The following is a 109,664-nucleotide window of genomic DNA, read 5'->3' on the forward strand; positions in this document are numbered from 1 at the left end:
AAGTAAGCGTCCTGCCTGTTACCGTAATCTGCTAACGTCTTCTTGCGCAAAATATTACGATAGCAGTTCCTTGAAAATCCTGTTTGTCTGCGAGAGTTCCAGATAACTGCCGGATTCTGCCAATGTTCCTCGGTGGAAGAGGAGGACCCGGTCGAAGATTTCCGCAAGGCTCGGGTCGGAAAGGACCCAAGTGATGGAAGGGCGATGACCTTCCCGATGCAAATCCTGAATGACACAGTGGGTTATCTGATCCTGAAGCCGGCGGTCGAGCGCAGACAATGGGCGATTGAAGATAAAATAGTCCGAACGTTTCAGCAGCGCGCGGGCAAGATTCAGCTTCTGCCGCTGCACCATGGTCAGGCGCTTTCCGCCTGAACCTACGTCGAACTGAAGGCCGACAGACAGCACGTCGTCATAGAGATCGAGAGCGAAAAAAATCTCTCGCATGAGCGTGCGGATCTGATCGGAGGCATCAGCCATCTGGTGGGCAACGCGACCGAAAAGCACGTTGTCCATAAGGCTCGCCGACTTGGAGAAGCGTTGCGGGTCGTGGCGCTCCACCAGTCCGGCCAAGTCGTCGGGAATGTGGGCATGGAACCTTTTGCGCGCGTTGACAATCCTCTCCATGAGGTTCTGGTCCAGCAGACCAAAGCGGTGGCGCGGCTCGATATAGGAGAAGCTCAGCCCGAGTATCAGCGTGCGATCTTCCGACGACACCTCGTTCGAGGGGCTGCCTTGAAGCCGCTGAAGCAGACTTTGATAGTCGGGGATCTCATCGGCCGTCATGAAGGTCAGCTGCTGGAAAAACGCATGGTGCGGCGGAAGGTCGTGGAAAAGCTCGACGGCATTTTCGGCGATCTCAAGGCCCATCGCGTAAAGATCGTCGTTCAGGCCTGTGTCACCAAGGATCTGTTGGAAATAAGGATGTGCCGCAAGCTGAGGGCTATTCTTCATCGGGTGCTTGGTTGTGCCGAAGAACAGATTTTCGCCGACTGTAGCCTGCGCGTTGTAAAGATCGAAATCGAACGGTACGACGATGTCGCCGAGGTCCTCTTCCGCCAACCGTCTGCGCAGAGAGGTTCGCAGTTGGACAAGATGCAGGCCGATCGTCGTGTGGACATCCGGATCGATGGTCGAGCGCAACGCGAGATCGAAGATATCCTCGGAGATCTGCACCGCATCCAGCACCGGTCGAATTATCTTGAGAAGATCTTCCGGCCCCTGGGCTCCGGCGGCTGCGTAATCCACCCAGTCGCTGTTGAGATCGAAGGCTGGATTGCCCGCCTTGCTTGCTTCAATCGCGTATGTTTCGAATTCGCGGGCATTCCCACCTTCGTACCGTGCCTCTCTCAAAGGCGAGTGTTTCAGCCCATAGAGCAGGTTGTCGCGCAGCGTTCCATGCAGGAAGAAAGTATCAGCCGATGCATAGGATATCCTGCGGCCGGTGATCGATTCCGGAAGTTCGAGCAGGTCGCGGCCATCGATGGTGACGCCGCCCGAATCCGGCCAGGCGAGCCTGCCGAGCGCCTCCGCAAAGGCTTCGGCTCCGCTGCCGTTGGCTCCGACAATGGCAACGGTCTCATTAGGCTTGATCTCGGTTGAGACCTGGTTCAGGAGCCGGGCGCCGCTGTCGTCGCTGAGCGAGAGGTTGTTGATGACGAGTGCGCTTTTCAGCGCCGCCACCGGTGCTGTCGCAACCGCCTGGATGCTGCTGTCGATCAGCGGCTCCACGTTGAACTGTTCATAGACTTGGGAATATTTGACCTGCACATCCTGGCGAGCCTGATCCCAATCGATGAGCTCCTTCAGTGGCCCGGGCAAGTCCTTGTAGGCGGCAATGACGGCCACCAGCTGGCCGATGTCCAGCCTGCCCAATAGAACGAAGTAGCCGCCGATAGCGTAGAAGAGGAACGGTGTGACCTGGGCAAGGAAGTTGTTGATGAATTTCACCAGGAACTTCCATTGGTAAAGGTCGTAGCGGATGGAGAAGATGCGCCCGAGACGCCAGGCGATGTCGGCGCGCTCCAGGTTGGAGGTGTCGTTGCCATGGATCGCGCCAATGCCGTCGACGATTTCGCTGACTCGGCCGGATAGTTCGCGGGCTGTAATCTGACGCTGACGTCCGAGCTCCAGCAGCCTTTTCCTCATGCGCGGTATGAGGATTGCCTGAACCACGACGATGCCTGCCGCGATCATTCCGAGCCAGAAGTTCTGGACGATGATAAAGATAAGCGTCGTGAGCGCCTGGCCACCGAGCAGCGCCGGCTGAACGAACGCGTCTCCGGTGAAGCCGCCGAAAGGCTCCACTTCATCCTTGATCATGGTCGCGATCTCGGCGGATTTCACCCGCTTGAAATGCTTGGGTGGAAAGCGCAAGACGCGGTCGATGAGCTCGAAGCGGATGCGGCGCAGCAGACGTTCGCCGAGCCGGCCCTTATAGGTGTTGATGTACAGCTTGAAGAGGCCGTTCACGACCACTAGGGCGAGGAAGATGAGGCTGAGCACCACAAGCATCTGCAGGCGGTTGAGCTCAATGCCCCTGGAGAACTCAACATTGCCGAAGAGCGGAACGTCATAGACAATATGCAGGAATGTCTGGCGTGTGTCCGGATCCTCGAAACCACTGCCCTGGATCGGTCCGTTGACGATCCGTTTCGGCAGGTCGAAGGCCAGGAAGTAGGGCACCATGGAGGCCACGACGACAAGCAGAATCCACAGTTGCTGCAGCCGGGTATTCTTCCAGATGTAGCGGAGCAGGCTCTTTTCCATCGTGCCGTCAACCTGCTCGGAAGCTCACGGCCGGGACGAAAAGGCCATAAGGGGAAGGGTTTGCAGAAACGAAGCCACGGAAACTCCCACCAGCGAAGTAGATCGACCTATCATCATCGACAAACGCGCCAAACACAATGCAGTCGCTGTGAACGAAGGAAAAAGGGTGCGCGACGAGTTTGAAGCCATCGTCTCGTATTTGTCTTCAATGCCGTACAAGGCTTGCGTGACGTGGGTGCCGATGACGTGGTTCATCATCAGCAGAATGAAAAGCCCGAACCAAATCCGGCTGCATATCCATTGTCATTCATTGCGGTTCTTGAAGATGGTTGCGAAGCCATGCCAGGATAAAGGCAGATATTTGCGATTTATGACATGGGACGCTAGCGAGCAAACTTGCCGGCCTGGGAGTTAAATCTCCACGATCTGTCCTTCATATGCCGCGAAAGCGCCGGGGAAAACGAGTTTTGCACTGCGCTCCATCTCAGCGAGCTGCTGATCTGTGCGCGAGGGAGCGTGATGGAACATGGCAAAGCGTCTTGCACGTGCCATCTGGGCCAGCTTGATTCCGTGTTGCCAAGAGGAATGACCGAAGCCCCTGAAATGCTGCATTTCGTCTTCGTTGTAGGTGCAATCATAGACGACCAGATCGGCGCCTTTCATCAATTCCAAGAGAATGGGATCGTAGACCCCCGGATTATGTTCGACATCGTAGACCAGCGCTACGGATTTGCTTTTCCACTCGATCCGGTAGCCGACCGCTCCGCCTGGATGGTTCAACATGAAGGTCCTGATCGTTATGCCTTTGCGGGGCGTGAGCATTTGTCCAGGGCTGAAGTCTCGGAAATTGACTGTCGTGGAGAAGGCGTGAAGCGGAAACCATGGTGGGCTGATGAACTGTTCGACCATCTGCCGTGTGCTCATCTTGCCGCGCAGGTGGCCTGACCAGATATTCGTCTTGACCGACGGACGGTAGATGGGGTCGAAGAAGGGCAAGCCGATGATGTGGTCATAGTGGCAGTGGCTGAAGAACAGATCGACATCGCTCACGCCGTCGGCGGCCAAGGCAAGGCCAGCCTCGCGCAGACCGGAACCAGCGTCGAACAAGATGCGATCATCACCGCAGCGAATTTCGATGCAGGCCGTATTGCCGCCATAGCGGCTAAAATCGGGGCCGGATACGGGAATGCTGCCGCGGACACCCCAGAACCTCACTTGAAGCCGATCGTTGTTCATCTTTTCTTAAAATGACCTTCCGGGCATGAGCCTCTCAGGAAATAGTCAAAGGAAATCAGTCGCCTGACTATCTGAGATGCGATGTCTTTGCTGTCCCCATTCCTTCTCTGTCAGGATAGTCGCTGGAAGACCTTAACCAAAAACGGTCCAAATTGAAGGGCTCGGATTATTTCTCGTCCCCAGTCAGGATAAACAATCACAAGTGCGGCGTCCTTTGTCGAGGAACAGTCGGCTCCCGGCGTCGATCCTTCGGGTTGCGTGGCTATGTTTGATTCTGGGCCAAGAGCAGAAGCAGGACATAAGCGACAACCGTGACCATAAGTCCGCGGAAAGCGTAGGACACAAGTTTATATTTCTGGGTCGCGATCAGCGATAGAACATCCGCATTGTCCAGATATTCCTTGAAGAGGTAGCCGATATCGCCGTGCTCGGCCGCTTGCTCGAAGACTGGCCGATGCTGAGTCCACGTGCCCCAGAACAGTGTTGTCGATTTTTGAGCCTTGCGCGGCAATACAACCATTATCGCCGACAGTATTGACCAAACAGACGCCAACGCCAGAGCGCCAGAAAAAGTTATCTCTATCCAGCTTCCCTCAGAATAGCGTGACCAGTTGAAAACGTTTCTTCCCTCCGTGGAGGAAACAAGGAAGGCAAGCATGAACGTAAAAATGTAAGCTGCCTTCTGGTCCGAGATTTTTATTTGGTCGTAATAGACATCGTTTATCTTGCGTACATGATTAAAATATTCCTCGGTGACCTCCCCGGACGCCATCGGCATTTCCAGCAATTCGGTAGGCGCGCCTTCAAAGTCACTCACTCATTTTCCCTCCGCATATCAACTGTTTCCCTGTTAATACACTCTGGCAGGAAAGCAATCCTCTTGCCGGAGTGCTTCTTGACACTTGCGGAGTTTACACGCAGTGGTGAGGCATGTTGGGGGTTCTCTGTCGATTTTATCTCGTAGCCATGTCGGCGTCCGTGCTTGCCGGCGGATTGGTGTCGCCTGCGGTGGCGGAACCTGTTCCGCGTTCAGGCCCGGCTGCGGGGGCCGTCATTGCGCGCAAGGCGGGGGAAGAAGTCCGCTTCATCGATGTTTCGAACTGGCGGTTCGTGGACCTCAGGCAAGACCTGCTCACCGGCGACGTGTTGCGCACGAATGCCACAGGTCAATTGGCAATTTTATTTTCCGACAGGACCCAAATTCGCCTTGGCCGCAATTCCGCGCTTGTCGTGAAACAGGTTACATCCGGCACCAGTGCCGACACCGTACTTCAACTGCAGTCCGGCACTATCTGGGCTCGCGCGGAGCGCGGCGGGCCAGGCGTGCAGGTCGAGACGCCAGCGGCCGCGGCGGCGATCCGCGGTACAGACTGGACGATGACCGTCAGCGGAAGCCGGACCTCTCTCACGGTTCTGGAAGGTGTCGTTCAGTTCAGCAATCCGCAGGGCAGTATAGAGGTCAGGCGGGGCGAGGGGGCGGTCGCCTCGATCGGCCAGGCCCCACGCAAGGTGGTCATCGTCGAATCAGACGACCGCGAGCAGATGCTCTTTTATCTGCCGCCGCGCGAGGCTTTCGAGCGCATGCCGCCCTCGGCGCAACCCGTTGCGGACATGCGCCGGCATGCTGATCGTATCACCGCGATGCCGCCGGAACAGCGCAGCACCGAGGATTGGGTGTCGCTTGCAGAAGCGCAGCTTTCGCTGGAGGGGCGGGCAAGGGCCAGAGAGACCCTTACCGTGCTCCAAGGTCGGCAGCTCTCCGCAGCGCAGCGGGCGCGTGTTACCCTTATCGAGGCCATACTCGCGGCGAGCGAGACCCGATATGCTGATGCCGCACGGCTGTTCGCAAAGGCTGAAGGAGGACTCGATTCCAAACGGCGTGGTATCGCTCTTTATGGCGGCTACTACGCCCGCTCGCTTGCCGATCCGAACCGGGTCGAGCCGTTGCCGCCACAGGTCGGAGGGGCGGACGGCGCCTTTCTGCGCGCCTATGCGGTCGGCTTTTTGCAGGACCTCCGGGCCGCGATAAAAGTTCTGGCGGACGCCGAAAGACAATACCCGGACGATCCTGAGCTTCCCGCCTATCGCGCATGGCTGGCGTTGCTCTTGAACGATCGGCAGCAGGCGCAAGACGCGATGAAAAAGGCGCTTGCGATCGATCCGCAGGAGCCGACCGCCCTCGAGGTGCGTTCACATTACAAGGCCGGAATAGAGGGCGATATCGATGGTGCGCTTGCCGATGCTGAAGCCGCCGTCAGGGTCACCCCGGGGAGCAGCTCGACCTGGAACGAGATCGGAAACCTGCAGTCGGAGCGCGGCGCCGGTCGCGAAGCGGAGGCTGCCTACAGGAAGGCGATCAAGCTCGACCCGGAAGATCCAGTGGCGCGCGCCAATCTGGCCTTCTTCTATCTGGACCTTAATCGTGTCGAGGACGCGAAGCGGGAAATCGATCTGGCGCTGGAACGCGATCCGACGCTCAGCGTAGCGTTGATTGCCCGTGGCCGCTACTTCATGCAGGCCGGCGATATGGACAGGGCGCTTGAGGATCTGCTGGCCGGTACGGTTTCCGATCCAGCCTATGCCGAAGGTCAGGTATTGCTGGCTGCAGCCCTCTATCAGAAGGGAGATCGGGTCGCCGCCGAACAGGCAACCGACAACGCGGATCGGCTGGATGACAACAACCCAGGAATTTCGGCGCTTCGCACCGCAGTCGCCATCGATAGTTACGATTCCGAAGGCGCCATCCGCAACGCGCAGGAATATGTGAAGCGTGCGAGGGCGCGCGGCGGACAATATAGTTCGCTCGGCGCCAACCAGCAGGCGGGCTCGGCCTCGAACTATGCGTTCCGCTTCCAGGGACTGAATGCCTGGGGCGAATATTACAGCGATGCCGTGTTCGATCCGTTCTCGGGCGTCTCCTATATCGACCAGGGTATCCGGGGCAGCGCCAATCCTTTCGGAAACAGCTATCTCTACGGCGCCGACATCATCAACAATAGCCCCAATGGTCAGGGCTTCTCGTCAATTCTGCAGGGATTGCTGCTCGAGCCCACTCTGATCTCGTCACGCTCCCGCGGTATCGATCTGCTTCCCCAGCCATTCCTGGAAGCTTCGATCGGCGGCGGCATCACGAGTACGGGCGGAGACTTGGGCTATGTCGCCGAAGGGGAAGTCCAAGGCTACAGCAATCTTCCCTTTCCGATCAGTTTCTATGCCAATCTGGAATGGCAAACCTTGCCAGACAGCCGCGATATCAGCGGGCTGACGAATCTCGATATCGACAACAAGGTTTTGGGTGGCAACGTATATCTGACTGCCAGCCCGACGCCTTACGACCGGTTCGTTCTGTATTTCAATCAGGCGTATGCCGATTTCACCCGGGACTCCCGGATTGTGTCCGTCCCTGGTTTGGTTTTGGTGGATGATATCGATTCCAGCACCACCATTACCAATGGTGGAATAGGTTGGAGTCATACATTCGGCTACGAGAACATTCTCAATGCGGCCCTGCTTTTCAGCGAGCAGAAGCGTAAGAGTGAGCTATACGAGGAAGTCTCAAGCGTTGCCGGCGCAATAGGGAGGCTGACGGAAAATGAACTCCGTCAGCAAACTTATATCGCGGCCATCAATCACAGCATTGGAATGGACAATTTCACCCTTCGATATGGCATCGAGGGCGGCTGGATCGATACCTCCCAATCGCAGAACCTTTCTCTTGTGGTACCAGTACCGTTTCCGATCACGTCCGCCGAAGATTTTGACAGAAACGGTGTCGGCCGAATCTATGCCGACCTGCTTCACGACATAACGGCCGACCTCAAGGCCGAGTATGCGTTGTTCGGCTCGCTGATCTCGGATGACACGACCGACACGGCGAGGCTCGATCCGCGCGTCGGTATCGCTTGGTCGCCGTTCGAAGGGCAATGGTTGCGTGCCGGATTTATCCGCAACAGCGTCGATCTGAGCACACCGACCTTGTCGCCAGTCGGTATCGTCGGCCTCCAGCAGAACGAGATTTCATTCGATCCGGGTGGTTCGCTGGATACCTACGCTTTTCGCTGGGATGCGGAATGGACAACAGATTTCTTCACGGCGTTGGAATATCAACATCAGGACGTTCACGACGCCAGCATCATCCTTCCTCTGCAGGCCGATACCTTTGATACGGGCCGCGGAAGCATCGACCGGACCAGCTTGACCGCCAATCTTCTGCTCGGGCACGGCTTTGGATTATCCTCCACGGTGGCCTATTCGGATACGGACGACAAAAGCAGCGCGCCAACTGCCGGAGGGCAGCTGCCTTTCGTTCCCGAATGGGCGGGACAGGTGGCACTCACCTGGGTCAATGAAGCCAATGTCAGGGCTACGATTGCGGCGAACTATATCGGTGAGCGTGTCGATAATGACGGCCTTGATCTCGGCGATTATTGGACGCTGGATGCCAGCCTGACCTGGGAGCCGTTCGACAAGCGTTTTGAACTGGAATTGGCCGCGTATAATCTACTGGACGAGGATTTCACGCTCGACCACGATGATTTCGGCAATCCGATCACGGGCTGGGGCAGGTCTTTCAAGGGTACACTCAAAGTGCGGTTCTGATGGCTACTCGCGGCCTCCCACTGTCAGCAACGCGGTTCTTTTCATCCCGCCGCGTGCAGGTCGCGACACTTGCAGCCTTTATCTTCGCGGCCGTCACCCTGATTACCCGGCTGCCGGGCTGGCCGCTCATCGACGACCGCGCCTTCGACTATCTCTCGACCATCGGAGCAGAACCGCTTCCCGAAAACGGGCCGATCATCGTTGCGATCGACGAGCCGTCCCTGGCCGAAATCAATGTGCAGTGGCCTTGGCCGCGCAGCCTGCATGCGCGGTTGATCTCGGCGCTGCGCGCCGCGGGCGCGAGAGTGATCGGGCTCGACATCATCTTTTCGGAGCCTTCGACTTCATCTGAAGACGAGGCGCTTGCCCAGTCTCTCGGCCCGGATGTGGTGCTTGCGGGCGATGAGACGCTGGTGACATCCGATCAGGCCGATCAGTTTATTCGGGTCATGCCTCTTCAGATGTTCTCGGACAGGCTGGCACTTGTCGGCATCGCCTCGGTCAATCTTCACCGCGACGGCGTGCTGCGTGCGATGCCCGCCTACGACGACAGCTTTGCCGCGATGATTGCGACCGCTGCCGGCATCGAGACCGAGTTGCCGGAACCAGGCGGCCTGATCCAGACTTTCGGGGGAGCGAGGACCTATCCGACCGTTTCCTATTATCAGGCGCTCGATCCGGAAAATTTCCTGCCGTCTGGAATTTTCAAGAACCGTATGGTCATCGTCGGCCTGAGCCTCCAGAACGCGCCATCGATAGATAAAGGAGGAGCCGATGCCTTCCCGACCTCCTATACGGTGCATACCGGCAAATTGGTTGCCGGTGCCGAGGTCCAGGCAACCATACTCGACAACCTGCGACTGAGGACCTGGATAGCGGAGGCCAGCGGAGCGATGAAGCAGCTTCTGCTGCTCGCTGCAGTGATTGTTGCCGCCGTACTTGTTTCAAAGGGCACCAGCTGGCGCACTATTGTCGTTGGCGCGGCCGCGATGGTGCTGCTGTTTGCCGGCAGCTACCTGACCTTGCGTTTCGGCCGTGTCTTTGCTTCGCCGATGGCGCCTTCGCTGGCTTTCATCGGCGTTGCGGCCGCGCAGGCGACGCTCGATTATGCCGAAGAGCGAAAGAACCGTCGCCAGATCATGCGCGCGTTTTCTCAATACCTTGCGCCGGCCCTGGTGGAGCAACTCGCCCGTGATCCCTCCAGGCTGAGGCTTGGTGGCGAGAGGCGCCAGCTTTCCATTCTCTTCTGCGATGTGCGCGGCTTCACGACTATCTCGGAATTGCTGAAGGACAATCCCGAACAGCTCACAATGTTGATCAACCGCCTGCTGACACCGCTTTCGGACATCGTGCTCTCCTATGGCGGAACGATCGACAAATATATTGGTGACTGTCTCATGGCCTTCTGGAATGCGCCGCTGGATGATTCCGACCATGCAGTCCATTCCGTCTCGGCTGCCCTCGACATGCTCGTCTCGATGGAGACGCTCAACAGTGATCTGCGAAGGGAGGCTGAAGCCACCGGTCGGACCTATTATCCACTCAGGATCGGCATCGGCATCAATACCGGCGAATGTGTCGTCGGAAATATGGGATCAAGCAGCCGCTTCGATTATTCGGCGCTCGGTGATGCCGTCAATCTCGCTGCAAGACTGGAGAGTGCCTCAAAGGCCTATGGCGTGCCGCTTCTGATCGGCGAGGCGACGGCCCAAGCCGTGCAGGAGCATTTCGTCGTGTTCGAACTGGACCGGATCGGCGTCAAGGGCAAGTCCGAACAGTCGGTGGTTTTCACCGTCCTTGGAGAAGAATGCCGATCGAGCCTGCCGCTACATTGCGACTTCCTCCAAGCGAAATACGGCGGTGACGCCGCGACACAAAAGATACTCGCTCCGATGCTGATCGAACAGGTGCCAGCGCTTACGACATACTATACCGACTCTATCGCAAACTCCGAAATTGACCCCTGATGCGGTAATCAGGGTTCAATCAATATGAACCGGGGGCGTGGAGTGCTGCGCTTCACCTGCGGACATAGGGTTACGGCAAACGATATCAAATGCTGGCTCAAGTGGATTGAGCCTGTTTTCCTTCGCGAGGAGAGGATGGTGGCATGCGCGCCGGGCTGATCAGCGTTGCGTGTCGGAGGGTTGTCTCTTCTTCGCTTCAGATCCTGGAACCCCGTGCCGCATCAATGCCGAGGTGGCCGCTAGACCTCGCGCAGGGCCTGCACGTCAACGACCTGAATCACTCGGCCGCGCACTGTGACGCCGGTCTTGCGGAGCGCCGAAAACGCACGCGAAAGGGCCTCCGGTGCCAGACCGAGCATCCCCGCCAGCAGGCTCTTCTGGAAAGGCAGGCGAATGGAAGCCGGGCCGCCGTCGACCGGACACCGCGCCAGAATATAATTCGCTACCCGTTGTGGCGCCGTATACAGCCTGTCATTGGCGACGCAATCCATGGTCGAGAGAAGATGCCGGGACAAAGACGTCATCACGGCTTTGGAGATATCCTTCTCCTGTTCGGCCAATTCCCGAACCGCCTGCAGATCAAATCTGGCGAGCGTTACCGCTTCGGCGGCCTGGGCGTTGTAACGGTATTGGTTACCGCCATAGATCAGGCATTCGGCAAATGTATCACCGGGGCCGCAGATGCGCATATCCGCTTCACGACCTTCGCGGTTAAGCCGGTAAAGCCGCACATAACCACTTAGAACACAGTAGAGAGCATCAGCATTTTCCCCCTCGCGGAAAACCGACTTCCGCGCCGAAAGGCTCACCACGGTCATATTGGCAAACATCCGGATGAGGGAATTGCCGCTTAACCCGGCCAGGAAAGGCGTCTTCATCAGCACAGCCCGATCCCGATTGGTGAGCTTCAGGTTGCTATTCATCATCTCCGTCGTCGCTTCCATCGCTTGAGCCGTTGCGCATTCCTGATGTGACGGAAAGTAACAGGTTTATGAAAGCTCCGTTTGACGCCGATCAAATTCCGAGAATTTTCTGCAATTTTTGCGCGCCCAAGAAAAACGCCGGACCCAAGGGCCCGGCGTTACTGAAATGCCGTTGAACGATGCTTATTCCGCAGCCATCGGCGGCAGACGGAGGACCTTTGTACCCGTCTGCGCTCCGGAAGAACGATCGTCGTTGGCGCTGGTCTGCCGTTCGATCTGGTTGAGACGTTCTTCCAGCGAGGCGATCGACTCGGCGCTCTTGCGAGCTTCCCTGCTGAGCTCTTCCTTGGAGAGGTCGAGCTCTTCCTCTTCCTTCCTGCCGACGAGCCGTCCGAAAATCCTGCCGAGCAGGTGAGAAAGATCGTCCATGATCAGGAAGAAGGATGGTACGACCACGAGCGAGAGCACCGTCGAAACGATGATGCCGCCGATCACCGCGATCGCCATCGGAGCGCGGAACGAACCGCCTTCACCGACGCCGAGCGCGGAGGGCAGCATCCCCGCCGACATGGCGATCGAAGTCATGATGATTGGGCGGGCACGCTTGCGGCCTGCCTCCACCATGGCGTGAACCCGTTCCAGGCCGTGGCGCTTCATTTCGATCGCGAAGTCCACGAGCAGGATGGCGTTCTTGGTCACGATGCCCATCAGCATCAGGATGCCGATGAGAACCGGCATGGAGAGCGCATTCTGGGTGACTATCAGCCCCACCGCGACACCGCCGATCGCAAGCGGCAGCGAGAACAGGATGGTGAAGGGCTGGATCACGTCCTTGAAGAGCAGGATCAGCACCACCAGCACCAGCATCAGGCCAAGCAGCATCGCATTGCCGAAGCTCTGGGTCATCTCGGCCTGGATTTTGGCGTCACCGCTTTCGGCAAGGCGTACGCTCGGGGGGAGCTCGGTCTCGTCGACAATCCTTTTGAACTCGGCTGTCGCCGTGTCGAGCGCGGTGCCAAACGGTACGTCGGAACCGATCGACACGACGCGGTTGCGGTCGTTGCGCTTGATCGAGCTCGGACCTTCCGCGTAGTCGATGTCGGCGACGCTGTAGAGCGGCACGCTCGCGCCGGAAGCCGTTTTGATCTTGAGCGCGCGGATCGCGGCAAGGTCGCGGCGGAGGTCAAGCGAGGCTTGCGCACGGATCGGGATCTGCCGGTCGTCGAGAGATATCTTGGCAAGGTTTGCGTCGATATCGCCGATCGTTGCGACGCGCACGGTCTCAGAAATCTGCTGTGGTGTAATGCCGAGCCGTGAGACCTGGTCCATGCGCGGACGGATCTGCAGTTCCGGTCGGGGCAGGGCGCCTTCAGAAGAGATGTTGGCTAGGATGGGCGAAGCGCGCAACTTCGATTCCAGCAGGCTGACGGCCTCGTTCAGATCCTCTTCGCTCTTGGAGAGGAAGTTGAACGAAAGATCGCGTTCGGCGCGGTCGTTGACTTTCGAGATACGGACATCCGCAATCGATTGAACGGCAGCGAATATGTCCTTCTCGACATCCCATTGCGGACGGGTACGGCCATTCTCCTTCATCTTCGGCAGGTAGTCGCCAACCAGGGGAATGGATCCGAGACCCTTGTTGACCAAGGTCTTCACCAGCGAATGGTCGATGTTCTGGAGGATAACGCGCACCGTCGCGCGACGCAGTTCGAGATCGCCCTTGGGAGAAGCGCCGCCGAGAATGAAAATGCTCTCCACGCCGTCAATATGGCGTATGGCATCGTAGACCTTGTCCGTTGCGGCAGCGGTTTCATCGAGGGTTGCATTCGGCGGCAGCTCGACCGAGAGCACCACGCGCGAAGAGTCGTCCGGCGGCATGAAGCTACCAGGAACCTGCGCAAGAAGCGCCATGGAGCCAACCAAGAAGGCGATGGCGGCGAGCAGTGTCGTGTAACGCCAATACCATTTGCGGGTCGTGCCGGTAACGAGCCTGGTATAGGCTTTCATCAGACGGCTGTCGTTGTCGTGATGGTCTTCCATGGCGTCTTCGGCGCGCATCAGATAAGCGGCCATCAACGGCGTGATGAGGCGTGCCACCATCAGCGAGAAGAAAACGGAAAAGGCGACCGTCAGGCCGAACTGGATGAAATACTGACCCGGAATGCCGGGCATGAACGAGACCGGCACGAAGACCGCAATAATCGTGAAGCTCGTCGCGATGACTGCAAGCCCGATTTCGTCGGCGGCTTCCAGGGCGGCGCGATAAGGCGTCTTACCCATCTTGATATGTCGGGCGATATTCTCGATCTCGACGATCGCGTCGTCGACAAGGATGCCGGTCGCCAACGTCAGGGCCAGGAAGCTCACGAGGTTCAGCGAGAACCCCATAATGTCCATGATCCAGAATGTCGGGATCGCGGAAAGCGGCAGGGCGACCGCGGCGATCAGGGTCGCGCGCCAGTTCCGTAGGAACAGGAAGACCACGATGACGGCAAGGATGGAGCCTTCCATCAACGTGTGGAGCGCGGCCTCATAGTTGCCGTAGGTAAAGTAGACCGAGTCGTCGACCATTTCGATCGCAACGCCCGGATTGGCCTTGCGCACCTCGTCAAGGCTTGCCGCAACCGTCTCGGCAACGGAGACCTCGCTGGCGCCCTTGGCGCGGAAGACCGCGAAGGTGACGGACGGCGTACCGTTGAAGCGCGAGAAGGATTTCGGCTCTTCATAGGTGTCGGCAACGGTTCCGAGTTCCGAGAGTTTCACGAAACGGCCGGTCGGGAGCGTGATCGTGGTATCGGCGAGTTGCGCCACATCACGGGCGTCGCCGAGCGTGCGGATCGTTTGCTCGTTATTGGCCACCTGCCCGCGGCCCGAACCCAGGTCGACGTTGGTGCCGCGAAGCTGCTGGTTCACCTCGGCTGCAGTAATACCGTAGGCGTCGAGCTTGGCCGGGTTCAGCGATATGCGGATTTCCCGATCTGCGCCGCCATAACGGTCGATGCGGCCGACGCCGGGCTGGCCCTGGAGGGCGCGCTTGACCGTATCGTCGACGAACCAGGAAAGCTCTTCGAGCGTCATGTTCGGCGAGGAGACGGCGAAGGTCTGGATCGCCTGCCCTTCGACGTCCACCTTCGTGACGACGGGCTCTTCGATGCCTGCGGGCAGGTCGCTGCGGATCTTGTCGATTGCGTCCTTGGTGTCCTGAACGGCCTCGTCGGTCGGCTTCTCGATACGGAAGACCACGACGGTCTGGGACTGACCGTCCGTCACCGTCGACTGAATCTCGTCGATGCCGCTGATCGAGGCGACAGCGTCCTCGATCTCCTTCGTCACCTGCATTTCAAGTTCGGCGGGCGAAGCGCCGCTCTGGGTCACGGTGATCGATACGACTGCAACGTCGATATTCGGGAAGCGGGTGATCGGCAGGGCATAAAAGGACTGGATGCCGACAAAAAGCAAAAGCGCGAAGCCAAGCAGCGGCGCGATCGGATTTCGGATCGACCAGGCGGAGAAGTTCATGTGGCTTACCTCGTTCTGGTCTCAGTTGGAAATGGTGTTGGGCTCGGCTGGCACCGGAGCGATCTTGTCGCCATCGCGGACAAACGCGCCGGCTTTTGCCACAACCATGTCACCGGCTTGGAGGCCGCTGACGACCTCGACGAAACCACCATCCTGGATGCCGGTTTCGATTTTCACCTGCTTGACCACGTTATCCTCAACCTTGCGGGCAGTGGAGCCATTGCGGTCGGTGGTGACGGCGGAAAGAGGGAGTGCCAGCGCGCTTGTTTCAGTGACGATAATATCGGCGCTGGCATACATGCCGGCGCGCGCACCGCTCTCGTCGTCGACGACGATATGTACGGAGCCGAGCCGCGTGGTGGAGTCGACCGTCGGTGAAACGAGGCGCACCTTGCCTTCGATCTTCGCCGTGCCGCCGGCAATCGTCACGACCGCTTTCTGGCCGACCTTGATCTTTTGGATATCGGTCTCGGAAAGATCAGCAACAAGTTCGATCGCACCGTCCTTGATGATCGTAAAGAGCGGATTGCCGGTCCCGCTGGCGATCGCGCCTACCTTGGCATTGCGCAGGGAAACCACGCCGGCGACGGGTGTCTTCACGCCTGTACGGGCAAGTTTCAGGTCGACGTCTTCAATCTGGGCGTCGACCACCTTGATGTCGGACTCCCCAACCGCGACCGCCTGTCTGGCGGCATTAAACTGGGCCTGGCGTACCTCGACGAGGGCTTCAGCCTGTTCTAGTTGGGAAATCGTGCTCGTGCCGCTCTGGCTCAGCCGCTTCGTACGATCGCGCTGGCGCGTGGCGTCATCAAGATTGGCCTGCGCTTCAATCACCTGCGCCTTGTATTGCGCAAGGGCAGCCTCGGTCTTAGCCCTGTTGGCTTCAAGCTGGCTCTTCTCCAGGAGGAGCGCGTCATCATTCAGCGCTGCAAGCACGCTGTCGGCCTTCACTTCGTCGCCGATATCGGCATTGAGCGTCTTGATCGAAAGGCCTTCGACCAGCGGCTGCACATAAACCTCTTCAACGGGCTCGATCGTGCCGGTCGCGATCACTCGATCCACGAGCGGCTTGGTCACAGCCTCGGTAACGACGATAGATGGCAGTTTCGGCTCGGCCGGGGGAGTGACCTCCTGCGACAGAGCGGAACTCGCGACAAGCGAGAGGAGGAGAGCCGTAACACCGGCAGACTTCGGGAACTTGCGAAACATGCGACTACGTCCGACCTAATATCAGGGGCAAGTATTTCGCTGGGAATCTCTCCGGTCTCGTCGCGTCCCCCCGCACGCAATGACCCCGGATCAAGGTGGGAACCACACAAAACGGTTACAAGACCGGCAGCGAAAGATTTCATCCGGGCAGAACTTTTACGTGTTTGCGCCGCACAAATCAATCCGCACTCGTTATGGGAGAGATGACTTTTGGTTATATTTTGTATCAAAATATTTCAGAGAACGCACAGAAACAAGCCGCGCGTTCTCAATTGGTGAACGGCAGACGATTTTTATTTCAATGCCGCGTCAGTGATCTCGGTCGTGTACGCACCTTCAGGTTGCTTGGTGATGATCTTCTGATCGAGGAGTGCCTTGACGGTGCGCTCGTAAAGTTCCGGCTTCAGCACGCCCGATCCGTCGCCGATCAGCTTAGCGACTTCACCCATCATGCGCTTCTGGTGGTTCTCGTCCTGCCCGCCATTGTCCATGACGATCTCCGCGGCTTCGTCCGGGTTATCGATGGCGTATTTCCAGCCCTTCATGGAGGCGCGGACGAATTTGACCATGCTTTCCTTGAAGGCGGGATCCTTCAGCTTGTCTTCCCTGGCATAGAGGCCGTCCTCGAGCAGGTCGTTGCCCATTTCAGTATAGTTGAAGACAACCAGGTCTTCCGGCTTGAAACCGGCGTCGATTGCCTGCCAGTATTCATTATAGGTCATGACCGAAATGCAGTTCGCCTGCTTCTGGACGAGCGGCTGCACGTCGAAACTCTGCTTCAGCACTGTTACGCCGTCCTTGCCGCCATCGGTCTTGAGGCCAAGCTTGTTCATCCAGGCGAAGAACGGATATTCGTTGCCGAAGAACCAGACGCCGAGCGTGTGGCCCTTGAAATCGGCCTCGGTCTTTACCGGACCGTCCTTCGGGCAGATCATTTCGAGGCCCGATTTCTGGAAGGGCTGGGCGATGTTGACGAGGGGCACGCCCTTTTCGCGGGCGACGAGTGCACCCCCCATCCAGTCGACGATGACGTCGGCGCCGCCGCCGGCTATCACCTGCTCAGGCGCGATGTCAGGCCCGCCGGGCTTGATCGTCACGTCGAGGCCTTCTTCCTCGTAGAAGCCTTTGTCCTTGGCAACGTAATAGCCGCCGAATTGACCCTGTGCCACCCATTTGAGCTGCAGCGTGACCTTGTCGGCGGCCATCGCCTGGGCGCTCGCGAGCGAGAACGCGCCCGCCATCAATGTCATTATCATCTTCTTCATTGTCGTTTCCCTCTGTCGTACCGGCCCCATTTGCTGGGGTCCGGATTTCAGCGCCTAACCCCCACGGTTAGACGGATGCCAGAACGTCGTCGCCCTTTCCGCAAGCGCCACGACACCATAAAAAAACGAACCGACCACCGCCGCAACAGCGATTTCGGCCCAGACCATATCGACATTCATGCGGCCGATTTCAGTCGAGATGCGAAAGCCCATGCCGACAATCGGCGTGCCGAAGAATTCCGCGACGATCGCGCCGATCAGCGCCAGCGTCGAGTTGATCTTCAGCGCGTTGAAGATGAACGGCATGGCGGCCGGAAGGCGAAGTTTTATCAGCGTCTGCCAATAATCCGATGCATAGGAGCGCATCAGATCCTGTTCCATGGCTCCGGCGGCGCCAAGGCCCGCCACCGTGTTCACCAACATAGGAAAGAAGGTCATGATGATCACGACCGCCGCCTTGGACTGCCAGTCGAAACCGAACCACATCACCATGATTGGTGCAACGCCGATGATCGGCAGGGCCGAAACCATATTGCCGATCGGCAGAAGTCCGCGCCGCAGGAAGGCTATGCGGTCCGCGAGGATCGCGACGATGAAGCCGGATGCGCAGCCGACGATGTAGCCGAAGAGCACAGCCTTGAAGATCGTTTGCTGCACGTCCGCCCACAACGTCGCGACCGATCCGGCGATGCGCGCGCCGATCGCCGATGGCGGCGGCAGGAGGATGAAAGGAATGCCTGCGCCGCGGGTGATCGCCTCCCAGAGGATCAGGATCCAGGCACCGAAGATCGCCGGTATGAGAAGCCGCAGGAAGGTATCGCCGCCCTTCAATTTCGGATGCATATCGGAGAGCACCGCGACGCAGCGCCAGGCGAGGAGCCAACATGCGGCAATCAAAAGGAAGAAGGCCATAGTCGCCTTGCCCTCGTAGCCTGCAAGTCCGCTGATCAGGAACCAGGTCGCCAGATGGGGCCCGACAAACAAAATTGCGGCCAGAAGGGGTGCGGGGGGGCTGGTGAAAGAAATCAGCGCCGTGCCGATCGTGAGTGCGAAGATCAGGGCTAAGGTGCCAATGCTGAAAGGCGAAGGTGCATCCGCCGTCAGCAGCGGCAGAGAAATGAGGGCTGCAAGACAGAGGAGAAAAGCAAGCGCGCCCTGCCAGGAGCGGAAGATCGCGTTCATGCCGGCCTCCCGCCCATGGCGAGGTCAACGATCTTTGCTACCACTCCAACAATGGTGACCAGAATGGCCGCCAGCACCGAACCGGCGATCAGCGCCGCCCAGATGTCGATCGTCTGGCTGTAATAGGAACCTGCCAAGAGTTTTGAGCCGATGCCGGCGACCGCACCGGTCGGCAATTCGCCGACGATCGCGCCAACCAGGCTTGCGGCGATCGCCACTTTCATCGACGTGAACAGGAAGGGGATCGACGCCGGAACGCGCAGTTTCCAGAAGGTCTGCGCCGCGCTGGCATGATAGGTGCACATCAGGTCGAGCTGGATCAGTTCCGGCGAGCGCAGGCCTTTCACCATGCCGACCGCAACGGGGAAGAATGAAAGATAGGTCGAGATCAGCGCTTTCGGGATCAATCCGGTGACGTTCACCGCCGCCAGCACGACGATGACCATAGGCGCGATCGCCAGGATCGGCACGGTCTGCGAGGCGATGATCCAGGGCATGAGACTGCGGTCGAGCGCCTTCACATGCACGATGCCGACGGCGATCAGGATGCCGAGCAGGGTGCCGAGCGTGAAGCCGACGGCGGTCGACGAAAGCGTGACCCAGCTATGATAGACGAGGCTGCGGTTCGAGGTGACGCGGCGCAGAAAAGTATTCTCGAAGACGTTGCTCGCCACTTGATGCGGCGCCGGCAGGACCGGCTTCGGCTGAGAGAGCGTCCTTTCGATGAAATCCATGGGTGTCGACGTGACATTGCCGCGCCGGTCGAGGTCGCGCTGAAAGGGCGTGTTCATGAAGACCGCTGCGACGTACCAAACCGCAACGATGATAAAAAGGATCGTGACGACCGGCAGGATGCGGTGCTGGAGGAGCCTTTCCTGCTGCATCAGCTTTTGACCTCCAGGGGAAAGAGCATCAGTACCATGGCGACGACGCCGAGCCCAACGCCGGCAAGCTGGGTTGCGCTTAGGCGCTCGCCGAAGATCGCGAAGGAAATGACGTTGATGAGCAGGAGCTGGGCAATGGCCGAAGCGGAAATCGCCAGCCCCAGCCCTGCCTCGCGCATCAGCCGCACCATCATCAGGTTGCCGATGCAATAAAGCCCGAGCGACAGGAGAAGCACGATGATATTGCTGTTGGCGACATAGGCACGTGACGCGGTGGCGGCGGACAGGAATGTCACCATGGCGCCCGTGAGCCAGAGAAGAAAGACGGAGTTCATGCCTCACTCCTCATAGCTGTGTCCCGCTCTCAGGCCTTCCCGCACGCGGTGGGCGATTTCGAGGAATTCCGGCGTCTCCCGGATATCGAGCGGGCGCTCCTTCGGCAGCGTCGACTCGATGATGTCCGTCACTCGGCCCGGGCGGGGCGACATGACGACGATCCTGGTCGAGAGATAGACCGCTTCCGGAATGGAATGCGTCACGAAACAGATGGTTTTTTCCGTCCGGGACCAGAGCTTCAGAAGCTGCTCGTTCAGATGGTCGCGAACGATCTCGTCGAGCGCGCCGAACGGCTCATCCATGAGCAGCAGATCGGCATCGAAGGCGAGGGCGCGGGCGATCGAGGCGCGCTGCTGCATGCCGCCTGACAACTGCCATGGATATTTTTTGCCGAAGCCCGACAGGTTGACGAGATCGAGGGTGCGTTCGATACGCTGAGCGCGCTCCGCTGCCGAGTAGCCCATGATCTCCAGCGGCAGTGCGATGTTCTTGTCGATCGTCCGCCAGGGATAGAGCGCCGGTGCCTGGAAGACGTAGCCGTAGGAGCGAGACTTGCGCGCTTCTTCCGGTGTCATGCCGTTAACGGAGATTTCGCCCGTCGTGTTCTTCTCTAGGTCGGCAATCACCCTCAGGAACGTGGTCTTGCCGCAGCCGGACGGGCCGATGAAGGAGACGAAGTCACCTTTCCGAACCTCCAGATCGACATTCGAGAGGGCATGTACCGGACCGTCACTGGTCTCGAAAGTCAGGCCAAGCTTTCTTGCCGAGACGACGGAGGAGGAGTGTTCGTTCATCGGCATTTTGTAAAAGGCCCCCATTCAAGTCCGTCTGCGAAGCGCACAGTATAGACATCGCCATTGCGAAGGATATCGATCACCGACTCATGCCTCTGCTCTTCCCCTTCTTCGTCACAGATCGCCTCCGTCCTGAAGCCGCCGACAATCGGCTTGGCCATTCCTTTGAATTCACAATGGGAGAGGGCGGTGGTCACGCTTTCGTCGGTGAGGGTCGCGAAAAACTCTTCCCATTCGTTGGTGCGCGCAAAACGGCAGCCGCCTTCGTCACCATATACACCGTCGATAACAGATATCTGTGCATCGGCATTTGAACCTGTCGTCAGAAAAAGCAAAGCGAGCGCAAACGCCGGTTTTCGCTTTCCTTCGCCCTTGATCCGGAACCGGATATGATATGCTGAAGCCTTTTCCCCGCCAAATGAGGATCGACGCAATGGACCGCGCATCAAAACCCACCTGCCGTGTCGTGAAGCCCGATGCCACCTATGACGGAAAGCAGGGCTTGAGTTATTTTCAAGGGATCGCCACGGAGACTGTCGGTTCGAAAGGCATCTGCATGCATCTCCTGACCATCCCGCCGGGTGTGAAGGCGAAAGCCCATCTGCACGAATCCCACGAGACTGCGATCTACATGCTCTCTGGCTCGGCGCACACCTGGTATGGCGACCGGCTGGAGAACCATGTCGTGCTGCATGCCGGCGAGCTTATGTACATTCCGGCAGGCGTGCCGCATCTGCCAGCCAACCTTTCGAGCACGCCGTGCACCGCCGTGATCGCCCGCACCGATCCGAACGAACAGGAAAGCGTCGTCCTGTTGCCCGAATTGGACGAGCTGGTGGAAATTCCGGCCTGACGTTTTACAATCGTGCTCGCTGAGGAGGCGGAGATGTCCGCTGGAGCAAAGTGGGGCAGTCTGGATATGTCCCCGCATCGCCCTCACATCACACTCCGCTTGCCGGAATGCCGGTGCGTTCCACCTTGCGCGGCGCGGTGAGCTCCTTCCAGGTGGACAGCGCCTTGTTGACCGCCTGGAACGGTTCGCGCTTGACGAACTGGCCGTGGCCTTCGCGAGTCTTGATCGCCCCTTCCTCAATGGTCACGACACCGCGGGTCAGCGTATAGCGCGGCAGGCCGGTGACTTCCTTGCCCTCGAAGACGTTGTAGTCGATCGCTGATTGCTGGTTCTTCGCCGAGATCGTCTTTGAACGCTTCGGGTCCCAGACAACGATGTCCGCGTCGGCGCCGACGAGGATCGCCCCTTTTTTCGGGTAGATGTTGAGGATTTTTGCGATATTGGTCGAAGTCACCGCGACGAACTCGTTCATGGTGATGCGGCCGGTCGCCACCCCGTAGGTCCAGAGCATCGGCATGCGATCTTCAAGCCCGCCGGTGCCGTTCGGGATCTTTCTGAAATCGCCGACGCCATACCGCTTCTGGTCGGTCGTGAAGGCGCAGTGGTCGGTTGCGACCACCTGCAGCGAACCGGAAGAGAGCCCCGCCCAGAGACTGTCCTGATGCTGCTTGTTGCGGAAGGGCGGGCTCATGACCCGGCGGGCGGCGTGGTCCCAATCCTTGTTGAAATATTCGCTCTCGTCGAGCGTCAGGTGCTGGATCAGCGGCTCGCCATAGACACGCATGCCGTTCTGGCGAGCACGGCGGATCGCTTCATGCGCCTGTTCGCAGGAAGTATGGACCACATAGAGCGGCACGCCCGCCATGTCGGCGATGATGATCGCGCGGTTCGTCGCTTCACCTTCGACGGAGGCCGGCCGAGAATAGGCGTGCCCCTCCGGGCCGTCGTTCCCTTCGTCCATCAGCTTCTGTTGCATGGCGGCGACGACATCCCCGTTTTCCGCATGCACGAGGGGCAGGGCGCCGAGCTCGGCGCAGCGGCTGAAGGAGGCGAACATCTCGTCGTCGTTCACCATCAGCGCGCCCTTGTAGGCCATGAAGTGCTTGAAGGTGTTGATGCCGTGGTTGAGGACGACCGCCTTCATCTCATTGAAAACCTGTTCGCCCCACCAGGTCACCGACATGTGGAAGGAATAGTCGCAGTTCGCCCGGGTCGCCTTGTTGTCCCAGCGCTTGAGCGCATCGAGCAGCGACTGGCCGGGCTCAGGCAGGCAGAAGTCGACCACCATGGTCGTGCCGCCGGCGAGCGCGGCGCGGGTACCGCTTTCGAAGTCGTCGGAGGAATAGGTGCCCATGAAGGGCATTTCGAGATGGACGTGGGGGTCGATGCCGCCCGGCATCACGTAACAGCCTGCGGCATCCAGCACTTGGTCGCCGGAAAGGTCCGGGCCGATCTCGATGATCCTGCCGCCGTCGATCTTGACGTCCGCCTTGTAGGTCAGGTCGGCGGTGACAATGGTTCCACCCTTGATGACTGTGGTCATTCTCCAAACTCCCTGTTGCTGCGTGGCGCGTCGGCCAGTTGCTGGTCGAGCGATTGGCGGTAGCGAATACAGCCGCGCATGAATTGCGGCCAGTCGGGCACGATCTGTTTGCCGGTCGGAGGTTCGGGCAGCAGCGCCCACATGTCCGGATGGTGCCAACAGAGCTCGTGCATCGAACTGTCGCGGTGTGTGCGGATCGCATGGCGCATCGCTCGTGCGGTTGCAAGCAGCGCGGCGTGATCCATCTTCTCCAGGTCTGCGTCTGGATCGCTCATCGGTGCCGCCCTCCTGCTAGCTGGTCACTATCGAGCCTACTCCATGATCTCCGCGGTCTCCAGCACGGCATGGAAAAGCACGTCCGCTCCGGCGGCCGCCCATTCCTTGGAGATGTCCTCCGCCTCGTTGTGGGAAAGCCCACCGACGCAGGGGCACATGATCATCGTCGCAGGTGCCACCTTCGCCGCCCAGCAGGCGTCGTGCCCTGCGCCGGAAATGATGTCGCGATGGCTGTAACCGAGTTTTTCCGCGGCATTCCGCACGCGGCCGACGAGCGTCGGATCGAAGGTCACCGGGTCGAAATGGCCGACCGCCTCGACCGAGCAGCCGACACCGAGCTTTTCGCAGATCTTCGCCGCCTCGGCCTCGATCTTCGCCCGCATGCGGTCGAGCTTTTCCTGCGAGGGTGTGCGTATGTCGACGGTGAAGACGACTTTGCCGGGCAGGACGTTACGGGAATTCGGCGAGAAGAAGACCTGGCCGACGCCGCCGACGGCGCCCGGTTGCTCGCTCATCGCCACCTCCTGCACCATTTCGAAGATGCGCGACATGGCGAGCCCGGCATTGACACGCATGTTCATCGGCGTCGAGCCGGTATGCGCCTCCTTGCCGGTCAGCGTGAATTCCAGCCACCAGAGGCCCTGACAGTGGGTGACGACGCCGATCTGCTTGTTCTCAGCCTCAAGAATCGGTCCCTGTTCGATATGGTATTCGAAATAGGCGTGCATCTTGCGGGCGCCGACCTCCTCATCGCCGATCCAGCCGATGCGCTTCAACTCGTCGCCGAAAGTCTTGCCGTCCGGATCCTTGCGGCCATAGGCATAGTCGAGCGTATGCACGCCGGCGAACACGCCCGAAGCGAGCATCGCCGGCGCGAACCGTGCGCCTTCCTCGTTCGTCCAGTTGGTGACGACGATCGCATGCCTGGTCCTGATCCCCAGGTCGTTCATCGTGCGCACGACTTCGATTCCGCCGAGTACACCGAGTACACCGTCATACTTGCCGCCAGTTGGCTGGGTATCAAGGTGGGAGCCAATGTAGACGGGAAGGGCGTCGGGGTCGGTGCCGGCGCGGGTCGCGAACATGGTGCCCATCCGGTCGACGGCGAGGGTGAGCCCGGCATCCTCGCACCATGTCTTGAATAGGGCGCGGCCTTCCTTGTCCGCGTCCGTCAGGGTCTGACGATTGTTGCCGCCGGCAATGCCCGGACCGATCTTCGCCATCTCCATGAGCATATCCCAGAGACGATCGCCATTAATGCGCAAGTTCTCGCCGGGTGCTGCCACCATTTTTCTGTCCTCACCTGTTTATGCTCCGCCGGTCGTCGACGGCATGCTTTTCGTTCCCTTCGGTCCTCCATCCGCTTCTGGCAGTTGAAGATCGGCATTGCTTTTTTGCTTGTCGCCGATAATTTGACCGATTGGTAAAACATTACAATTTCCGTGCCGTCACTCAAGCCGAAAATCACGAAAAATCCAGAGGAAATTCTGGGGCGGCGAAGCGGCACCGACAAAAGCAGAGAGGGGCGGGAAAATCGGATGACCATCCCACGGGCGGCGAAGACGCAAAGGCGCACACGTATTCAGGAAGAAAAGGAGGAACGGATTCTTGACGCGGCGCTCGATGTCTTTTCCTCAAGTGGCTTCCGCGGCTCGACCATCGATCAGATCGCCGATGCGGCTGGCATGTCGAAGCCCAATCTCCTTTATTATTTCCGAACCAAGGAAGCGATCCATCGGGCGCTGATCGATCGGGTTCTATTCACCTGGTTGGAGCCACTACGCGCCTTCAATGCCGAGGGCAATCCTGAGGCGGAGATTCGGTCCTATATCCGCCGCAAGCTTGAAATGGCCCGTGATTTCCCGCGCGAAAGCCGGCTTTTCGCCAACGAGATCCTGCAGGGCGCGCCACATATCGAGGACGAGTTGAAGGGGCCGCTCAAAAAGCTTGTCGACGAGAAGGCGGAGGTCATCCGTGCCTGGGCACGGACCGGCAAGATCGCCAGATGCGATCCCTATCATCTGATCTTTTCGATCTGGGCGACGACGCAGCATTATGCGGACTTCGACGTGCAAGTCCGGGCCGTGCTCGGCCAGGAGTCCGCAGGCGAGGGGCGTTTTGAGGATGCGGCCCGCTTTCTGGAGCAACTCTACATGGACGGGCTCAGAATCAACAAAAGCTGAACGGGAGCCCGGTTCGATCACATAGAAGAAAGACGCCGGCGCTGACGCCGGCGTCTTCACAGTCGGTAATTTCACCTTATCAGGCGGCAGCGGCCTTGGAGATCGGAACTTCCGAAATCGTCTTCAGAACCTGGGAAGCGATCTGGTAGGGGTCGCCCTGGGAGTTGGGGCGGCGATCTTCGAGATAGCCCTTGTAGCCGTTGTTGATGAAGGAATGCGGAACGCGGATCGACGCGCCGCGGTCGGCAACGCCGTAAGAGAACTTGTTCCACGGTGCCGTCTCGTGCTTGCCGGTCAGACGCATGTGGTTGTCCGGGCCATAGACGTCGATATGCGCTTGCAGATTCTTGTCGAACTGCGCCATCAGTGCTTCGAAATATTCCTTGCCGCCGACTTCGCGCATATACTTGGTCGAGAAGTTGCAATGCATGCCCGAGCCGTTCCAATCGGTATCGCCGAGCGGCTTGCAGTGGAATTCGACGTCGATTTCGTATTTTTCGCAGAGGCGGAGGAGGAGGTAGCGCGCCATCCAGATCTGGTCGGCGGCCTTTTTGGAGCCCTTGCCGAAAATCTGGAATTCCCACTGACCCTTGGCTACTTCGGCATTGATGCCTTCATGGTTGATGCCGGCTTCGAGGCAAAGCTCGAGATGCTCTTCAACGATCTGACGCGCGACGTTGCCGACGTTCTTGAAGCCGACGCCCGTGTAATAGGGGCCCTGCGGAGCCGGGTAACCGTGTTCCGGGAAGCCCAGCGGACGGCCGTCCTTGTAGAAGAAGTATTCCTGTTCGAAACCGAACCAGGCGCCTTCATCATCGAGGATCGTGGCGCGGCTGTTCGACGGATGCGGCGTGACGCCATCCGGCATCATGACTTCGCACATGACGAGAACGCCGTTCTTGCGGGCCGGATCCGGATAGAGGGCGACGGGCTTCAGCACGCAGTCGGAGCTGCGGCCTTCGGCCTGATTGGTCGACGAACCGTCAAAGCCCCACAGCGGAAGCTGCTCCAGCGACGGAAAAGTGTCGAATTCCTTGATCTGCGTCTTGCCGCGCAGGTTTGGTACCGGTGTGTACCCATCGAGCCAGATGTACTCGAGCTTGTACTTTGTCATTTTTTGTCTCTCAGGCCGTGATGTTCATGGTTGAGCCATCCTGAGGTCGCGACGTCCGAGTGAGCCGCGCCTCCGGGATAACGGGATGAACGCATTTCCCGTGCCAGTTTGAGCTCTGGACCGCGCTTCTGCTTAAAAAAGTGTAAAGACGTCCATCGCGCAGGCGGTAAAAGCTGAAAAATCAAAGTGCATCATGGAAAATCACCGCTTTTGACGTTTCAATGACGGCGGTTCGGAACCTCAGGCGTCGAGGATGCGTTGCCTGCTGCTGATGCTCTGCGATGCAAAATCACGCGCAAGGAATTTCCGCATCTCATTTGGTGCCTAGCGCCAGGGATGCGTTTGATATAAAATGATGCAATAAGCACAAAAAATGTGCAAATTTGTGCTCTGTGTGCGTTGGATGCACGGCGTTGAACGTAGGAGACGATAGGATGAAGACCAACATCCATCGTGAAACGGCGAAGATCTATCAGTTCCCGATCCGACCCCGACAGCGGCCGGGCAACGGCAGGACAGCGCCGGGCGATGAAATCCATGAGGTCGCGGCAAACGTGTTGGATACTTGCTGGTATCATGACGAAGCTGTGCGCGACGACGAAACTCGCTCCAACGACCGTCCGAAGCCTTGTTGATCCGCCCGGAAACGAAGGCTGCGCCATTTCCGGCGCAGCCCTGATTTCGCAAATCCTCGTTCTTAGAACGCGAACAGTTTCAGCATCGCGTAACCGAATGCTGCGATGAAAAGCCATCCGAAGGCGCCGAGCGCGAGTGGTCGCCAACCTTCGGCCTTCAACTTGCGAATATCCGTGTGAAGGCCCATGGCGGCAAGCGCCATGGAGAGCAGGAAATTGGTCAGCGTCACCAGCGTCTGGCTGGCGCCTGTGGGGATGGCGACCGCGCTGTTGACCAGCATCATTCCGATGAACCCCAGCACGAACCACGGCATGGGTGCCGAAGCCTTTGCCGGACCTTCCACGCCCGAGCGCATGGCGAATGCAAGCGTCATGATCAGCGGCGCCAGCATGACGACGCGGGCGAGCTTGGAGATCGTGCCGAACTGGCCGGCGACATCGCCTCCCTGGAACGCGGCGGCGACGACCTGCGCGACTTCATGGATCGTTGCGCCGGTCCAGAGCCCATAACCGCGTGCATCAAGGCCGAGCGGGCCAGCCAATAGCGGATATATGAGCATCGAGAGCGAACCGAACAGCGTGACGCAGGCGACGGCGTAAGCGACATGCTCCTGCTTACCGCGCACAACCGTGTTGGCGGCGATGACCGCCGATGCGCCGCAGACCGAGGTGCCGGCAGCGATAAGATCGGTGAGTTCCTGCTCCACGCCCATCGCCCTTCCGACGATGCGGATCGCGAGGAAGGTCGCAACCAGCGTCAAGGCCACCATCGCCAAGCCTGCTCCGCCCAGAGAAAGGATCTGGGCAAGCGTCACCTGCAAACCCAGCAACACAATGCCGAAGCGCAATATGCGTCTCAAAGAGAAGGCTATGCCTGGTTCAGCGGTCGCCGAAAGGGGCAGGGCGTTACGGATCAGCATGCCGATGAGGATGGACACGATAAGCGGGCTCAGCGCCATCCAACCGGTCAGATTGCGGATAACGATGGCCGTCGTGGCAATCGCGGCGGTGAGAAAGAGGCCAGGAAGAAGCTGTGTTGTGGGGGCGAGGCGGATCGCGGAGAGAAGGGGACGATGTTCTGCGGCCGTCGGTGTCGACTTCATGATTTTTCCAAGTATTTTCTATTTTGTCGAAAATCATTCTCCATCTTGCAAAATCACAAATCCAATTGATAAGTTTTCTGAAATTGTTCGATTTTAGCGATTGATATCGATGACGCTTGAACAGCTCAGGATCTTTCTGGAAGTGGCGGCTCGCGAACATGTTACGCGGGCGGCCGAGGCATTGAACCTCACTCAATCAGCGGTAAGCGCGGCAATATCCGCCCTTGAGGCGCGGCACGCAGTGATCCTGTTCAACCGCGTCGGACGGCGGATCGAACTTACAGAGGCCGGCAGGCTCTTTGTGCCGGAGGCGCGCGATGTGCTTGAACGAGCGCGATCCGCCGAGCTTATGCTTGCCGATCTTGGCGGCTCGGCCTCCGGAACCCTGCGCATCCATGCGAGTCAGACTGTCGCGAGCTACTGGCTTCCGGCGCGGCTCGTGAGTTATCACGAACGGTTTCCGAGGGTCGACGTACGGCTCACTGTCGGCAATACCCAGAGTGCGGCGGATGCGGTGCTGACTGGCACTGCGGAGCTGGCGGTTGTGGAGGGGCAGGTTTTTCTGGCCGGCCTCAAGCGCCGCAAGGTTGCTGAAGATCGGCTTGTTCTGGTGGTCGGCAGTCGCCACCCCTGGGCCGATGGGCGGAGGATCCATTCGGTCGATCTTCTGGAAACCAACTGGATCATGCGCGAGCAGGGGTCCGGCACGCGTGCGGCCTTCGAGGCACAGCTTGCCAATCTCGGCATCGAGCCGCTGTCGCTTTCAGTGGTCATGGAAATGCCGTCGAACGAGGCCGCGATGGCCGCCGTCGAAACCGGGCTTGCCGCTACGGTACTTTCCAGCCGCGCGGCGGCGGTACATTCCCTTTCCGGTCGGCTGCACGTTGCCGATTTTCCGATGCCGCTCCGCCAGTTCTCGGCGCTCTATCATGCGGAACGGCATGTCACCCGGGCAGTGCGTGCCATGCTTGACCTGTTGAGCGAGCCGGAAGCGGTCGTCGAACCCCAGTCTGTTCCATGAGGCGCGGCAATTCCCCCGCCAGCGTGTCGATCGCGAACCGAACCTTCGGCAGCATGACAGCGAATTTCGGCCAGACGGCGTGCGCGTCGAAGGTCGCGGCAGGAACCGATTTCAGCACCTGTCGCAACCTGCCGGCCGCCACGTCGTCGCGAACCTGCCAGCATGACGCGGCGGCCTACTTATGGCGAAGCAGATTGGTCTTCATGTTAGCCAAGAGGCGAGTTATCTTATCCTGCAGTTCAGGTGTTCCCATCACTGTAGGATAGGAAATTGCCACTCCGATAACCTCTCCGGTGCCTGGATCGCGGAAAGCCATACCTTCAGAAGAGACGCCATCGTAGGAATCGTTGGTGGAATGTGAGCGTCCGGTTTCATGAATGATCCGGATCCGGTCCAGCAATTCTGCATGGTTCTGCGGCGCTTGCGTCGTCACGAAGGGCAACTTGTCTGGAACGCGAAGCTTCCATTCCTCCTCGTTCAGCAGTGCCAGCATGGCGCGTCCGTTTGAGGTCGCATGTGGCCAAGCACGGTATCCGGGCGTCGAGGTGATCGCCAGCGGGCTTGAGCCGCGCACCATGCGCAGCACGACGAGCTGATATCCGTCAAATACGGTCACATAGGCCGTATGCCCGCCGATGGCGCAGACCTCCTGCAGCTCGGTATTCACTAGATCCAGGAAATTATGGTTCGAGCGACAGATCTGCCCAAGCTCGAAGAGCCGGACACCGGGCGTGTAGAGGCGCGTCACGGGATCGAAATCAAGAATTCCGTTTTCGCGCAGAACCTTCATCACGCGGGATGCCGTCGCCTTGGGGCAGTCGGTGCGGCGCGCCAGTTCCGCCTGCGACAGAGAAGGCTCGGCTAGCGAGAAGCAACCGAGAATGGAGATCGCATCTTCGAGAGAGCTCATGTTTCGTCCTATGCGCGTAAATCACCTCGCCATAGTTCCATTATTGGAACTTGTTGTCAAATATGAAACTAGCGCTAGACTCCTTTGATCTTGCCGCCTATAAAGATGTCAAAACAATTCATGCTTAAAAAAACGGCGGAACAGGCAGGCATCAGATCCATCCCCCTCTGCAGGGGGAAGGTTTACCCATCCGCATGCCGGGCACCCAGAACCCGAGATGAATGAGCCATGCGCGCCGCGAGAAGATAACGGCGTTGATCGGGCCGCTGCGCGTCTTCGGCCATCCGTTAGGGGGAACATACGAATGCAAGAGACTTCCAGGAACTTCCGTGCCGGCGTCGATATCGGTGGCACTTTCACCGACTTCATCCTGTTCGACGAAAAGGCGGCTTCCATCCGCCTGCATAAGTGCCTGACGACGCCAAAAGATCCCTCCCAGGGCGCATTGGGCGGTCTCGGAGAACTGGTCGACGCAGCCGGAATTTCGGTTGCAGACCTCTCCGAGATCGTTCACGGCACGACGCTGGTGACGAATGCGGTGATCGAGCGCAAGGGCGCCCCGGTCGGCCTGATCACCACGGAAGGTTTTCGCGACGTTCTCGAGATCGGTACCGAGCAGCGCTACGACATCTACGACCTTTTCATCGAATTCCCCGAGCCGCTGGTCAGCCGTTCGCGCCGCATCGAGATCTCCGAGCGCATCGGCGCCGATGGTGGCGTCATCAAGCCGCTGGACGAGGTTTCGGTCCTCCGCGCCGTGAAGAAACTGGTCGCCGACCGCGTCGAAGCGATCGCGGTCTGCCTCATGCATTCCTACCGCAATCCGGCTCACGAAAAGCGGGTCCGCGAAATCATCAAGCACCACTATCCGGACATGTCGGTGTCCATCTCTTCGGAAGTCGTCGCCGAAATCTCCGAATATCCGCGCTTCGTCACCACCTGCGCCAATGCCTATGTGCAGCCGCTGATGGACCGTTACCTGAAGCGTTTCGAGCAAGAACTGAAGGCCCGCGGCTTTACCGGCGCGTTCCGTCTGATGCATTCGGCCGGTGGTCTCGTCTCCGTCGATGAAGCCCGCGAATTCCCGATCCGCCTGCTCGAATCCGGCCCCGCCGGCGGCGCGCTGGCGACCGCATGGTTCGGCAAGGCGGCCGGCCAGGAAAACGTCATCGCCTTCGACATGGGCGGCACGACGGCCAAGGCCTGCATGATTGAAAACGGCATGGCGCATATCGCCTCCTATCTCGAAGCCGGCCGTGTGCGCCGCTTCCGCAACGGCTCCGGCCTGCCGATCAAGGCGCCGGTCATCGACATGATCGAGATCGGCGCCGGTGGCGGTTCGATCGCCGCGATCGACGAAGTCGGTCTGCTGCAGGTTGGTCCGCATTCGGCCGGCGCGTCTCCGGGTCCGGCCTGCTACGGCGCCGGCGGCACCAAGCCGACGGTCACCGATGCCAGCGTCACGCTCGGTTATTACGATCCGGCCTTCTTCCTCGGCGGCCGCATGACGCTCGATCTCGATGCCGCCGAAAAGGCGCTGAAGACGATTGCCGAACCGCTCAACATTTCCACCGTCGAAGCCGCCTGGGGCATCCATCAGGTGGTCGGCGAGAACATGGCAAGCGCCACCCGCATCCATCTGGTCGAAAAGGGCAAGGATCCGCGCGGTTATTCGATGATCGGTTTCGGCGGCGCCGGCCCGGCGTTTGCCGCCCGTGTCGCCCGCATTCTCGGTGTCGGCGAAGTCATCATTCCGCAGGCCAGCGGTGCCGCTTCGGCCTTCGGCTTCCTGACGGCGCCGCTGTCCTTCGATCTCGTCCGTTCACGGCCGATGGGCCTTTCGGCCGACCTCGACACGGCATCCCTGAATGCCGAGTTCGGTGAGCTTGCCGAAGAAGGCAAGGCCAAACTCATTGCTGCCGGCGCCAAGCCCGAGGACGTCGTCTTCGAACGCACCGCCGACATGCGCCTGATTGGCCAGCTGCACGAGATCAACGTGCCGATCCCGGCCGGCGAACTTGATGCGAATGCCTATGGGACCATCCGCAAGTCCTTCGAAGAGGTTTATGCCGCCCGCTATACCCGCGTTCCGGTGGAAGCCGAACTCGAAATCCTCTCCTTCCGCCTTCGCGCCAGCGGCGCGATCCCGCGGCTTTCCATCAAGCAGGCGGATATCGCTGTCTCGGGCGACGTCGCGCTCAAGGGAAGCCGCAAGTGCTATTTCGGTGAAGGTTTCATCGATGCCGCCATCTACGACCGCTATAAGCTGACGCCGGGCATGACGGTCGAAGGCCCGGCGATCATCGAGGAGCGTGAATCGACCACGATCGTGCCGCCCGGCGACGTGCTGACAGTCGATGCCGCCGGCAATCTGCGCATCAGGATCGCCACAGTCGGCAAGGGCATCGAACTGGTTACCCCGCAGATGACCAAGGCGGAAGCGATCGAGAAGATCGAATCCGATCCGATCGCGCTGGAAATCATGTGGAGCCGCCTCGTCACTGTGGCGGAAGAAATGTGGCACACCGTCTGCCGCACCGCGTATTCGCTGATCATCTCCGAATCCCAGGACTTCGGCTGCTCGATCCTCGATGCCAAGGGTGAGACGCTGGCGCACTCGGCCCGCGTCATGCCGGTCTTCAACCTGACGTTGCCGATGGTGGTCAAGGCGACGCTGGAGCGCTACCCGCTCGATACGCTGCAGGAAGGCGACGTTCTGGTCTGCAACGACCCGTGGCTCTGCGCCGGCCACCTGTTCGACGTTGCCGTGATGACCCCGGTCTTCAAGAATGGCAAGGCCGTCGCCGTCATGGGCACGGTCGGTCACGTCGGCGATATCGGCGGCACCCGTAACGGCATGAAGGCGACGGAAGTCTACGAAGAAGGCCTGCAGATCCCGCCGATGAAGCTCATCCGCGCGGGCGTCGAAAACGAGGATCTGTTCCGGATCATGGCGGAGAACATCCGCGACAGCCATCAGGTGCTCGGCGACATCCGCTCGCTGGTCGCCGCCAACGACACCGGCGCCCGCCGCATGGTGGCCTTCATGGACGAATACGGCCTGTCCGATCTTCAGGCGCTGGCCGAAGTCGTGCAGTCCCGCTCGGAAAAGGCGATGCGCGATGCGATCCGCGCCATCCCGAACGGCACTCACACCTCGACCATCTCCTACAATCCGCTCGGCACCCACATGACCGTGCCGGTGCAGGTGACGATCAAGGACGACGCGATCGAGCTGGACTTCGAGGGCGCCCCGCCAGAAGTGCCGCTTGGCGGCATCAACTGCACGCTGAGCTACACGACGGCGCATTCGACCTATCCGCTGAAATGCATGCTGACACCTGCCGTGCGCGGCAATGCCGGCTGCTATCGCCCGCTGACGGTTAAGGCACCGAAGGGTTCGGTGATGAACTGCAACAAGCCGGCCCCGGTCAGCCTGCGCACCCGCACCGGCTGGTACACCTCGCCGAACATCTTCCGGGCCCTTTCCAAGGCTGCTCCGGAAAAGGTCATCGCTCATACCGGCCTGCCGAGCCTCATGACCGTTTACGGCAAGACTACCGACGGCAAGATCTTCTACGATCACCTGCTTTCGGGCGGCGGTCAGGGCGGCAGCTCTGCGAAAGACGGCAAGTCGTCGGTTCTATGGCCGACCTCTGCGGCGACCTCTTCGATCGAAATGCTCGAAAGCCGCTCGCCGGTCGTCATCCTCGAAAAGGCCTTCGTCCGGGATTCCGGTGGTGCCGGTGAGTTCCGCGGCGGCCTCGGCGCCCGCATCCGGCTTGCCAAGCGTTATGACGACGGCACCTCGGTGACGGTCTTCGTGTCGCCGGAAGGTGTCAACGCGCCAATCACCGGCTTGTTCGGCGGCCGTAACGGTCTCCTGTCGCACGGTTATGTCCGCGACGAGAACGGCAACGTGCTGGAAGACGTCGGCACAGGCGGTCTCTTCGTGGTGGACCGTACCGACCGCGTGGTCGAGCTGCAGCTCGGCGGCGGTGCCGGTTTCGGCGATCCGGCCAACCGTTCGGTCGAGCTGATCGAAGACGATGTCCGTGAGGATTATGTCAGCGCCGAAACCGCCGAGAGCACTTACGGCCTCAGCGCGCGCAAGAAGGAATTGGCGGCTTCGGCGCGCCTTTCGCCAGCAGCGAGCCGGTAACCCGGCTCGACTTCCAGTCCAAACGAGCAATGCAGATATAAAAGGGGAATGACATGCTCACTTTGAATAAACGTCAGTTTCTGATCGGCGCTGCAGGGATGACCGCTGCTGCGACCTTGCCGCGGCTGGCCAATGCCGCCGGCAAGAACATCATGGTCCTTGCCTCGACGGTCGATATCCCGAACTTCGACCCGCATGTGTCGACGGGTTATGCGCCGCAATGGCTGTTCCGCAATACCTACGATCCGCTGGTGCGCGTGGTGAACAATCCGCCGGTTCCGGCGCCGGGCCTTGCCAAGAACTGGAAGCAGTCCGATGACGGCCTCGTATATACATTCGAGCTCGACGGAAATGCCAAATTCCATGATGGCACGCCGGTGACGGCCAAGGATGTCGAATATTCCTTTGCTCGCCTGCTGCGCCTTGCCAAGGGGCCGGCCTGGATGGTGTCGGGGATCCTCGACGAAAACAGCGTCCGGGCGACCGGCGAGACAACGGTGACGATGACGCTGAAGAAGCCCTTTGCGCCGCTTCTCTCCGTCCTGCCTTGGATGTTCGTTGTCAACTCCAAGCTCGTCGAAGCCAACAAGGGGACTGATGACGGCCAAGCCTTCCTGCTCGCCAACATGGCCGGTTCGGGCGCCTTCAAGATGGGACGCGTCAAGCCGGGCGACCTTTATGAACTGAGCCGCGTCGAGAACGACTGGCACAAGGGTGGCAATCTCGACGGCGCGATCTGGAAGATCGTCCGCGAGGCCTCGACGGCCCGGCTGATGCTCCAGCGTGGCGAAGTGCATTTCGCGCTCGACATGTTCGCCGAGGACATGGACGCCATCAAAGACATGCCGCATGTCGTCCGTATCATGGAACCTGACTACCGCACGTTCACCATCAAGATGAACACGGCCAAGGGCCCGCTGATGGACAAGAACCTGCGCAAGGCAGTGTCTTACGCGTTCAACTACCAGGGCATGCTGGATGCCGCGGGTCCGGCCCAATTGATGAAGAGCCCGCTGCCCATCGGCATCTTCGGCTTTGATCCGGACCAGAAGGGCTATGACCAGGACATGGCGAAGGCGAAGGAATATCTCGCCAAGTCGCAATACAAAGACGGCGGCATCACGCTCTCCATACACCACGCCGCCGGCTACGAGAACCAGCGCCGCTGGTGCCTGATCATGCTGGAATCGCTGAAGGCACTCAACATCAAACTCGACATCCGTGCCATGACCTGGCCGGACACCGTGGCGATGGCCCGCTCGCCGGAGACGATGGTCGACTTCTACTCGATCTTCCAGTCGCCCAACTATGCCGACCCGGACAATACCGCGTTCGCCGCCTACCATTCCTCGCGCAATGGGCAGTGGCAGAATCCGGTCTACAAGAACCCGGAGGTCGACAAGCTGATCGAGGATGCCCGCGCCGAAGTCGATACCGCCAAGCGTGCCGAACTCTACAAGAAGTTCCAGGCGGTAATCGTTGAGGATGCGCCCGATATCATCGGCATTCTCGAACTGCGCAAGTTTGCGATGCGCGACAACGTAAAGGACTATGTTTTCAGCCCGGTTGCCGCCAACACGATGGAAATCTGGCCGCTGTCGATCGCTTGAACCCTTGCCGCCGGCGGGTTTCCGGTTCGGAAGCCCGCCGCTCCGGAGTTTGCGAATGCTGCTTTATATCTTGCGCAGGCTTGTCCTGCTCTTACCGGTTCTGCTCGGCCTGACCCTGCTTCTGTTCATCGTGGCACGGATTCTGCCCGGCGACCCGGTAGGCCTTGCCGCGGGTCCGAATGCGACGCCCGAGCTGATCGCGCAGATGAAGCGCGAATTGGGCCTGGATCAGCCTTTGCCGGTGCAATACTGGGATTATCTGACCGGTCTCGTTTCCGGCGATTGGGGCATGTCGGTCTTCACGCGTCGTCCAGTCTTCGCGGACATCGTGGAATATCTGCCGGCGACCATAGAGCTCGTCTTCGCCTCCCTATTCATCGCGGTCGTCATCGGCATTCCGCTCGGTCTGTTGACGGCCGTCTACAAGAATGGGGCGCTTGATTATGCGACCCGCACGGTGGCGCTCGGCGGCATCGCCATGCCGCGCTTCTTCCTCGGCCTCCTCCTGCAGATGGCCTTTGCTGCGTGGCTGGACGTCCTGCCGCTGTCCGGTCGCTACCCACTGATCGAAAGCCCGCCGGACCACGTGACGGGCCTCTATACGATCGATGCTGTGATCGCGGGCGACTGGTACGCGTTCCAGATCGCGCTCTCACATCTGGCACTGCCGGCGATCGCCATGGCGCTTTCGCCGCTTGCCACCATCATGCGGATGATGCGCGCCTCGACGATCGAGGTGCTGCAGCAGGACTATGTCATGACCGAGCGGGCGCTCGGTCTTTCCAACCGGCTGATCCTCTTCAAATACGTGCTCAAGAACGCCATGACCTCGACGCTGACGGTGATCGGCCTCTACGTCTCCTGGCTGCTCGGCGGCACGGTTCTGGTCGAGACGGTCTTCGACTGGCCGGGGCTAGGCCTCTACGCCACCCAGGCGATCCTGACCCAGGATTTCATGCCGGTGATCGGCGTGACGCTCATCATCGCGATCATCTATCTTGTTACCATGCTCGTCGTGGACCTGCTTTACGGCGTCTTCAACCCGAAGGTACGCTACGCATGACCAGGACTGAGCAAATGACCCCCATTGCCATACCCGAGCGCCGCCAGTCCGCGCGTCTCGAAAACTGGAGCCGCGCCTTTTATCGGTTCCGCCAGAGTTGGCTGTCGATCATCGGCCTTGCGATCGTCATCGCACTGATCGTCATCGCCATCGTCGCACCGTGGATCGTGCCGCATCCCGAACATGTCGTCGGCGGCACGAATACCGGTGCGAAATTCCAGCCGCCGTCGGCTGCGGCTTGGCTCGGCACCAATGCGCTCGGCCAGGACATGTTCTCGCTGGTGCTGGTCGGCTCACAGGTCTCGCTGTTTTCCGGTCTCGCCGTTGTCTTCATCGCCATCGTCGTCGGCACGATCGTCGGCGCCATTGCCGGGTATTTCGGCGGCTGGATCGACGAAATCCTGATGCGCATCACCGATCTTCTGCTCACCATCCCAAGCCTGATCCTTGCCATGGCGGTGGCGGCAGCGCTCGGCACGGGCGTCTGGAACATGATCATCGCCATCTCGATCACGTGGTGGCCGGCCTATGCCCGTCTCGTGCGCGGCGAAGTGCTCGTCAAGAAGGAAGAGCAGTTCGTCGTCGCGGCCCATGCGCTCGGCGCCGACTGGCCGCGCATCCTCGGCAAGCACATCTTGCCGAACATCGTCTCGCCGATCGTCATCAAGGCCTCGCTCGACATGGGCTTCGCGATACTGACCGTCGCCTCGCTCGGCTTCGTCGGCATCGGCGTGAAGCCGCCGACTCCGGAATGGGGCACGCTGCTTTCCGGTGCGCGCAGCTATATGCCGGATTACTGGTGGACGGCGGTGGCTCCCGGCGTTGCGATTTTCTTGGCAGTGCTTGCCTTCAACCTGCTGGGCGACGGGCTGCGTGACGTGCTCGACCCCAAGGCACGACGATAGGGGAGGAACGGGATGACACTTCTCGACATCAGGAACCTCAACCTCGCCATGAAGAGCTACGAGGGCGAGACGCAGATCCTCCACGGTATCGACCTGAAGATCGAGCGCGGCGAGATCTGGGGCATGGTCGGCGAGACGGGCAGCGGTAAGTCACTGACAGGCTTATCCGTCTCACGGCTCGTCCCGTCGCCGCCGGGGCGCTATGTCGCCGGTTCGATTAAGTTCCGGGGCAAGGATGTGCTGCAGGCGACCGACAGGGAGATGCGGGGCTTGCGTGGCCGGCATATCGGCATGATCTTCCAAGATCCGACGACCAACCTCAACCCGGCCTTCCGGATCGGCACGCAGTTAGTGGACGTGGCGCTGCATGCCGGCCATGCGGACCCGTCCGTGCTCGGGCTTAATCCCGGTGCCTCGCGTGGTGATCTCAAGAAGGCGGCCCGACGTGCGGCAGTCGAGATGCTGGAAAAGGTCGGCATTGCGAAGGCTGCCGAGCGTATTCATGACTATCCGCACCAATTCTCCGGGGGCATGCGCCAGCGCGCACTGATCGCCATGGCGATGATCGGCAAACCCGACCTGCTGATCGCCGATGAACCGACGACCGCGCTCGATGTTTCGGTGCAGGCGCAAATCCTGCGGCTGATCCATGATCTCGTAACTGAACGCAATATCGGAGTGCTGCTGATCACCCACAATCTCGGCGTCGTGGCGCAGATCTGCAGCCACGTGGCCGTCATGTATCGCGGCCGTATTCTCGAAGCAGGAAAGGTGGACGATGTATTGAAGCGGCCGAGCCACAGCTATACCCAGGCGCTTTTGCACTCCGTGCCAACCGCCCATACCAAGCGCGGTGAATTGAAGGGCCTGAACGGGCTTATGCCGGAGACCGCCGCATGACCCTCGATATCCAGAACGTCACAAAAAACTTTCCCGGCCCGCGCCAGGGTTTCTTCGGTCGCGGCGAGGGTTTTACCGCGCTGGACAATGTCAGCCTGTCGATCAGGAAAGGTGTGAGCTTCGGCCTGGTCGGTGAATCCGGCTCCGGCAAGACGACGCTGACGCGTTGCATCCTAAGGCTCGAAACGCTGTCGGCGGGCAATATCTTGTTCGACGGCGTGGACATCCACAAGCTGACTCCGCTCGAGATGCGGCGCCTGCGATCGCGCCTGCAGATCGTCTTCCAGGACCCTTACGCTTCGCTCGACCCGCGCATGACGATCCATGATATTGTCGCCGAACCGTTGGTCATCCATGGCGACGTGGTGAACCTCAACGCCCGCCAACGCACCGAGCGGGTGCTGGAGCTGCTGCTGCAGGTCGGCCTTCGTTCGGAGCATCTTTTCCGTTATCCGCATGAATTTTCTGGCGGCCAGCGGCAGCGCATCGGCATCGCCCGGGCGCTTGCCGTCGGACCTGAATTCCTGATCCTCGACGAACCCACTTCGGCGCTCGACGTCTCGGTCCAGGCGGACGTTCTCAATCTCCTGCACCGGCTGCAGGAAGAACTCAACCTCACCTATTTCTTCATCAGTCACGACCTCGGCGTCATCCGTTACATCTGCGACGACGTCGCCGTGATCTATCGCGGCAAGCTGGTTGAACAGGGACCGGTCGCAGAGATATTCGATCATCCGAAGAGCGACTATACCCGCATGCTTCTGGACGCGATGCCGGACCCCGATCCGGATCGTTCGCCGTTCCGCCAGAAGGATGCCGTTTGAACGCAAAGAAGAAGAAAACATGGCATCCCACGAAGCGATGAGCGAGATTGGCGCCGAGGCGAAACTGGCATGACCGGCCTTTGCCCGACGACATAGGCGTTCGCTCTGGTCCGTCTGCCGCTCTTTATCGCGAATTTCGCAGCTCGGAACGCACCCGGCGAGATTTTGCATTTGTTCAGAGCGGCTGCCACTGTGTGTTCAAAATAATACCATGATGTGAGGAGGAATCGATGGTAGTTTGGACAACGGGGATGAAAAACGGCCTGGCGGCGGCAGCGATCGTACTGGCAAGTGCGCTCGGAGTCTCTGCTGAAGAGCAATATCCCGTTTCGACGGTGCGCATGATTGTCCCCTACGCGCCGGGAGGTGGCGGCGACATCACCGGCCGCATGATCGCAGAGGAGATCAGCAAGCGCCTCAAAACGACGGTCGTCGTCGAGAACATCGGCGGGGCAAGCGGTACGATCGGCACGGAAAAAGCGGCCCGCGCCAAGCCGGACGGGGCAACGCTGCTGCTCGCCGGCAGTGCCATCTTTACCACCGCGCCCCATCTCACCCAGATCGGTTTCGATCCTCTCAAGGATTTTGTAGCGGTCGCCAATGTCAGTGAATCGGTCCGCATGCTCAGCGTGCCGCCAGAGCTCGGCGTCAAGAGCTACGAGGAACTCGTGGCCTATGGGAAAGCCAATCCTGGCATGCTGAACTATGCCTCCGTCGGCGTCGGCTCGACCGGCCATATCATTGGGGTCGATTTCCTGCGCAGCGCCGGGGTCGAGGCGCGGCATATTCCCTATAGCGGGGCATCGCAGGCCGTGCAGGCGCTCTTGTCGGGTGACGTGCAGTTCGTCATCGACGCCATGGTGATTCCGCCCACGCGGGAGGGGAAACTGGTGCCGATCGCCGTGCCCAGCGAGACCCGTCTGGCCGATTTTCCCGGTGTTCCGACGTTCCGGGAGGTGGGGCTGAAGGATGTACGCACCGGCGGTTGGCAAGCGGTCATGGCGCCCGCCGGTACGCCCCAGGAATTGGTCACGATGATTGAAGGGGCTTTGAAGGATGCCGATGAGAGCCAGGAATTCCGCGCGGCCCTTACCCGCGCCGGCTTTTCCCCGCGGTTCCGCACCGGCGTGCAACTCCAGCAGGAACTCGAGGCCGAATATGCCTATTTCGGCTCACTGCTGAAGAGCATGGATATCAGCAAGAAATAGTCGCTGCCGGCAACCGGATTGCGAAGATGCGCGACACGCGCCAGCGGGTTGGTGCGTATCGCTTTTGGTATAAGCTACAAGGATCTGCCCGATGCTCGAAAGTCGTCCCTCCGCTCTGACCTTAAGCGCAGTCGTTGCGGAATGGATGACAGGTTTTTCGCTCGCTAGTGTTCCCCAGGCGGTCTTGGAAAATACCCGGCTTAGGATTCTCGATGTGATTGGTGTGATGATCGCGTCAAGTCGGCTGGACGTCGTTTCCGCCGCGCGGCGGGCCGTTGCCGAATCCGACGGTGCCAGAGGGGAGGCCTTTTCTCTCATGGATGCCGCGCCGACCACGCCTGCCAATGCGGCTTTCCTTAACGGCATCATGTCTGCCGTGCTCGAATTCGACGACACTCACATCCAGTCCAATATTCATCCGACCGGTGTCGTGCTGTCGGCCCTGCTGCCCGAATGTGAACGGCTCGGCCTCTCGGGAAAGGACCTTCTGGAGGCTGTGCTGGTCGGCAGCGAACTTCTCTGCCGTCTCGGTATGATCTCGCCGGTCAGGATGCACGAAGTCGGTTTCCATCCAAGTTCGGTCTACGGCGTTTTTGGTGCGGTGTGGGGGCTCGCGCGTGTGAGGCGCTTTTCAATCGAGCAGACTATGCATGCGATCGGCACGGCTGCCAGCCTGTCGGCCGGATCTATTGCCTCTTTTGAGGACGGGACATCGACCAAGACCCTGCACGTTGGCATGGCGGCATCAGCGGCTATTCGCGCGATCGCCCTGGCGGGGCAGGGCATTTCCGGTCCCCACCCGGTATTCGAGGGAAAATTCGGCTGGTTCAAGAGCCATGTCCAGTCCGGTACCGAGTTTCGTTTCGCGGCCCTGACCGACGAGCTCGGCGAGCGATGGGAGGTGCTGAACATTGCCTCAAAGGCCCATCCCTGCGCCTACACGATGATCCCGTTCATTGCTGCCACCATCGCACTTCGCGAGGCCCATAGTATAAGGCCGCAGGATGTCGACGTCATTTATTGTGATATCATGCCCCGTTCCTTCGCCACCGTCTGCGAGCCTGTCGAGGTGAAACGTCGACCAAAGACGAGTTGGCATGGCCGCATCAGCCTGCAGCACACCGTCGCTGAGGCGCTGGTTCGAGGCCACATGGACAAGCATGCCTATGCGCCTGAGAGCCTCATCGATCCGGTGATCAATACGATTGCCGACAAGGTCGTCCACCGCCCGGATCCGGTCGCCGCCGCCGATATCAGCAGATCACGTGCCAGCGTCTCAATCCGTCTGAAGGATGGACGGGCACTCACCCATACGATCGACGACATGCCGGGAACCCGGCGCAATCCGATCACCCGTGAGGGCTACCTGCAGAAGTTCCTGGCCAATATTGACGGTGTCATCTCGAAGGCCGTGGGGGAGGAATTGGCAACCGCCTTGCTAAGGCTCGAGGAGCTTGACGACGTCGGTGCAACGTTTCGGGGACTGCGGGTGTAGGCGCTGGCCGGCGTCTTGCTAGTCCGCCAGATCGATGTCGTGCCCCCGTGCGCAAAATGGCCCCAGCTCGTGCTCATCCTCGCCTGCCGACGGCAGAGGACGCCAACGACGATCGGATTTGTTCCTGTTTGCTGATCCTCACTTGATACAGACCTGAAAAAAAGGCCGGAGCATGGTTTGATGCGCCGGCCGAATTGTCCTGGGAGGACGATACGTGTGCCTCAGTCCGTTGCCTCCTGCGCACCTTTTCTGACGAGCGACGTGGTGGCGGCGAGCAAGATCGCGATGCCGAGCACGAGGAAGGTGAGGCTGATCGGGCGATGGATGAAGGTCATCGGATCGCCACGCGACAGCGACATGGCGCGGCGGAAGTTTTCCTCGAACATCGGTCCGAGCACGAAGCCGAGGATGAACATGGCGAGGCTGCAGTCGGCCCGCTTCAGGAGATAGCCGACGGCGCCGAAAACGACGAGCGTCAGGATCTGAAGGGATGAAAAACCGATCGAATAAACCCCGACGCACGCAAAGGCGAGCACAAAGAGGTAGAGCCAGTGATAAGGAACCGCGAGAAGCTTTACCCATAGGCCGATCAGCGGCAGGTTTAGGATGACGAGCATCAGGTTGCCGATCCACATGGACCCCACAAGGCCCCAGAAGAGGGCAGGATTGTTACTGATCATACTCGGCCCGGGGTTGATGCCCTGGATCATCAATGCGCCGAGGAATAGGGCCATCACGGGGCTCCCGGGAACGCCGAGCATCAAGGTCGGGATGAAGGCGGTCTGGGACGCGGCATTGTTGGCTGCTTCCGGTGCAGCTACGCCCTCGACGGCGCCGGCCCCGAAACGATCTGGTTGTTCGGAAATGCTCTTCTCGACCATATAGGCGGAGAAAGAGCTCATCGCGAGACCTGCGCCGGGCAGAATCCCGAGGAAGGAGCCGAGCGTCGTGCCGCGCAAGACGGCCGGCCATGCGCGGCGAAACTCGTCACGGCTTGGCCAGAGCCGGCCGACTTTGGAGGTGACGATCTCAGGCTTTCCCGCGCTGCCAATCGTCGTGATGATTTCCGAAACCGCAAAAAGCCCGACCGCCAGCACGGCGAAGTCGATCCCATCGCGCAGTTCCGAAATGCCGAAGGTGAAACGGAAGACGCCGGAGGCGACGTCGGCGCCCACTAGACCCAGCAGCACGCCAAGAACGCCCGATCCGATGCCCTTGATGAAGCCGCCCTTGGCGATGGAGGCCGTGGCGACGAGGGCACAGAAGACGAGAGCTGCATATTCGGCGGAGCCGAACCTTGCCGCGATCGAGGCCATAGCAGGCGCGGCAGCAGCGATCAGCACCGTGCCGACGGTGCCGGCAAAGAAGGAACCGAGAGCGGCAATGGCCAGCGCCGAGCCGGCCCGGCCTCGCCGTGCCATCTGGTGTCCGTCTAGGCAGGTCACGGCCGATGAGGCCTCGCCCGGCAGGTTGAGCAGGATCGATGTGGTGGAGCCGCCATAGGCCGCGCCGTAGTAGATGCCAGCAAGCAGGATCAGCGATCCCGTCGGCGGCAGGCCAAAAGTCAAGGGCAGGAGCAGCGAGATGGTGATGATCGGCCCCACGCCCGGCAGGACGCCGATTGCGGTTCCGAGCGTCACCCCTAAAAGGCAATAGAAGAGATTGTCGATGCTAGCGGCGACCTGCAGCCCCAAGACGATGGATGAAAAGAAGTCCGGCACGCTAGATGCTCCAATCAAGCAGATGGAAGGGGATGCCCAGGCCGAAGTAGAAGATCGCGACGATGATCGCCCCGATGGCGAGGAGGAGGAGTGGGAGTTCCTTCAGCCGCCCCCGCCTGTCGGCAAGCCAGCCGATGCAGACGAGCGCGAAGAGACCTGGAAGAAGACCTGCGCTGTCAACCAGCAGCCCGAATACAAAAAGAGCAGCCAGGATGGCCACGAAAGGCCGCAGTTCCTCGCGTGGCATAAGGGCGATGGACGGTCTCCCCTCGCTGGCCAAGTGCGCCTGCAGCAGAAGTGCAACGCCAAAGATCAACAGCGTGGCGCCGAGCAATATCGGCAATGCGCCCGGTCCCATTTCGGAAAGGCTGCCGAAGCCGTAATCCACACCGAGATAGGCGGCGACGCCGCCTGCAGCGATGAAGAGAACACCGACTGCATGATCTGCATGGAATTTCATATTTCCCCCCTCATATTCGACTGCGCCTGGTGACTTTAAAGGTCGAACGCCAACCATTTCTGCGATCCGCCGACGTTGTGGATCGCCTTTAAAAACTCCATTAGATCGTGCTCCTACCGCAAGCATCGCCTCTGCGGCAAAGGCGAAAGCCCGGCGTTCCGATGATCGGAATGGCTGGCCCTATACGGCCGGCGATTTCGTGCAACCTGAGCCAGGATTGATCTTCCGAGGTCAGTCGCATTTGTCGGACGTTCCTCCCCTGTAGGACCTCTCTCCCGTGGCAGAACTAATTTGCCTGTTGGAGCGCGGCCGGGGACCGGCAAATCGATCGTAATGGGGCGCAGCGTTGGTGCGTCATTCCTCGAGCGAAGCACCAACGCTATCCAGGTCCCAACCGTCTTCCCCAAGAACAAATGCCCTTGGGGAAGGATATGCGTTCAAATTCGACGCCGGCTCGAAATCCGTTGCGGCGTCATGCAGCCTGCTTTTCGTTGAGGGTTCTGGCTTCGACAACCGCCGACACGATGACGCCCGCAAACAGGGCCCAGAATGGGGCGCTGATGCCCAGGAGCGAGATGTTCGACATGGCGACGGCGAGCGCGACGAAGGCCCCGGTCTGGTTACCGAGCGACTTGCCGAAGGCATTCTGGAAGGCGGATAGCAGCACGCCGATCATGGCAAGACCGGCGACGGTGCCGATCAGTGCAGACGGCAGGCTGAGCACGATCGGAACGGCAGCGCCGGCGATGAGACCAAAAGCGGCGAAGAGCAGGCCGTTGACGACGGTCGCGGCATAGCGCCCCTGCTTGTTTTCTCCGGCCTGTTCGGATGAGCATATGGCTGTCATCGGGCCTGCGATATTGGCATTGTGACCGCCGAGGAAGCCGGCCGCGACGCCGCCGATGCCGGAAATGATGGTCATCGCGTTGACCGGCGGCCTGTAGCCTTCGGCCATGAGCACGCCGGTCGCCTGCGCGTTCTCCGCGCCGATCACAAGAAGGGCGAGCGGGACGGCGATCGCGAAGAAGGCATCGACGGAGAAGACCGGCAGCGTGAACTCCGGTGCGGCGAAAGCGATGTTGGCCGCGCCGCCTCCAACCGCACCGGTGGCGAGTGCAGCGAGCAGGCCGGCGACGAGGGCGGCCAGCACCGGCGGAATGGTCCTGGTCAGCCGCATTGAGACGAAGAAGGCAAGGATCGCGCCGCCGGCGATCAGCGGTGCCGTGCCGAGCGCAGTCACGGCGCCTGTCGCAAAACGGATCAGCGCACCGGCGATCATCGCCATGACGATCGGCATCGGCAGCCAGCGCATGACCTTGCCGATGAGCCCGGTGACACCGAGCAGCAGAACCAGCAGGCCCGCCAGAATGAAGGCGCCAACCGCCTCATTGAACGGGATTGTCGCCAGCGAGCCGGCGACGAGGGCCGCGCCGGGAATAGAATAGGCGCCGTTGATCGGCTGCTTGTAATGAAGCGCGAGCAGCAGGCTGATAATCCCGCCGAGCACGTAGATCGCAAACAGCCAGGCGACAGTCTGCCCGTTGGTCAGATGGCCGGCTTCGGCCGCGCCGATGACAATAAGGGCCGGGCCGGAGCAGCCGAAGATGGCGGCGACGAGCCCGGCGCTCATCGTCTTGATGCCGAGATGTTTTGGTAGGTCGCGCAGACCCGACACGATGCCGGGTCCTCTTTCGACAAGGCGTCTTTCCTGTGTAGTCTGGTCGATTGTTTCCATGTTCGTTCCTCCCAAAGCGGATCCGAGGCCGCTCCCTCCTCTTGGAAAATGAAGCCGGGTTCCCGCCCGGCCAGTGGTTCAGAGTCCGGTGATTCAGCGTCCGACGAAGGCCGGCGTGCGCTTTTCGTGGAAGGCGAGCACGCCTTCGCGGAAATCCTCCGATGTCCGAAGCCGGCTGTAGCAATGGCCCTCGAGCTCGATGGCCGTTGAAAGCGGTGCGTCGTCGGTATCGTTCAGGAGCTTTTTCGCCGTCCGCTGGGCGAGTGGCGAGAAGCCGATCAGTTCCTCGACAAGCGCGTCGACGGCCTTTTCCAGTTCGGCATTCGCAACGATCTCGGATGCGATGCCCCAGTCGTAGGCTTCCTGACCCGTGATCCGCTTCGAGCGCATCACGATGTTCTTGGTGCGGGTGACGCCGACCATCTTCTGCAGACGGGCCGAGCCGCCGGAGCCCGGGATCTGGCCGAGCTTCTGTTCGGGCAGCGCGTAGCGCGTGGTTTCGGTCGCGATGCGAAAATCGCAGGCAAGCGACAGTTCGAAGCCGACGCCGAAGCAATAGCCGCGGTTGGCGGCGATGACCGGCTTGGAGCAGCGGGCGGGTGCCGCGATGTTCCAGGCAAGGTGCGAGACATGCTCCGGGCTTGCCTCGAGGAAGCCCTTGATATTGCCGCCGGACGAGAAATGCTCGCCCTTGCCGGCAACGACGATGATGCGCACGCGATCGTCCTCGTCGAGGGCCTCGAAGACGAGGCGCAACTGGTCACGCGCCAGCATCGAGACAACGTTGTAGGGTGGACGGTCGAGCGTGATGTCGGCGCGCTGACGGGCCGCGTCGATCGTGACGGTGAAGCCGTCGAGTTCGGCAAGGCGCGGGTCCTGGAATGTGGCGTGTTCGGCCATTGAATGTCCTTTCATAGATCTGGCGGCGTTCTGGCCGCTCACTGGTGTTCGGGAATGCGTTCCTCGGTGTATTCGCCGGCCACCAGAAGGCGGCGCAGGAGCTTGCCAACTGGGGATTTCGGAATTGCTTCGACGAAGACGAAGCGGCGTGGGCGGCGGAAATTGGCAAGGCCGGAATCGCGGCAATGTCGGTCGAGGTCCTCGGCCGTGACGGCGCCGCGTCGCTTGACGAAGGCGACGACGATCTTGCCCCAGCGCTCGTCGGGCAGGCCGACGACTGCGACTTCGGCGACGCCCTCATGCAGCGACAGGCAGCTTTCGACCTCGACCGGCGAAACGTTCTCGCCGCCGGTGATAATCATGTCGTCGGCCCGGCCGGTGACGAAGAGATCGCCGTCACGGTCGACGAAGCCGGTGTCGCCGGTAAAGTACCAGCCGCCGTGAAGTGCCTTGGCGTTTGCGTCGGGCCGCTTCCAGTAGCCCTCGAAGGCTTCGTCGCTCTTCATCAGCGCAATAATCTCGCCTTCCTCGCCGACGGCCGCCCGTTCGTCCGGGTTGCGGCTGCCAAGCTTCACGACACGGATCGTCTGGTTGATCCCGGCACGGCCGGCGGAGCCGGGTTTTGCTGCCGCCGTCTGCTCGATCGTAAAGGTGTAGATTTCCGACGAACCGTAGTGGTTGACGAAGAGCTCAGGCCGGAAGGTCTGGTCCAGCCGCTTCAGCAATCCGTCGGTCATCGAGGCGCCGGCATAGCCGAGCTTGCTGACGGAGGCGACGCGCTCGGGCGAAAAAGCCTCGTGATGCACGAGGTCGTGGTAAAGCGTCGGCACCAGGTAAAGATTAGTGATCTTCTCCTGCTCGATCAGGTCGAGCGCCTTTGCCACGTCGAAGCGCGGCAGGCAGACGAAGGTGCCGCCGATCAACGAGGATGCGATCAGTGAGCGCACGCCCATCGTATGATAGAGCGGCATGACGCCGAGCGTGCGCTCACCATGCCGATAGAGGTTCTGAGCCACATGGGCGAGGGCTCCGGCGCGTTCGGCGCGGTGCCGGCGCGGCACGCCCTTCGGCTTCGAGGTCGTACCGGACGTATAGAGCATCAGCGACCAGTCTGCGGCGTCCGCCACAGGTACGATATCCGGAGCGCTGCCCTCCATGAGGCCGGACAGCGCATCAGCGGTGAACCGTGGCAGGTTCTGCGCGAGGCGCGACAGGCGCACGGCCTCTTCCGTCGAGGCTTCGTAGAACACGGCTTTCGCGCCGGCATCTGCGATGCCGAAGTCGATTTCGTCGGCCTTGGCCCGCCAGTTGAGCGGCGTGACGATCAGGCCGAGGAACTGGCAGGCCCAGTGCAGCGACGCGTTTTCCCAGCGATTCTGCATGGCAGTGAGCACATGGTCGCCCCGTTTAAGGCCGGTCTCGTCGAGTGCGGCAGCAAGCGCCGAAATCCTGCTGTACCAGCCGCTATAGGTCAGTCGCATATCGCCGTCGACGATCGCGAGCGCATCCGGGTCGCGCTCGACGCTTGCGAGGAAGCTGGTTCCAAGGTCAAGCATTCGGTGTCTCCTCCTTCCGTTGTTCCTCCGCGGCGTCAAGCGCCGCCTCGATGATGGTCGCGTAGCCCGTGCACCGGCAGAGATGACCGGAGAGGTGCTCGCGAATTTCTTTCCGGCCCGCGTCCGGGCGCTCGCGCAAAAGGGCGTCGAGCGACATCAGAATTCCGGGGGTGCAAAAGCCGCATTGGAGGCCGTGGTGGTGGCGAAAGGCCGCCTGGAGCGGGGAGAGCACCGCCGGGTCGGTCACCAGCGCCTCCACGGTGCGGATGTTGCTGCCGCGGATCTGCTGGGCGAGTGTCAGGCAGGCCCGCGCCGGCTTTCCGTCGATCTGCACGGTGCAGGCGCCACATACGCCATGCTCGCAGCCGACATGGGTGCCGGTGAGGCCGATCTCGTGGCGCAGCAGGTCCGAGAGCAGCATACGGTTTTCGACCTCGGCGCGGACCATTCGGCCATTGAGTGTGAAGTGGACCAGGTGCCTCTGGGCAGCGTTTAGGTGCGGCATCGGCTTGCCTCCTTAAGCGCCTCGCGGCCGAGGCTGCGGACCAGTTCGCGTCGATAGCGTGCGCTTGCATGGATGTCGTCGCGAGCGTTCAGGGACCAGGCGATGTCGTTGATCGCATCGTCGAACTGGTCGTTGTCGAGCGCCGGCAGCCGGCAGACGCGCGGCCGGTCGTCGACCCCTGCAATGCCGAGCCGCAATCCATCGTCGTCGGCGATGGCGGCGCAGGCGACGATGGCGAAGTCGCCATGCCGGCGCCCGATCTCGCGGAAGGAACAGCCCCAGCCGGGCCGGGCCTTTGGAAAGTGCACGGACTCGATCATCTCGTCCTCGGCAAGGTCGGTGGCCATCATGCCGATGAAGAAGTCGTCCGCCTTGACCTTGCGCCTCCGGCTGCGGCTACGCAGGCTGACGGTACCGCCGAGTGTCACCAGTGCGAGTGGTAATTCCGCACTGGGATCGGCATGCGCGACCGAGCCGCAGACCGTGCCGCGCGCCCGCGTCTGCACGTGGCCGAGCCAGGGGAATGCCGCGGCAAGGAGCGGCAGGTGCTGCGAAAGGTCGGGCTGGGCTTCCAGTTCCGCTTGGCGCACGCCCGCGCCGACGACGATCTCGTCGCCTGATGTCTCGATCTTGCGCAACGGATCGAGCCGCATGATGTCGACGAGCAGGCCGGGACGGGCGAGCCGCATGTTGAGCATCGGCACCAGCGACTGTCCGCCGGCGATCACGCGCGCCTCGCCGCCGCCTTCGGCCAGCGCGGCAAGGGCCTCCTCCAGCGTTTCCGGACAGAGGAAGTCGAAGGACGCGGGCTTCATCGGCGTCTCCTGAACAGAGTAGAGAGGCGCTTTTTCAGGCCGATGGCGTCGGAGGCGCTGCCGGCGTGGCGGGCGAGCGCCTGGAAAAACTGGCCGATCACCACGCGCGCTGCGCCGTCGAGCAGGCGTCCGCCGACCGAGGCGACCTTGCCGCCGATCGCCGCCTCGTAGCGATAGTCGATGCGGGTGCCGGTGGTGGTTTCGGTCAGCGTGACGCGACCCGTGCCACGGCCGGAGCCGAGCGCGCCTTCCGTGCCGCCGGAGAGCGTAACGGCTTCCGGCTCGACCATGTCGGACAGGCGGATGTCGGCGCGGTAGCGGCCCTTGACCGGCCCGATGCCGAGTGTGACCTCGGCGCGGAAATGCGTGTCGGAGACCTTCCGGACCTCGTGCGCACCGGGGATGATCGCCTTCAGCGTGTTCGGGTCGAGCAGCATCGCCCAGACAGAATCACGGGTGGCGGTAACCTCAGCCGAGCCCGAACCCGTCAGCATCCGCTCACCCGAGGCGCCGGTGGCGGCCGGGGTCGGATCTCGCGGCTTAGACGGCGGTCGCTCCTCGCCATAGAGCCATTCGCTGACCCGGCTCGGCGACAGTGGCAGCTGAATGTCCTCGACGCCGAGCGCATCGGCGACGGCGTTGGCGATGCAGACGGGCGTCGACATGCAATTGCCCTCGCCGACGCCCTTGGCGCCGAGCGGTGTGAACGGCGAGAGCGTCTCGTGATGGAGGATCAGCGGCTCCGGCGTCTCCATGACGGTCGGGATCAGGTAGTCGGCGAGCGTGCCGGTCAGGAAGCTGCCATCGCCGCCATAGGCATACTCCTCGTAGAGCGCGGCGCCGACGGCCTGGGCGAAGCCGCCGCGGACCTGGCCATCGACCATGCCGGGATGCAGGATGCGGCCGCAGTCGTGCATCGTCACATAGCGGTCGATACGCACCTGGCCGGTCGTCCGGTCGATCTCCACGCCGCAGAAATCGAAGATGAAGCCGTGGCAAAGCGACGAGTTGATCCCGTCCGTTGCCGTCGGCGCTTCGAGCTGCTCCGGCGTCCAGAAAACAGTCTCGCGGATCGTCTGGCCTGTTCCATCCGGCAGGGTGCCGGGCGCCCAGTGGCTTGCCGCAGCTACACGCCCGAAGGAAACGGCATTGTCCGGGTTGTTGCGATCAAAGAGTTTTCCGGCCCCGAAGTCCACGCTGTCCGCCGTGACATTGAGCTGCGCGGCGGCGATCGCGGCAAGACGGTCCCTGATCCGGTCCGCGGCAAGGGCCGCGGCGCCGGCGACGGCAGCAGCAAACCGGCTTGCATAATTGCCCGAGGCGATCGACCAGGCGTCGCGTGCCGTGTCGAGTTCGGCGTTGACGCGCACCGCCTCCAGGGAAAGCCCGAGCCGCTCGGCGACCACCTGCGCGAGAACGGTGCGGTGCCCCTGGCCCTGCGGTACGGAGGCGACCTTGACAGTGACGGAGCCGAGCGGATCGATGGCGATCGTCGCGACAGCTTGCGCGCCGTTCTTCGGACCCGCCTTCGCCCGTTCCTCCGGCGTCAGGACCGTCGTGATGTAGCTCATGTTGGAAACGCTTGGTTCGACCACCGCCGCATAGCCGATGCCGTAAAGCCGCCCTTCGGCGCGCGCCTCGTCCCTTCGCAGCCGCATTGCCTCAAGGCCGCCTTCGCCTAAGGCCCGATCGAGTGCGACACGGTAGTCGCCCGAATCGAGCAGCCCGCCGGTCGCTGTGCGATAGGGAAAGGCGTCGGCCGGAACGAGGTTGCGGCGAATGACGTCGAGCCGGTCGAGGCCGAGCTCGACGGCGATCTTGTGCACCAAGCGCTCGAGCGCGAAATAGACCTGCGGTCCGCCGAAGCCGCGGTTCAACCCAGTCGGTGTCTTGTTGGTGAGCACCACGCGGTTGCGGATCGCGACGTTTTCGATCGCGTAGGCGCCGGTCATATTGCCGTGCATGCGGTAAAGCGTCGCCGGCTCCGGTGCGCGCAGATGGGCGCCGCAATCTTCCAGTTGATCCCAGAAAAGCGCGGTGATGCGGCCGTCGGCGGCGACGGCGGCTTCCAGCGCCGTCACGCGATTGGTTGCCGAGACGGACGCCGTCAGATGTTCAAGCCGGTCTTCGATCCATTTCACCGGCCGTCCGGCGACGCGTGCGGCGACGGCGGCAAGGATGACATAAGGAAAGACACCCTGCTTGATGCCGAAGGAACCGCCGGAATCGGGCGGTGTGCGCAGCCGCATGCGGTTGCCGGGCACGTTCAGCGCACGTGAAATCACCGCATGGATCGAAAATGGACCCTGAAAATTCGCCGTGACGTCATAGGCATCCTCGCCCGGATCGTATTCGGCGATGACGCCGTAGGTCTCGATCGGCGTGCAGGAATTGCGCGGATATGCGATGCGGATGGAAATGCGGTGCGCAGCTGTGGCAAGAGCCGCCTCCGGGTCGCCGTAACGAAAGATGCGCTCGTTGATGAGGTTGGTGCCGAGCGACGGATGGAGGACCTGAGCGTCTGCTGCAAGCGCCTTTTCGGGATCGACGACGGCGGCCAGCTTCGCGTAGTCGACCTCGATCAGGTCGAGCGCATCCTCGGCGACATAACGGTTTTCGGCGACGACGAGGGCAACGGGTTCGCCGACATAGCGCACCCGGTCGCGGGCGATCGGCCAACATTCGACATTGGCCTTGACCCCGACCGTCATGCTGCGGGTGAGCCGCGCCACGTCCTCACCGGTCAGCACGGTAAATACACCGGGCAGCGCGCGGGCCGCAGTCGTATCGATCGCCCTGATTTCGGCATGACCGTGCGGCGAGCGCAGGATTGCCAGATGCGCGGTGTCGCGCCGGACGGGCAGGTCGTCAATGTATCGGCCGCGGCCGGTCAGAAGTCCGGCATCTTCGACCCGTTCGACGGTTCGCCCGATCAGGGCTCCCGCCGTCTCCAATCTCGTCATTCGCTCCTCCCGCACCCGTCCGTGATGGGTGCCGTGGCGCGAATGGTGGAGAAGGGCGGGCGATCAGGCGATACCGAGGCGTATCAGACCTTACCGAGGAGTCTCAAAATCCTGGGGCCGAGAGCCGGGTGACGCTACGGAAGATGCTCGGTGAGGATCCGGCATGATCGTGAAAAAAGCGCGAAAAATGCGCCGGGACAGAAAAGCCGAGCCGGTCGCTGATCGTGGCGAAGCTGTCCCTCCCGTCGGCGACGGCCGCGACAGCCTGTTCTAGTCGCTGCACATTGAGGAAGACGCGCGGGGTCACCCCTGTCGACGTTTCGAACAGTCGGAAGAAATGCGCGCGAGAGACCGACGTCGATTGCCAATCGGTCGAGATCGGTGATCTCTCCCGGTGACGCCTTCATTCGCTCGACGGCATTACGGATGCGGAAGTCAGGCACGGAGCGCGATGCCAGGTCGCGGATTGAATTCGGCACCGCACGCCACTCGGCGAAACGCTCGATGAGGGCCGTCATCAGCTCGCCAAGAAGAGTCTCGTGGGCTTTGCTGCTGTTCGGCTCCTGTACCATGGCCTCCGCGAGCGTGCGGGTGCGCGAACGTATGCCCGGCGTGATTAAGCCTACATTGGAGGCGAAAAAATCGGGCGCATGACTCGCGGCCCAGTTCGGTCGGAAATGACCGAGCCATTGCGGTTCAATATAAAGCGCAAGGATCACCGTCTTCGCGCGCGTCTGGTCGTGCGCATAGGCATGCGGCTCCCAGGCATTGATGAGAACGGCGCTTTCGTCGGTGAGCGGCACGAGTCTGTCGCGCACGGAAAACTGCGTATTGGCGCCCTCGACCTTCAACAGGACATGGCAGTGCGGGTGCGCATGCCACACCAGGGGTCGATCCATATCCAGCAGCGCCACTCTCCCGAAGCGGCCACGTGCGATGCGCAGAGCATTCGACATTGCTCAATTATTGGACATTTCCTAGAAACTACAAGCCCGGCAGGATCTCTCAAGGCCGCTGCTCGCCAGGTCTCTTCAGGATACCTCTTTGTACTCTAGACGTTGTCAATCGCGCGCTTAACGTATCTCGTTGACGTATCTGTGGTTTTGCGTCGTTGCGCGGTGCGCTGAAATCAGGACGGGCACGGCCATCTGGTCATACGCCACTTCATCGATCGTCAGCACAGCTGCCGGGAGTTTAAGATCCAGCCATCGCGCATCGATGTCGGTTGCGAGGTCGGCGCCGATCTGCTCGCGGATCGCGGAGATGCGAATTCCGTATTTATCGAGCAGGTGAAGATAGAAGAGCGGCGGGATGTCCTCCTTCCGATCCGGAAAGTCCGGAACCCGCTCAACAGGCAGCGTCAGTGTTTCGTGCATGATGGGCCGGTCGTCGACGCTTCGATAGCGGTGAAAACGAACAATCGACGCATCTTTTGCGATCTGTAGCTTGTCGGCGTCACTGGCGGATGCCGTCGCGAAGTCAAGCGACGTCACCGTTGTCACCGACTTGCTGAGTGATCCGTCGAGACCATGAAGACGGAAATACTGGAAGAACAGTCTCAGGCTGTGCTGGGGCTTGCGGCCGGTGACGATCGTCCCGGTCTTGCGGCGTCGGCTGAGCAGACCGTCGTTCGTGAGGTCCATCAAGGCGCGGCGGATGGTTCCGACGGCGACGCCGTAGGTTTGTGACAGGGCCACTTCACTGGGCAGGACGGAGCCGGGCTCCAGCGTCCCGATCATGATCGCTTCAGTGATTTGTCGCTTTACCACTTCGTAAAGCGGCAACGACAACTCGGTGAGCCGCGGTGCGTCTGATGAAATGTTAGGCGATTGTGGCAATCATTTGCCTCTTCTTTGGAGTTGACACACGGTCTTTGTCTACGCAGTATTACTATATAGTTTATATTAATGTGCAAGCTGAGAGGCTTGTGCTGGGGTCCCCCGGGGGGTGCGCTATGATCGATCAGCAACCTGCTTCGCCGCAAGGCTCCTTGATGTCTGCCATGGCAGCGATTGACCGTGATGTCGAGATCGCCTTGCAGGCTTTGGCGCGAATGGTCGCGATCGACACATCTTTCCCCCCGGGGCTCGGCTACGATGCCTTCGCCGACCTGATGATGGAACTGCTGACGTCGTTGGAGTTCGAGTTCCAGCGCATTATCGTGCCGCGTGAGCTGTGGCATGTTCCGGGGGGGCCGGCTGCGGGGGAGCGCACCAATCTGATGGCGCGCCGTCAAACCGGGCAACCGGTCTGCGGCCTTTACTACCATGTCGACACGGTCCCCGTCGCACCTGGCTGGACACGTGATCCTCTTTCGCTGACGATCGAAGACGACAATCTTTATGGGCTTGGCGTGGCGGACATGAAGGGTACGATCGCCGCGACGCTTCTGGCGCTGCATGCGGCCCAACGCTGCGGGGTGGCGTTGGCCTATGATCCGGTTCTGCTTTTGTGCACCGACGAGGAGGGGGGACTTTATCCCGGCATTCGTTATCTGGCCGAACAGCGGCTTCTTGAAGGCCACATCCTCAACTTCAACGGCACGGCCGCGCCGCGTATATGGGCGGGTTGCTTCGGCATCTTCAATCTTCAGGTGACGATCACCGGTCATGCCGTTCATGCCGGTGAGGGTAACCGAACTGGCACCGGCGTCAACGCCATCGAGGGTGCGTTGCCGATTCTAAACGCGCTCACAGCCTTGAAGTCGGGCGTCGCCGCGCGAGCCTCCAAGCTCGCCCCGCCGCCGCATGCCACGGGACCGTTGCGCCCGCAGTTGACGATTTCCGCCATCCACGGCGGCACTGCGGGCGGACAGGTGCCGGCCGAGATCAAGATCCTCCTCAGCCGCCGTTATGCGCCAGAAGAAGCCTTTGAGGAGGCGCGAGCGGAGATCGAGGCGGTTGTCCGCGGTTGTATCGACGGTAGCGAGCTCGGGCTCGCCATCGATCTGGTCGGACATCTTATTCCCACTGACGATCCCGAAGGCCCGCACTGGCCGCGATGGCAAAAGGCGCTGTCGCTCGGCTTCGGCTATCAGCCGGAGGATTTCCGTAAGTGGGGCGCTGCGAGCTGTTCCGATTTTGGCTACGTCCAGAAGGCAGGTTTTGGTCCGGAGGTGCTTCTCGGTGGATTGGGCCGGCCGGAAAGCTGCATCCACAGCCCGGAAGAACATACGACCCGCCAGGATATTATCGCGCTCGCCAAGAGCATTCTCGCCTATCTCTCGGCAGATTTTGCCGCAGACGCCATTCCTGAAAACCGCACCTAGAACATCAAAGGGAACTCGAAAATGCTGGAAATGAAACGCCGCTTCTTCCTTGCTGGCACTGCCGCCGTCCTCGCCGCACCGTCGCTGAGTATCGCTCAGGCAGCAACCCCGGCCAAGGGCGGCACGCTGCGCATCTCCGTCGACCAAGCGGCAAGCGTCATTCATCCGCTTCTGACCCGCGTCAACCCGGAATATTTGGTGACTGAGCTGCTCTATAGCAACTTGACACGCCTCAAGGTCGATATGTCGATCGAGCCGGATCTCGCCGAAAGCTGGGCCGCGAACGATGGTCTGACCGAGTGGACTTTCAAGCTGCGCAAGGGCGTCAGCTTCCACGACGGCTCCGCGTTCACGGCCAGTGACGTCGTCGCCACCTTCAAGGCGATCCTCGATCCTGCGACCGCTTCCCCGGGGCGCAACAATGTCGGCCCGATCTCCGATGTCGTTGCCGTTGACGATACGACGGTTCTGTTCAAGCTGTCAGGTCCGTATGCCGACCTCCCCGTCGCCATGGCCTACACCAACGCCCGCATCATCCCGGCCGCGATCGCGACCGGCGACCTGAAGAGCCTTTCTACCAAGGCGGTCGGCACCGGCCCGTTCAAGCTCGTTTCCTATGAGCCCGATCGCCTGATCGTCGTTGAGCGCAACACCGACTACTATGATCCGGCGCGTCCTTATCTCGACCGCATCGAGGTGCAGGTCTTCCCCGACATCTCTGCAGAAGGTTCGGCCCTGATTGCCGGCGATGTCGACATCATCTCGACCATTCAGCCAACCGAGTTTCTGCGCATCGACGGGACGGACGGCATTGATACGTTGCGCACGCCATCGGGCCAGTTTTGCAACATCAACTTCGGTTGTGACACCGCACCGTTCAACGACGCCCGCGTCCGCAAGGCGATCGCGCTTACCGTGGACCGCGAGGCGATGGTCGGTTTCGTCACCGAGGGCTTCGGCACGCCCGGTAACGACACGCCCCTGAACGCGTCCTACCAATTCTTCAAGGGCGTCAAGCAGCGCGAGCAGAACATTGCCGAAGCGAAGAAGCTGCTAGCCGAGGCCGGACATGCAAACGGCCTCGAACTGACCTTGATCGCTTCCGACCGGCCTGCTGTTCGCACGCAACTTGCTGTTGCCTTGCGCGAGATGGCCAAGGAAGCTGGCATCACCATCAATGTCCAGACCATGCCGCACGCGACTTACCTCGAACAGGTCTGGAAGAAGGGCAGCTTCTACGTGGGTTTCTACAACATGCAGCCGACCCCGGACGGCATCTTCAAGTTGCTTTATACCTCCGATGCGTCCTGGAACGAGACGCGTTGGAACAACAAGGCTTTCGACGCGCTGGTCGCCGAAGCCCGCGGGACGGTCGATCCAGCCAAGCGTACCGAGCTCTATACCAAGGCGCAGGAAATCATGAACGAGGACGTTCCCTCGATCATCCCGTCCTTTTTCGACGTGCTGGCAGCCAAGCGTAGTTGGGTACAGGGGTTCGAGGCGCACCCGCGTGCGTCGGTATTCCGCCTTGATCATGTTTCGCTTGCCGACAAGGCGCCGAAGCGCGGCTGATTTGTCAATGTCACCGGACGCCCCGCCGGGCGTCCGGCCCCCTTGCCAAGGAACACGCTCCTGTCTGCGAACTACATAGCCAAGCGATTGGTGATGATCGTCTACACGCTATTCGTCGTGTCGCTCATCGTCTTCGCCATCACTCAGATCCTACCAGCCGATGCAGCCGTCATGATGTTGGGCGAGAACGCCACCAAGGAGGCACTCGATGCGCTGCGTCAGACCATGGGGCTCGATGCTCCCGTCTGGCAGCAATATGCAACTTGGCTCTGGCACGTGCTGCAGGGCAACCTTGGTACTTCGCTTCGCACAGGCCAGCCAGTTGGCCCGGCGATGTTCGAAGCGCTCGGGCGCTCGCTGCTTTTGGCAGTGTTCTCCATCGGTCTGATGCTGATCCTTGCCGTTCCGCTTGGGATCATTGCTGCCATTCGCCGGGGCAAGGTTGCCGACATCGTGGTCAGCCTCGTCTCCTACGCCGGTGTCGCGCTGCCGGAATTCGTTACCGCGACGATTGCCGTGCTCATCTTCGCCGACTGGATGAAGTGGCTGCCGCCGACTGGTTATGTGCCGCTGACGGAAAACTTTGTCGACGGCATCGTCCATCTCGTGCTGCCGGTCTGCGTCATCTCGATCATTCTCATCGCCCACGTCTCGCGCATGGTCCGCTCTGAGCTGGTCGACGTGCTGCATACGGATTATATTCGCGCTGCCCGGTTGAAGGGCATTTCATCGGGCCAGGTTCTTCGTCGCCATGCGCTGCGCAATGCGCTCCTGCCAACTATCACTATCGTGGCCCTCGATGTCGGGTACCTACTCGGTGGCGTGATTGTCGTGGAGGAGATCTTCGCGATCCCGGGGATCGGCCGCCAGCTGATCGTCGCCATCCAGGCGCGCGACCTGCCGGCCATCCAGGCAGGCGTGCTGATCATGGCCGCCACCTATTCAATCGTCAATTTCATTGCCGACATCCTCTACGCCTGGCTCGACAAGAGGATCCAGTATGACTGAGTTCATGAAACGTCTCCTGAAGACGCCGCAGGGCGCCATCGGCATCTTGCTCGTGGGACTCGTCATGCTGGTCGTCGTCTTCGGTCCGATGGTCGCACCGCACGACCCGGAAGCTCTCTCGCCGCTCTCCCGCTACAAGGGGCCGAGCCTTTCCTATTGGCTCGGAACCGACCAGTATGGCCGCGACATCTTCAGCCGTCTGCTGATCGGCGCCCGCGCCACTGTCGTCATGGCCGTGCTCGCCACAATCGCGGGCACTTTGATCGGCGCTCTGATCGGCACCGCGTCCGCCTTCCTCGGCGGCCGCGCCGACGAGCTGATCATGCGCACCATCGATGCTGTCATGTCGATCCCGAGCCTGCTCTTTGCTTTGCTGGTGGTGAACCTTCTCGGCTCCAGCACGATCAACGCGTTGATCGCCGTCGCCATCGCCTTTGCACCGGGCATGGCACGCATCACCCGCAGCGTCGCGCTCTCCGTCCGCAAGCAGGACTACGTCAACGCGGCCATCGCCCGCGGCGAAAGCTCCGCCTATATCATCCGCCGCGAAATGCTGCCGAACGTCGTTGCTCCGATCATCGTCGAAATGACCATCCGCGTCTCGTTTGCCGTGATGCTGTTCGCGACCTTGAGCTTCCTCGGTCTTGGTGCCCAGCCGCCGGCGGCCGAATGGGGGCTGATGGTCTCTGAAGCGCGCCGCTACATGCACTTGAGTGCCGGCATCCTGATCTGGCCGAGTGTGGCGATCGCCATCGTCGCTGTCGGCTTCAACCTTCTGGGCGACGGGCTTCGCGATGCCCTCAATCCGCGAACCTGAGGTAGACATTATGACCAATACAGAAGATTGCCCGGTGCTTGCGATCGAAAACTACTCGCTGGATTACGAGACCGCGAACGGTCCGTATCACGCGCTGAAGACCATCAATCTCGCCATCAAGCGCGGCGAAATTCTCGGGCTCGTCGGTGAATCCGGGTCCGGCAAGACCTCGCTTGCGTGGTCGATCATGCGCTACCTGCCGACGAATGCGCGCGAACCCGGTGGCAAGATCCTGCTTTGCGGCGACAACCTGCTGGAAAAATCCGAACGCCAGATGGAAACGTTTCGCGGCCGGCGCATCAGCATGGTGTTTCAGGATCCGAGCACATCGCTCAACCCGACGCTGTCGCTTGGTACCCAACTGTCGGAAGTGCTCGTGCGCCATCGCGGGCTGACACGTCAGCAGGCGTGGAAGGAGGGCGAGGCATTGCTGGCGCATGTGGGCCTGAAGACGCCGGCACAGATGATGCATCGCATGCCTCACGAAGCGTCGGGCGGCGAAAAGCAGCGAGTCGTTATCGCCTCGGCCTTCGCCTGCAACCCACAATGCATCATTTTCGATGAGCCAACCACGGCGCTCGACGTCATCACCTCGCGCCAAATCCTCGACCTTTTTGTAGAACTGCAAGCCGAGACCGGCGTCGCGTCACTTTATATCTCACACGATCTCGCGCTGGTCGCACGCACCGCCAGCCGTGTGGCGGTCATCAGGCGCGGGGGTATCGTCGAGCAGGGCAGCGTCCGCGAGATCTTCATCAATCCGCAGCAGGCGTACACCCGCGAATTGATCGCCGCCGTTCCCGATCCCGCCCATCGGCTGGTGAAGGATGATGTCGTCGCGACTGACGAACCACTGGTGAAGGTCGAAAACGTCAGCGTCTATTTTGGCCGCAAGCCGTTCTTCGCAGCCTTGACCGGCAGGAAGATGGACCGTGTCACCGGCAACAACGCCATCAACCTCGTCGTCAATGCGAGCGAAATCCTCGGTATTGTCGGTGAATCCGGTTCGGGTAAATCGACGCTCGCCAAGGCAATGACCGGCCTTAATCGCTTCGAGGGTAGGATTTGGTTCGACGGGCGCGAGATCTGCAGCTCGTCCGACATGGACAATGCTTACCGAAAGGACGTGCAGATCATCTTCCAGCACCCGGATGCATCGCTCAATCCGCGTCAGAAGATCTCGGAAATTCTGTCACGTCCGCTGAAACTGTTCGGGAATGCCACCGATCTCGACAAGCAGATCGGCGACATGCTGGAACAGGTACGCCTGCCGCGCACCCACGCGAACCGCTATCCGCACCAGCTTTCGGGCGGCGAGAAACAGCGTGTGGCGATAGCCCGCGCATTTGCTTCCAGACCGAAACTCGTCATCTGCGACGAGATCACCTCGGCGCTCGACGTCTCGGTGCAGGCCTCGGTCGTGGAGCTTCTCTTGGAATTGCAGAAGGCGAGCGGTACGGCCTATCTCTTCATCACCCACGACCTCAACCTGATCCGTCAGATCGCCCACCGGATCGCCGTCATGTATCGCGGCGACCTGATCGAGGTGGTGAAGGCCGATGAGATCGATAACCCTGACCGGGCGGACTATACCCGCCGCCTGATCGAGGCGGTGCCGCGCGCCGCTGCCCAATATCAATGACACCGCATCAAGGAGCATGACAATGGACCCGAAGTCCCTGCTGGACCGGATCGACGAAAAGGCCTGCCTCGATTTCCTGTCGATGATGGTCCAGCACAAGAGCCACTCGGAGACCGAGGGCGAGAAGGATCTCGCCCGCTTCATGGCGAAAGAGCTTGAAAAGATCGGCGTCGAGGCCGAACTTCAGGCCTTCGACGAAGGCCGCCGTTTCAACACGATCGGCCGCCTGAAGGGGCAGGGCGGCGGCAAGAGCCTGCTGTTCAACGGCCATCTTGATACCAACCCGGTCACCGAGGGCTGGACGGTCGATCCTTATGCCGGCCTTGTCGACGACAAGTTCATCTATGGCATCGGCGTTTCCAACATGAAGGCGGGCGATGCTGCCTATTTCTGCGCCGTAAAGACGCTGCTTGACGCCGGCATCAAGCTGAAGGGGGATGTGATCCTGACCTTCGTCGTCGGCGAACTGCAAGGCGGCGTCGGCACGCTTGCCGCAATCAAAAGCGGCGTTAAGGCCGATTACTTCATCAACAGCGAGCCGAGCGACCTCGTCGCGGTCACCATGCATGCTGCAGCGCTGAGCTATGTGATCGAGCTGACCGGCGACACTCGCCATCTGTCGAAGCGGGAGGAATCAGTTGACGCCATCGCAGCGGCTTGCGACATCATCCCGCGCATCAACGCGATGACTTTCAGCGGCGCCAGGAGCGATGTTCACCGCTCTGTCAACCGCGGCCATGTCGGCGTCGTCCACGGCGCGCTCGGTCGCAATCTGGAAGAGTGGCGTCCGCCGCAGGTGGCCGATTTCGTCCGGCTCAAGGGGTCGTGCCGTTATGCTCCGGGCCAGACGCAGGAGGGTGTTCTGGCCGATCTGGACAAGGAATTGCGCGCGCTTGAGGGCCGCTTCCCGGGCCTCAAAGCCAAGCTCGTTCCAGAAATGATCGAAGGCCGTCCGCTGATGCCGCCCTTTGAGGTCTCTCCGGATTCGCGCATCGTGAGGTCGATCAACGCCGCTTACGAAGCCGTCCGCGGCCAAAAGCAGCCGACCGGCGCGATCACCCCGACACGCTTTTACGGCACCGATGCCGGCCACCTCTATCATGAGCTTGGCATGGAAGGCATCGTCTGCGGTCCGGGCGGTCGTTACAACACAATGCCCGACGAGCGTGTCGACATCGTTGACTTCCTCGACATGATCCGCGTCTACATGCTGACCATCCTCGATATCTGCGAGGCAGTCTGACATGTTCTCCCGGGCAGAATTTGAACGTCGGATCGCTCGCGCCCGGGGCGTCATGATGTCCGCCGGTGCGGATCTGCTGCTCGTCGACAGCGGCGAGCTCCTGGCCTGGCTGACGGGCTATACCGTGTCTGAAACCATGTATCGCGCGGCCTTCCTGCCACGCGAGGGCGATGCCTGGTTCACGCTGCGCGCACTCGACGAGGCGCCGTGCCGTGAGAAGAGTTGGATTACGGATATCGTCGGTTTTGCCGATACGGAGGAGGCGCAGGCTGCGGTTGCCGCCAGCATCTGCGATCGCGGATTTGCCGGTATGCGGATCGGGCTGGATACCAACTCCTACAGCATGAGCGCCCAGACGTTCATGCGTCTGAAAACGCTTCTTCCACAGGCGGCATTCGTGCCCATGCCGGGGCTCAGCGATAGTCTGCGCTGGGTGAAGTCGCAAGAAGAGATCGCGATTCTCAAGCAGGCGTCCCTGATCGCCGACAAGGCAATGCTGGAAATCGCGCGTCATGCTAGGCTTGGGATGACGACCCGCGACGCGGCTGCTATCGCCTCCAATGTCTTCCTGCGCGAGGGCGCCGATACCGGCGAAGTCGGACCTGTCGTAAAGGCGTGCGGTAACCACGAGTTCTTGCATGGTGCATTCAAGACGGAGGAGATCGAAGAGGGCGACATCTTGCATGTCGAACTCATTCCGCGCGTCGGAAACTACGGTGCGCGCATCATGCGGCCGATCATTGTCGGTGCGCCCCCTGCCGCCCTTTCTGCCAGCGCTGACAGGCTGGTGGAGCTTCAGGATCGGCAGATCGCAGCGATGAAGCCGGGGACGATCGCCCGCGATGTGGATGCGATCATGAGGCAGGGAGCGCTCGGCTCAGGCCTGCGGCCGTCTTATGACAACGTCACGGCTTACACACTAGGTCTATACACCCGCACCCCGCGCACCAGCGATTTTTCCAGCGTTTTTCTGCCGACGTCGGATTGGGCGCTGGAGGAGGGGATGGTGTTCCATCTTTATGCGACTGCGCTGGGTCTCGGCTTCAGCGAGACGGTCGTTGTCAGTAACGATGGGGGCCTGCGACTGACTCAATGTCCAAGGCACATCTTGCACACGTGATGAATTGTCAGGTGGCTCCGACGGATGGTTAAGCTGTAACCATCCATTGCTGATCCGGAAAGGGCGGTAGGAAATGCCTCGGCCGCGCTGACCGAGACATCACGGTTCAGCTACTCCGCTGCCTGCCTTGCCATCGGGTTGTTCGGATGCGTCGTCCAGTTGGCGTAGTTCGGATCGACCACTTTGCCGGTGCGTTTGTCGAGCTCGCCGGGTTCAAGCCCGACCATGGTGATGCAGTTCTCGACCGGACAGACGTTGACGCAGAGATTGCAGCCGACGCATTCCTCTTCCATCACCTCGAAGTGGCGGACGCCGTCGATCATATTGGTGATCGCCTGGTGCGAGGTATCCTCGCAGGCGATGTGACAGCGGCCGCATTTGATGCAGGCGTCCTGGTCGATATGTGCCTTGGCGATGTAGTTGAGGTTGAGATACTGCCAGTCGCTGACGTTTGGAACGGCGCGGCCGATGATGTCGTCGAGGCTCCTGTGGCCCTTCGCGTCCATCCAGTCGGAAAGGCCGGTAATCATCTCCTGGACAATCTTGAAGCCGTAGGTCATGGCAGCAGTACAGACCTGCACGTTACCGGCCCCGAGCGCCAAAAATTCCGCCGCATCCCGCCAGGTGGTGATGCCGCCGATGCCGGAGATCGGCAGACCGTAGGTTTCCGGATCACGGGCGATCTCGGCCACCATGTTGAGCGCGATCGGTTTCACCGCCGGGCCGCAATAGCCGCCATGCGAGCCCTTGCCGCCGACCGTCGGATTGGGGGCGAAGTTGTCGAGGTCGACGGAGACGATCGAATTGATCGTGTTGATCAGCGACACGGCATCGGTGCCGCCCGCCTTCGCCGCGCGAGCGGGCTTGCGGATGTCGGTGATGTTCGGAGTGAGCTTGGTGATGACCGGCATGCGGGTGTACTGCTTGCACCAGCGCACCACCATCTCGATATATTCCGGCACCTGGCCGACCGCCGAGCCCATGCCGCGCTCGGACATGCCGTGGGGACAGCCGAAATTGAGCTCGATGCCGTCGGCGCCGGTCTCCTCGACGAGCGGCAGGATCGCCTTCCAGGCGTTTTCCTCGCAGGGGACCATGATAGAGGCCACCAGCGCCCGGTCCGGCCAGTTCATCTTCACCTGCTTCATCTCGCGAAGGTTGGTGTAGAGGTCGCGGTCGGTGATGAGCTCGATATTGTTCAGGCCGAGCAGGCGGCGGTCGGCACCCCAGATCGCGCCGTAGCGCGGGCCGTTGACATTGACGACCGGAGGGCCTTCTTCGCCCAGCGTCTTCCAGACGACGCCGCCCCAGCCCGCCTTGAAGGCGCGCTCGACGTTATAGGCCTTGTCGGTCGGCGGTGCGGAGGCAAGCCAGAAGGGGTTCGGGGACTTGATGCCGACGAAATTGTTGCGGAGATCAGCCATGGTTCGTTCTCCTCTTAGGCGACGGCAACGGCAGGCTGCGCACCCGCAGCAAGCATGCGGTTGATGGATTCAGCGGCATCGCGTCCTTGAGCGACGGCCGAGACGGTCAGGTCCTCGCCGAGCCCGATACAGTCGCCGCCGGCCCATACACCCTCGATCGAGGTGCGGCCTTCGGCATCGACGGCGATCTTGCCTTTGTCCATCGTCAGCGCTCCGAGGCCGGACGCCGCGAATGTCTGGCCGATCGCCTTGAAGATCTGGTCGGCGGCGATGACGCCGGTTTCTCCCGTGCCGACGAGCTTGCCGTCGCGGATCGCGGTATATTCCACCTCGATGCCGGCCACCTTGCCGTCCTTGCCGAGGATCGTCTTCGGCGCCAGCCAGTGGCGGATGATGACGCCGTTGGCGGTTGCGAGATCCTGCTCATAGGTCGAGGCGTTCATGTTCTCCTTGCCGCGGCGGTAGCAGATCGTCACTTCCTCCGCCCCAAGCAGCTTGGATTGGATCGCGGCGTCGATCGCGGTCATGCCGCCGCCAAGCACGACGACGCGCCGTCCGATCGGGATCTCCGCCTTGTCCTTCGCCTGACGCAGCGTCGCGATGAAATCCACCGCGTCCTCGACGCCGGAAAGGCTCTCGCCCTCGATGCCGAGGCCGTTGACGCCGGCAAGCCCCATGCCGAGGAAAACCGCGTCATATTTGGAGGTCAGGTCGGCAAGCGAGAAATCGCGGCCGAGCATCTGGCCGTTTCTGATTTCGATACCGCCGATTGCGGTCACGTAATCCACCTCGCGGCTCGCGAAGTCGTCGACGGCCTTGTAGGTGGCGATGCCGTATTCGTTGAGGCCGCCCGCCTTTTCGCGCGCTTCGAGGATCACGACGGAATGGCCATGCATGGCAAGCCGATGGGCCGCGGCAAGACCGGCGGGGCCTGCCCCGACGATCGCGACCGTCTTTCCGGTCGGCGCCTTGCGGGCATAGAACTGCTTGCCCGTCTCCATTGCGATGTCGGTCGCATATCGCTGCAATCTGCCGATCTCGACAGGCTTATCTTCCGCAGTGTTGCGCACACAGGCTTCTTCGCAGAGCGTTTCGGTGGGACAGACGCGGGCACACATGCCGCCCAGAATATTCTGATCGAAGATCGTCTTGGCCGAGCCCAGCGGATTGCCCGTCGATATCTGCCGGATGAACATCGGGATATCGATCGACGTGGGACAGGCCGTCATGCACGGCGCGTCGTAACAGAAATAACAGCGGTCGGAAGCGACCAGCGCTTCATGCCGGTCAAAACGTGGGTGCAGGTCGGCGAAATTGGACTCATATTCCGCCGGCGTGAGGCGGCCGGCCCCAATACCGTTTCCCAGTCGATCCATCTTGGTTCCCTCTTTTATGGATTCATGGACAACTATTGATCAAAGCGTATCACAGCCCAAAAATTTATCAAACGGTAAATTTTTGTCGTAGCCAACCTGTCAGGCGGCCGGATATATCCTGATGAAAAGAGTCGACTTTAATCTTTACTATGAAAATCAAGTTTAATATGGTGCTCTCCATCGAGAGGGCCTGTCCCACAGATTCGGCTGCCAAACGGGGAGCGTCATGGCGAAGAAACAGAAGCGGAAGAACGGCAATAGCGGCGCGGAAGAGGCCGGCAAGGCGGCATCGTCAGCGGCCGGCAGTAGCGCGATCGATGTCCGCAGCTTTCTCTATGTCGGCGGGCGCGACTGTCAGGTTGCGCATCTGCGCGAAATCGCCAGCAAGCATGGCGCGGAGCTGATCCATCATGACGGCGGCCTACGCGAAGCTGTTTCGCGCATCGATACCGTGTTGCCGTCGGTCGACTGCGTTTTCTGCCCCATCGACTGTATTAGCCACGACGCATGTCTGAGGGTGAAGACCGGCTGCAAGAAGTTCGGCGTCACCTTCGTTCCGCTGCGCAACGGCTCGAAATCCAGTCTGGAACGGGCGCTCCAGACCATGAAGGAACGCAATGATGAACGAAGAACGTCGTGACATGAGCCTTTTCATCGGCCTGCACAAGCTTGCCGAACAAAATGGCGATGGACTCGTGCCGGAACTTTATGCGCTGCTATCCGCCCGCGCCGGGGCCGGGCCGGATATGACCAATGTGGTGACTTTCCCGGCAAGCGTGTCTCAGAAATCCGTGATGCAGCCGGACCAGACGGGCCGGCTGCTGGCATTCCGGCGATAGTTCAATCAACCTATTAACGGATGCGATCGGCTCTAGGCCCCAGGCTTGCTGCCCGAGAGGTCTTTCTGCCGCTTTCGATGAGCGCCTTTGTGTAGTCCTGACGGGGCGACAGGAATATCTGTTCCGTGTCACCCTGTTCGACGATCTCGCCGCGCTTCATGACGATCGTCCGGTCGCAGATCTGGCGGATGACTGCAAGATTGTGCGAGATGAAGACGTAGGTCAGGTTAAGCTCCGCGCGGAGTTGTTGCAGGAAATCCAGCACCTGCGCCTGTACCGAGATGTCGAGTGCCGAAGTCGGTTCATCGAGGATCAGAAGGCGCGGATTGAGTGCAATCGCGCGGGCGATGCAGACGCGCTGTTTCTGGCCACCGGAAAGCTCATGCGGATAACGATATTTGAACATCTTCGGCAGTTGCACGATGTCGAGCAGCGCCTCGGTGCGGGCTTCGATGTCGCGACGGCTCATGCCGGTCTGGATGTGAAGCGGCTCACCGATCGCATCGCCGATCGTGTGGCGACCGTTGAGCGCGGAATGCGGGTTCTGGAAGACGAACTGCATGTGCCGGCGCATCTGCCTGAGCGGTTCGCCGGTCAGGCCCGAAATACTCTGCCCGTCGAAGATGATGTCACCTGATGTCGGTTCGATGAGGCGGAGCAGCATGCGTGCCAGCGTCGATTTGCCGGAACCCGATTCGCCCACGACACCGAAGATTTCGCCCGTCTTCACGGAAAGGCTGATGCCATCGACGGCCGCGAATTCCGTGCCGGACTGGCTGCGGTAAATCTTCTTCAAATCGATCGCCTGAAGGAGCGCGCCGGGCTTGGCGGGGTTGGCCGGCGATGATTCGGCGGCAACCTTCGCGGCTGCGGCGTCGATATCCGGAACGGCGGCGAGCAGGCGCTGGGTATATTCGTGCTGCGGACGGCTGAGGATGTCGGCCGTCAGGCCCTGTTCGACGATCTCACCCTTGTACATGACTGCGCAGCGTTTCGCGATCGTTGCGATCGCGCCGATATCGTGACTGATCATGATGACGGTGAGGTTCAGCTTCTCGACCAGTGAGTTGATGAGATCGAGCACCTGTGCCTGGACGGTCACATCGAGGGCGGTTGTCGGTTCGTCGGCGATCAGCAGGTCCGGCTTGCCGGCGAGCGCCATGGCGATCAGAACGCGTTGACGCATGCCGCCGGAAAGCTGGTGCGGATATTGGGAAAACAGCATGGCCGGGTTCGGCAGGCCGACCTGGTCTAGCAGTTCTTCGGTTCGGACGCGGCGTGCCGCCTTGGAGGAAACGCCTTGGCCGCCAGCCTTCTCATGCGCGGCGATGACGTCGGAAATCTGCCGTCCGACCGTGAAGAGCGGGTTGAGATAGGTCATCGGATCCTGGAAGATCATCGAAATGCGGATACCGCGGATCTTCGTCCAGTCCCGTTCCGAAAGCGCGGTGATGTCCTGACCATCAAACGTGATGCTGCCTTCGATGACTTTGGAATTCTTCGGGCCGATGCCGAGCACGGAGCGCACCAGCACAGTCTTGCCAGAGCCGCTTTCGCCTACGATGCCGAGCGTGTCGCCGCGATTGACGGTGAGGTTGATGTCTTTGAGCACATGCACCGGACCATCGAATGTGCCGATGTCGAGCCGGTAGTTCTTGATGTTGAGAAGAGGTCCGGTCATCGGTCGCGGCTCCGGGGATCGAGGATATCACGCAGGCCGTCGCCCAACAGGTTGAAGCCGAGCACGGTGAGGAAAATGGCCGCACCGGGAAAGAGCGAATACCACCACCAGTCCGGCATATAGGTGCGGGCGACCGAGATCATCGCGCCCCATTCCGGCGCCGGCGGCTGGGCCCCCAGACCGATGAAGCCGAGGCTGGCGGCGGATAGGATCGCCATGCCCATGTCCATGCTCATCTTGACGATGATCGGCGAGAGGCAGTTGGGCAGGATGTGATGCCAGAGGATCCACGGCGTCCTGGCGCCGATCGAACGGGCCGACTCCACAAAAAGCTCCTCCTTGACGGAGAGCGTTTTCGCCTCGACCAGTCTCACATAGCCCGGCCACCAGACGAGCGAGAGCGCCAGCACGCAATTGGTAATGCCGGGGCCAAGCGCCGCGACGATCGCCAGCGCCAGCGCTAGGCCCGGTACGGCCAGGAAAAGTTCCGTGATGCGCATGATGATCGCGCGCACCCAGCCGCCGTTATAACCGGCGATGATGCCAAGCGGCACGCCGATCAATGCGCCGATGCCGGTGATGATGAGGCCTATCCAGAGCGAGGTGCGGGCGCCCATGATGACGCGCGAGAAAATGTCCGCGCCCATTTCGTCGGTGCCGAACCAGTTGGCGCCGCCAGGCGGCATCAGCTTGTTGGACATGTCGATTGCACCGCTTGCCGCTTCCGGAAAAGGCGCGAGCACGGGGCCGAAAGCCGCGAGCAGCAGAAAGATCACGACCAGCGTCAGGCCGAGCATGGAGGAGAAGCTCTTGCGGAACATGTGGGCATAGAGTCGCCACTGGCGGATCTGACTTTCATGCCGTTCGCGGAAGGTCAGCGGGCGGGGAAGCGCCGCCGGATCGTTGACCGGGGCGGAGACCGGCGTGGTCATCTGGGTCGTCATCACGCGCTCCTGAGACGGGGATCGATCCAGGCATAGGCGAGATCGACAAGGGTGTTGGCGACGATGAAGAAGAAGCCGATCATCAGCGTCACGCCGATAACGGGCTTGAAGTCGGAGGAAAGGGCTGAAGACACGGCATAAAGACCGATGCCCGGCCAGTCAAAGACGGTTTCGACCAGTACGGTCGAACCGAGCATCCAGCCGAAGCGCAGCCCGATCATCGCAAGCGTCGGCAGCATGGCGTTCTTCAGCGCGTAGAGCCCGACGATGCGGAAGGAGGCGATGCCGTGGGCGCGTGCCGCGACGATATAATCGGACTGCAGTACCTCGATCATCTCGGCGCGATTGACGCGCAGGATGGAGGCAAGACAAGGGAAGGAGAGTACGACGGCCGGCAGGATGATGTGCTGCAGCGAGGTCCAGAAGGTCGAGAAGCGGCCGGAGATCAGGCTGTCGACAAGGAGCAGGCCGGTGTAGGCTTCCGGCGGTCGGGTGACGAGCGGCAGGCGGCCCGAGACCGGCAGCCAGCCGAGATCGACCGCGAACATCAGCTGCAGGATGATTCCGAACCAGAAGGCCGGAAGTGCGACGCCGGAGATCGAGAAGATGCGCGTCACGTGGTCGAGCGGCCCGTCCTTGTAGACGGCCGACAGCATGCCAAGCGGTACGCCGACGACGATACCGAGCGCCATGGCGACGAAGACGAGTTCAAGCGTCGCCGGTGCATAGCGCAGCACCTCTTCCAAGACCGGACGGGTGGTGACGATGGACTGGCCGAGATCGCCGCGCACGAGGTCGCCCATATAGACGATGAACTGTTCGGGCAGCGACTTGTCGAGACCATATTCGCTGCGGATCGTCGCCACCATGTCCTCGGTGGCGTTCGGGCCGGCCACCAGACGAGCGGGATCGCCCGGCGCGACATTGGTAATAAGGAACGTCAGCGCGGCAATGCCGATCATCGTGCCGATCAGCGTCAGCAATTTGCGGAAGGCGAATATCAGCATCGTCTTCTCCATTCAATTATAACTGCGCATGGCCCGAAACTGGGGAGCCGGGCCATGTGCACCATTCTGGCTGCAAGGTGGGGGAACAGCCAGCGGTTATTCGGCCTTCACCCACAGAGGATAGAGGTCAACTTCACCCGTGAAGCGGACCGGGCTGAACTGGAAGCCCTGCAGGTAGTCACGGCGGGCCCAGCGGCGGTTCTGCAGCATGCCGAAGACTTCCGGCTGGTCGGCGACGATCTGCGTCTGAATGTCGGCGTAGAGCTTGGCGCGCTCATCCCAGTTGGTCGAGCCGCGTGCCTTGTCGATCATCTCCGAAACCTTCGGATTGTCGTAGAACATCATCGCGTAATACTGGCCCCAGCTCGCCTTGTGGTACTGGTATGCGACGGCGTCCGGATCGGTGGAGACCGGCGTCGTGTAGACCGAGGTCATGGCCGGCGAGGTCTCGACCTTCGAGCCGTTGGCGACCATGTTCGGCCACTGCTCCGGCTTGATCTCGACATTGATGTTGAGCGGCTTCAGGCTGTCGAGCAGCACGAGGCCGATGCGGCGGGCTTCTTCGAGGCCGGCGACATGCACATAAGGCAAGGTGAGGCCGCCATTCGGATAACCGGACTTGGCAAGATATTCCTTGGCCTTGGCGAGATCCTTGCGCGGCATGCCGGGAACCGGAATATGGCCTTTCATGGCGTCCGGGAGGGGGCTGGTCTCCAGCGTTGCGGCGCCGTTATAGACCTGGATCAGCGCGTCGTAGTCGAGCGCATAGGCGATCGCCTTGCGCAGGTTGATGTCGGCGGTCGGACCCTTCTGCGTGTTGAATTTGATGCCGAAGGTGGTCATGCCCTTGTGGTCTTCGATGGCGATGCCGGGTACCCGCTTGATCTGCATGTAATCATCCGGCGTCAGCCCTTCGACGATATCGGCTTCGCCGCGCTGCAGTGCCGCCTTCTGGGCGGCGGGCTCGCGGATGATCTTGAAGATCACGCCGGCCGGGCGGTTCTCGTCACCCTGCGGCCAGCCCTTCCAGTAGTTCTCGACGGATTCGACTTCATAAAGGACGTTCGGCTCCCAGCGACCGAGCTTGAACGGGCCGGAGCCGGCCGCATGGTCGGTCAGCCACTTCTGGCCGTAGTCGCCGTCCACCTCATGCGCCTTCACCTCGGCAGGATTGACGATGTACCACCAGGGCAGGAAGGAGAGGAAAGGTGCATAGGGAGCCTTGAGGTCGAACTTCACGGTATAATCGTCGACCACGCTGATGCCTTCCGGCGCCAGAAAGTCCTTGAGCATCCAGGCGACGCCCTTGTTGAGCTTCAGGCCGCGCTCGAAGGAGTAGCGGACGGCTTCTGCCGTCACCGGATCGCCGTTGTGGAATTTGGCGGTCTTGGCAAGGTGGAAGGTCCAGGTCTTTCCGTCGGCGCTGGTTTCCCACTTTTCGGCAAGCCACGGCTTCAACTCGGCGGGATCCCCCTCATATTTCAGAAGCGCGTCGTAGACAGCCTGCTGGATCATGCGCGTTGACCAGTCATAACGGATGTGCGGATCGAGGACCGGGATCGCCTGCCGGCCGCCGAATACGATCACGTTCCCCTTATCGGTGCGCTCGAAGGCACCGGCCGGTGAGACGAGGACCGACGAGGCAAGCAGCCCCGTAATTGCGATATTCCTGATGATTTTGCCGAACATTCGTTCCCTCTCTTCTTCGTATGTTGGTTGTTCAGATCATTTGACGGACAACGCCCGCGACGACGCGGCGCGACAGGAGAACAGGGGCATCGACGGCGCGGCGGACTGCATCGAGCATGCCGGCGGAATAGCCCATGCAATGCATGACGATGAGGTCGCAGCCTTCGAGCTGCCTGGCGCGTTCGGCGATATCGTCGCCGGCATAGGGCGACGCCGAGACGATGTGCGGTGCCCCTTCGAAAACATGCCGTTCCGAAAAATCCTTCACCTGCCGTTCGAGCGGTACGATGACCCCGAGCTTGCGGGCGGAGGCGGCCAGAGCCTCGACTGTCGAGTCGACGATGCGCTGCGCCTCGACGACCAGTGTATGTTCGAGCGGCTCAATCTTCGTGCCGGTGCACAGGAGGACGATCAGGTCGAAACCTTCACCATCGATCGTCTTCAGGAGAAGATTCAGCTTTTCTTCGGTAAGTGCCTTGGAGGAAACGATTTCTTCGCCGCTCTTCAAGCGCGTTGCGAAGGAATGCTCACCGTCTCTGGCGCGCATGGCATCGAGCTCTTCCGCGTTCATGCCGTCCAGCACGCCGAATTCGCGAAATTCGATACAGCCTTCCGGCAGGCCGACGGCAATCTCCGCCATCATCTCGGGAACGACATCCACACGGGGCGTCTGGCCGATCGTCACAAAGGCAATCTTGGATTTGGATGGCATGCTGTCGTCAATTCCCCTGCATGTTTGATGACAGGGAGCCTAACGCCCGGAAGCGCGCCTTCACTATAGGGTAATGCCCCTAGTCCGACATGATTCTGACATCTTTAATGCGACCAATTTTTAGGCAGATCGGCTTTTCAACGCAATTTTCTTGCGCAGACTGCCTTTTTCGGTCACGGATGGCCGGCGGCGACCACCATGCGGATGAGCGCGTTGGAAGAGGTGACTTCCATCTTGCTCATCACGTTCGAGCGATGGATTTCGACCGTCTTCGGACTGATGCCGAGCTGGCGGGCGATCGCCTTGTTGGACAGGCCTTCCGCAACCAGCGACAGGACCTGACGTTCGCGCGGCGTGAGCCGCAGGAGCTTTTCGGAAAATTCCGGTGAAACGCCGGGCAGCGTGACGGGATGGGTGCCGTGCAGCAAAAGGCGGATGGCGCTTGCGACGATGCGGCGGGCGAGCACCACAGGCTTGCCGCTTGCCTTGGCGACCATCTGGCGGTCGGCTTCCGTAAAACTCACGGAATTCAGGACGATGATCTCCGCGTCGGCAAGATCGACAAGGGCACTTGCCAGCAGCTTTTTGTCGCCGTCGGCGGCGTAGCTGGCGCTGATCTTGTAGGGCGCCAGCGCCGGGATTTCGAGTTCGCCTATCTGTTGCTGCAGCGGCTGAATGAGGCCGACGGCGGAGCCGTGCGCGGCGAGCGAAATGACCGCCGATTCCATCGCGCGCTGGGCGTTGACCGTCGGGCAGGTGCTCTCGAAATCGCGAAAAAGTCCGGTCGACAGGATCACCACCAGATCGAATTCGTTGGGCTGGAAGGCGGCGGCGATCTTCGCCATGCGCTCAGCGATCCGCGGCTTGGAGATGACGATGTCGCTGCCGTCAGCGAGCCGGGTGACGATGCTGGTCTCGCCGGGACGCACTCTCAGATCATCGATTTCCGCCTCGGAAAGACCGTCCAGAGCGCCGATTTCCAGCGCTTCTATCGGTATATCAAGGTTTTCCAGCATGTCGCCAATGATATCCGTGCGCGGCGACTGGCCGACGCTCAAAAACATGACGCGATGACGGGCTTCCGCTGCTTCCGGTGAGGCCGAAGCCGGATTGTATGAGCTCTTCGTCACGGGCAGGGAATCGGTCCTTTCGATCGTCTCGGCATGATGGTTTTAGGCATGCACAAAATCAAGGCAAGCTCATTCTAGGGGCAGTCCCCTATAGGCATCCTTCCTCACACATGGCTAGGTTCTAGCACATTCTTCGGAGGTAAACATGATCCGTGATTTCGAAGCGGGTGAGATCGACCCGCTTGCCGTGGGCGCCTGGATTCTCGGAACTGGCGGGGGCGGCAGTCCCTATCTGGCCCAGCTGAACCTGAAAAAACTCTACAAAGACGGTAAGCGCGTCAAGCTCATCGATCCCAAGGCGCTCGATGACGGCGATGCCGTTGCGGTTGTCTCGAAGATGGGAGCGCCACTGGTCGGCCAGGAACGCCTTGTCGATCCCGCCCATCTTGCCCGCGCCATGCAACTCATGGAGGAATACACCGGCCGCAAGTTCCGCGCCGTGATGAGCGTCGAGATTGGCGGCGGCAACGCGCTGTCGCCATTCCTCGCCGCCGCCATGCTGGATATCCCGGTGGTCGACGCCGATGCGATGGGCCGCGCCTATCCGGAAGCGCAGATGACGAGCTTCGCGATCGGCGACCTGCCGATGTACCCGCTGACGCTGGTCGATTGCCGCGACAACGAGGCGATCGTCGCCAAGGCCGCTTCGTGGAAGTGGATGGAGCGCATCTCCCGCAAGATTTGCACCGAAGTCGGTTCCACCGCCGCCACTTGCAAGGCACCGCGCACCGGCCGCGAAGTCAAGGAGTGGGGCGTTCTTTACACGGTGACCAAGGCCGTCAGCCTCGGCCGTGCCGTGCTCGACGCCCGTGCCGCCCATACCGATCCGGTCGAGGCCGTGCTTTCCCACGAGGGCGGCAAGGTGCTCTTCAAGGGCAAGATCGCCGACGTGGATCGCACCACGACCGGCGGCTTCCTGCGCGGTTCGGCGATGATCGAAGGTCTCGACGGCGACCGCGGCTCGAAGGTCGAGCTTGCCTTCCAGAACGAGTGGGCGGTGGCCTTCCGCGACAGCCAGCCGATCGCCATGACGCCGGACCTGATCTGCCTGCTCGATACGGTTTCGGGCGAAGCAATCGGCACGGAGACGGTACGTTACGGCCAGCGCGTGACGGTGGTGGCGTTGCCTGCGCCGGATGTGCTGACCAGCCCCAAGGGCCTGGAGCATGTGGGCCCACGCGCCTTCGGATATGACCTTGATTTCAAATCGGTGTTTGCAGCATGAAGCGGATCGGAATTGACGTCGGCGGCACGAATACGGATGCCGTGCTCATCGATGGCGAGAAGGTAATTTCGGCCATCAAGTTTCCAACCACCGCCGACGTAATGCAGGGCGTGGTCAATGCGATCGGCCACGTGGTCTCCTCCCAGGCGCCGGGCGCTTCGCCGGTCGATGCGGTGATGATCGGCACGACGCATTTCACCAATGCGGTGGTCGAGCGCGCCCGCCTGGAACGGGTCGCCGCGATCCGCATCGCGATGCCGGCGGGCGCCTCGCTGCCGCCGATGATCGACTGGCCGGACGAGTTGCGGGACGCGGTCGATCCGCTCTCCTTCATGGTGCATGGCGGCCATGAATATGACGGCCGCCCGCTTGTGCCGCTCGCCCGTGATGAGATCCGCGATGCAGCTATGAAGATTCGCGATGCCGGCGTAGATTCCATCGGTATCACCGCACTCTTCTCGCCGCTGACGGCCGAATGCGAGCTGGAAGCCGCCGAGATCATCCGCTCAGTCATTCCGAGCGCGCGGATAACGCTGTCGCACACGCTCGGCCGCATCGGTCTGCTGGAGCGCGAGAATGTCACGCTCCTGAACGCCGCGCTTCAGGGCCTCGGGCGCAAGACGATCGACGCCTTCAAGGATGCGCTTCTGCGTGCCGGCATCGACGCTCCTTTTTACCTGACCCAGAACGACGGTACCGTCGTTCTGGCCGATGTCGCGGCCGCCAACCCGGTCTACAGCTTTGCTTCCGGTCCTACCAATTCCATGCGCGGCGCGGCCTTCCTGACCGGCCTCAAGGAAGCGATGGTCATCGACGTCGGCGGCACGACTTCCGACATCGGCTGCCTTGTCGGCGGTTTTCCGCGTGAAGCCAACAATGTCGTCGAGGTCGGTGGTGTCCGCACATTGTTCCGCATGCCCGACCTTTTGCCGATGGCGCTCGGCGGCGGTACCATCATCGATCCGGAAACCCGCAAGATCGGTCCGCGTTCGGTCGGCTATCGCATCACAGAAAAGGCGCTGGTCTTCGGCGGCGATACGCTGACCACGACGGACGTGGCGGTTGCCGCCGGCCTCGTCGAGATCGGCGACAGGGATCGGGTCAAGCATCTCGACAAGGCGATGGTCGCGGACCTCCTGAAGCGTATCGAGGCGATGGTGGAGGACGGCGTCGACCGGATGAAGACCTCGGCCGAAGGCGTGCAGTTGATCGCCGTCGGCGGTGGTGCGTTCCTGATCCCCGAAAAGCTAAAGGGGGCGAGGGAGGTGCTGCGTGTCGAACATGCGGGCGTGGCGAATGCGTTGGGTGCCGCAATGGCGCAAGTTTCCGGCGAGGTCGATCAGGTCTTCTCCGACATGTCGCGCGACAATGCGATCGCCGAGGCCGACCGCATTGCTCGCCGGCGTGCGGTCGAGGCCGGTGCGGATCCGAACTCGATCGTGACGCTCGACACGGAAGACATTCCGATCGCCTATCTGCCGGGTGATGCACGACGCGTGCGTGTGCGCGTCGTCGGTGACATCGCCTTCATGAAGGAAGAGGAGAAACGTGCAGCCGATGGCATGCGTTAACAGAGTGGCGGCAGTGCCTCTCCGGTGAGCCCAGTCTGAAAGATCATCCGGATCGCAAGACGCTGCATCCTAAGCGATGGGCGGCGATCCGGATTTCCTTGTTGAAATCCAGCCCCTCAGCTATCGGATTTATCCCAGAGACTTGCCATAGCGCTCAAAGGCTTGTGGGAGAGGGGTCGTGCTCGCCCCCGGCTGTTGTGGTCTTCTGAAGATGCCGCTCTCCACGTTCGCCGGCTCGTGGAAGTGATCCTTGATCCAGGGAATGTATTCGAGGATTGCCGAGGCTGGATGCCAGTAGCTCAGGTGAACATGCACCTGGCTCATTTCGCCGGCATGCGGGACGACAGGTAGGCGGTTCGCCAGAGCCAGATCCGCTACCTGGATATATTCGGTAACGCCGCCCAGGCGCGTCACATCCGGCTGGACATAGTGTACCGCTCCAGCGCTGATAAAGCTTCTAAAGGCATCGACGGTATAGAGCTGCTCGCCGAGTGCGACAGGGATGGAGGTGTTCCGGGCGAGGGCTGCATGGCTTGCCACGTCGTCGTACCACATCGGTTCCTCGAACCAGTAGATGTCGAGGTCGCGCGCCCGTGCACAGAAACGCTGGCAGGTGGGAAGATCCCATTTGCCGTTGGCGTCGATGGCAATCCGGACTGCGCCACCCACGCGCTTGCGGACCGCCTCCAGCCGCTCGATGTCGATGTTGGGATCGTCGTGGCCCACCTTGATCTTGATGCGGGTGAATCCGTCTTGCTCGACAGCACGGGCAGAACCCGCGATGAGTGCTTTCGTCGAGAACGAGAGCCAGCCAATATCGGTATTGTAGGCTTCGAGCTTCTCGGTTCGTGCTCCACCCAGGAGTGACCAGAGGGGGACGCCTGCCTTCTTCGCGGAAAGATCCCACAGCGCAACATCCACCGCCGCCAGCGCAAGATGCGTGATACCGGCGCGCCCGACCCACTGGAGGGCGGGATGACGGGCAAGCTTCGTCCAAAGACGCTGATGGTCGGAGGCGTCCTCGCCCATCAATAGCGGCGCATAGCAATCGCGAATACACGCCGTGATCAGGCGGTCTGACGGCAGGTGGGCATGGGTTCCGGTAAAGCCGTAGCCCACCAGGCCGTCTGTCGTGGTGATTTTCGTCCCCACGACTCCCCAGTGCGTAATGCTATGGGTGGAATCGGAGATCGAATCCGAGGTGAGCGGTAGGTGCAGGATAAACGGTTCGACGGCTGAAATTTTCATGATGGGACCTCCTCCCGTACGCGGACTATTTTGAAATGGGCGGACCGCTGGCCCAAACATAAGCTCGGCTTCGCCGCTACAGGCGCTCCAGATAGGGTAAATCCGCCGGTTCGATCGTTTCGGCGACGGCACGAATGCGCAGCATCGCCCGGTGTCGCGATACCTTTAAATGTTGGACCAGCGCCTCGCAGGCCCCGGCGACGTCCTGACGTTCAAGAAGAGTGACGATCTCGAGATGTTCCGGCAGAAACGGTTCGCTCTCGAAAAGTTCTGAGGTGCGCCGGTAGAGGAAATGGTGTGCAACCAAGAGAGCCTGCGGCAGGCTGACAGCCCGCAGCAGTGCCTGGTTCCCGCATCGCCCAAGCAGATCCACGTGCAATTCCTGCTCCAGCTGATCCAGCTGTTCGCTTCGAACCTCTGACGACGCCATCGTCATCTCGATGTTTGCTCGGAAGGCGGCAAGAAGCCCCTCAGGTAGATGAGGCACGGCCTTCTCAAGCGCGAGCGGCTCCAGCACCCACCGAAGTTCATAGAGTTCGTTAATGTGTTTTTCAGTCAAAGCTGGTGCATACCATCTGGCGCTGCCGTCTTTATGGACGATACCCCGCTCCTGCAGGCGTGCGACCACATCGCGCGCCACGGTGCGGCTGACGCCGTAGTGGCGGGCCAGCAGCACCTCGTTGATACGCCAGCCAGCAAGCGAGGTGCGTGAGACGACCTCTATCTCGACTTCGGGATAGATTACCTCCCAGCTCGAGCGTAGCTGCAGTTCAAGCCCGTCATCGATGCCTGAAGCCTGAAGACCACCGATCTCGCGGGTCGCGGGCAAAACATCATAGCCTCGACCTTCGGCCTTCTTCAGAAGGCCTAGTCGCTCCAGTTCGACCAAGGCCTGGCGTGCCGGGGTCCTGCTGATGCCGAAGCGTTCTGCAACCCGCGTTTCCGTCAGGCGGGTTGCTGCCGGCAACGCACCGCTACAGATGTCGAATGCCAGCAGATCGCAGGCGCGGCGGTAGAGCTTTGACGAAAGAGGCTTGGATGCGATCTGCATGGCGGCAAGGTCTTTGGAAAACGTCAGGTGATCAGGGATTGCACATCCTCAATCAAACGTCTAGTGTACGCATCATACATTTTGCGAGAGAGGTGTGAGGGAGGAGCTTTCGCGATGCCGCAATCCGACCCGTCGACTCGATTGCCTCTCACGGAGTTGGCACGGTTTTCGCGCGAGGTGATTTCGGCCTCGGGCGCGGACCGTGCGACGGCCGACGCGGCTTCGCGCGCCATGATGCATGGCACGCGCCATGGCGTGGACAGTCACGGAATCCGCCTTCTTCCACATTACATAGAGGCCCTGGAAGGCGGTCGCGTGAACAGGCGCCCTAGCATCAAAATGCTGAACAGCTTCGGGGCGGCAAGGACACTCGATGCGGATCATGCCCATGGTGCGCTGGCGACCTACACGGCGATGGAGAATGCCATCGAATTGGCGCGCCGCTTTGGGCTTGGCGCCGTAGCCATCCGCAACACATCCCACTTCGGCCCGGCCGGGGCTTATTCCATCGAGGCGGCAAGACAAGGCTTTATAGGCCTTGTCTTCGCCAATTCCGACAGTTTCGTGCGGCTGCATGATGGGGCTGAGCGTTTTCACGGCACCAATCCGATCTCGGTTGCCGTGCCGACGACTGAGGCCAATCCATGGCTCTTGGACATGGCGACGAGTGCTGTGCCCTTCAATCGCGTTTTACTTTATCGCAGCCTCGGACATCCGCTTCCGAGTGCCGTTGCATCGGACGAGGATGGGAATGATACCACCGACGCCAATCTGGTTGAGATGCTGGCGCCGCTTGGCGCTGAATTCGGCTTCAAGGGTGCCGGGCTCGCCGGGCTCGCCGAAATTTTCAGCGCGGTGATGACAGGCATGCGCCTGTCTTTCGAAATCGCTCCGATGGGAGGACCGGATTTTGCTGCCCCTCGGGAGATGGGTGCCTTTGTCCTGGCCATAAAACCCGACGCCTTCGTGGATCGGGAGACGTTCGATCTGGGCATGCGGCGTTATCTGGAGCGGTTGTGGACATCGCGGGCTCGCCAAAGCGGGCAGGTGATGGCACCCGGTGACAGGGAATGGAAGGTCGCGGAGGAGCGCGAGCGGAACGGCGTGGCGTTGGACCCGGTGACGGCAACAGCGTTTGAAGAACTCAGCAAGCGCTACGGCGTCGCCTTTCCCCGCTGCGTGCTTAACCAACCTCGCGAGGAGACCGGATGCTAATCTTGCATTTCATCTTTTCCTTCTCCTTGACATAGAGCTGAATTAACTCATAGTAGAAATTGGTCAGACAATCTGACCAGTTGTGCATCAGAGGAGTGGTGCGCCTGGAGGAACTCGATGTTCGTGGCTTTGGAGCCGCGCCGGCTTTATCGGCAGGTTGCGGAACAGATACGAGTGCTTATCGAGACGGGAGAGTTGAAGCCGGGCTCACGGCTTCCGGCCGAACGAGAGCTTGCGGAGCGTTTTGCTGTCTCCCGTCCGACGGTTCGCGAAGCTCTGATCGTGCTTGAGGTTGAAGGACATATCCAGATCCGGATGGGGTCCGGCGTCTACATCAGCAGCCGACCAAGGCAAGCCCTCGATATCCTGCCGAACGATGATACCGAAGGTCCTTTGGAGATCCTTCAGGCGCGCTGCCTGATCGAAAGCGGAATTGCGGAGGAAGCCGCGCGTCTTGTGACGCCTGCAGGCATTGCGCGTATCGATGCTATTCTGGAGCGTATGGAGCGATCGCTGAATGATGCCTCGGCTGCGCTTATCTGCGACCGGGATTTTCACACGGCTATCGCGGACATCATCGGCAATTCGGCTCTGAAACATTTCGCCGGGCTGATTTACGATTCGCGGATGTCACCCTACTTCAAGAAACTCGCCAGCTATTTCGAAGGTCCGCATACCTGGAAGTTGGCGCTTGAAGAGCATCGTACCATTCGTGACGCCATTGCAGCGGGTGATCCTGCCGCGGCGCGTGAGGCCATGCGGCGTCATCTGACGCTGGCGCAAAAGAGATTCTCGGAAAGCTTCGGGGAGGAGCCGACCAGAGAAGACTGATCGTTTCGCCATCCGGGCGCGCGGTCATCCAGAAAGTTCAGTTTCACCTAGGAGGAAAGAATGAAACTCAAACTGACAACACTGTTGGGCGCAGCCGCGGTCAGCCTTGCCTCAACACTCTCTGCTCACGCAGAAACCGTGCTGAAGTGGGCCCATGTTTATGAGACCTCCGAGCCGTTCCACACGGATTCCGTATGGGCCGCGGAGGAGATCGCCAAGCGAACGGATGGCCGCTACAAAATCGAGGTCTATCCGGCGTCCCAACTCGGGAAGGAAGCCGACATCAACCAGGGCCTCAAGCTCGGTACCGTGGACATCATCATTTCCGGTTCCAGTTTCGCGGCGCGCGATTACAAGCCAATCGGCGTCACCTATTATCCTTATATCTTCCGTGACCCCAGCCATCTTCTGGCCTACACGAAGAGCGACGTCTTCAAGACGCTGACAAAGGGCTATGAGGAAAAAACCGGCAACCATATCGTGGCCGTCAGCTACTACGGAACGCGCCATACCACCTCGAACCGTCCGATCTCCAAATGCGCCGATATGGCAGGTTTGAAGATGCGCGTGCCGGACGTTCCGGCCTATCTGGCAATGCCACGTGCATGCGGCGCCAACACGACGCCGATCGCTTTCGCGGAAGTCTATCTGGCGCTTCAGAACGGGACCGTCGAAGCTCAGGAAAACCCCCTGACGACGATCGAGGCCAAGAAGTTCTATGAAGTCCAGAAGAACATCGTACTGACCGGTCATATCGTCGATCACCTCAACACCGTTATCTCCAAGACCCGCTGGGCAAGCCTCTCCGACGAGGACAAGAAGATCTTCACGGACGTCATGCTCGAAGCTGCAGCCCGTACGACCAAGACCATCGAAGCGCGCGAGAAGGCGCTCGTTGATGAATTCAAGACGAAGGGGCTCACCGTCACCGAAATCGACAAGGCAGACTTCGAGAAGAACGTCGTCGAGAAAGTCAAGCTTGAAGACTTCGGCTACGAGAAGGCCGATTGGGAAGCCATCCGCGCGATCAAGTGATGATCCTCGCCCCGGCGCATTCGGTGCGTCGGGGCAACCTCCTGCAATCCTTATCAACGGAGACGATCCGATGACGGAGCATTCGCACGCGCCGATCAGCGTGGAAGAGATGGCGCATGCCTTTGAGGAAGAAGCCGCACCGGTTGATCTTTCTCCTTACGCGGTCGAGGACTGGGTGACGCTTACGGTCTTCTGGGGCATGGGGCTTGCCGTCTTTTTGCAATTCTTCACACGCTATGTGCTGAATGACAGCTTCGCCTGGACCGAGGAAATTGCCGCCAACTGCCTCGTCGTCGTCGTTTTCCTTGGCTCGGTGATGTGCGTGCGAATGGTACGCCATATCCAGGTCGATCTACTCTACCGCTTCCTGCCGGGCAGGATTGTCAGAGCATTCGAAACCACTGTCGATGTCATCGCCATTGGCTTCTTCGCCTATGTCACATGGCTGATGTGGCGATATCTCGAGATTGTCGGCGACGAGCGGATGGTCACAGTCGACCTGCCGCGCGGCATTGTTTTCTATACGGTCTTCGCAGCCTTTGCGCTGATGTTTCTTCGCTCCCTGCAAAACCTGATCCGGGATCTGACAGGCACCAAATCGGTGCGCGAGCAGGCGCAGGAGAATATCAGCGCGGGGGGAATCTGAGCATGCTTCTTCTTCTCGGATCATTCCTGTTGCTTCTGATTATCGGCACACCGGTTGCCGTCTCCATGGCGGTTGCCTCGTTGCTCTACCTGGTGATTTATGGGGTCGCGCCGGACATCATCGCAGCCCAGCGCATGATCGCCGGCGTCGAGAGTTTCCCGCTGATTGCGGTTCCGTTCTTCATCCTTGCCGGCAACCTCATGAATATTGCCGGCGTTACCGGACGCATCTACCGCTTTGCGCTTGCACTGGTGGGCTGGATGAAAGGGGGCCTGGCGCAGGTCAATATCATCGGATCGGTCGTCTTTTCCGGCATGTCCGGAACGGCGCTGGCCGATGCCGCCGGCATCGGCACGATCGAAATCAAGGCCATGAAGGACCACGGCTATCCGGTTGAAGCAGCGGTCGGCGTCACCGCGGCTTCGGCAACGCTCGGCCCCATCTTTCCGCCATCGTTGCCCTTCGTCATCTATGGCATGATGGCCAATGCCTCGATCGGGGCGCTGTTCATGGCGGGCATCATTCCCGGCGTTGTCATGACCGTGCTGATGATGGTGACGGTCTATATCTTCGCCAGACGCAAGGGCTGGGGCTCGGATACGCCATTCGAACTGAAGCAGTTGCTGGGTGCTTCGCTCGAAGTGCTGATTGTGCTTGCCTTTCCCGCTGTCATCTACCTGATGATCCTCGCTGGCCTGTCGATCAATATTGCGGTGCTGATTGGGCTCGCGCTTCTTGTCGCTCTCGATTGGTATTTTGATTTTTCCGCGGTCATGGCGCTGATGACGCCGGTCCTCTTGATCGGTGGCATGACCATGGGTTGGTTCACGCCCACGGAAGCTGCCGTGGCTGCGGTACTCTGGTCACTGTTTCTCGGTCTCGTGCGCTATCGCACGATGACGCTGCGGACGCTCGCCAAGGCGTCTTTCGACACGATCGAAACCACCGCTTCGGTCCTGTTCATCGTCACGGCGGCATCCATCTTCGCATGGCTGCTGACAGTCAGCCAGGCCGCGCAACTGTTCTCCGATTTCCTGTTCGGCCTGACGGATAACTGGTGGACCTTCCTTCTCATCGTCAACATCCTGCTGCTGATCGTCGGAGCCTTCCTCGATACCATCGCTGCCATCAGCATCCTTGTCCCTATCCTGATGCCGGTTGCAGCACGCTACGGAATTGATCCGGTTCATCTTGGCTTGATCATCACCTTGAATTTGATGATTGGCCTTCTAACGCCTCCGGTCGGTATGGTGCTCTTCGTACTCTCCCGCATCTCGAAGCTGTCCGTCGAGCGCACGACACTCGCGATCCTGCCGTGGATGATCCCGCTGTTCATAGCGCTTGCTCTGATCACCTTCGTACCGGCCATTACCCTTTGGCTGCCTACGCTGCTGGGTCTCATCCGATAGGTATTCGGTCCGCTTCCGGTGGACCAAGCATTTTCTTGAACGAAAGGCATCAAAGCGATGCAAACGCGTGTTGCCCGACTTCACGCCCGGCGTGATTTGAGAGTGGAAACGTTTGAATATGCTGACCCTCGGCCCGGCGAGGTCCTTCTCGTCATGGCGGCGGGCGGTATCTGCGGCTCTGACCTTCACTACTATCAGGATGGCGGATTCGGTCCGGTGCGGGTTCGCGAACCCATCATCGCCGGGCACGAAGCCTCAGGTTTTGTTCAAATCTTGGGCGAGGGCGTCATCGGGCTCGAAATCGGGGAACTCGTGGCGGTTAACCCCTCGCAGCCTTGTGGCCAGTGTCGGTATTGCCGGATCGGGCAGCCGATCCATTGCCTCGAAATGCGTTTCATGGGCTCGGCCATGCGTTTGCCGCACGAAAACGGCATGTTTCGGGAAAAGCTAATCGTCCGGGCCACGCAGTGCCATCCGGTGGGCAATGGCGTCTCGGCAGGAGAGGCCGCCTGTGCGGAACCTTTGGCCGTCTGTCTGCATGCTGTCGCCCAGGCAGGCGATCTGTCCGGCAAGAAAGTGCTGGTAACCGGTGCCGGCCCGATCGGGTTACTGACGGTTGCGGCCACCCGACACGCCGGTGCCGCCGAAATTGTCGTGACGGATTTGACTGATGCTGCTCTTTCCAGGGCGCCGGCTATGGGTGCAACTCGGACAATCAACGTTGCGGCCGATCCGGACGGGTTGCAGCCTTTTCAAGAGAACAAGGGCAGCTTTGACGTGGTTTTCGATTGCTCGGCGGCCGGGCCGGCGTTGCGCTCCGCCTTTGCCGCGATCAAACCGCGAGGAACGATCGTTCAGGTCGGCGTTACCGGCGACATGACAATCCCGCTGAACGCTCTCGTCGGCAAGGAGATCGTCTGGCGGGGGTCGCAGCGGTTCCATGATGAATTCGCGCAAGCGGTGGGATTGATCGCGACGCGGCGTATCGATGTGCGGCCGATCATTTCCCACACGTTTCCGCTCGATCAGGTCGTCGAGGCTTTCGATCAGGCCGGGGACCGGTCGACGGCCTGCAAGGTGCAGATCACTTTCAAACAATCAAACCAGGTTTTGAAGGACGAGATATGAGACATACATGGCGCTGGTTCGGCCCGATCGACAAGGTGACCGTGCGCGATGCGGCACAGGCTGGCGCGGAAGGTATCGTCAGCGCGCTGCACCATATCGCAACCGGTGAGGCCTGGCCGGTTGACGAGATTGCCAAACGACACGAGCAAATCAAGGCCGGCGGGCTGGTATGGGACGTGGTGGAAAGCGTTCCGGTCTCCGAGGATATCAAGACGCAAACCGGCGACTGGAGACGTCACATTGCCAATTGGCAGGAGACCTTACGGCGTCTCTCTGCCTCCGGAATTCGCACCGTCTGCTATAATTTCATGCCCGTCTTGGATTGGACGCGGACGGACCTGCGCTGGGAAACACGCTACGGCGCAAAGGCGATGCGCTTCGATCTGGTCGATTTTGCCGCTTTCGACATCCATATTCTCAAACGTCCGGAGGCGGCTTGCGATTATCCGGAATGGCTGCAGGACGAAGCAGCGCGGGGTTTCGCCGGGATGGCGGATGCGAAGATTGCTGCGCTTGGCAAAAACATCGGTGCGGGACTGCCGGGCTCGGCGGATGGCTACACCTTGGACCAGTTGCTTGAGAAGCTTCGCTCCTATCAGGGTATTAATCGGGAACGGCTACAGCAAAATCTTGTCGATTTTCTCTCAGAGGTCGTCCCGGTGGCGGAGGAGGTCGGCATCAATATCTGCGCACATGGTGATGATCCGCCCTGGCCGCTCCTTGGTCTGCCGCGTATCCTGTCGACCGAGACCGACTACGCCCATATGCTGGAGCAGGTCAGCAGCCGGGCAAATGGCGTGACGCTCTGCACGGGTTCGCTGGGGGCGCGAGCAGATAACGATCTGCCCTTCATCGCCACCCGCTTTGCCGACCGCATCCACTTCGTCCACCTGCGTAACGTAACCCGGGATACCGACACCGTTCCCTGCTCCTTCTTCGAGGATGAGCATCTGGAAGGCGGAACGGATATGGTCGCCGTTATCGCCGCACTGCTATCGGAAGAGGCGAGACGTCGCGAAGAAGGTCGGGAGGATCACCTCATACCCATGCGGCCGGATCACGGACAGGAGATTCTCGACGACCTGACACGCGGTGCGCAACCCGGCTATCCCGCCATCGGGCGTCTTAAAGGCCTGGCGGAGCTTCGGGGCATCGAACGAACCTTGAGGCATGCCCGCTACGGCCTTGGAGCATGACGATGAACCGCATGTCCGACAATGCCGACGGGCGCTTTTGTTTTGGTTTCGCCCACTACGCATGATCGAAAGAGGCTGAAGCCTGTGCTTATCCTCATCCGAAAGAGCGTTGCCTTAACCTGCGTGGGTACGCAAATTGGTGGGGCGATGGTTCTTACTATGCGGCGATCGACAAGCGGTTTTGCGTCCGAAACCTAGCCACAGTCTATGACGACTGCGACGGGGTAAAAGCGGCGACAAGTTGGTGGCGGTCGCCCGGATAGGTAAGGCGAACCTGGGTAATGTGCTGGTCCGCGGTCCAGGTGCGGCGCTCGATGACCAGGCAGGCCGCGCCGGCCGCGATGCCGAGGGCCGCGGCGATCTCCGGTTCGGCCGACACGGCGCTGATGCGGTTTTCGGCCGCACTCCACGGCACCTTGCGCAAAAGCCATGTGCCAGGCCCTATATTGTCGTCAAACATTTCGTTTTCCGCTTCCGGCACCGCCCTCAGGCTGATCAGGCGATCCTCGTGGCAGAAAGGCCGGCGACCGGCATAGTGGCAACCGGTCACGGCGAGAACGCGGGCACGGGGCGGCAGGTCCAGCCGATTGCGGTCCTCCGCGCGGGCAACGCGCAGTGTCCGGCCTTGCGGCCGCCAGGCGTAGGCAAGCCCGAGCGCCTCCACCTCATGGCGGATGTCTTGAATCTCCAACACCGCCGATTGCACCTGCGGATAGGCGACGAAGCTGCCGGAACGACGGCGGCGCTCGATCAGCCCGCGTCGCACAAGATCGCCCAGCGCCTTGGAGACCGTCATCCGCGAGCAGCCATATTGCAGCGTGAATTCGTGCTCAAAGGGAATACGGTGGCCAGGCGGCCATTCGCCGGACAGGATGCGGTTCTCAACATCGGCGAGAATCCGGTGGTGCAGCGTCGTATCCGGCGTCTTCTCCACCCGTTCGTCCATTGGCCTACCTTCGCATCACGCAATCCCCGGAAAGCCCGTCAACACCTTCCCGGGAAACCTTTTCAAGCATTTGTCGCCGAAACCCGCTCGCGGAAATGCTCTGTCCACGTGCCCTAGCCATCCGTTGCCGCCATGATCGCTTCGGAGCGGATTTCCTCCGTCAGCTTCAGGCGAAGCGCGGAGAATTCCGGGCTGGATTTGACCGTATAGTGACGCGGATGCGGCAGGTCTACAGGGGTGATCGATTTGATGCGGCCCGGTCGCGCGGTCATTGTGACGACGCGGGAGGCCATGAACACGGCTTCTTCGATGTCGTGGGTCACGAAGATCACCGTCTTTACCTCGCGCTCCCATATCCCGAGCAGCAATTCCTGCATGAGGCCGCGTGTCTGGTTGTCGAGTGCGCCGAAGGGTTCGTCGAGAAGCAGGATGCGCGGATTGTTGGCGAGCGCGCGGGCGATCGCCGTGCGCTGTTGCATGCCGCCGGAAAGTTGCTTCGGCCAATGGTTCTCGAAGCCGCGCAGGCCGACCTTGTCGATATAACTGTCGACGATCTCCCATTTCTCCCTCTCGGCCACGCCTTTTTCCCTCAGGCCGAATGCGACATTGTCGCGGATCGTGAGCCACGGAAACAGCGTGTAGGACTGGAAGACCATGCCGCGATCGGCGCCTGGCCCGGTGACCGGCTGGCCGGCCAGCGTGACCGAACCGGTCGTCGGCCGGTCCAGGCCGGCGACGATGCGAAGGAGCGTTGACTTGCCGCAGCCGGAAGGGCCGAGGATGGTGACAAAGTCGTTGCGCGGAATCTCTAGGTCGGTCGGTTGCAGCGCCGTGACCGGCTGGCCGCTATTGACGCCCGGAAAGACGCGGGAGACGTTGGAGATGACGAGTTCGGCGCTCATGCAAGCCTCCAGGCATAGAGGCGACGATTGACCGCCTTGAACAGGAAATCGGAGACTAGGCCGATAAGCCCGATGACGATGATGCCGAAGATGATCTGGCCGGTCGCCATCAGCGCCTGCGAGTTGATGATCATGTAGCCGATGCCGGAGGAGGCGCCGATCAGCTCGGCGACGATGACATAGGTCCAGGCCCAGCCGAGCACGAGGCGCAGCGTCTCGGCAATGTCCGGCGCGTTGGCCGGAATGAGCACCCGGCGGATGACACCGGAATCCTTTGCGCCCAGCGTATAAGCGGCCTCGACCAGATCGCGGCGCGTATTGGCGACGCCGACGGCGATCATCAGGATGATCTGGAAGACCGAGCCGATGAAGATGACGAGCAGTTTCTGCAATTCGCCGATGCCGGCCCAGAGGATGAGCAGCGGCACGAAGGCGGAGGCCGGAAGATAGCGGGCGAAGGAGACGAAAGGTTCCAGCAGCGCCTCGACCGGCTTGTAGGCGCCCATGGCGATGCCGAGCGGCACGGCGACGACCGAGGCCAGCACGAAGCCGCCGACGACACGCCAGACGGTGACGCCGATATCGGTCAGGAAGCCCTGCTCCGTCAGCAGATAGAACCCGTCATTGGCCATCGTGATCGGGTCGGCCAGAAACGTGGGCGATACGAAGCCGCCGAGCGTCGCGAAACCCCAGGCTGCGAAGAAGAGCACAAAGAAGAGAAAGCCGAGGGCGATGCGGGCACCGCGGCCGATGGGCTGCAAGGGATGCATAGATCCGGGTCCGTTTGTCCGGTTAGGAAACGGGCGGCGCCTTTCGCGCCGCCCCTTGGCGTTTACTCGATGAAGGATGTATCCGCTAGCTTCTCGAGGTCCGGCTTCGCCTTGATGACGCCTGTCTCCAGAAGCAGGTCGGCGGCATCGGCGGTAAAGGTTTTGAACTCGCCTTCGAAGAACTTCTTGTTGGCGGCCTTGTCCTGCCATTCGAGATGCTTGGCGGAGCCGGCGAAGGCTTCGGCCGACTGCTTCACGTCGGCGCCCATGATGCCGTAGGACTTTTCCGGTTCCTTCTTGATCAGTTCGAGCGCCTCGAAATAGGAAGCGGCAAACGCCTTGGCTGCGGCCGGATTGTCCTTCAGGAAGGCAGGCGTGCAGCCGAACGTGTCCATGACCGCCGGATAATCCAGCGTCGTGGCGATGATCTTGCCCTTGTCAGGGGCGGCGCGCACGGTTGACAGATAGGGTTCATAGGTCATGGCGGCATCGTTCTGGCCGGCAACGAAAGCCTGTGCGGCCGGTCCCGGCTCCATGTTGACGACCTTGACGTCCTTCAGTGACAGGCCGTTCTTCTTCAGAATATAGGACAGGAAGAAATAGGGCGAGGTACCTGGCGTGGAGGCGGCGATCGTCTTGCCCTTCAGGTCGGCGATCTTGGCGACGTCCGGGCGCACGACCATGCCGTCGGCGCCATGCGACTTGTCCATCTGGAAGATCTGCGTCGAAGCGACGCCGTTCGCGTTCCAGACAACCCAGGTTTCGACCGTTGTCGCGGCGCACTGGATGTCGCCGGACGCAAGCGCCAGATGGCGGCTGGCCTGCGGGATCTTCTTGATGGTTACGTCGAGGCCGTTCTTCTTGAAGATGCCGGCTTCCTTGGCGAGCGTCAGCGGCGCAAAGCCGGTCCAGCCCGATATACCGATGGAAACGGCGGTTTCGGCACGGGCGGCGCTGGCTGCAGCAAGCACGGCGAGAAGAGTAGTGGCGAAAATTCTGCTTTTCATAACGTTCCCCTTATCCAGAACTGGTTGTCTTATGATCGCGTTCCGGCAGGTATACTAGCCACGCCAGCTCTCATTTGTCTATGCATAAATGCCGATAAAAACGGCATTCACTCGTTTCGCAAAAGAACGAGGCAAAGGGATGCCGTGCCGGAGAGATCGAGGAGGTTTTGATCCGTCATCAAAGCATCGAGGGCGCCGAGTCGCGCCTCGCCGACCGACACCTCGCCGGTGCGGCAAAAGAGGACGGCGATGTCGGAGCCGATCGGCAATTCGCAATGACCTTCGACCTCTATGGGCAGGACGCGATGCGAATAGCGGCCGCGGCGGGTCATGACGTTGAGATCGCGCACCGGCCCGCCGGTCAGGCTCGCGGTCACCGGCACATCGCCGGGAAAGGCAAGCGGCGGGGAGGAGGGATCGAGAACGACGCGTCCCTGTTCCTCGATATCGAGCGCGACGCCGTCGCCGCTCAGAAATGTCAGCGTCCGGTCTATGCCGGGGAAGAGCGAAAAAGGCCCATCGCTCGCCACGTCCGCCATGCTGATGCGCCAGTCGAAATCGTCCATCGAGGCACCCGGAGGGAAGGCGAGGATTTCCGCGGTCTCGCCACCACCGTTTTTCCACGGCATCCACCGATAATCTGCCGCGTGCAATATCTTCATGAGTGCGTCCTGCATTGCAATCCGGCGGCCAAAGGTCAGTTCCCGAGAATGCCTGGCAGACGCAGGCCCATCTTCCTCGCGTGGTCGATGGCAATGTCGTAGCCGGCATCCGCATGGCGCATGACGCCAGTCGCCGGATCGTTCCAGAGCACGCGCTCTATGCGCCGCGCCGCGTCTTCCGTGCCGTCGCAGCAGATCACCATGCCGGCATGCTGAGAAAAGCCCATGCCGACGCCGCCGCCATGATGAAGCGACACCCAGGTTGCGCCGGACGCCGTATTGAGCAAGGCATTCAGAAGCGGCCAGTCGGAGACGGCATCTGAACCGTCCTTCATCGCCTCCGTCTCGCGGTTTGGCGAGGCGACGGAGCCGGAATCGAGATGGTCGCGGCCGATGACGACCGGCGCCTTCAATTCTCCCCTAGCCACCATTTCGTTAAAAGCGAGGCCGAGGCGATGGCGGTCGCCGAGACCCACCCAGCAGATGCGCGCCGGCAGGCCCTGGAAGGAGATGCGTTCCTTGGCCATGTCCAGCCAATTATGCAGGTGCTTGTTATCCGGCAGCAGTTCCTTGACCTTGGCATCGGTCCTGTAGATGTCCTCCGGATCTCCGGACAGCGCCGCCCAGCGGAACGGGCCGATACCGCGGCAGAAGAGCGGACGGATATAGGCCGGCACGAAGCCGGGGAAGGCGAAGGCGTTTTCCAGTCCCTCTTCCTTGGCCATCTGGCGGATGTTGTTGCCGTAGTCGAGCGTCGGCACGCCTGCGTTCCAGAAATCGACCATGGCCTGAACATGCACCTTCATCGAGGCGCGTGCGGCCTTTTCGACAGCCTTCGGGTCGCTCTCCTGCCTGGCGCGCCATTCGGCGACCGTCCAGCCCGAAGGCAGGTAGCCGTGCAGCGGATCATGCGCGGAGGTCTGGTCGGTGACGATGTCGGGGCGGACGCCGCGCTTAACCAGTTCCGGAAAGATATCCGCGGCATTGGCGATCAGCGCGACGGACTTCGCTTCGCCGGCTTTCGTCCATTTGTCGATCTTCGCCAGCGCCTCATCGAGGCTGTGGGTCTTTTCATCGACATAGCGGGTACGCAGGCGGAAGTCGGCGCGGGTCTCGTCGCATTCGACGGCAAGGCATGAGGCGCCGGCCATGACGGCCGCTAGCGGCTGGGCGCCGCCCATGCCGCCGAGGCCGCCGGTCAGGATCCACTTGCCCTTGAGATTGCCGGCGTAATGCTGGCGTCCCGCTTCCACGAAGGTTTCGTAGGTGCCCTGCACGATGCCCTGCGCGCCGATATAGATCCACGAGCCGGCGGTCATCTGGCCGTACATGGCCAGGCCTCGTCTGTCGAGTTCGTTGAAATGGTCCCAGGTCGCCCAGTGCGGCACGAGGTTGGAATTGGCGATCAGCACACGCGGGGCGTCCTTGTGGGTGCGGAATACACCGACCGGCTTGCCGGATTGTACCAGCAGCGTCTCGTCCTCGTTGAGATCCTTCAGCGTGGCGACGATCGTATCGAAATCGGCCCATGTGCGGGCGGCGCGGCCGATGCCGCCATAGACGACCAGTTCGTGCGGACGCTCGGCGACATCAGGGTCGAGATTGTTCATCAGCATCCGGAGCGGCGCTTCGGTGAGCCAGCTCTTCGCATTGAGTTCACCGCCCGTCGGGGCATGGATTTCGCGTTTGTTGTGGCGCGGATCGATCATGGTGGTTTCCCCTCAGTTCTTGTTGGCGAGCACAAAGGCCTCGATGCGGGTGAGAATGGCCTTCAGGTGGACGCGAAGCGTCTCCGCCTTCGCCGCGTCAAAGGCGAAGGGCAGGTCCTCGCTCTGCAAATGCGTGGATTGCGCCAGTTCCATCTGGATGGCGTGAACGCCAGTTTCCGGCTGGCCATAATGGCGCGTCGTCCAGCCGCCTTTGAAGCGACCGTTGAGGATAGACGTGTAGCCCTCGGCCGTCGCTGTCACGTCGACGGCGATCTTTTCGATCTCCGGTGCGCAAGTCTTGCCCATGTCCGTGCCGATGTTGAAATCCGGCAGCCTGCCCTCGAACAGGAAGGGAATGTGCGAGCGGATCGAATGGCAGTCGTAAAGCACGGCAAAGCCATGGATCGCCTTCACCCGCCTGATTTCGGCGGCGAGTGCTGCGTGATAGGGGGCGTGGAATTCGGCAAGCCGGGCGGCTATATCGGCTTGCGTCGGTGCTTCGCCATCCTTCCAGATCGCAAGACCGTCGAAATCCGTTTCCGGGACCAGGCCCGTGGTGTTCTGCCCCGGATAGAGGCTCACGCCTGCCGGATCGCGGTTGGCGTCGATGACATAGCGATGGAAGGTGGCACGCACCGTGGTCGCATCCGCGAGCAGCCCGTCATAGAGCCTGTGGATGTGCCAGTCGGTATCGGCGAGCTTGCGGCCATTATAGTTCAGCCGCTCCCAAATTGGGGATGGCACGTCGGTTCCCGTATGCGGGAAGCCGAGAATGACGGGCGAGGTGCCCTGATTGACCTCGAAAACAGCCATCTCAGACCTCCAGTACGGGGAGAATGCCGGCGGATACCGACGCCGTCAGCGCGCCGGACGAAACGAGCGCGGCAGCGGCCTTCAAATCGTCCGCCATGTAGCGATCCTCCTCCAGCGGGGGCACGGCGGCACGGATTGTGGTCAGCGCCTTCTGAAGCTCGGTCCCGGTCTTCAGCGGTCCGCGCAGTTCCACGCCTTGGACGGCGGCCAGCGCCTCGATGCCAAGGATGGAAAACAGGTTTTCCGTCATTGCCAGCAGGCGGCGCGCGCCGTGGCAGGCCATGGAGACATGATCCTCCTGATTGGCGGAGGTCGGTGTTGAGTCCACCGAGGCCGGATGGGCCATCTGCTTGTTCTCGCTCATCAGCGCCGCGGAGGTGACCTCGGCGATCATCAGTCCGGAATTGAGCCCCGGCTTTTTCGACAGGAAGGCAGGCAGGCCGTAGGACAGCGCCGGATCGACCAGAAGAGCGATGCGACGCTGGGCGATTGCCCCGATCTCGCAGATGGCGAGCGCCGTCTGGTCGGCGGCGAATGCCACCGGCTCGGCGTGGAAATTGCCGCCGGACACGACGGAATTGTCGGAAAGCACCAGCGGGTTGTCGGTTACCGCATTGGCCTCGATTTCCAGCGTGCGGGCGACGGAGCGCAGAAGATCGAGGCAGGCACCATCCACCTGTGGCTGGCAGCGGATGCAATAGGGGTCCTGCACCCGCTCGTCGCCCTCGATGTGGCTCTTGCGGATTTCAGAACCGTCCAGCAGTTCACGCAAGGCGCCTGCCGTATCGATCTGGCCTTGGTGCCCGCGCAGCGTGTGGATATCGGGATGGAAGGGCGCGGAGGAGCCCATCGCCGCATCGGTCGAGAGTGCTCCGGTGACCAGCGCCGCCTGCAATGCGCGGTGGGCGCGGAAGAGGCCGGCAAGCGCCAGTGCCGTGGAGGTCTGCGTGCCGTTTATGAGGGCCAATCCCTCCTTGGCGGCCAGCACGATCGGCACAAGCCCGGCCTTTTCCAGTGCCGCGCGGCCCACAAGCCGGCTGCCCTCGAAAAAGGCCTCGCCTTCGCCCATCATCACCGCCGCCATGTGTGCGAGCGGCGCGAGATCGCCGGACGCGCCGACCGAACCCTTCTCCGGAATAACGGGGGTGACGCCTTTCTCCAGCATGGCCTCGATCAGCCGCACCAGTTCCGGCCGGACACCCGAAGCGCCGCGCCCGAGGGAGACGAGCTTCAGCGCCATGACGAGCCGCACGATATTTTCCGGTAGCGGGTCACCCACGCCGCAGCAATGGGAGAGGATGAGATTGCGCTGGAGTGTGGCGACATCCGCCGCGTCGATCTTGATCGAGGCGAGCTTTCCAAAGCCGGTATTGATGCCATAGACCGGAGCGTTGCCGGCGGCAATCTCGGCGATGCGCCGCGCGCCATTTTCGATGGCCACGTCGAAGGCGGGATCGAGCCGGGCTGTGGCGCCGTTCCAGTAGATATCCGCCAGGACGGGGAGAGAAACCTGTCCGGGTGTCAGAACGAGGGTCATCAAGATACCTTCCTTCCCTTGAAGATACGGGCGTGAAGGGGATTGAAGCCGATGCGATAGACGAGTTCTGCCGGGCGTTTCACGTTCCACACCGTAAAGTCGGCGGATTTGCCGGCCTCCAGCGTGCCTGTCTCGTGGAGGAGGCCAAGCGCGCGGGCGGCCGCGCGGGTGGCACCCGCCAGGCATTCTTCGACGGTAAGGCCGAACAGGGTCGCGCCCATATTGAGCGTCAGCAGAAGCGAGGTAAGCGGCGAGGTGCCGGGATTGCAGTCGGTGGAAAGCGCGATATGGACACCCGCCTGCCGCAGCGCGGCCACCGGCGGCGCCTGCTTTTCGCGCAGCGTATAGTAGGCGCCCGGCAGAAGCACGGCTACCGTTCCGGCCCTTGCCATGGCTTCTGCCCCAGCCATGTCGAGATATTCGAGGTGTTCGCAGGAGAGTGCGCCATAGGACGCCGCCATTTTCGCGCCGCCCAGATTGGAAAGCTGTTCGGCGTGAAGCTTGACTGGCAGCCCCAGTTCCTTCGCCTTGTCGAAGACGGTCCGCATCTCGGCAACTGAAAAGGCAATGCCCTCGCAGAACCCGTCCACGGCATCCACCAGACCTTCCGCATGGGCTATTTCCAGTCCCGGCAGCACGACATCGCGGATATAGTCGTCGTTGCGACCTTTGTATTCCGCAGGGGTAGCATGCGCCGCGAGCCAACTCGTCATGACGCGCACAGAGCGGATTTCGCCAAGGCGGCGGGCGGCGCGCAGCATGTTCAGCTCAGTCTCGACGGTCAGTCCGTAGCCGGACTTGATCTCGACAGTCGAAACGCCTTCGGAAAGCAGCGTATCGAGGCGCGTCAGGCTTTCTGCCACCAGTTGGTCCACCGAAAGCGCCCGCGTTGCCGAAACCGTCGAGACGATGCCGCCGCCGGCCCTGGCGATCTCTTCATAGCTTGCACCGGACAGCCGCATTTCAAATTCCATCGCGCGATCGCCGCCGAAGACGAGATGGGTGTGGCAATCGATGAGCGAGGGGGTGATCAGCCGCCCCTGGCAATCGGTCGTGGGCAGCGCGGCGAATTCCTCCGGCAGCGCGCTTTCCGCGCCAGCATAGGCGATGCGTCCGTCAACGACGGCAACAGCCGCGTCTTCAGCGATAGCGATGCCAGCGGCAAAGGTCGCAAGCCGCGCATTGCGCCAAAGGCCATTGGCCGGATGGTCGGAAGTAGGCAAGGATTTGTTCCCGCTCATTGTCTTTTGCCTTTCCTTTATCAGTGATATGTATATACATAATGGTGAACCTGACAAGACGAAAAATCGGGAACGCGATGATGACGACGCTTCACGCAAAAACGGCATTGACGGCCGGAGGCTGGCTGCGGGATGTGCGGCTGATGCTCGAAAATGGTCGGATTGCGCGGGTAGAAGTCGGGGTTGCCGCGACCCCGACGGATGAGCGCCTCGACGTTCTCCTGCCCGCAATGCCCAATTTGCATAGCCATGCCTTCCAGCGGGCCATGGCTGGGCTGACGGAGGTGCGAGGCACGGGTGACGACAGCTTCTGGAGCTGGCGCACGCTGATGTACCGTTTTGCCCTGTCGATGACGCCGGATCAGGTTGAGGCGGTTGCCGCGCAGCTCTATATGGAAATGCTGGAGGCCGGCTTCGGCCGCGTCGGCGAGTTCCATTACCTGCACCATGACAAGGATGGCACGGCTTATGCAAACAGTGCCGAAATGGCGGAGCGGATCGCCGCAGCCGCGGCCAAAACCGGCATCGGGCTGACGCTGCTGCCGGTGTTCTACGCCCATTCCGGCTTCGGCGGGCAGGCGGCCGGCGAAGGCCAGCGGCGTTTCGTCAATTCCACCGAAAGCTTCGCGCGGCTGATGGAGGGGGCGGCGAAAGCCGTCGCCTCGCTTCCGAAAAGCCGGATCGGTATTGCGCCCCATTCCCTGCGCGCAGCGACCATCGAGGAGATCGCCGAAATCCTGCCGCTCGCCAAGGACGGGCCGGTCCATATCCACGTGGCTGAACAGGTAAAGGAGGTGGAGGACTGCGTCGCCTTCTCAGGCGCAACTCCGGTAAACTATCTCCTGGCGAATGCTCCGGTCGATCAGCGCTGGTGCCTCATCCATGCCACCCACATAACGGAGGCGGAAACCCGCGCCATGGCAAGAAGCGGTGCTGTTGCCGGCCTCTGCCCGGTCACGGAGGCCAATCTCGGCGACGGCATTTTTCCGGGCGCGGATTTCCTCGCGGCCGGCGGTGCCTTCGGCATCGGTTCGGATTCCAACGTGCTGATCGGGCTTGGCGACGAACTGCGCCAGCTCGAATATTCGCAGCGTCTCGCCCGCCGTGCCCGCAACGTCATGGCGCCTGTCAACGGCTCGACCGGCCGTGCCCTGTTCGACCGTGCGCTCGTCGGCGGCAGCCGGGCGCTTGCCTATGAGGCGGGCATCCGTGAGGGCGCGCTGGCCGATCTCGTCTCGCTCGATCTTTCAGGGCATCCGTGGGTTACAGGCGATACGGTCCTCGATCATCTGATCTTCGCGGGTGGCCCGAAGCCGGACAGTGTCTGGGTGAACGGCGTCAGGCAGGTAAAAGGCGGTCGGCACAAGTTTCGCGAAGGCATCGAGGCTCGCTTCCGGGCGACCATGCAGGCGCTGTTAAGCTGAAGTGACAACTTGGGCTAACCGCTTAAACACATCCCTCCCTGGCATCTGCCAAGGATGAAAACGTGGCTGAGGAAGAGCGCAATGAGATTGCGTCCGTCCTCGCCTCAAATCCCAACGTGGGTGATGTCATGGTGGGGACAGGTGGCGCGGAAGATGCCTTCGGCGGTTGTAGCAAAAGGAGGAGCGGCGGCAATCTGCAGCAAAGACACACAGGGTGACGTGCTGCCACACCTTTCCTACCGCATCTTGCCTTTCAATCTGGCGACTTCGCGGTTTTACTCGGAGCTGATGGCGCGCTCGGCTATCTGGGAAGGCGAACCACACGGCTGACGGTTACATCGCAGCCAAAGCAGTGGCAGATGGGCTGATGGTTGCCACTCGCGACACAAGCCCGTTCGAGGCCGCGGGGTTGAAAGTGATCAACCGCTGGTCCAGATGACAATAGTGTGGATCCAGGTGCCTTAGGTTTGTATCGGTTGAGGCCAGTCGGTCAGGCCGTTTCGCACTGACCGCCCTCGTTGGTGCGCGAAGCGGATCGAAAGCCCGCCTAGCCGTCTGCTCATATGTTTCTTTCTGTGGCGGGGCTCATCGCTTCGGCAAGTTGGGCCGAGAGCGCCTCATGCCGCAGTTCATGTTCTGGACTAAACTTTATGAGCCACTCGGCTGCTGCAAGGGCTGTCCGATCGCAGATCAAGAGACCGTGCCGCTGGCAGTATTCGTCGAGCACTTTCCTTCTGATTTGCCAAAAAGTAGCTTCCATTCTCTGCCCTTTGCGTCCGTTAACGTTCGTTCTTGGAAGAATAGATATAGTCTACTTGTAAGATTTCGCCGCGTTATGCCAGGCTTGTCAGAAATTGTCTCAATCATCTCAGCGCGTGACAAACCGGGGCGTGTTTTCCCATTCGACAGCTTTGAAGGTCACGTCGCTTTTTCCCGGCTAGTTGAGGTCGCTCCACTCTTGCGCCCTTGCAGCTCATCCAAGCTCCACACGCCTGGGCCGACAGCGAAGAAGTAGAGGAAAATAAAGCAATAAAGCATGGCTGCTTCGCCGTGGTTGAGGACGGGAAAGAATCCGTTCGAGCCGTGCGCAATAAAATACGCGAAGGCCATCAAACCCGAGAGCACGAACGCCACGGGGCGAGTGAAGAGCCCCGCTGCCAGTAACAGGCCGCCAGAAGTTTCAAGAATTCCGGCAGTATATAACATGGGAGTAAGGGGGTACTCAAAAGGGGCTGGCCAACCGAACAGCTTCATCGCGCCATGCGTGAAGAACGACCCCGCTGCAAAAATGCGCAAGATACTCAATAGATACGGAGCGAGATTTCTGATGTAGCTTTCTTGCCAGGCGGGCATATCTATCTCCAGGTTAACCAAAATCTATCACGCGGAATTCAAATCGAGATGCTCGGCGGATCAGCTTCTTTCAAAGAACATCTTCGATGCGGATGGGCAGTTTTCGGATGCGCTTGCCTGTAGCGTGATAGATCGCGTTGGCGATCGCAGGGGCGGTCCCAAGCATGACAAGCTCGCCCATTCCCTTGACACCGGCCGAGTTGACCATCGGATCAGGCTTGTCGATCAGGCCCACATCGATCTCCCCGATGTCGGCATTGACCGCCATGACATAGTCGGCAAGGTCATCGTTGAGGTAGCCGGCGAACCGTGGATCGATTTCTGTCTCCTCCCGGAGCGCCGTGCTGAAACCCCAGACCATCCCACCGTACATCTGTCCTTTCGCCGTCACCGGACTTACAACCCGCCCGATGTCGGCAATACTCACCGCCAGAGGCATACGGATCCGGCGTGTTCTCGGCTCGATATGGATCTCCACGAACTGCGCGATATAGCTCATGGACGTGAACCCGGGATAGTCGGCCCCTGCACCAGCCGCACGCCCGGCGGTCCGGAAGCCCTGTATCGCAGAAGCGTCTTGTCCCGGGGCGAGTTCCGAAACGGTGACTTCGATATAGGGGCGTTTGAGACGCGCCAATTGTTCGTGCAGATCACCAGCCGGAGGATTCGCTCCCGCAAGTTCCTCGAATCTGGCTCGCAGGGCCTGTGCCGCCTTTGCCGTTACCGGGACAATGCTTGCCGTACCGCGTTCGCCGACCGTCGCCATTTGAGGGCCGACAGTCGTGTCCCCGATCAAAATCTCCAACCGATCGGGGTTGATGTTGAGCCGTTGAACAATCGTGTTTGCGATGGCGGTACGAATCCCCTGGCCCATCTCGTGCCCGGATGAGATCACTCGTGTGGTGCCGTCTGCCCGAACCCTGAGTGTCGTCTCGGCGGCAGACCCGGATGCCCCAAAGAGACCGCAGGCAACCCCAAGCCCAACCATCGTGCCGTCACGCAATCGCATCGACCCCGGCTCAGGCGTCCGCCTGCTCCAATCGAAGCGCCTGGCGCCTTCCGTTAGGCACTCGTTCAGAAAATGAGGCGACAAAGGCTGGCGGGCAATAATGTCCGTTTTCGCTTCGTGATCGAGCCGGATCTGTACAGGGTCCTTGCCTAGCGCATACGCCAGCTCATCGATTGCGCTTTCCAATGCAAAACAGGCCGGGAAAGGGTGTGTTCCCCGTGTATGGCGAGGCGTTTGGCGGTCGATATGGATGTCACCCGCCGTTGCCCGAAAATTCTCGATGGAATAGAGGCGCGCTATGTCCTGATGGTAACCGGAAGAGCGGAATGCACCGTTGGGGATATTTTCCTGCACAACGTCGTGGGAAATGGCAGTCATCCGCCCGCTCGCGTTTGCCGCAAGCCGGATATGATGAACGCTTCGGGGCCTGTAGGACGTAATATGGAAAAGCTGGCCGCGTGGGGTCACCAGTTTGACTGGTCGCTGCATCAATCTGGCCGCGTATGCGACCAGCGCGGTCTGAAGTTTGGGCGGGGATTTTTGCCCGAAGCCGCCGCCGACATAAGCGGATTTGATTGCAACAAGTTCAGGAGAAAGATTGAATGCCTGCGCAAGGGCACTCTTGACAGCTTCAGTGTTTTGACAACCCTCATAAACAGTTAACCGTTCGCCCGACCATTCTGCGACGGTGCCAAACAGTTCTATCGGATTGTGATGCTGGGTCGGTGTTTCGAACTCTCCCTCGATGATGGTTGCCGCGTCGCGAAACGCGGTATCGACGTCACCCGCATCGAAGCCTTCTGCCGGGACGCGCGTCGCACCCGGGCCTTCCATCAACGGGATGAAGGACACCTTCTCATAGACAGGATTTAACGCTTCGGCGCCTTCAATCGCGGCCTCGATCGTCTCGGCGACAACCAGCGCAATGGGCTGCCCGAGAAAGGATATCTTCGGCGCGAGCGATGAAACATCTTTTGAGGTTAGTACCCGGATCACACCGGCGATCTGCGTCGCTGGAGTGATATCGAGTTCGCGCATCGTGCCTTTTGCGATCCTGGCCGGAACGAGCATTGCGTAAAGCATTCCCGGCAGGATGACGTCGGCTCCATATTGAGCGTTGCCGAGCACCTTATCACGCGCATCGACTCGAGGAATTGCGGAAAACACTTCTGCAGGCATCACGATCTCCTTTCCGCGGCGATCATCAGGGCATCTGCGATGACTCTGGCGCCGAGATCCATCTTGAACGCATTGTGCTGACCTGGACGGGCGCCCCGGAACGCGGCACGGCCGGCCTCAAGCGCAAGCTCGGGTGTCAGCGTCTTGCCGCGAACCATGTCCTCGGCCGGCTGTGCCCGCCAGGGAACCGTCGCCACTCCACCGAGCGCTATGCGGGCGGTGCGGACAGTGGCCCCGTCCATCTCGACTGCAACCGCAGCGGAGGCCAACGCGAAGGCAAAGCTCTCCCGGTCGCGGATCTTGTGATAGGTCGATGCACGGCCCGGCGTTTTCGGGACGGTGATGGCCGTTATCAGTTCGGCCGGGTCGACGTTGAATTGCAGATGCGGCGTATCGCTAGGCAGCCGATAGAATTCGGCGATCGGAATGCTGCGCGCTCCGCCTGGGCCGAAAAGCTCGATGGTTGCATCCATCGCCATCAGCGCCACGGGCCAGTCCCCCGGCGAGACTGCCGTACACGCATCACTAGCGCCGAGAACTGCATGGCCGCGATCAAGCCCGCCGATGGCGGCGCAACCGGATCCTGGTTGACGCCTGTTGCATGGATAGACGCCGACCGTGGACGTCGAGCCCGCCCCGTTGCGGAAATACATGCAGCGAGTGCGTTGCAGAAGATTGCCGCCGACCGTGGCCATGTTGCGCAATTGCTGCGAGGCGGCCTTGAGCAGGCTCTCGGAAAGCACCGGATATCCCTCGTGCACAGCCGGCGTGTAGGCGACGTCACCCATCAGCGCCAGGGCGCCGAACCGCAGTACATCACCATCGGTCTCAATAATGTTGAGGCCTGCGATCCCGGTGAGGTCGATAAGATGCGCCGGACGCTCAACACCGAGTTTCATCAGATCATAGAGCGTTGTTCCCCCGGCGAGGTAGCGCGCATCGGCACCGGCCGCGGTAAAGGCCTTGACGGCCGCTTCGAGCGTTCCTGCCCGAGTATAGCTGATCGGCCGCATGGCTCAGCCCTCCCTTGAATTGGCTGCCACGTCTTCGATGGCAGCAACGATCCCGGCATAGGCGCCGCAGCGACAGATGTTCCCGCTCATAAATTCGCGGATCGAGTCCCTGTTCGTTGCCTGTCCTTGGTGTACACAGGCGACGGCGGACATGATCTGGCCTGGCGTACAGTAGCCGCACTGCAGCGCGTCGTGATCGATAAAGGCGGTTTGCATGGGATGAAGCGTCTCACCGCTGGCAAGACCTTCTATCGTCGTCACCTCGCGTCCACTCGCCTTCGCCGCGAGCGTGAGACAGGACACCACAGGGCGTCCGTCGAGATGTATGGTGCAAGCCCCACACTGACCGTGATCGCATCCTTTCTTCGTTCCGGTGAACCCGAGCCGCTCACGGAGCAAATCGAGAAGCGAAGCGCGGGAATCGATATCGAGGCTGACCGCTTGACCATTTACCGACATTGAAACGCGGATCGTCGTACCCGTCTCGATAGGTGCCGGCAGTTGCTGTGCTTGGGCATCGGGTTGAAGTGGGAGGATCGTCGCGGCGGCGACGCCGGCTCCGGTGCCCAAGACGGTGCGGCGCGTGACGCCGGAATGTTGAGTATCTCCCGGGTTTCGGCTCGTCATGATAGCGCTCCTGTTATGACTTTGGAAGCAATGCGGCAGACCCGGTAGAAACAAACCGTCACCGGCTCGCCGACATAAGGCCATCAATATTCCGGGCCTGTCGCATGACTGTGCCGCCACGCAGGAAAATTGTCGCAAACTGTCGCGGGCTTGGGCTGTTGACTGCATGTCGTCGCAATCGGCGCGGAGAAACCAGCCGCTAGAAAATTCAAATGCGGTCTATAAGTGCCGGAAAATACGGAAGAAAAGTAATCTTCCTGCTTGCGGAGGAAAGGGTCGAGGCAGCAAATTTTGCGAAACTTTGGTACACTTCTTCGTGGGAAAGTTCTTTCACACGCGGACGTCGTGGTCGTTGGCGATCACAGTGACATCGCTGATTTCGTTGGTTTTTATCCCATGGCGCAAGTTCATGAAGGCCGCATGCGGGAAAGCCGTGAACGCCTCCGATACCAAGACGGCAAAACCGTCTTGGTATCGGAGGCCGGTGGTACGACGATCAATCAGGGCGATGAGCTGAATGTGAGTTCTTATGCCGCTTGCGTGAGGGGGCATCAATATTTCACTCAGTGCGGTCGAGCGTAGATGCCAAAGGGGGCTGACCGCGTCCACGCGACCAGCCACAGCAAGGACGGCATTTATCATTTCCTGTATGTGTACACACCGAAGCAGCAAGTCCTTCAGGATGCAATCCGGCAACCTTCAGAGCTCGCTTCGTTTTTCGTCAGCCGCTGCAATACGACATCGATTTGCTGCGAGAGGAGTCCACAATCGAGAGCATGCCCATAGCGCCGGAACAGGATAGGGTCCGAGAGTGCCATGAGGCTGTTAAAGATCACCGCGGCCGTTTGTCTGTTGTTGGTCAGGCGAATTTCACCAGCCCTTTGACCCCGTGCGATGATTTCGGCGACCTTTTCCTCCAGAAAGCGCAAATAGGCTTGCGCCGTACGGCCGTTCTTTTCAATCGCGATAATCATAGCGTCCAAAAGACCAGGCGTGAGGCGCCTGGATCGCAAATATCGCTCACATAGTTCGGAAAACAACAGGCGCAGATCACCGATCGATGAACCTGAAGATGGCAAGGCCTGCAAGTCGGACTTCAATTGCCGCATAACATATTGACCGAGCGCATCCGCCAGGTCGATCCGTGTTCGGAAGTGGCGAAAGATGAACGCCTCGCTGACAGACACTGCAGACGCCAATCTTTTCATAACAGTGTGGTCGAAATCTGTATCTGACACCACCCGGAAGGCTTGTTCCACAAGTTCAGCGCGGACTTGGCTCGACGCTTGAGAAAGCTTGGGATTGAACGAGATGGTATGTGTCATCACGTGTTTTCCATTCGTATGCAGCCACGTTTCTATTGCCCCAGTGTTGTCTGTCCGAGCCGCGATGGAACTTGGTGTAGGTAGCGAGACAGTTCGATCGGCATCGCCGCGTCTCTCGGTTCAATTGGTCAGTGTAGCCGCCTCCGAGAACGACAGACGGGTGGCCAGGTCACCGACAGTAGCGTTAATATTCCAAGCAGGTCTCAGGACTGTGCCGTTATCCGTAAAAAATTGTAGCAAACTGTCTCAGCTTTATGCGTTGGGTCGCATGCCACCGCGCATCCTTTCTATATCACAGCAGTGAGCGCGCCCGAGAGATCCAACCGAACCCGGCAAAGCCCGGCCAAATAGGATAGGAAAGATCAACTAGGCCGATAGACAGAAGGCCCTGTCTCGCCCCCTTGGTCTGTGAAACTTTGATACACTTTTTTTGGTGCGAGAAAGGGGATTCTTCCTGTATAAAATACCGAAAAGAGGTTGTGCAAATGCAGGACGCCGCGCATGTCGTGGTCGTTGATGATCACAGCGATATCCGAGATCTCGTTCGACAATATCTCGAGCAACATGGCTATAAGGTTAGCGTCGCGGACGGCGGTGCATCCTTGCGGCGACTGCTTGAACGTCGAACTGTCGATTTGATCGTTCTCGACGTCATGATGCCGGGAGAGGATGGCCTCGCGGTATGCAGGCACATACGCACCACATTAAGCATCCCCATCATATTCCTGACGGCAATGGCGGAGGACACTGACCGGATCATCGGTCTTGAGCTCGGAGCGGATGATTATCTGGTGAAACCGTTTAATCCACGCGAACTGCTGGCCCGTATCAGGGCCGTATTGCGCCGTGCGACCAATCCAGCATCTCATCTGGCAGTGCAGCAGCCAAAAAACGTTCGCATCGGCCCGTGGCGGCTGAATTTGGGGCGGCAGGAGATTTCCGGTGAAGACGGTGTCGGAATCCCTCTCAGCACCGCGGAATTTCGCCTTCTCAAAGTCCTTGTCGAGCGACCAGGGCTTATTCTTAGCCGCGAGCAATTGCTGGATCTGACGGTCGGACGGAGCGCCGATATTTTCGACCGCAGCATCGACAATCAGGTGAGCCGCCTCCGGAAGAAGATCGAGGAAAATCCCAAGAATCCGTCGATCATCAAGACGCATTGGGGCGGCGGTTATAGCCTCTCGGCTGAAGTGGCTTTCGAATGATCAAAATTTGGAAGAGAAGCCTCGCGACACAGTTCATCGGTTTCACGCTCGCCGCCTTGATAATCTCGCAGGCATTGGCGTTTCTGATCTCGTGGGACGAACGCACCGTGGCCCTTAGAGCCGCGGCGAAAAGCGAGTTCTTTAGCCGTGGGGCGTCTATAACCCGGTTGCTGGAATCGGTCCCCCCACAGCTGCAGGAGCAGGTTCTTCACGCCAGCGAGACAAACTATTCCAAGTTTTGGCTAACGGACCGAGAACCTGAGACCGCAAGCGTCTGGCGTCTGCAGGCCGTGGAGCAGCTTTCCCGGCAACTCGAAAACTTTGTCGATCTGTCGCAGAAATTCAGCTGGGCCACGCCATCCAAACCACAGTTGCCCAATCCAAACGAAGTTGCCCGTGAAAATACGGACGAGGAGTGGGCTCGGCCCTTGCCGATCCTGTGGGACCTCCCGCAGCCGGCAAAATTTCTCTATTTCGACCGACGTAGAGGGTTTGGGCTCGCGGTCAGGCTGAGTGATGGGCGCTGGTTGAACTTCGCCTTGTACCAGGAGAATACCGGCCGCTGGTGGAACTCGAAGTCTCTTACATCAGTGGGATTGACGGCGCTGATCCTGGCATTGATCGGCATCTTCATTGCAAGCCGCATTTCCCGTCCATTGCGCAATCTCGCGCGGTCAGCGGAGGCGCTCGGACGAGGAGAGAATCTCCCGCCCATTCCGGAGGAGGGGCCTGAAGAGATCCGGCGCACAGCGGAGGCCTTCAACAAGATGCAAAGCCGTCTGCACCGGTTTGTCGAAGACAGGACCAAAATGCTCGCGGCAATCGGTCACGATCTGCGTACACCGCTGACCTCGCTTCGGTTGAGAACCGAGTTTGTCACGGACAACGAAACTCAGCGGAAGATGCTGTCGACAATTGATGAACTGCAGGCGATGACGGAGGCAGCCATATCGTTCGCGCGCGGCGAATCCACGGCGGAGGAGACACGCGCGATGCAACTCGAGGCTCTCATCGGCAGTATCTGCGATGACCAGGCGGATCTTGGTCATCCGGTAACTTACGTTGAGGGAGAGAAGACGACCTATCGTTGTCGCCCGGATGGTCTTCGACGCGCAGTTCGAAATCTCGTGGAAAACGCGGTGCGCTATGGCGGGGAGGCCAAGGTCTTCATTCGGCACACGGCAGCCACGATCGATATTGTTGTCGAGGACCGCGGCCCAGGGATACCCGAGGCTATGAAGGAAAAGGTTTTCGCCCCCTTTTTCCGCCTGGAAGCATCGCGAAACAGGGACACGGGCGGCATCGGCCTCGGATTGTCGATTGCTCGTGCCGTTGTACGGCAGCATGGCGGTGACATCTTCTTCGTGCCGGGCGAAATAGGGATGCAGGCCATTATTTCCCTTCCGAGGGAAGGGGAGGTCAGCCCCGTCCCGATCCGGAAGACGAGAGATTGGACATTCAAGCGAGCCTTGCACGTTGTCTCTCAAGATGTACGTTCATCGGATCGGATCGCCCCTCCATCGCCCCGATCTCGATCACTCTGATGACCTTTGCGTTTCGACGTCTCTTGCCAGATGCCCGGCCGCAACGTTTCTTAACAGGATGACATACCGAAACGCGGACTAATCACTACGGTCTGATCCGGGTCATCGGGAGGGAAATGCCTCCCGAGCAAACGGAAGGTCGTTTCATGGGTGAGACATCCCGCTCAGCAATATCATACGCACGCTTGATGATCGGAGCCCTATTTCTCTGGCTCCTTCTTCTGTCCTCATCGCAGGCGCAAGGCAGGATGCCTGTCACAGTCGTCGTTGCACGACAGAATGCGGTGACGGAATGGCTTCCCGTCGTAGGGTCGTTAGCTGTAAGGGAAGAAATCCAAGTCTATCCATCTATCCAGGGGCAGGCGATCGAGCAAATCCTGGTCGAGGTCGGGCAACAGGTCGAAGGGGGGCAAGCGCTCGCCATTCTCGACACCACGGACGCCCGGATGCTGCTCGATAAGAACTCGGTCAGTATCCGGCGGGCCAAGGCCGCCGTGGCGGTCGAAACCAGCAGGCTTGATGTGGCGTTGGTGACCGAGGCGGAAACCAGACGGGTCTTGGAACGCAGCCGTGCACTGCAGCCGAAAGGTGCAGTCTCGCAACAGGTCCTCGATGAGCATCAAAACGCTCATGCACGCGCGATGGCTGAACTCGGTCTTGCTCGGCAGTCACTCGCTCTTGCCGAGGCGGACGCAGAGCTGGTAGCCCGCGAGCGAAAGGAGATCGAGCGCACGATCGAACGCAGTACGGTTCGGGCACCTGATGCGGGCCTCGTGCTCAGCAGGACCGCACGTATCGGTACCATGTCGTCGAGTTCCAGTGTTCCTCTGTTTGTCATCGCGAAAGACGGTGTGGTTGAGTTTGTCGCCCAGGTTACCGAAACAGGCTTCGTCCGGCTTCGGCAGGGCATGCATGCACAGATCACGATGCCCGGCCATGGCATTTCTCTTCGCGGCACCGTGAGGCTCAGTGACGCGCAACTCGATCCGGCGACCCGTAGCGGTGAAGTACATGTCGAGCTTGATGAAAGAGCGAAGTTGGTTCCCGGCGTTTTCGCGCGCGGCCGCATCAATATCTCCTCGCGCCAGAACATCCTCCTGCCGGGAAGCGCAGTCAAAAGCGCAAGCGGCACAAGTACCGTGTTCGTCGTGAAAGATGGAGTCGTGGACGAGCGTCAGGTGACGCTCGGATCACGCCGGGACGGTTTCGTGGAAATCGTGGAGGGTGTGAGCGACGGGGAAACGGTTGTCTTGAAAGCTGGCGCCTTCCTGAAGGCTCAGGAAAAAGTTCAGCCGGTCATTGCAACATTGAACTGGCCTTCGGTGGATCATCTGGCGACGTCGTCTACGGTTATGGGCGGCGAGGAAGTTGCACAATGAAGAACGGCAACATTTCGGCCTGGGCGATCCGAAACCCTCTTCCATCCATTTTGCTTTTCGTCGTGCTGACCGTCGTTGGGCTCTACAGCTTCAACCGTCTGCCCATCACCTATTTCCCGACGGTCATTACCCCAGCTGTCAAGGTTACCGTCGAACAATCTGGAGCCACACCGGTTGAGCTCGAGACCGAGATCGCCCGTCCAATCGAAAATGCCATCGCGTCGCTGCCGGCCATCAAGGAGCTCGCCACGACGATCGATGAGGGCCGATCGGTGACAACCGTGGAATTCGAGCTTGGGCTCGTCTCTCCGGATCGGGCGATGGACGACGTGCGGGATGCGGTCGCGAGAATCCGGAGCGATTTGCCAAGTACGACCGACGAGCCGGTGATCGAACGAATCGAAGAAGATTCGCAGTCGATCGTAACATATGCGGTGTCCAACAAGGACATGACGGTCGCGGAACTCTCTTGGTTTGTCGACGACATTGTCACCCGCAATCTGCAAGGGTTGGCGGGAGTAGGGCGCGTGGAGCGGATCGGCGGTGCTGACCGCGAGATCCGTGTCGAACTGGACCCAGATCGTCTGCAGGCGCTATCGCTCTCTGTTGCCGCCGTCAACGAAGCGCTCGTGAAAACGCAACTCAATCGCTCCGGCGGGCGGGCTGACATCCACGGCGGCGAGCAGGTCGTAACGACATCAGCAGCGGCGCCAACCGTGGATGAACTTGCCGAACGGCGACTAGTGTGACGTCTCAGAGATTATGACGGGTTGTTCTATGCCCAGAATTGGCAGGTCTTGCGGGGGGACGAGCAGTTGGATGCTGCGCGCGACACCTGGTTGCTTTTGG

Annotated in this window: 89 protein-coding genes and 2 pseudogenes; 38 read left to right on the top strand and 53 right to left on the bottom strand. The window is 60.7% G+C overall.

The features are described from left to right. Positions 1 to 54 precede the first annotated feature (54 nt). The 3 genes from J2046_RS22750 to J2046_RS22760 all read right to left on the bottom strand — a co-directional run bounded on the left by J2046_RS22750 (position 55) and on the right by J2046_RS22760 (position 4,822). The gene (locus tag J2046_RS22750) at positions 55 to 2,769 is read right to left on the bottom strand and encodes an ABC transporter transmembrane domain-containing protein (protein ID WP_210055795.1); all 2,715 of its coding nucleotides are present in this window, start codon (positions 2,767 to 2,769) and stop codon (positions 55 to 57) included. 411 nt (positions 2,770 to 3,180) lie between these two features. Next, positions 3,181 to 4,005 (bottom strand): MBL fold metallo-hydrolase, encoded by an 825-nt coding sequence (locus J2046_RS22755; RefSeq protein WP_210055797.1) that lies wholly within the window; start codon positions 4,003 to 4,005, stop codon positions 3,181 to 3,183. A gap of 262 nt (positions 4,006 to 4,267) precedes the next feature. Continuing rightward, positions 4,268 to 4,822, bottom strand: a complete 555-nt coding sequence (locus tag J2046_RS22760; protein ID WP_210055799.1) for a Pycsar system effector family protein — start codon at positions 4,820 to 4,822, stop codon at positions 4,268 to 4,270. Between the two features lie 113 nt (positions 4,823 to 4,935). Between J2046_RS22760 and J2046_RS22765 the strand changes: the two genes are divergently transcribed. Further along, entirely contained in the window at positions 4,936 to 8,604 is a 3,669-nt protein-coding gene (locus J2046_RS22765) for a FecR domain-containing protein (protein ID WP_233470214.1), read from the top strand. Continuing rightward, complete coding sequence (locus J2046_RS22770; RefSeq protein ID WP_210055801.1) at positions 8,604 to 10,571, top strand: CHASE2 domain-containing protein; 1,968 nt, start codon at positions 8,604 to 8,606, stop codon at positions 10,569 to 10,571. The genes J2046_RS22765 and J2046_RS22770 overlap by 1 nt, the downstream gene beginning before the upstream one ends. Before the next feature lie 239 nt (positions 10,572 to 10,810). Here J2046_RS22770 and J2046_RS22775 read toward each other — a convergent pair whose 3' ends face one another. The 9 genes from J2046_RS22775 to J2046_RS22815 all read right to left on the bottom strand — a co-directional run bounded on the left by J2046_RS22775 (position 10,811) and on the right by J2046_RS22815 (position 21,129). Further along, positions 10,811 to 11,494 carry a Crp/Fnr family transcriptional regulator gene (locus tag J2046_RS22775; RefSeq protein WP_210055802.1) on the bottom strand — a complete coding sequence of 228 codons (684 nt, stop codon included), beginning with the start codon at positions 11,492 to 11,494 and terminating at the stop codon, positions 10,811 to 10,813. A 183-nt stretch (positions 11,495 to 11,677) separates the two neighbouring features. Next, positions 11,678 to 15,013: an efflux RND transporter permease subunit gene (locus J2046_RS22780; RefSeq protein WP_210055803.1), complete on the bottom strand. Its 3,336-nt coding sequence runs from the start codon at positions 15,011 to 15,013 to the stop codon at positions 11,678 to 11,680. Between the two features lie 21 nt (positions 15,014 to 15,034). Then, positions 15,035 to 16,222 carry an efflux RND transporter periplasmic adaptor subunit gene (locus tag J2046_RS22785; protein WP_210055804.1) on the bottom strand — a complete coding sequence of 396 codons (1,188 nt, stop codon included), beginning with the start codon at positions 16,220 to 16,222 and terminating at the stop codon, positions 15,035 to 15,037. 293 nt (positions 16,223 to 16,515) lie between these two features. Beyond that, the gene (locus J2046_RS22790; RefSeq protein ID WP_210055805.1) at positions 16,516 to 17,487 is read right to left on the bottom strand and encodes an ABC transporter substrate-binding protein; all 972 of its coding nucleotides are present in this window, start codon (positions 17,485 to 17,487) and stop codon (positions 16,516 to 16,518) included. A gap of 54 nt (positions 17,488 to 17,541) precedes the next feature. Then, positions 17,542 to 18,669: an ABC transporter permease gene (locus tag J2046_RS22795; RefSeq protein WP_210055806.1), complete on the bottom strand. Its 1,128-nt coding sequence runs from the start codon at positions 18,667 to 18,669 to the stop codon at positions 17,542 to 17,544. Then, complete coding sequence (locus tag J2046_RS22800; protein ID WP_210055807.1) at positions 18,666 to 19,553, bottom strand: ABC transporter permease; 888 nt, start codon at positions 19,551 to 19,553, stop codon at positions 18,666 to 18,668. Before J2046_RS22800 ends, J2046_RS22795 begins: the two co-directional genes overlap by 4 nt. After that, positions 19,553 to 19,888, bottom strand: coding sequence for a hypothetical protein (locus J2046_RS22805; RefSeq protein ID WP_210055809.1), 336 nt, complete (start codon positions 19,886 to 19,888; stop codon positions 19,553 to 19,555). Before J2046_RS22805 ends, J2046_RS22800 begins: the two co-directional genes overlap by 1 nt. Positions 19,889 to 19,891: 3 nt before the next feature. Beyond that, positions 19,892 to 20,683, bottom strand: a complete 792-nt coding sequence (locus J2046_RS22810) for an ABC transporter ATP-binding protein (protein WP_210055811.1) — start codon at positions 20,681 to 20,683, stop codon at positions 19,892 to 19,894. After that, positions 20,680 to 21,129: a hypothetical protein gene (locus tag J2046_RS22815; RefSeq protein WP_210055813.1), complete on the bottom strand. Its 450-nt coding sequence runs from the start codon at positions 21,127 to 21,129 to the stop codon at positions 20,680 to 20,682. The genes J2046_RS22810 and J2046_RS22815 overlap by 4 nt, the downstream gene beginning before the upstream one ends. Between J2046_RS22815 and J2046_RS22820 the strand changes: the two genes are divergently transcribed. Next, positions 21,117 to 21,536 (top strand): cupin domain-containing protein, encoded by a 420-nt coding sequence (locus tag J2046_RS22820; RefSeq protein ID WP_210055814.1) that lies wholly within the window; start codon positions 21,117 to 21,119, stop codon positions 21,534 to 21,536. The two genes, J2046_RS22815 and J2046_RS22820, sit on opposite strands and share 13 nt — an antisense overlap. Before the next feature lie 88 nt (positions 21,537 to 21,624). On the opposite strand, the gene hydA is transcribed toward J2046_RS22820, so the two are convergent. From hydA to J2046_RS22835, 3 genes are read right to left on the bottom strand one after another with little or no spacing between them, the layout of a single operon-like run. Continuing rightward, positions 21,625 to 23,079, bottom strand: a complete 1,455-nt coding sequence (gene hydA, locus J2046_RS22825) for a dihydropyrimidinase (protein ID WP_210055815.1) — start codon at positions 23,077 to 23,079, stop codon at positions 21,625 to 21,627. Further along, on the bottom strand, positions 23,076 to 23,354 hold the full coding sequence (locus tag J2046_RS22830) for a hypothetical protein (RefSeq protein WP_210055816.1): 279 nt from the start codon (positions 23,352 to 23,354) through the stop codon (positions 23,076 to 23,078). The genes hydA and J2046_RS22830 overlap by 4 nt, the downstream gene beginning before the upstream one ends. Before the next feature lie 36 nt (positions 23,355 to 23,390). After that, positions 23,391 to 24,644 carry a Zn-dependent hydrolase gene (locus J2046_RS22835; RefSeq protein ID WP_210055817.1) on the bottom strand — a complete coding sequence of 418 codons (1,254 nt, stop codon included), beginning with the start codon at positions 24,642 to 24,644 and terminating at the stop codon, positions 23,391 to 23,393. Between the two features lie 249 nt (positions 24,645 to 24,893). On the opposite strand from J2046_RS22835, the gene J2046_RS22840 reads away from it, so the two are divergent. Beyond that, complete coding sequence (locus J2046_RS22840; protein WP_210055818.1) at positions 24,894 to 25,538, top strand: TetR family transcriptional regulator C-terminal domain-containing protein; 645 nt, start codon at positions 24,894 to 24,896, stop codon at positions 25,536 to 25,538. A 79-nt stretch (positions 25,539 to 25,617) separates the two neighbouring features. Here J2046_RS22840 and J2046_RS22845 read toward each other — a convergent pair whose 3' ends face one another. Then, complete coding sequence (locus tag J2046_RS22845; protein ID WP_037149322.1) at positions 25,618 to 26,652, bottom strand: glutamine synthetase beta-grasp domain-containing protein; 1,035 nt, start codon at positions 26,650 to 26,652, stop codon at positions 25,618 to 25,620. Between the two features lie 434 nt (positions 26,653 to 27,086). Here J2046_RS22845 and J2046_RS22850 point away from each other — a divergent pair, with 434 nt between their 5' ends. Continuing rightward, entirely contained in the window at positions 27,087 to 27,287 is a 201-nt protein-coding gene (locus J2046_RS22850; protein WP_210055819.1) for a DUF2735 domain-containing protein, read from the top strand. 62 nt (positions 27,288 to 27,349) lie between these two features. Here the strand turns inward: J2046_RS22850 and J2046_RS22855 are convergent, their stop codons facing one another. Then, the gene (locus tag J2046_RS22855) at positions 27,350 to 28,390 is read right to left on the bottom strand and encodes a YeiH family protein (RefSeq protein WP_210055820.1); all 1,041 of its coding nucleotides are present in this window, start codon (positions 28,388 to 28,390) and stop codon (positions 27,350 to 27,352) included. A gap of 109 nt (positions 28,391 to 28,499) precedes the next feature. On the opposite strand from J2046_RS22855, the gene J2046_RS22860 reads away from it, so the two are divergent. Continuing rightward, positions 28,500 to 29,411, top strand: a complete 912-nt coding sequence (locus J2046_RS22860) for a LysR family transcriptional regulator (RefSeq protein WP_210055821.1) — start codon at positions 28,500 to 28,502, stop codon at positions 29,409 to 29,411. Between the two features lie 175 nt (positions 29,412 to 29,586). On the opposite strand, the gene J2046_RS22865 is transcribed toward J2046_RS22860, so the two are convergent. Then, positions 29,587 to 30,321: an IclR family transcriptional regulator gene (locus tag J2046_RS22865; protein ID WP_037149346.1), complete on the bottom strand. Its 735-nt coding sequence runs from the start codon at positions 30,319 to 30,321 to the stop codon at positions 29,587 to 29,589. Between the two features lie 304 nt (positions 30,322 to 30,625). On the opposite strand from J2046_RS22865, the gene J2046_RS22870 reads away from it, so the two are divergent. The 8 genes from J2046_RS22870 to J2046_RS22905 all read left to right on the top strand — a co-directional run bounded on the left by J2046_RS22870 (position 30,626) and on the right by J2046_RS22905 (position 42,488). Next, entirely contained in the window at positions 30,626 to 34,483 is a 3,858-nt protein-coding gene (locus tag J2046_RS22870) for a hydantoinase B/oxoprolinase family protein (protein WP_210055823.1), read from the top strand. 53 nt (positions 34,484 to 34,536) lie between these two features. After that, entirely contained in the window at positions 34,537 to 36,093 is a 1,557-nt protein-coding gene (locus J2046_RS22875; protein WP_210055825.1) for an ABC transporter substrate-binding protein, read from the top strand. Between the two features lie 55 nt (positions 36,094 to 36,148). Beyond that, a complete protein-coding gene (locus tag J2046_RS22880; RefSeq protein WP_210055827.1) occupies positions 36,149 to 37,156 on the top strand; it encodes an ABC transporter permease in 1,008 nt (335 codons plus the stop codon). A gap of 14 nt (positions 37,157 to 37,170) precedes the next feature. Further along, on the top strand, positions 37,171 to 38,061 hold the full coding sequence (locus J2046_RS22885) for an ABC transporter permease (RefSeq protein WP_210055828.1): 891 nt from the start codon (positions 37,171 to 37,173) through the stop codon (positions 38,059 to 38,061). A gap of 12 nt (positions 38,062 to 38,073) precedes the next feature. After that, positions 38,074 to 38,961 (top strand): ABC transporter ATP-binding protein, encoded by an 888-nt coding sequence (locus J2046_RS22890; protein ID WP_210055830.1) that lies wholly within the window; start codon positions 38,074 to 38,076, stop codon positions 38,959 to 38,961. Further along, complete coding sequence (locus J2046_RS22895) at positions 38,958 to 39,785, top strand: ABC transporter ATP-binding protein (protein WP_210055832.1); 828 nt, start codon at positions 38,958 to 38,960, stop codon at positions 39,783 to 39,785. Before J2046_RS22890 ends, J2046_RS22895 begins: the two co-directional genes overlap by 4 nt. Positions 39,786 to 40,015: 230 nt before the next feature. Next, the gene (locus J2046_RS22900; RefSeq protein WP_210055834.1) at positions 40,016 to 40,993 is read left to right on the top strand and encodes a Bug family tripartite tricarboxylate transporter substrate binding protein; all 978 of its coding nucleotides are present in this window, start codon (positions 40,016 to 40,018) and stop codon (positions 40,991 to 40,993) included. 91 nt (positions 40,994 to 41,084) lie between these two features. Beyond that, positions 41,085 to 42,488 (top strand): MmgE/PrpD family protein, encoded by a 1,404-nt coding sequence (locus J2046_RS22905; RefSeq protein ID WP_210055836.1) that lies wholly within the window; start codon positions 41,085 to 41,087, stop codon positions 42,486 to 42,488. A gap of 221 nt (positions 42,489 to 42,709) precedes the next feature. On the opposite strand, the gene J2046_RS22910 is transcribed toward J2046_RS22905, so the two are convergent. From J2046_RS22910 to J2046_RS22955, 10 genes and pseudogenes are all read right to left on the bottom strand, one after another. After that, on the bottom strand, positions 42,710 to 44,209 hold the full coding sequence (locus J2046_RS22910; protein ID WP_210055838.1) for a tripartite tricarboxylate transporter permease: 1,500 nt from the start codon (positions 44,207 to 44,209) through the stop codon (positions 42,710 to 42,712). Between the two features lies 1 nt (position 44,210). Continuing rightward, on the bottom strand, positions 44,211 to 44,669 hold the full coding sequence (locus J2046_RS22915) for a tripartite tricarboxylate transporter TctB family protein (RefSeq protein WP_210055840.1): 459 nt from the start codon (positions 44,667 to 44,669) through the stop codon (positions 44,211 to 44,213). A gap of 472 nt (positions 44,670 to 45,141) precedes the next feature. Then, a complete protein-coding gene (locus J2046_RS22920) occupies positions 45,142 to 46,404 on the bottom strand; it encodes a benzoate/H(+) symporter BenE family transporter (protein ID WP_210055841.1) in 1,263 nt (420 codons plus the stop codon). 93 nt (positions 46,405 to 46,497) lie between these two features. Further along, positions 46,498 to 47,304: an enoyl-CoA hydratase/isomerase family protein gene (locus tag J2046_RS22925; protein WP_210055842.1), complete on the bottom strand. Its 807-nt coding sequence runs from the start codon at positions 47,302 to 47,304 to the stop codon at positions 46,498 to 46,500. A 38-nt stretch (positions 47,305 to 47,342) separates the two neighbouring features. Continuing rightward, positions 47,343 to 48,860 carry an AMP-binding protein gene (locus J2046_RS22930; RefSeq protein ID WP_210055843.1) on the bottom strand — a complete coding sequence of 506 codons (1,518 nt, stop codon included), beginning with the start codon at positions 48,858 to 48,860 and terminating at the stop codon, positions 47,343 to 47,345. Beyond that, on the bottom strand, positions 48,853 to 49,365 hold the full coding sequence (locus tag J2046_RS22935) for a (2Fe-2S)-binding protein (protein WP_210055844.1): 513 nt from the start codon (positions 49,363 to 49,365) through the stop codon (positions 48,853 to 48,855). Before J2046_RS22935 ends, J2046_RS22930 begins: the two co-directional genes overlap by 8 nt. Then, on the bottom strand, positions 49,353 to 50,180 hold the full coding sequence (locus tag J2046_RS22940) for an FAD binding domain-containing protein (RefSeq protein ID WP_210055845.1): 828 nt from the start codon (positions 50,178 to 50,180) through the stop codon (positions 49,353 to 49,355). Before J2046_RS22940 ends, J2046_RS22935 begins: the two co-directional genes overlap by 13 nt. Further along, positions 50,177 to 53,143 (bottom strand): xanthine dehydrogenase family protein molybdopterin-binding subunit, encoded by a 2,967-nt coding sequence (locus J2046_RS22945; RefSeq protein ID WP_210055846.1) that lies wholly within the window; start codon positions 53,141 to 53,143, stop codon positions 50,177 to 50,179. Before J2046_RS22945 ends, J2046_RS22940 begins: the two co-directional genes overlap by 4 nt. Positions 53,144 to 53,246: 103 nt before the next feature. After that, positions 53,247 to 54,099: pseudogene (locus J2046_RS22950) on the bottom strand (AraC family transcriptional regulator). 117 nt (positions 54,100 to 54,216) lie between these two features. Continuing rightward, on the bottom strand, positions 54,217 to 54,882 hold the full coding sequence (locus tag J2046_RS22955) for a GntR family transcriptional regulator (protein ID WP_233470215.1): 666 nt from the start codon (positions 54,880 to 54,882) through the stop codon (positions 54,217 to 54,219). Positions 54,883 to 55,145: 263 nt separating this feature from the next. Here J2046_RS22955 and J2046_RS22960 point away from each other — a divergent pair, with 263 nt between their 5' ends. From J2046_RS22960 to J2046_RS22990, 7 genes are read left to right on the top strand one after another with little or no spacing between them, the layout of a single operon-like run. Continuing rightward, positions 55,146 to 56,411, top strand: a complete 1,266-nt coding sequence (locus tag J2046_RS22960) for a M20 family metallopeptidase (RefSeq protein ID WP_233470216.1) — start codon at positions 55,146 to 55,148, stop codon at positions 56,409 to 56,411. A gap of 21 nt (positions 56,412 to 56,432) precedes the next feature. Beyond that, complete coding sequence (locus tag J2046_RS22965) at positions 56,433 to 57,983, top strand: ABC transporter substrate-binding protein (RefSeq protein ID WP_210055851.1); 1,551 nt, start codon at positions 56,433 to 56,435, stop codon at positions 57,981 to 57,983. A gap of 60 nt (positions 57,984 to 58,043) precedes the next feature. Further along, positions 58,044 to 58,991 (top strand): ABC transporter permease, encoded by a 948-nt coding sequence (locus J2046_RS22970; RefSeq protein WP_210055944.1) that lies wholly within the window; start codon positions 58,044 to 58,046, stop codon positions 58,989 to 58,991. Beyond that, positions 58,984 to 59,808, top strand: coding sequence for an ABC transporter permease (locus J2046_RS22975; RefSeq protein ID WP_210055853.1), 825 nt, complete (start codon positions 58,984 to 58,986; stop codon positions 59,806 to 59,808). Before J2046_RS22970 ends, J2046_RS22975 begins: the two co-directional genes overlap by 8 nt. 10 nt (positions 59,809 to 59,818) lie before the next feature. Continuing rightward, positions 59,819 to 61,450, top strand: a complete 1,632-nt coding sequence (locus J2046_RS22980; protein ID WP_210055855.1) for an ATP-binding cassette domain-containing protein — start codon at positions 59,819 to 59,821, stop codon at positions 61,448 to 61,450. A gap of 22 nt (positions 61,451 to 61,472) precedes the next feature. Continuing rightward, the gene (locus J2046_RS22985) at positions 61,473 to 62,693 is read left to right on the top strand and encodes a M20 family metallopeptidase (protein WP_210055857.1); all 1,221 of its coding nucleotides are present in this window, start codon (positions 61,473 to 61,475) and stop codon (positions 62,691 to 62,693) included. Position 62,694: 1 nt separating this feature from the next. After that, the gene (locus J2046_RS22990) at positions 62,695 to 63,813 is read left to right on the top strand and encodes a M24 family metallopeptidase (protein ID WP_210055859.1); all 1,119 of its coding nucleotides are present in this window, start codon (positions 62,695 to 62,697) and stop codon (positions 63,811 to 63,813) included. A 110-nt stretch (positions 63,814 to 63,923) separates the two neighbouring features. On the opposite strand, the gene preA is transcribed toward J2046_RS22990, so the two are convergent. Then, positions 63,924 to 65,237, bottom strand: coding sequence for an NAD-dependent dihydropyrimidine dehydrogenase subunit PreA (gene preA, locus J2046_RS22995; protein ID WP_210055861.1), 1,314 nt, complete (start codon positions 65,235 to 65,237; stop codon positions 63,924 to 63,926). A gap of 14 nt (positions 65,238 to 65,251) precedes the next feature. Continuing rightward, positions 65,252 to 66,613, bottom strand: coding sequence for an NAD(P)-dependent oxidoreductase (locus tag J2046_RS23000; protein ID WP_210055863.1), 1,362 nt, complete (start codon positions 66,611 to 66,613; stop codon positions 65,252 to 65,254). A gap of 226 nt (positions 66,614 to 66,839) precedes the next feature. Between J2046_RS23000 and J2046_RS23005 the strand changes: the two genes are divergently transcribed. Further along, the gene (locus tag J2046_RS23005; RefSeq protein WP_210055865.1) at positions 66,840 to 67,253 is read left to right on the top strand and encodes a DUF2325 domain-containing protein; all 414 of its coding nucleotides are present in this window, start codon (positions 66,840 to 66,842) and stop codon (positions 67,251 to 67,253) included. After that, on the top strand, positions 67,234 to 67,452 hold the full coding sequence (locus J2046_RS23010; RefSeq protein WP_210055947.1) for a hypothetical protein: 219 nt from the start codon (positions 67,234 to 67,236) through the stop codon (positions 67,450 to 67,452). Before J2046_RS23005 ends, J2046_RS23010 begins: the two co-directional genes overlap by 20 nt. A 13-nt stretch (positions 67,453 to 67,465) precedes the next feature. Here J2046_RS23010 and J2046_RS23015 read toward each other — a convergent pair whose 3' ends face one another. The 6 genes from J2046_RS23015 to J2046_RS33935 form a co-directional block, all read right to left on the bottom strand. Continuing rightward, positions 67,466 to 69,133, bottom strand: a complete 1,668-nt coding sequence (locus J2046_RS23015) for an ABC transporter ATP-binding protein (protein ID WP_210055867.1) — start codon at positions 69,131 to 69,133, stop codon at positions 67,466 to 67,468. Continuing rightward, the gene (locus tag J2046_RS23020) at positions 69,130 to 70,077 is read right to left on the bottom strand and encodes an ABC transporter permease (RefSeq protein ID WP_233470217.1); all 948 of its coding nucleotides are present in this window, start codon (positions 70,075 to 70,077) and stop codon (positions 69,130 to 69,132) included. The genes J2046_RS23015 and J2046_RS23020 overlap by 4 nt, the downstream gene beginning before the upstream one ends. Continuing rightward, positions 70,077 to 71,084 (bottom strand): ABC transporter permease, encoded by a 1,008-nt coding sequence (locus J2046_RS23025; RefSeq protein WP_210055868.1) that lies wholly within the window; start codon positions 71,082 to 71,084, stop codon positions 70,077 to 70,079. The genes J2046_RS23020 and J2046_RS23025 overlap by 1 nt, the downstream gene beginning before the upstream one ends. Positions 71,085 to 71,180: 96 nt before the next feature. Further along, positions 71,181 to 72,773: an ABC transporter substrate-binding protein gene (locus J2046_RS23030; RefSeq protein WP_210055870.1), complete on the bottom strand. Its 1,593-nt coding sequence runs from the start codon at positions 72,771 to 72,773 to the stop codon at positions 71,181 to 71,183. Positions 72,774 to 72,804: 31 nt separating this feature from the next. Then, positions 72,805 to 73,485, bottom strand: coding sequence for an AroM family protein (locus J2046_RS23035; RefSeq protein WP_210055872.1), 681 nt, complete (start codon positions 73,483 to 73,485; stop codon positions 72,805 to 72,807). 173 nt (positions 73,486 to 73,658) lie between these two features. Continuing rightward, a complete protein-coding gene (locus J2046_RS33935; RefSeq protein WP_325169776.1) occupies positions 73,659 to 74,615 on the bottom strand; it encodes an AroM family protein in 957 nt (318 codons plus the stop codon). A 145-nt stretch (positions 74,616 to 74,760) separates the two neighbouring features. Between J2046_RS33935 and J2046_RS23045 the strand changes: the two genes are divergently transcribed. Then, positions 74,761 to 75,840 carry a DUF917 domain-containing protein gene (locus tag J2046_RS23045; protein WP_210055874.1) on the top strand — a complete coding sequence of 360 codons (1,080 nt, stop codon included), beginning with the start codon at positions 74,761 to 74,763 and terminating at the stop codon, positions 75,838 to 75,840. Beyond that, positions 75,837 to 77,411 (top strand): hydantoinase/oxoprolinase N-terminal domain-containing protein, encoded by a 1,575-nt coding sequence (locus tag J2046_RS23050; protein WP_210055876.1) that lies wholly within the window; start codon positions 75,837 to 75,839, stop codon positions 77,409 to 77,411. The genes J2046_RS23045 and J2046_RS23050 overlap by 4 nt, the downstream gene beginning before the upstream one ends. Positions 77,412 to 77,540: 129 nt before the next feature. On the opposite strand, the gene J2046_RS23055 is transcribed toward J2046_RS23050, so the two are convergent. After that, positions 77,541 to 78,659 carry a mandelate racemase/muconate lactonizing enzyme family protein gene (locus J2046_RS23055; RefSeq protein ID WP_210055878.1) on the bottom strand — a complete coding sequence of 373 codons (1,119 nt, stop codon included), beginning with the start codon at positions 78,657 to 78,659 and terminating at the stop codon, positions 77,541 to 77,543. A 76-nt stretch (positions 78,660 to 78,735) separates the two neighbouring features. Beyond that, positions 78,736 to 79,710 (bottom strand): GntR family transcriptional regulator, encoded by a 975-nt coding sequence (locus J2046_RS23060; RefSeq protein WP_210055879.1) that lies wholly within the window; start codon positions 79,708 to 79,710, stop codon positions 78,736 to 78,738. Between the two features lie 114 nt (positions 79,711 to 79,824). Here J2046_RS23060 and J2046_RS23065 point away from each other — a divergent pair, with 114 nt between their 5' ends. The 7 genes from J2046_RS23065 (at position 79,825) to uxuA (ending at position 87,170) form a co-directional block, all read left to right on the top strand. Next, on the top strand, positions 79,825 to 80,925 hold the full coding sequence (locus J2046_RS23065; protein WP_210055880.1) for an Ldh family oxidoreductase: 1,101 nt from the start codon (positions 79,825 to 79,827) through the stop codon (positions 80,923 to 80,925). A 117-nt stretch (positions 80,926 to 81,042) separates the two neighbouring features. Continuing rightward, positions 81,043 to 81,756: a FadR/GntR family transcriptional regulator gene (locus tag J2046_RS23070; protein WP_210055881.1), complete on the top strand. Its 714-nt coding sequence runs from the start codon at positions 81,043 to 81,045 to the stop codon at positions 81,754 to 81,756. A 60-nt stretch (positions 81,757 to 81,816) separates the two neighbouring features. Next, on the top strand, positions 81,817 to 82,791 hold the full coding sequence (locus tag J2046_RS23075) for a sialic acid TRAP transporter substrate-binding protein SiaP (protein WP_210055882.1): 975 nt from the start codon (positions 81,817 to 81,819) through the stop codon (positions 82,789 to 82,791). 70 nt (positions 82,792 to 82,861) lie between these two features. Continuing rightward, positions 82,862 to 83,437: a TRAP transporter small permease gene (locus tag J2046_RS23080; protein WP_210055883.1), complete on the top strand. Its 576-nt coding sequence runs from the start codon at positions 82,862 to 82,864 to the stop codon at positions 83,435 to 83,437. A 2-nt stretch (positions 83,438 to 83,439) separates the two neighbouring features. Beyond that, positions 83,440 to 84,846, top strand: coding sequence for a TRAP transporter large permease (locus J2046_RS23085; protein ID WP_210055884.1), 1,407 nt, complete (start codon positions 83,440 to 83,442; stop codon positions 84,844 to 84,846). Between the two features lie 57 nt (positions 84,847 to 84,903). After that, a complete protein-coding gene (locus tag J2046_RS23090) occupies positions 84,904 to 85,974 on the top strand; it encodes an L-idonate 5-dehydrogenase (protein WP_210055885.1) in 1,071 nt (356 codons plus the stop codon). Continuing rightward, positions 85,971 to 87,170, top strand: a complete 1,200-nt coding sequence (gene uxuA, locus J2046_RS23095; protein WP_210055886.1) for a mannonate dehydratase — start codon at positions 85,971 to 85,973, stop codon at positions 87,168 to 87,170. The genes J2046_RS23090 and uxuA overlap by 4 nt, the downstream gene beginning before the upstream one ends. Before the next feature lie 205 nt (positions 87,171 to 87,375). Here the strand turns inward: uxuA and hutC are convergent, their stop codons facing one another. The 9 genes from hutC to hutI form a co-directional block, all read right to left on the bottom strand. Then, on the bottom strand, positions 87,376 to 88,116 hold the full coding sequence (gene hutC / locus J2046_RS23100; RefSeq protein WP_210055888.1) for a histidine utilization repressor: 741 nt from the start codon (positions 88,114 to 88,116) through the stop codon (positions 87,376 to 87,378). Between the two features lie 113 nt (positions 88,117 to 88,229). Next, positions 88,230 to 89,018: an ABC transporter ATP-binding protein gene (locus tag J2046_RS23105; RefSeq protein ID WP_210055890.1), complete on the bottom strand. Its 789-nt coding sequence runs from the start codon at positions 89,016 to 89,018 to the stop codon at positions 88,230 to 88,232. Next, positions 89,015 to 89,788 (bottom strand): ABC transporter permease, encoded by a 774-nt coding sequence (locus J2046_RS23110; protein ID WP_210055891.1) that lies wholly within the window; start codon positions 89,786 to 89,788, stop codon positions 89,015 to 89,017. The genes J2046_RS23105 and J2046_RS23110 overlap by 4 nt, the downstream gene beginning before the upstream one ends. Positions 89,789 to 89,850: 62 nt before the next feature. Next, on the bottom strand, positions 89,851 to 90,795 hold the full coding sequence (locus J2046_RS23115) for an ABC transporter substrate-binding protein (RefSeq protein ID WP_210055893.1): 945 nt from the start codon (positions 90,793 to 90,795) through the stop codon (positions 89,851 to 89,853). A 107-nt stretch (positions 90,796 to 90,902) separates the two neighbouring features. Then, entirely contained in the window at positions 90,903 to 91,457 is a 555-nt protein-coding gene (locus J2046_RS23120; RefSeq protein WP_210055895.1) for a HutD/Ves family protein, read from the bottom strand. Positions 91,458 to 91,492: 35 nt separating this feature from the next. Continuing rightward, positions 91,493 to 93,166, bottom strand: coding sequence for a urocanate hydratase (gene hutU, locus J2046_RS23125; protein WP_210055897.1), 1,674 nt, complete (start codon positions 93,164 to 93,166; stop codon positions 91,493 to 91,495). Positions 93,167 to 93,178: 12 nt separating this feature from the next. Then, positions 93,179 to 93,979 (bottom strand): N-formylglutamate deformylase, encoded by an 801-nt coding sequence (gene hutG, locus J2046_RS23130; protein WP_210055899.1) that lies wholly within the window; start codon positions 93,977 to 93,979, stop codon positions 93,179 to 93,181. Position 93,980: 1 nt separating this feature from the next. After that, on the bottom strand, positions 93,981 to 95,516 hold the full coding sequence (gene hutH, locus J2046_RS23135; RefSeq protein ID WP_210055901.1) for a histidine ammonia-lyase: 1,536 nt from the start codon (positions 95,514 to 95,516) through the stop codon (positions 93,981 to 93,983). Continuing rightward, the gene (gene hutI, locus J2046_RS23140) at positions 95,516 to 96,757 is read right to left on the bottom strand and encodes an imidazolonepropionase (RefSeq protein ID WP_210055902.1); all 1,242 of its coding nucleotides are present in this window, start codon (positions 96,755 to 96,757) and stop codon (positions 95,516 to 95,518) included. The genes hutH and hutI overlap by 1 nt, the downstream gene beginning before the upstream one ends. Positions 96,758 to 96,837: 80 nt before the next feature. Between hutI and J2046_RS23145 the strand changes: the two genes are divergently transcribed. Beyond that, a complete protein-coding gene (locus J2046_RS23145; RefSeq protein ID WP_210055905.1) occupies positions 96,838 to 98,181 on the top strand; it encodes a formimidoylglutamate deiminase in 1,344 nt (447 codons plus the stop codon). Between the two features lie 213 nt (positions 98,182 to 98,394). Then, positions 98,395 to 98,620: pseudogene (locus J2046_RS33940) on the top strand (PIN domain-containing protein); the annotation flags it as partial. A 479-nt stretch (positions 98,621 to 99,099) separates the two neighbouring features. On the opposite strand, the gene J2046_RS23150 reads toward J2046_RS33940, so the two are convergent. From J2046_RS23150 to J2046_RS23175, 6 genes are all read right to left on the bottom strand, one after another. Beyond that, entirely contained in the window at positions 99,100 to 99,534 is a 435-nt protein-coding gene (locus J2046_RS23150) for a DoxX family protein (RefSeq protein WP_210055907.1), read from the bottom strand. A 70-nt stretch (positions 99,535 to 99,604) separates the two neighbouring features. Then, the gene (locus J2046_RS23155; RefSeq protein ID WP_210055909.1) at positions 99,605 to 101,722 is read right to left on the bottom strand and encodes a xanthine dehydrogenase family protein molybdopterin-binding subunit; all 2,118 of its coding nucleotides are present in this window, start codon (positions 101,720 to 101,722) and stop codon (positions 99,605 to 99,607) included. Then, positions 101,722 to 102,735 carry an FAD binding domain-containing protein gene (locus J2046_RS23160; RefSeq protein WP_210055911.1) on the bottom strand — a complete coding sequence of 338 codons (1,014 nt, stop codon included), beginning with the start codon at positions 102,733 to 102,735 and terminating at the stop codon, positions 101,722 to 101,724. Before J2046_RS23160 ends, J2046_RS23155 begins: the two co-directional genes overlap by 1 nt. A 3-nt stretch (positions 102,736 to 102,738) precedes the next feature. Then, positions 102,739 to 103,362, bottom strand: a complete 624-nt coding sequence (locus J2046_RS23165; protein ID WP_210055913.1) for a (2Fe-2S)-binding protein — start codon at positions 103,360 to 103,362, stop codon at positions 102,739 to 102,741. Between the two features lie 330 nt (positions 103,363 to 103,692). Beyond that, positions 103,693 to 103,971, bottom strand: a complete 279-nt coding sequence (locus tag J2046_RS23170; RefSeq protein ID WP_210055915.1) for a hypothetical protein — start codon at positions 103,969 to 103,971, stop codon at positions 103,693 to 103,695. 68 nt (positions 103,972 to 104,039) lie between these two features. Then, entirely contained in the window at positions 104,040 to 104,687 is a 648-nt protein-coding gene (locus tag J2046_RS23175) for a TetR family transcriptional regulator (protein ID WP_210055917.1), read from the bottom strand. Positions 104,688 to 105,172: 485 nt separating this feature from the next. Here J2046_RS23175 and J2046_RS23180 point away from each other — a divergent pair, with 485 nt between their 5' ends. The 4 genes from J2046_RS23180 (at position 105,173) to J2046_RS23195 (ending at position 109,564) form a co-directional block, all read left to right on the top strand. Then, positions 105,173 to 105,892: a response regulator gene (locus tag J2046_RS23180; protein WP_210055918.1), complete on the top strand. Its 720-nt coding sequence runs from the start codon at positions 105,173 to 105,175 to the stop codon at positions 105,890 to 105,892. Further along, positions 105,889 to 107,436 carry a sensor histidine kinase gene (locus J2046_RS23185; protein ID WP_210055919.1) on the top strand — a complete coding sequence of 516 codons (1,548 nt, stop codon included), beginning with the start codon at positions 105,889 to 105,891 and terminating at the stop codon, positions 107,434 to 107,436. Before J2046_RS23180 ends, J2046_RS23185 begins: the two co-directional genes overlap by 4 nt. A 248-nt stretch (positions 107,437 to 107,684) precedes the next feature. Further along, positions 107,685 to 108,815 (top strand): efflux RND transporter periplasmic adaptor subunit, encoded by a 1,131-nt coding sequence (locus tag J2046_RS23190; RefSeq protein ID WP_210055920.1) that lies wholly within the window; start codon positions 107,685 to 107,687, stop codon positions 108,813 to 108,815. Then, positions 108,812 to 109,564 (top strand): efflux RND transporter permease subunit, encoded by a 753-nt coding sequence (locus tag J2046_RS23195; protein WP_210055921.1) that lies wholly within the window; start codon positions 108,812 to 108,814, stop codon positions 109,562 to 109,564. Before J2046_RS23190 ends, J2046_RS23195 begins: the two co-directional genes overlap by 4 nt. Positions 109,565 to 109,664: the final 100 nt, after the last annotated feature.

Origin of the sequence: Neorhizobium petrolearium (assembly GCF_017873175.1) — a bacterium.
Taxonomy (GTDB): domain Bacteria; phylum Pseudomonadota; class Alphaproteobacteria; order Rhizobiales; family Rhizobiaceae; genus Neorhizobium; species Neorhizobium petrolearium.

What these genes read in the sequence shown, in the direction of transcription:
- J2046_RS22815 (WP_210055813.1), bottom strand. Translation starts at nt 21,129, where the DNA reads ATGCGCGGTCCATTGCGTCGATCCTCATTTGGCGGGGAAAAGGCTTCA.
- J2046_RS22990 (WP_210055859.1), top strand. Translation starts at nt 62,695, where the DNA reads ATGTTCTCCCGGGCAGAATTTGAACGTCGGATCGCTCGCGCCCGGGGC.
- J2046_RS22830 (WP_210055816.1), bottom strand. Translation starts at nt 23,354, where the DNA reads ATGAGCGATCCAGACGCAGACCTGGAGAAGATGGATCACGCCGCGCTG.
- J2046_RS22845 (WP_037149322.1), bottom strand. Translation starts at nt 26,652, where the DNA reads ATGACAAAGTACAAGCTCGAGTACATCTGGCTCGATGGGTACACACCG.
- J2046_RS22755 (WP_210055797.1), bottom strand. Translation starts at nt 4,005, where the DNA reads ATGAACAACGATCGGCTTCAAGTGAGGTTCTGGGGTGTCCGCGGCAGC.
- J2046_RS23155 (WP_210055909.1), bottom strand. Translation starts at nt 101,722, where the DNA reads ATGCCTGCAGAAGTGTTTTCCGCAATTCCTCGAGTCGATGCGCGTGAT.
- J2046_RS23060 (WP_210055879.1), bottom strand. Translation starts at nt 79,710, where the DNA reads ATGCAGATCGCATCCAAGCCTCTTTCGTCAAAGCTCTACCGCCGCGCC.
- J2046_RS23195 (WP_210055921.1), top strand. Translation starts at nt 108,812, where the DNA reads ATGAAGAACGGCAACATTTCGGCCTGGGCGATCCGAAACCCTCTTCCA.
- J2046_RS23000 (WP_210055863.1), bottom strand. Translation starts at nt 66,613, where the DNA reads ATGGATCGACTGGGAAACGGTATTGGGGCCGGCCGCCTCACGCCGGCG.
- J2046_RS23025 (WP_210055868.1), bottom strand. Translation starts at nt 71,084, where the DNA reads ATGCTGATATTCGCCTTCCGCAAATTGCTGACGCTGATCGGCACGATG.
- J2046_RS23190 (WP_210055920.1), top strand. Translation starts at nt 107,685, where the DNA reads ATGCCTGTCACAGTCGTCGTTGCACGACAGAATGCGGTGACGGAATGG.
- J2046_RS22840 (WP_210055818.1), top strand. Translation starts at nt 24,894, where the DNA reads ATGACCATCCCACGGGCGGCGAAGACGCAAAGGCGCACACGTATTCAG.
- J2046_RS22795 (WP_210055806.1), bottom strand. Translation starts at nt 18,669, where the DNA reads ATGAACGCGATCTTCCGCTCCTGGCAGGGCGCGCTTGCTTTTCTCCTC.
- J2046_RS22790 (WP_210055805.1), bottom strand. Translation starts at nt 17,487, where the DNA reads ATGAAGAAGATGATAATGACATTGATGGCGGGCGCGTTCTCGCTCGCG.
- J2046_RS22915 (WP_210055840.1), bottom strand. Translation starts at nt 44,669, where the DNA reads ATGAAATTCCATGCAGATCATGCAGTCGGTGTTCTCTTCATCGCTGCA.
- J2046_RS23030 (WP_210055870.1), bottom strand. Translation starts at nt 72,773, where the DNA reads ATGTTCGGCAAAATCATCAGGAATATCGCAATTACGGGGCTGCTTGCC.
- J2046_RS22835 (WP_210055817.1), bottom strand. Translation starts at nt 24,644, where the DNA reads ATGGTGGCAGCACCCGGCGAGAACTTGCGCATTAATGGCGATCGTCTC.
- J2046_RS23065 (WP_210055880.1), top strand. Translation starts at nt 79,825, where the DNA reads ATGCCGCAATCCGACCCGTCGACTCGATTGCCTCTCACGGAGTTGGCA.
- J2046_RS23055 (WP_210055878.1), bottom strand. Translation starts at nt 78,659, where the DNA reads ATGAAAATTTCAGCCGTCGAACCGTTTATCCTGCACCTACCGCTCACC.
- hutU (WP_210055897.1), bottom strand. Translation starts at nt 93,166, where the DNA reads ATGATCGATCCGCGCCACAACAAACGCGAAATCCATGCCCCGACGGGC.
- J2046_RS22870 (WP_210055823.1), top strand. Translation starts at nt 30,626, where the DNA reads ATGCAAGAGACTTCCAGGAACTTCCGTGCCGGCGTCGATATCGGTGGC.
- J2046_RS22850 (WP_210055819.1), top strand. Translation starts at nt 27,087, where the DNA reads ATGAAGACCAACATCCATCGTGAAACGGCGAAGATCTATCAGTTCCCG.
- hutC (WP_210055888.1), bottom strand. Translation starts at nt 88,116, where the DNA reads ATGGACGAACGGGTGGAGAAGACGCCGGATACGACGCTGCACCACCGG.
- J2046_RS22800 (WP_210055807.1), bottom strand. Translation starts at nt 19,553, where the DNA reads ATGCAGCAGGAAAGGCTCCTCCAGCACCGCATCCTGCCGGTCGTCACG.
- J2046_RS23115 (WP_210055893.1), bottom strand. Translation starts at nt 90,795, where the DNA reads ATGAAAAGCAGAATTTTCGCCACTACTCTTCTCGCCGTGCTTGCTGCA.
- J2046_RS23015 (WP_210055867.1), bottom strand. Translation starts at nt 69,133, where the DNA reads ATGACCGGACCTCTTCTCAACATCAAGAACTACCGGCTCGACATCGGC.
- hutH (WP_210055901.1), bottom strand. Translation starts at nt 95,516, where the DNA reads ATGACCCTCGTTCTGACACCCGGACAGGTTTCTCTCCCCGTCCTGGCG.
- J2046_RS23045 (WP_210055874.1), top strand. Translation starts at nt 74,761, where the DNA reads ATGATCCGTGATTTCGAAGCGGGTGAGATCGACCCGCTTGCCGTGGGC.
- J2046_RS22890 (WP_210055830.1), top strand. Translation starts at nt 38,074, where the DNA reads ATGACACTTCTCGACATCAGGAACCTCAACCTCGCCATGAAGAGCTAC.
- J2046_RS22785 (WP_210055804.1), bottom strand. Translation starts at nt 16,222, where the DNA reads ATGTTTCGCAAGTTCCCGAAGTCTGCCGGTGTTACGGCTCTCCTCCTC.
- J2046_RS22880 (WP_210055827.1), top strand. Translation starts at nt 36,149, where the DNA reads ATGCTGCTTTATATCTTGCGCAGGCTTGTCCTGCTCTTACCGGTTCTG.
- J2046_RS22940 (WP_210055845.1), bottom strand. Translation starts at nt 50,180, where the DNA reads ATGAAGCCCGCGTCCTTCGACTTCCTCTGTCCGGAAACGCTGGAGGAG.
- J2046_RS22820 (WP_210055814.1), top strand. Translation starts at nt 21,117, where the DNA reads ATGGACCGCGCATCAAAACCCACCTGCCGTGTCGTGAAGCCCGATGCC.
- J2046_RS23180 (WP_210055918.1), top strand. Translation starts at nt 105,173, where the DNA reads ATGCAGGACGCCGCGCATGTCGTGGTCGTTGATGATCACAGCGATATC.
- J2046_RS23175 (WP_210055917.1), bottom strand. Translation starts at nt 104,687, where the DNA reads ATGACACATACCATCTCGTTCAATCCCAAGCTTTCTCAAGCGTCGAGC.
- J2046_RS23110 (WP_210055891.1), bottom strand. Translation starts at nt 89,788, where the DNA reads ATGCATCCCTTGCAGCCCATCGGCCGCGGTGCCCGCATCGCCCTCGGC.
- J2046_RS23070 (WP_210055881.1), top strand. Translation starts at nt 81,043, where the DNA reads ATGTTCGTGGCTTTGGAGCCGCGCCGGCTTTATCGGCAGGTTGCGGAA.
- J2046_RS22855 (WP_210055820.1), bottom strand. Translation starts at nt 28,390, where the DNA reads ATGAAGTCGACACCGACGGCCGCAGAACATCGTCCCCTTCTCTCCGCG.
- J2046_RS23010 (WP_210055947.1), top strand. Translation starts at nt 67,234, where the DNA reads ATGAACGAAGAACGTCGTGACATGAGCCTTTTCATCGGCCTGCACAAG.
- J2046_RS23050 (WP_210055876.1), top strand. Translation starts at nt 75,837, where the DNA reads ATGAAGCGGATCGGAATTGACGTCGGCGGCACGAATACGGATGCCGTG.
- J2046_RS23150 (WP_210055907.1), bottom strand. Translation starts at nt 99,534, where the DNA reads ATGCCCGCCTGGCAAGAAAGCTACATCAGAAATCTCGCTCCGTATCTA.
- J2046_RS23120 (WP_210055895.1), bottom strand. Translation starts at nt 91,457, where the DNA reads ATGAAGATATTGCACGCGGCAGATTATCGGTGGATGCCGTGGAAAAAC.
- J2046_RS22945 (WP_210055846.1), bottom strand. Translation starts at nt 53,143, where the DNA reads ATGACGAGATTGGAGACGGCGGGAGCCCTGATCGGGCGAACCGTCGAA.
- J2046_RS22750 (WP_210055795.1), bottom strand. Translation starts at nt 2,769, where the DNA reads ATGGAAAAGAGCCTGCTCCGCTACATCTGGAAGAATACCCGGCTGCAG.
- J2046_RS22965 (WP_210055851.1), top strand. Translation starts at nt 56,433, where the DNA reads ATGCTGGAAATGAAACGCCGCTTCTTCCTTGCTGGCACTGCCGCCGTC.
- J2046_RS22980 (WP_210055855.1), top strand. Translation starts at nt 59,819, where the DNA reads ATGACCAATACAGAAGATTGCCCGGTGCTTGCGATCGAAAACTACTCG.
- J2046_RS22895 (WP_210055832.1), top strand. Translation starts at nt 38,958, where the DNA reads ATGACCCTCGATATCCAGAACGTCACAAAAAACTTTCCCGGCCCGCGC.
- J2046_RS22905 (WP_210055836.1), top strand. Translation starts at nt 41,085, where the DNA reads ATGCTCGAAAGTCGTCCCTCCGCTCTGACCTTAAGCGCAGTCGTTGCG.
- hutI (WP_210055902.1), bottom strand. Translation starts at nt 96,757, where the DNA reads ATGAGCGGGAACAAATCCTTGCCTACTTCCGACCATCCGGCCAATGGC.
- J2046_RS22765 (WP_233470214.1), top strand. Translation starts at nt 4,936, where the DNA reads ATGTTGGGGGTTCTCTGTCGATTTTATCTCGTAGCCATGTCGGCGTCC.
- hutG (WP_210055899.1), bottom strand. Translation starts at nt 93,979, where the DNA reads ATGGCTGTTTTCGAGGTCAATCAGGGCACCTCGCCCGTCATTCTCGGC.
- J2046_RS23105 (WP_210055890.1), bottom strand. Translation starts at nt 89,018, where the DNA reads ATGAGCGCCGAACTCGTCATCTCCAACGTCTCCCGCGTCTTTCCGGGC.
- uxuA (WP_210055886.1), top strand. Translation starts at nt 85,971, where the DNA reads ATGAGACATACATGGCGCTGGTTCGGCCCGATCGACAAGGTGACCGTG.
- J2046_RS23160 (WP_210055911.1), bottom strand. Translation starts at nt 102,735, where the DNA reads ATGCGGCCGATCAGCTATACTCGGGCAGGAACGCTCGAAGCGGCCGTC.
- J2046_RS22930 (WP_210055843.1), bottom strand. Translation starts at nt 48,860, where the DNA reads ATGCTTGACCTTGGAACCAGCTTCCTCGCAAGCGTCGAGCGCGACCCG.
- J2046_RS22775 (WP_210055802.1), bottom strand. Translation starts at nt 11,494, where the DNA reads ATGAATAGCAACCTGAAGCTCACCAATCGGGATCGGGCTGTGCTGATG.
- preA (WP_210055861.1), bottom strand. Translation starts at nt 65,237, where the DNA reads ATGGCTGATCTCCGCAACAATTTCGTCGGCATCAAGTCCCCGAACCCC.
- J2046_RS22935 (WP_210055844.1), bottom strand. Translation starts at nt 49,365, where the DNA reads ATGCCGCACCTAAACGCTGCCCAGAGGCACCTGGTCCACTTCACACTC.
- J2046_RS23035 (WP_210055872.1), bottom strand. Translation starts at nt 73,485, where the DNA reads ATGCCATCCAAATCCAAGATTGCCTTTGTGACGATCGGCCAGACGCCC.
- J2046_RS23020 (WP_233470217.1), bottom strand. Translation starts at nt 70,077, where the DNA reads ATGACGACCCAGATGACCACGCCGGTCTCCGCCCCGGTCAACGATCCG.
- J2046_RS22955 (WP_233470215.1), bottom strand. Translation starts at nt 54,882, where the DNA reads ATGATCGGGACGCTGGAGCCCGGCTCCGTCCTGCCCAGTGAAGTGGCC.
- J2046_RS22975 (WP_210055853.1), top strand. Translation starts at nt 58,984, where the DNA reads ATGACTGAGTTCATGAAACGTCTCCTGAAGACGCCGCAGGGCGCCATC.
- J2046_RS23005 (WP_210055865.1), top strand. Translation starts at nt 66,840, where the DNA reads ATGGCGAAGAAACAGAAGCGGAAGAACGGCAATAGCGGCGCGGAAGAG.
- J2046_RS23085 (WP_210055884.1), top strand. Translation starts at nt 83,440, where the DNA reads ATGCTTCTTCTTCTCGGATCATTCCTGTTGCTTCTGATTATCGGCACA.
- J2046_RS22925 (WP_210055842.1), bottom strand. Translation starts at nt 47,304, where the DNA reads ATGGCCGAACACGCCACATTCCAGGACCCGCGCCTTGCCGAACTCGAC.
- J2046_RS23165 (WP_210055913.1), bottom strand. Translation starts at nt 103,362, where the DNA reads ATGACGAGCCGAAACCCGGGAGATACTCAACATTCCGGCGTCACGCGC.
- J2046_RS22805 (WP_210055809.1), bottom strand. Translation starts at nt 19,888, where the DNA reads ATGAACTCCGTCTTTCTTCTCTGGCTCACGGGCGCCATGGTGACATTC.
- J2046_RS22875 (WP_210055825.1), top strand. Translation starts at nt 34,537, where the DNA reads ATGCTCACTTTGAATAAACGTCAGTTTCTGATCGGCGCTGCAGGGATG.
- J2046_RS23145 (WP_210055905.1), top strand. Translation starts at nt 96,838, where the DNA reads ATGACGACGCTTCACGCAAAAACGGCATTGACGGCCGGAGGCTGGCTG.
- J2046_RS22780 (WP_210055803.1), bottom strand. Translation starts at nt 15,013, where the DNA reads ATGAACTTCTCCGCCTGGTCGATCCGAAATCCGATCGCGCCGCTGCTT.
- J2046_RS23090 (WP_210055885.1), top strand. Translation starts at nt 84,904, where the DNA reads ATGCAAACGCGTGTTGCCCGACTTCACGCCCGGCGTGATTTGAGAGTG.
- hydA (WP_210055815.1), bottom strand. Translation starts at nt 23,079, where the DNA reads ATGACCACAGTCATCAAGGGTGGAACCATTGTCACCGCCGACCTGACC.
- J2046_RS22810 (WP_210055811.1), bottom strand. Translation starts at nt 20,683, where the DNA reads ATGAACGAACACTCCTCCTCCGTCGTCTCGGCAAGAAAGCTTGGCCTG.
- J2046_RS23185 (WP_210055919.1), top strand. Translation starts at nt 105,889, where the DNA reads ATGATCAAAATTTGGAAGAGAAGCCTCGCGACACAGTTCATCGGTTTC.
- J2046_RS22960 (WP_233470216.1), top strand. Translation starts at nt 55,146, where the DNA reads ATGGCAGCGATTGACCGTGATGTCGAGATCGCCTTGCAGGCTTTGGCG.
- J2046_RS22900 (WP_210055834.1), top strand. Translation starts at nt 40,016, where the DNA reads ATGGTAGTTTGGACAACGGGGATGAAAAACGGCCTGGCGGCGGCAGCG.
- J2046_RS23080 (WP_210055883.1), top strand. Translation starts at nt 82,862, where the DNA reads ATGACGGAGCATTCGCACGCGCCGATCAGCGTGGAAGAGATGGCGCAT.
- J2046_RS22770 (WP_210055801.1), top strand. Translation starts at nt 8,604, where the DNA reads ATGGCTACTCGCGGCCTCCCACTGTCAGCAACGCGGTTCTTTTCATCC.
- J2046_RS23075 (WP_210055882.1), top strand. Translation starts at nt 81,817, where the DNA reads ATGAAACTCAAACTGACAACACTGTTGGGCGCAGCCGCGGTCAGCCTT.
- J2046_RS22865 (WP_037149346.1), bottom strand. Translation starts at nt 30,321, where the DNA reads ATGAGCTCTCTCGAAGATGCGATCTCCATTCTCGGTTGCTTCTCGCTA.
- J2046_RS22985 (WP_210055857.1), top strand. Translation starts at nt 61,473, where the DNA reads ATGGACCCGAAGTCCCTGCTGGACCGGATCGACGAAAAGGCCTGCCTC.
- J2046_RS22885 (WP_210055828.1), top strand. Translation starts at nt 37,171, where the DNA reads ATGACCCCCATTGCCATACCCGAGCGCCGCCAGTCCGCGCGTCTCGAA.
- J2046_RS22920 (WP_210055841.1), bottom strand. Translation starts at nt 46,404, where the DNA reads ATGGAAACAATCGACCAGACTACACAGGAAAGACGCCTTGTCGAAAGA.
- J2046_RS22860 (WP_210055821.1), top strand. Translation starts at nt 28,500, where the DNA reads ATGACGCTTGAACAGCTCAGGATCTTTCTGGAAGTGGCGGCTCGCGAA.